Origin of the sequence: Sphingomonas sp., from assembly GCF_045810705.1 — a bacterium.
In the GTDB taxonomy this organism is placed as follows: domain Bacteria; phylum Pseudomonadota; class Alphaproteobacteria; order Sphingomonadales; family Sphingomonadaceae; genus Sphingomicrobium.
In genome coordinates this window covers 56,014-163,674 of sequence record NZ_JBJMVI010000008.1, presented here as the reverse complement: position 1 = coordinate 163,674, position 107,661 = coordinate 56,014, and the positions used below count along the sequence as shown (strand labels likewise).

121 protein-coding genes (2 of these 121 cut by a window edge) are annotated in these 107,661 nt (G+C 64.3%); 49 read left to right on the top strand and 72 right to left on the bottom strand.

Going from position 1 to position 107,661, the window contains the following annotated elements:
* The 15 genes from ACJ8FR_RS04210 to ACJ8FR_RS04140 form a co-directional block, all read right to left on the bottom strand.
* Positions 1-601: the 5' portion of a D-alanine--D-alanine ligase gene (locus tag ACJ8FR_RS04210; RefSeq protein ID WP_407827363.1), read on the bottom strand. It extends 326 nt beyond the left edge of the window; 601 of the gene's 927 nt are visible here — the first part of the coding sequence; it begins with the start codon at positions 599-601; its stop codon lies off the left edge, out of view.
* On the bottom strand, positions 598-1,494 hold the full coding sequence (gene murB, locus ACJ8FR_RS04205) for a UDP-N-acetylmuramate dehydrogenase (protein WP_407827362.1): 897 nt from the start codon (positions 1,492-1,494) through the stop codon (positions 598-600). The genes ACJ8FR_RS04210 and murB overlap by 4 nt, the downstream gene beginning before the upstream one ends.
* Complete coding sequence (gene murC / locus ACJ8FR_RS04200) at positions 1,491-2,900, bottom strand: UDP-N-acetylmuramate--L-alanine ligase (RefSeq protein WP_407827416.1); 1,410 nt, start codon at positions 2,898-2,900, stop codon at positions 1,491-1,493. Before murC ends, murB begins: the two co-directional genes overlap by 4 nt.
* A gap of 34 nt (positions 2,901-2,934) precedes the next feature.
* A complete protein-coding gene (gene murG / locus ACJ8FR_RS04195) occupies positions 2,935-4,095 on the bottom strand; it encodes an undecaprenyldiphospho-muramoylpentapeptide beta-N-acetylglucosaminyltransferase (protein ID WP_407827361.1) in 1,161 nt (386 codons plus the stop codon).
* Entirely contained in the window at positions 4,092-5,315 is a 1,224-nt protein-coding gene (locus ACJ8FR_RS04190; protein ID WP_407827360.1) for an FtsW/RodA/SpoVE family cell cycle protein, read from the bottom strand. Before ACJ8FR_RS04190 ends, murG begins: the two co-directional genes overlap by 4 nt.
* Positions 5,312-6,601 carry a UDP-N-acetylmuramoyl-L-alanine--D-glutamate ligase gene (murD, locus tag ACJ8FR_RS04185; RefSeq protein ID WP_407827359.1) on the bottom strand — a complete coding sequence of 430 codons (1,290 nt, stop codon included), beginning with the start codon at positions 6,599-6,601 and terminating at the stop codon, positions 5,312-5,314. The genes ACJ8FR_RS04190 and murD overlap by 4 nt, the downstream gene beginning before the upstream one ends.
* Positions 6,598-7,668 (bottom strand): phospho-N-acetylmuramoyl-pentapeptide-transferase, encoded by a 1,071-nt coding sequence (gene mraY / locus ACJ8FR_RS04180; protein WP_407827358.1) that lies wholly within the window; start codon positions 7,666-7,668, stop codon positions 6,598-6,600. Before mraY ends, murD begins: the two co-directional genes overlap by 4 nt.
* Positions 7,656-9,041 (bottom strand): UDP-N-acetylmuramoyl-tripeptide--D-alanyl-D-alanine ligase, encoded by a 1,386-nt coding sequence (murF, locus tag ACJ8FR_RS04175; RefSeq protein ID WP_407827357.1) that lies wholly within the window; start codon positions 9,039-9,041, stop codon positions 7,656-7,658. Before murF ends, mraY begins: the two co-directional genes overlap by 13 nt.
* Positions 9,038-10,453 (bottom strand): UDP-N-acetylmuramoyl-L-alanyl-D-glutamate--2,6-diaminopimelate ligase, encoded by a 1,416-nt coding sequence (locus tag ACJ8FR_RS04170; RefSeq protein WP_407827356.1) that lies wholly within the window; start codon positions 10,451-10,453, stop codon positions 9,038-9,040. Before ACJ8FR_RS04170 ends, murF begins: the two co-directional genes overlap by 4 nt.
* A gap of 6 nt (positions 10,454-10,459) precedes the next feature.
* The gene (locus tag ACJ8FR_RS04165) at positions 10,460-12,178 is read right to left on the bottom strand and encodes a peptidoglycan D,D-transpeptidase FtsI family protein (RefSeq protein ID WP_407827355.1); all 1,719 of its coding nucleotides are present in this window, start codon (positions 12,176-12,178) and stop codon (positions 10,460-10,462) included.
* Entirely contained in the window at positions 12,175-12,936 is a 762-nt protein-coding gene (locus tag ACJ8FR_RS04160) for a hypothetical protein (RefSeq protein WP_407827354.1), read from the bottom strand. The genes ACJ8FR_RS04165 and ACJ8FR_RS04160 overlap by 4 nt, the downstream gene beginning before the upstream one ends.
* Entirely contained in the window at positions 12,933-13,889 is a 957-nt protein-coding gene (rsmH, locus tag ACJ8FR_RS04155; RefSeq protein WP_407827353.1) for a 16S rRNA (cytosine(1402)-N(4))-methyltransferase RsmH, read from the bottom strand. Before rsmH ends, ACJ8FR_RS04160 begins: the two co-directional genes overlap by 4 nt.
* Entirely contained in the window at positions 13,886-14,374 is a 489-nt protein-coding gene (locus ACJ8FR_RS04150) for a division/cell wall cluster transcriptional repressor MraZ (RefSeq protein ID WP_407827352.1), read from the bottom strand. The genes rsmH and ACJ8FR_RS04150 overlap by 4 nt, the downstream gene beginning before the upstream one ends.
* 274 nt (positions 14,375-14,648) lie before the next feature.
* The gene (locus tag ACJ8FR_RS04145) at positions 14,649-15,374 is read right to left on the bottom strand and encodes a hypothetical protein (RefSeq protein WP_407827351.1); all 726 of its coding nucleotides are present in this window, start codon (positions 15,372-15,374) and stop codon (positions 14,649-14,651) included.
* Positions 15,371-15,532, bottom strand: a complete 162-nt coding sequence (locus tag ACJ8FR_RS04140) for a hypothetical protein (protein WP_407827350.1) — start codon at positions 15,530-15,532, stop codon at positions 15,371-15,373. The genes ACJ8FR_RS04145 and ACJ8FR_RS04140 overlap by 4 nt, the downstream gene beginning before the upstream one ends.
* A 156-nt stretch (positions 15,533-15,688) precedes the next feature.
* On the opposite strand from ACJ8FR_RS04140, the gene ACJ8FR_RS04135 reads away from it, so the two are divergent.
* The 4 genes from ACJ8FR_RS04135 to ACJ8FR_RS04120 all read left to right on the top strand — a co-directional run bounded on the left by ACJ8FR_RS04135 (position 15,689) and on the right by ACJ8FR_RS04120 (position 19,280).
* Positions 15,689-16,027 carry a hypothetical protein gene (locus ACJ8FR_RS04135; RefSeq protein WP_407827349.1) on the top strand — a complete coding sequence of 113 codons (339 nt, stop codon included), beginning with the start codon at positions 15,689-15,691 and terminating at the stop codon, positions 16,025-16,027.
* An 81-nt stretch (positions 16,028-16,108) separates the two neighbouring features.
* Positions 16,109-18,409: a phosphoribosylformylglycinamidine synthase subunit PurL gene (gene purL, locus ACJ8FR_RS04130; protein ID WP_407827348.1), complete on the top strand. Its 2,301-nt coding sequence runs from the start codon at positions 16,109-16,111 to the stop codon at positions 18,407-18,409.
* Between the two features lie 17 nt (positions 18,410-18,426).
* Positions 18,427-18,876 (top strand): hypothetical protein, encoded by a 450-nt coding sequence (locus ACJ8FR_RS04125; RefSeq protein WP_407827347.1) that lies wholly within the window; start codon positions 18,427-18,429, stop codon positions 18,874-18,876.
* On the top strand, positions 18,873-19,280 hold the full coding sequence (locus tag ACJ8FR_RS04120) for a hypothetical protein (RefSeq protein ID WP_407827346.1): 408 nt from the start codon (positions 18,873-18,875) through the stop codon (positions 19,278-19,280). Before ACJ8FR_RS04125 ends, ACJ8FR_RS04120 begins: the two co-directional genes overlap by 4 nt.
* A gap of 4 nt (positions 19,281-19,284) precedes the next feature.
* On the opposite strand, the gene ACJ8FR_RS04115 is transcribed toward ACJ8FR_RS04120, so the two are convergent.
* The 5 genes from ACJ8FR_RS04115 to panB all read right to left on the bottom strand — a co-directional run bounded on the left by ACJ8FR_RS04115 (position 19,285) and on the right by panB (position 24,228).
* Positions 19,285-19,719: an Hpt domain-containing protein gene (locus ACJ8FR_RS04115; protein WP_407827345.1), complete on the bottom strand. Its 435-nt coding sequence runs from the start codon at positions 19,717-19,719 to the stop codon at positions 19,285-19,287.
* Positions 19,720-19,806: 87 nt separating this feature from the next.
* Complete coding sequence (gene der, locus ACJ8FR_RS04110; RefSeq protein WP_407827344.1) at positions 19,807-21,162, bottom strand: ribosome biogenesis GTPase Der; 1,356 nt, start codon at positions 21,160-21,162, stop codon at positions 19,807-19,809.
* A gap of 39 nt (positions 21,163-21,201) precedes the next feature.
* Positions 21,202-22,503 (bottom strand): PQQ-binding-like beta-propeller repeat protein, encoded by a 1,302-nt coding sequence (locus tag ACJ8FR_RS04105; RefSeq protein ID WP_407827343.1) that lies wholly within the window; start codon positions 22,501-22,503, stop codon positions 21,202-21,204.
* Between the two features lie 40 nt (positions 22,504-22,543).
* Positions 22,544-23,200 carry a tetratricopeptide repeat protein gene (locus ACJ8FR_RS04100; RefSeq protein ID WP_407827342.1) on the bottom strand — a complete coding sequence of 219 codons (657 nt, stop codon included), beginning with the start codon at positions 23,198-23,200 and terminating at the stop codon, positions 22,544-22,546.
* A gap of 161 nt (positions 23,201-23,361) precedes the next feature.
* A complete protein-coding gene (panB, locus tag ACJ8FR_RS04095) occupies positions 23,362-24,228 on the bottom strand; it encodes a 3-methyl-2-oxobutanoate hydroxymethyltransferase (RefSeq protein WP_407827341.1) in 867 nt (288 codons plus the stop codon).
* A gap of 143 nt (positions 24,229-24,371) precedes the next feature.
* Between panB and ACJ8FR_RS04090 the strand changes: the two genes are divergently transcribed.
* A complete protein-coding gene (locus tag ACJ8FR_RS04090) occupies positions 24,372-24,545 on the top strand; it encodes a hypothetical protein (protein ID WP_407827340.1) in 174 nt (57 codons plus the stop codon).
* A gap of 32 nt (positions 24,546-24,577) precedes the next feature.
* On the opposite strand, the gene ACJ8FR_RS04085 is transcribed toward ACJ8FR_RS04090, so the two are convergent.
* On the bottom strand, positions 24,578-25,015 hold the full coding sequence (locus ACJ8FR_RS04085; RefSeq protein WP_407827339.1) for an RrF2 family transcriptional regulator: 438 nt from the start codon (positions 25,013-25,015) through the stop codon (positions 24,578-24,580).
* A 134-nt stretch (positions 25,016-25,149) separates the two neighbouring features.
* On the opposite strand from ACJ8FR_RS04085, the gene ACJ8FR_RS04080 reads away from it, so the two are divergent.
* The 4 genes from ACJ8FR_RS04080 to ACJ8FR_RS04065 all read left to right on the top strand — a co-directional run bounded on the left by ACJ8FR_RS04080 (position 25,150) and on the right by ACJ8FR_RS04065 (position 28,271).
* The gene (locus ACJ8FR_RS04080; RefSeq protein WP_407827338.1) at positions 25,150-25,443 is read left to right on the top strand and encodes a hypothetical protein; all 294 of its coding nucleotides are present in this window, start codon (positions 25,150-25,152) and stop codon (positions 25,441-25,443) included.
* Between the two features lie 91 nt (positions 25,444-25,534).
* Positions 25,535-26,218: a winged helix-turn-helix domain-containing protein gene (locus tag ACJ8FR_RS04075; protein ID WP_407827337.1), complete on the top strand. Its 684-nt coding sequence runs from the start codon at positions 25,535-25,537 to the stop codon at positions 26,216-26,218.
* Positions 26,219-26,236: 18 nt separating this feature from the next.
* Positions 26,237-27,646: a sensor histidine kinase gene (locus ACJ8FR_RS04070; protein ID WP_407827336.1), complete on the top strand. Its 1,410-nt coding sequence runs from the start codon at positions 26,237-26,239 to the stop codon at positions 27,644-27,646.
* Positions 27,647-27,725: 79 nt separating this feature from the next.
* On the top strand, positions 27,726-28,271 hold the full coding sequence (locus ACJ8FR_RS04065; RefSeq protein WP_407827335.1) for a hypothetical protein: 546 nt from the start codon (positions 27,726-27,728) through the stop codon (positions 28,269-28,271).
* Positions 28,272-28,285: 14 nt separating this feature from the next.
* Here the strand turns inward: ACJ8FR_RS04065 and ACJ8FR_RS04060 are convergent, their stop codons facing one another.
* The 3 genes from ACJ8FR_RS04060 to guaA form a co-directional block, all read right to left on the bottom strand.
* The gene (locus ACJ8FR_RS04060; protein ID WP_407827334.1) at positions 28,286-28,861 is read right to left on the bottom strand and encodes a L,D-transpeptidase family protein; all 576 of its coding nucleotides are present in this window, start codon (positions 28,859-28,861) and stop codon (positions 28,286-28,288) included.
* 123 nt (positions 28,862-28,984) lie between these two features.
* Positions 28,985-29,350: a VOC family protein gene (locus ACJ8FR_RS04055; RefSeq protein ID WP_407827415.1), complete on the bottom strand. Its 366-nt coding sequence runs from the start codon at positions 29,348-29,350 to the stop codon at positions 28,985-28,987.
* 37 nt (positions 29,351-29,387) lie between these two features.
* Positions 29,388-30,947 (bottom strand): glutamine-hydrolyzing GMP synthase, encoded by a 1,560-nt coding sequence (gene guaA, locus ACJ8FR_RS04050; RefSeq protein WP_407827333.1) that lies wholly within the window; start codon positions 30,945-30,947, stop codon positions 29,388-29,390.
* 91 nt (positions 30,948-31,038) lie between these two features.
* On the opposite strand from guaA, the gene ACJ8FR_RS04045 reads away from it, so the two are divergent.
* Positions 31,039-31,386: an ArsR/SmtB family transcription factor gene (locus tag ACJ8FR_RS04045; protein WP_407827332.1), complete on the top strand. Its 348-nt coding sequence runs from the start codon at positions 31,039-31,041 to the stop codon at positions 31,384-31,386.
* Positions 31,379-31,873, top strand: a complete 495-nt coding sequence (locus ACJ8FR_RS04040) for an SRPBCC family protein (RefSeq protein ID WP_407827331.1) — start codon at positions 31,379-31,381, stop codon at positions 31,871-31,873. Before ACJ8FR_RS04045 ends, ACJ8FR_RS04040 begins: the two co-directional genes overlap by 8 nt.
* A gap of 60 nt (positions 31,874-31,933) precedes the next feature.
* On the opposite strand, the gene ACJ8FR_RS04035 is transcribed toward ACJ8FR_RS04040, so the two are convergent.
* From ACJ8FR_RS04035 to ACJ8FR_RS04020, 4 genes are all read right to left on the bottom strand, one after another.
* The gene (locus tag ACJ8FR_RS04035) at positions 31,934-32,512 is read right to left on the bottom strand and encodes a hypothetical protein (protein WP_407827330.1); all 579 of its coding nucleotides are present in this window, start codon (positions 32,510-32,512) and stop codon (positions 31,934-31,936) included.
* Positions 32,513-32,677: 165 nt separating this feature from the next.
* Positions 32,678-34,831 carry a prolyl oligopeptidase family serine peptidase gene (locus ACJ8FR_RS04030; RefSeq protein WP_407827329.1) on the bottom strand — a complete coding sequence of 718 codons (2,154 nt, stop codon included), beginning with the start codon at positions 34,829-34,831 and terminating at the stop codon, positions 32,678-32,680.
* Between the two features lie 78 nt (positions 34,832-34,909).
* The gene (gene rplQ / locus ACJ8FR_RS04025) at positions 34,910-35,329 is read right to left on the bottom strand and encodes a 50S ribosomal protein L17 (protein WP_407827328.1); all 420 of its coding nucleotides are present in this window, start codon (positions 35,327-35,329) and stop codon (positions 34,910-34,912) included.
* Between the two features lie 124 nt (positions 35,330-35,453).
* Positions 35,454-36,557 (bottom strand): fatty acid desaturase family protein, encoded by a 1,104-nt coding sequence (locus ACJ8FR_RS04020; RefSeq protein ID WP_407827327.1) that lies wholly within the window; start codon positions 36,555-36,557, stop codon positions 35,454-35,456.
* A gap of 102 nt (positions 36,558-36,659) precedes the next feature.
* Here ACJ8FR_RS04020 and ACJ8FR_RS04015 point away from each other — a divergent pair, with 102 nt between their 5' ends.
* Positions 36,660-37,802: an N-acetyltransferase gene (locus ACJ8FR_RS04015; RefSeq protein WP_407827326.1), complete on the top strand. Its 1,143-nt coding sequence runs from the start codon at positions 36,660-36,662 to the stop codon at positions 37,800-37,802.
* A 9-nt stretch (positions 37,803-37,811) separates the two neighbouring features.
* Here the strand turns inward: ACJ8FR_RS04015 and ACJ8FR_RS04010 are convergent, their stop codons facing one another.
* The 3 genes from ACJ8FR_RS04010 to ACJ8FR_RS04000 are packed head-to-tail and all read right to left on the bottom strand — an operon-like array spanning position 37,812 to position 40,351.
* Positions 37,812-38,513 carry an NTP transferase domain-containing protein gene (locus ACJ8FR_RS04010; RefSeq protein ID WP_407827325.1) on the bottom strand — a complete coding sequence of 234 codons (702 nt, stop codon included), beginning with the start codon at positions 38,511-38,513 and terminating at the stop codon, positions 37,812-37,814.
* Between the two features lies 1 nt (position 38,514).
* The gene (locus tag ACJ8FR_RS04005) at positions 38,515-39,606 is read right to left on the bottom strand and encodes an inositol-3-phosphate synthase (RefSeq protein WP_407827324.1); all 1,092 of its coding nucleotides are present in this window, start codon (positions 39,604-39,606) and stop codon (positions 38,515-38,517) included.
* Between the two features lie 7 nt (positions 39,607-39,613).
* Positions 39,614-40,351 carry a CDP-alcohol phosphatidyltransferase family protein gene (locus tag ACJ8FR_RS04000; protein WP_407827323.1) on the bottom strand — a complete coding sequence of 246 codons (738 nt, stop codon included), beginning with the start codon at positions 40,349-40,351 and terminating at the stop codon, positions 39,614-39,616.
* 350 nt (positions 40,352-40,701) lie between these two features.
* On the opposite strand from ACJ8FR_RS04000, the gene ACJ8FR_RS03995 reads away from it, so the two are divergent.
* On the top strand, positions 40,702-41,169 hold the full coding sequence (locus ACJ8FR_RS03995; protein ID WP_407827322.1) for a nuclear transport factor 2 family protein: 468 nt from the start codon (positions 40,702-40,704) through the stop codon (positions 41,167-41,169).
* Here the strand turns inward: ACJ8FR_RS03995 and xth are convergent.
* The 3 genes from xth to ACJ8FR_RS03980 are packed head-to-tail and all read right to left on the bottom strand — an operon-like array spanning position 41,166 to position 43,396.
* On the bottom strand, positions 41,166-41,939 hold the full coding sequence (gene xth, locus ACJ8FR_RS03990; RefSeq protein ID WP_407827321.1) for an exodeoxyribonuclease III: 774 nt from the start codon (positions 41,937-41,939) through the stop codon (positions 41,166-41,168). The two genes, ACJ8FR_RS03995 and xth, sit on opposite strands and share 4 nt — an antisense overlap.
* A 24-nt stretch (positions 41,940-41,963) precedes the next feature.
* Complete coding sequence (locus ACJ8FR_RS03985; protein WP_407827320.1) at positions 41,964-42,296, bottom strand: HesB/IscA family protein; 333 nt, start codon at positions 42,294-42,296, stop codon at positions 41,964-41,966.
* A gap of 44 nt (positions 42,297-42,340) precedes the next feature.
* Positions 42,341-43,396 carry a M23 family metallopeptidase gene (locus tag ACJ8FR_RS03980; protein WP_407827319.1) on the bottom strand — a complete coding sequence of 352 codons (1,056 nt, stop codon included), beginning with the start codon at positions 43,394-43,396 and terminating at the stop codon, positions 42,341-42,343.
* Between the two features lie 388 nt (positions 43,397-43,784).
* Between ACJ8FR_RS03980 and ACJ8FR_RS03975 the strand changes: the two genes are divergently transcribed.
* The 3 genes from ACJ8FR_RS03975 to nrtS are packed head-to-tail and all read left to right on the top strand — an operon-like array spanning position 43,785 to position 46,763.
* A complete protein-coding gene (locus ACJ8FR_RS03975) occupies positions 43,785-44,951 on the top strand; it encodes a phosphoserine transaminase (RefSeq protein WP_407827318.1) in 1,167 nt (388 codons plus the stop codon).
* Complete coding sequence (gene serA / locus ACJ8FR_RS03970) at positions 44,948-46,537, top strand: phosphoglycerate dehydrogenase (protein WP_407827317.1); 1,590 nt, start codon at positions 44,948-44,950, stop codon at positions 46,535-46,537. Before ACJ8FR_RS03975 ends, serA begins: the two co-directional genes overlap by 4 nt.
* Position 46,538: 1 nt before the next feature.
* Complete coding sequence (gene nrtS / locus ACJ8FR_RS03965) at positions 46,539-46,763, top strand: nitrate/nitrite transporter NrtS (RefSeq protein WP_407827316.1); 225 nt, start codon at positions 46,539-46,541, stop codon at positions 46,761-46,763.
* 77 nt (positions 46,764-46,840) lie between these two features.
* Here the strand turns inward: nrtS and ACJ8FR_RS03960 are convergent, their stop codons facing one another.
* Positions 46,841-47,134 carry a hypothetical protein gene (locus ACJ8FR_RS03960; RefSeq protein ID WP_407827315.1) on the bottom strand — a complete coding sequence of 98 codons (294 nt, stop codon included), beginning with the start codon at positions 47,132-47,134 and terminating at the stop codon, positions 46,841-46,843.
* Positions 47,135-47,306: 172 nt separating this feature from the next.
* Between ACJ8FR_RS03960 and ACJ8FR_RS03955 the strand changes: the two genes are divergently transcribed.
* The gene (locus ACJ8FR_RS03955; RefSeq protein WP_407827314.1) at positions 47,307-48,596 is read left to right on the top strand and encodes an adenylosuccinate synthase; all 1,290 of its coding nucleotides are present in this window, start codon (positions 47,307-47,309) and stop codon (positions 48,594-48,596) included.
* Here the strand turns inward: ACJ8FR_RS03955 and ACJ8FR_RS03950 are convergent.
* Genes ACJ8FR_RS03950 through ACJ8FR_RS03935 form a run of 4 tightly spaced genes read right to left on the bottom strand, consistent with a single transcriptional unit; the run spans position 48,593 to position 51,671 of the window.
* The gene (locus ACJ8FR_RS03950; protein ID WP_407827313.1) at positions 48,593-48,868 is read right to left on the bottom strand and encodes an acylphosphatase; all 276 of its coding nucleotides are present in this window, start codon (positions 48,866-48,868) and stop codon (positions 48,593-48,595) included. The genes ACJ8FR_RS03955 and ACJ8FR_RS03950 overlap by 4 nt on opposite strands.
* Positions 48,868-49,671: an enoyl-ACP reductase FabI gene (fabI, locus tag ACJ8FR_RS03945; protein ID WP_407827312.1), complete on the bottom strand. Its 804-nt coding sequence runs from the start codon at positions 49,669-49,671 to the stop codon at positions 48,868-48,870. Before fabI ends, ACJ8FR_RS03950 begins: the two co-directional genes overlap by 1 nt.
* On the bottom strand, positions 49,668-50,702 hold the full coding sequence (locus ACJ8FR_RS03940; RefSeq protein WP_407827311.1) for a YihY/virulence factor BrkB family protein: 1,035 nt from the start codon (positions 50,700-50,702) through the stop codon (positions 49,668-49,670). Before ACJ8FR_RS03940 ends, fabI begins: the two co-directional genes overlap by 4 nt.
* Before the next feature lie 12 nt (positions 50,703-50,714).
* Positions 50,715-51,671, bottom strand: coding sequence for a DnaJ C-terminal domain-containing protein (locus ACJ8FR_RS03935; RefSeq protein WP_407827310.1), 957 nt, complete (start codon positions 51,669-51,671; stop codon positions 50,715-50,717).
* Between the two features lie 80 nt (positions 51,672-51,751).
* Here ACJ8FR_RS03935 and pdxH point away from each other — a divergent pair, with 80 nt between their 5' ends.
* Genes pdxH through ACJ8FR_RS03915 form a run of 4 tightly spaced genes read left to right on the top strand, consistent with a single transcriptional unit; the run spans position 51,752 to position 54,496 of the window.
* Positions 51,752-52,330 (top strand): pyridoxamine 5'-phosphate oxidase, encoded by a 579-nt coding sequence (pdxH, locus tag ACJ8FR_RS03930; RefSeq protein WP_407827309.1) that lies wholly within the window; start codon positions 51,752-51,754, stop codon positions 52,328-52,330.
* Positions 52,327-53,262 carry a cation diffusion facilitator family transporter gene (locus ACJ8FR_RS03925; RefSeq protein WP_407827308.1) on the top strand — a complete coding sequence of 312 codons (936 nt, stop codon included), beginning with the start codon at positions 52,327-52,329 and terminating at the stop codon, positions 53,260-53,262. The genes pdxH and ACJ8FR_RS03925 overlap by 4 nt, the downstream gene beginning before the upstream one ends.
* Positions 53,259-54,041 carry a PhzF family phenazine biosynthesis protein gene (locus ACJ8FR_RS03920; RefSeq protein WP_407827307.1) on the top strand — a complete coding sequence of 261 codons (783 nt, stop codon included), beginning with the start codon at positions 53,259-53,261 and terminating at the stop codon, positions 54,039-54,041. Before ACJ8FR_RS03925 ends, ACJ8FR_RS03920 begins: the two co-directional genes overlap by 4 nt.
* The gene (locus ACJ8FR_RS03915; RefSeq protein WP_407827306.1) at positions 54,038-54,496 is read left to right on the top strand and encodes a YybH family protein; all 459 of its coding nucleotides are present in this window, start codon (positions 54,038-54,040) and stop codon (positions 54,494-54,496) included. The genes ACJ8FR_RS03920 and ACJ8FR_RS03915 overlap by 4 nt, the downstream gene beginning before the upstream one ends.
* Here ACJ8FR_RS03915 and ACJ8FR_RS03910 read toward each other — a convergent pair.
* The 3 genes from ACJ8FR_RS03910 to mnmA are packed head-to-tail and all read right to left on the bottom strand — an operon-like array spanning position 54,438 to position 57,130.
* A complete protein-coding gene (locus ACJ8FR_RS03910; RefSeq protein WP_407827305.1) occupies positions 54,438-55,559 on the bottom strand; it encodes an alpha/beta fold hydrolase in 1,122 nt (373 codons plus the stop codon). The genes ACJ8FR_RS03915 and ACJ8FR_RS03910 overlap by 59 nt on opposite strands.
* 4 nt (positions 55,560-55,563) lie before the next feature.
* Positions 55,564-56,028, bottom strand: a complete 465-nt coding sequence (locus ACJ8FR_RS03905) for an NUDIX domain-containing protein (protein WP_407827304.1) — start codon at positions 56,026-56,028, stop codon at positions 55,564-55,566.
* Positions 56,012-57,130: a tRNA 2-thiouridine(34) synthase MnmA gene (gene mnmA / locus ACJ8FR_RS03900; protein WP_407827303.1), complete on the bottom strand. Its 1,119-nt coding sequence runs from the start codon at positions 57,128-57,130 to the stop codon at positions 56,012-56,014. Before mnmA ends, ACJ8FR_RS03905 begins: the two co-directional genes overlap by 17 nt.
* 86 nt (positions 57,131-57,216) lie before the next feature.
* On the opposite strand from mnmA, the gene ACJ8FR_RS03895 reads away from it, so the two are divergent.
* The 3 genes from ACJ8FR_RS03895 to ACJ8FR_RS03885 all read left to right on the top strand — a co-directional run bounded on the left by ACJ8FR_RS03895 (position 57,217) and on the right by ACJ8FR_RS03885 (position 58,273).
* Positions 57,217-57,441, top strand: a complete 225-nt coding sequence (locus ACJ8FR_RS03895) for a hypothetical protein (protein WP_407827302.1) — start codon at positions 57,217-57,219, stop codon at positions 57,439-57,441.
* Between the two features lie 92 nt (positions 57,442-57,533).
* Entirely contained in the window at positions 57,534-57,833 is a 300-nt protein-coding gene (locus ACJ8FR_RS03890; protein WP_407827301.1) for a DUF1153 domain-containing protein, read from the top strand.
* A gap of 182 nt (positions 57,834-58,015) precedes the next feature.
* Positions 58,016-58,273, top strand: coding sequence for a GlsB/YeaQ/YmgE family stress response membrane protein (locus ACJ8FR_RS03885; protein ID WP_407827300.1), 258 nt, complete (start codon positions 58,016-58,018; stop codon positions 58,271-58,273).
* A gap of 71 nt (positions 58,274-58,344) precedes the next feature.
* Here ACJ8FR_RS03885 and ACJ8FR_RS03880 read toward each other — a convergent pair whose 3' ends face one another.
* Together ACJ8FR_RS03880 and ACJ8FR_RS03875 are read right to left on the bottom strand one after the other, a co-directional pair.
* Complete coding sequence (locus ACJ8FR_RS03880; protein WP_407827299.1) at positions 58,345-59,067, bottom strand: SIMPL domain-containing protein; 723 nt, start codon at positions 59,065-59,067, stop codon at positions 58,345-58,347.
* 69 nt (positions 59,068-59,136) lie between these two features.
* A complete protein-coding gene (locus tag ACJ8FR_RS03875) occupies positions 59,137-59,400 on the bottom strand; it encodes a GlsB/YeaQ/YmgE family stress response membrane protein (protein WP_407827298.1) in 264 nt (87 codons plus the stop codon).
* 223 nt (positions 59,401-59,623) lie between these two features.
* On the opposite strand from ACJ8FR_RS03875, the gene ACJ8FR_RS03870 reads away from it, so the two are divergent.
* From ACJ8FR_RS03870 to ACJ8FR_RS03855, 4 genes are read left to right on the top strand one after another with little or no spacing between them, the layout of a single operon-like run.
* Entirely contained in the window at positions 59,624-60,802 is a 1,179-nt protein-coding gene (locus tag ACJ8FR_RS03870; RefSeq protein ID WP_407827414.1) for an efflux RND transporter periplasmic adaptor subunit, read from the top strand.
* Between the two features lie 31 nt (positions 60,803-60,833).
* A complete protein-coding gene (locus tag ACJ8FR_RS03865) occupies positions 60,834-64,220 on the top strand; it encodes an efflux RND transporter permease subunit (RefSeq protein WP_407827297.1) in 3,387 nt (1,128 codons plus the stop codon).
* Positions 64,221-64,260: 40 nt separating this feature from the next.
* Positions 64,261-65,517 carry a DUF445 domain-containing protein gene (locus tag ACJ8FR_RS03860; protein ID WP_407827413.1) on the top strand — a complete coding sequence of 419 codons (1,257 nt, stop codon included), beginning with the start codon at positions 64,261-64,263 and terminating at the stop codon, positions 65,515-65,517.
* Positions 65,518-65,573: 56 nt separating this feature from the next.
* Positions 65,574-66,284, top strand: a complete 711-nt coding sequence (locus ACJ8FR_RS03855) for an N-acetyltransferase family protein (protein ID WP_407827296.1) — start codon at positions 65,574-65,576, stop codon at positions 66,282-66,284.
* On the opposite strand, the gene murA is transcribed toward ACJ8FR_RS03855, so the two are convergent.
* The 3 genes from murA to ACJ8FR_RS03840 all read right to left on the bottom strand — a co-directional run bounded on the left by murA (position 66,281) and on the right by ACJ8FR_RS03840 (position 68,827).
* Positions 66,281-67,564: a UDP-N-acetylglucosamine 1-carboxyvinyltransferase gene (gene murA / locus ACJ8FR_RS03850; RefSeq protein WP_407827295.1), complete on the bottom strand. Its 1,284-nt coding sequence runs from the start codon at positions 67,562-67,564 to the stop codon at positions 66,281-66,283. The two genes, ACJ8FR_RS03855 and murA, sit on opposite strands and share 4 nt — an antisense overlap.
* Positions 67,565-67,609: 45 nt before the next feature.
* Positions 67,610-67,939, bottom strand: a complete 330-nt coding sequence (clpS, locus tag ACJ8FR_RS03845) for an ATP-dependent Clp protease adapter ClpS (protein WP_407827412.1) — start codon at positions 67,937-67,939, stop codon at positions 67,610-67,612.
* A 153-nt stretch (positions 67,940-68,092) separates the two neighbouring features.
* Positions 68,093-68,827, bottom strand: a complete 735-nt coding sequence (locus ACJ8FR_RS03840) for a phasin family protein (RefSeq protein ID WP_407827294.1) — start codon at positions 68,825-68,827, stop codon at positions 68,093-68,095.
* Positions 68,828-68,952: 125 nt separating this feature from the next.
* Between ACJ8FR_RS03840 and gmk the strand changes: the two genes are divergently transcribed.
* A complete protein-coding gene (gene gmk / locus ACJ8FR_RS03835) occupies positions 68,953-69,594 on the top strand; it encodes a guanylate kinase (RefSeq protein WP_407827293.1) in 642 nt (213 codons plus the stop codon).
* On the opposite strand, the gene ACJ8FR_RS03830 is transcribed toward gmk, so the two are convergent.
* Genes ACJ8FR_RS03830 through ACJ8FR_RS03800 form a run of 7 tightly spaced genes read right to left on the bottom strand, consistent with a single transcriptional unit; the run spans position 69,591 to position 73,932 of the window.
* Positions 69,591-70,283: an ATP12 family chaperone protein gene (locus tag ACJ8FR_RS03830; protein WP_407827292.1), complete on the bottom strand. Its 693-nt coding sequence runs from the start codon at positions 70,281-70,283 to the stop codon at positions 69,591-69,593. The genes gmk and ACJ8FR_RS03830 overlap by 4 nt on opposite strands.
* Positions 70,280-70,507, bottom strand: coding sequence for a hypothetical protein (locus ACJ8FR_RS03825; RefSeq protein ID WP_407827291.1), 228 nt, complete (start codon positions 70,505-70,507; stop codon positions 70,280-70,282). The genes ACJ8FR_RS03830 and ACJ8FR_RS03825 overlap by 4 nt, the downstream gene beginning before the upstream one ends.
* Positions 70,500-71,168, bottom strand: a complete 669-nt coding sequence (locus ACJ8FR_RS03820; protein ID WP_407827290.1) for an HAD-IA family hydrolase — start codon at positions 71,166-71,168, stop codon at positions 70,500-70,502. Before ACJ8FR_RS03820 ends, ACJ8FR_RS03825 begins: the two co-directional genes overlap by 8 nt.
* Entirely contained in the window at positions 71,158-71,766 is a 609-nt protein-coding gene (locus ACJ8FR_RS03815; RefSeq protein WP_407827289.1) for an FMN-binding negative transcriptional regulator, read from the bottom strand. The genes ACJ8FR_RS03820 and ACJ8FR_RS03815 overlap by 11 nt, the downstream gene beginning before the upstream one ends.
* Positions 71,766-72,863 carry an RluA family pseudouridine synthase gene (locus ACJ8FR_RS03810; RefSeq protein WP_407827288.1) on the bottom strand — a complete coding sequence of 366 codons (1,098 nt, stop codon included), beginning with the start codon at positions 72,861-72,863 and terminating at the stop codon, positions 71,766-71,768. Before ACJ8FR_RS03810 ends, ACJ8FR_RS03815 begins: the two co-directional genes overlap by 1 nt.
* 20 nt (positions 72,864-72,883) lie before the next feature.
* Positions 72,884-73,252 (bottom strand): ribose-phosphate pyrophosphokinase, encoded by a 369-nt coding sequence (locus ACJ8FR_RS03805; protein ID WP_407827287.1) that lies wholly within the window; start codon positions 73,250-73,252, stop codon positions 72,884-72,886.
* On the bottom strand, positions 73,249-73,932 hold the full coding sequence (locus tag ACJ8FR_RS03800; RefSeq protein ID WP_407827286.1) for a DUF4893 domain-containing protein: 684 nt from the start codon (positions 73,930-73,932) through the stop codon (positions 73,249-73,251). The genes ACJ8FR_RS03805 and ACJ8FR_RS03800 overlap by 4 nt, the downstream gene beginning before the upstream one ends.
* Positions 73,933-74,055: 123 nt before the next feature.
* On the opposite strand from ACJ8FR_RS03800, the gene rarD reads away from it, so the two are divergent.
* From rarD to ACJ8FR_RS03785, 3 genes are read left to right on the top strand one after another with little or no spacing between them, the layout of a single operon-like run.
* A complete protein-coding gene (gene rarD, locus ACJ8FR_RS03795; protein WP_407827285.1) occupies positions 74,056-74,961 on the top strand; it encodes an EamA family transporter RarD in 906 nt (301 codons plus the stop codon).
* A 15-nt stretch (positions 74,962-74,976) separates the two neighbouring features.
* On the top strand, positions 74,977-75,198 hold the full coding sequence (locus ACJ8FR_RS03790; RefSeq protein ID WP_407827284.1) for a hypothetical protein: 222 nt from the start codon (positions 74,977-74,979) through the stop codon (positions 75,196-75,198).
* Positions 75,192-75,791, top strand: coding sequence for a YdeI/OmpD-associated family protein (locus ACJ8FR_RS03785; RefSeq protein WP_407827411.1), 600 nt, complete (start codon positions 75,192-75,194; stop codon positions 75,789-75,791). The genes ACJ8FR_RS03790 and ACJ8FR_RS03785 overlap by 7 nt, the downstream gene beginning before the upstream one ends.
* Positions 75,792-75,794: 3 nt before the next feature.
* Here ACJ8FR_RS03785 and ACJ8FR_RS03780 read toward each other — a convergent pair whose 3' ends face one another.
* Positions 75,795-77,567 carry a PHA/PHB synthase family protein gene (locus tag ACJ8FR_RS03780; protein ID WP_407827283.1) on the bottom strand — a complete coding sequence of 591 codons (1,773 nt, stop codon included), beginning with the start codon at positions 77,565-77,567 and terminating at the stop codon, positions 75,795-75,797.
* Positions 77,568-77,626: 59 nt separating this feature from the next.
* Positions 77,627-78,040 (bottom strand): nuclear transport factor 2 family protein, encoded by a 414-nt coding sequence (locus ACJ8FR_RS03775; protein WP_407827282.1) that lies wholly within the window; start codon positions 78,038-78,040, stop codon positions 77,627-77,629.
* An 82-nt stretch (positions 78,041-78,122) separates the two neighbouring features.
* On the opposite strand from ACJ8FR_RS03775, the gene ACJ8FR_RS03770 reads away from it, so the two are divergent.
* Entirely contained in the window at positions 78,123-79,352 is a 1,230-nt protein-coding gene (locus ACJ8FR_RS03770) for a serine hydrolase domain-containing protein (RefSeq protein WP_407827281.1), read from the top strand.
* Here the strand turns inward: ACJ8FR_RS03770 and ACJ8FR_RS03765 are convergent.
* The gene (locus tag ACJ8FR_RS03765) at positions 79,330-79,776 is read right to left on the bottom strand and encodes an EF-hand domain-containing protein (RefSeq protein WP_407827280.1); all 447 of its coding nucleotides are present in this window, start codon (positions 79,774-79,776) and stop codon (positions 79,330-79,332) included. The two genes, ACJ8FR_RS03770 and ACJ8FR_RS03765, sit on opposite strands and share 23 nt — an antisense overlap.
* 115 nt (positions 79,777-79,891) lie before the next feature.
* Positions 79,892-80,269, bottom strand: coding sequence for a hypothetical protein (locus tag ACJ8FR_RS03760; RefSeq protein WP_407827279.1), 378 nt, complete (start codon positions 80,267-80,269; stop codon positions 79,892-79,894).
* Between the two features lie 135 nt (positions 80,270-80,404).
* Between ACJ8FR_RS03760 and ACJ8FR_RS03755 the strand changes: the two genes are divergently transcribed.
* The 3 genes from ACJ8FR_RS03755 to ACJ8FR_RS03745 are packed head-to-tail and all read left to right on the top strand — an operon-like array spanning position 80,405 to position 81,422.
* Positions 80,405-80,968 (top strand): hypothetical protein, encoded by a 564-nt coding sequence (locus tag ACJ8FR_RS03755; RefSeq protein ID WP_407827278.1) that lies wholly within the window; start codon positions 80,405-80,407, stop codon positions 80,966-80,968.
* 43 nt (positions 80,969-81,011) lie between these two features.
* Complete coding sequence (locus ACJ8FR_RS03750; RefSeq protein WP_407827277.1) at positions 81,012-81,233, top strand: KTSC domain-containing protein; 222 nt, start codon at positions 81,012-81,014, stop codon at positions 81,231-81,233.
* A gap of 33 nt (positions 81,234-81,266) precedes the next feature.
* Positions 81,267-81,422 (top strand): hypothetical protein, encoded by a 156-nt coding sequence (locus ACJ8FR_RS03745; protein ID WP_407827276.1) that lies wholly within the window; start codon positions 81,267-81,269, stop codon positions 81,420-81,422.
* Here the strand turns inward: ACJ8FR_RS03745 and ACJ8FR_RS03740 are convergent.
* Entirely contained in the window at positions 81,419-81,967 is a 549-nt protein-coding gene (locus ACJ8FR_RS03740; protein ID WP_407827275.1) for a hypothetical protein, read from the bottom strand. The genes ACJ8FR_RS03745 and ACJ8FR_RS03740 overlap by 4 nt on opposite strands.
* A gap of 80 nt (positions 81,968-82,047) precedes the next feature.
* Here ACJ8FR_RS03740 and ACJ8FR_RS03735 point away from each other — a divergent pair, with 80 nt between their 5' ends.
* The 3 genes from ACJ8FR_RS03735 (at position 82,048) to fahA (ending at position 84,933) form a co-directional block, all read left to right on the top strand.
* Positions 82,048-82,251 (top strand): hypothetical protein, encoded by a 204-nt coding sequence (locus ACJ8FR_RS03735; protein ID WP_407827274.1) that lies wholly within the window; start codon positions 82,048-82,050, stop codon positions 82,249-82,251.
* Between the two features lie 118 nt (positions 82,252-82,369).
* The gene (gene hmgA / locus ACJ8FR_RS03730; RefSeq protein ID WP_407827273.1) at positions 82,370-83,653 is read left to right on the top strand and encodes a homogentisate 1,2-dioxygenase; all 1,284 of its coding nucleotides are present in this window, start codon (positions 82,370-82,372) and stop codon (positions 83,651-83,653) included.
* Positions 83,650-84,933, top strand: a complete 1,284-nt coding sequence (gene fahA / locus ACJ8FR_RS03725; protein WP_407827272.1) for a fumarylacetoacetase — start codon at positions 83,650-83,652, stop codon at positions 84,931-84,933. Before hmgA ends, fahA begins: the two co-directional genes overlap by 4 nt.
* Here fahA and ACJ8FR_RS03720 read toward each other — a convergent pair.
* On the bottom strand, positions 84,925-85,881 hold the full coding sequence (locus tag ACJ8FR_RS03720) for a ketopantoate reductase family protein (protein WP_407827271.1): 957 nt from the start codon (positions 85,879-85,881) through the stop codon (positions 84,925-84,927). The two genes, fahA and ACJ8FR_RS03720, sit on opposite strands and share 9 nt — an antisense overlap.
* 47 nt (positions 85,882-85,928) lie before the next feature.
* Here ACJ8FR_RS03720 and ACJ8FR_RS03715 point away from each other — a divergent pair, with 47 nt between their 5' ends.
* Positions 85,929-86,636: an MBL fold metallo-hydrolase gene (locus ACJ8FR_RS03715; protein WP_407827270.1), complete on the top strand. Its 708-nt coding sequence runs from the start codon at positions 85,929-85,931 to the stop codon at positions 86,634-86,636.
* Here ACJ8FR_RS03715 and ACJ8FR_RS03710 read toward each other — a convergent pair.
* A complete protein-coding gene (locus ACJ8FR_RS03710) occupies positions 86,633-87,619 on the bottom strand; it encodes a sulfotransferase family protein (protein ID WP_407827269.1) in 987 nt (328 codons plus the stop codon). The genes ACJ8FR_RS03715 and ACJ8FR_RS03710 overlap by 4 nt on opposite strands.
* 280 nt (positions 87,620-87,899) lie before the next feature.
* Between ACJ8FR_RS03710 and ACJ8FR_RS03705 the strand changes: the two genes are divergently transcribed.
* The 3 genes from ACJ8FR_RS03705 to ACJ8FR_RS03695 all read left to right on the top strand — a co-directional run bounded on the left by ACJ8FR_RS03705 (position 87,900) and on the right by ACJ8FR_RS03695 (position 90,948).
* Positions 87,900-88,307, top strand: coding sequence for a PilZ domain-containing protein (locus tag ACJ8FR_RS03705; protein WP_407827268.1), 408 nt, complete (start codon positions 87,900-87,902; stop codon positions 88,305-88,307).
* A gap of 500 nt (positions 88,308-88,807) precedes the next feature.
* Positions 88,808-90,121, top strand: coding sequence for a site-specific DNA-methyltransferase (locus ACJ8FR_RS03700; protein ID WP_407827267.1), 1,314 nt, complete (start codon positions 88,808-88,810; stop codon positions 90,119-90,121).
* Positions 90,121-90,948, top strand: coding sequence for a DUF5681 domain-containing protein (locus tag ACJ8FR_RS03695; protein WP_407827266.1), 828 nt, complete (start codon positions 90,121-90,123; stop codon positions 90,946-90,948). Before ACJ8FR_RS03700 ends, ACJ8FR_RS03695 begins: the two co-directional genes overlap by 1 nt.
* A 1,080-nt stretch (positions 90,949-92,028) precedes the next feature.
* On the opposite strand, the gene ACJ8FR_RS03690 is transcribed toward ACJ8FR_RS03695, so the two are convergent.
* From ACJ8FR_RS03690 to ACJ8FR_RS03680, 3 genes are all read right to left on the bottom strand, one after another.
* A complete protein-coding gene (locus tag ACJ8FR_RS03690; RefSeq protein ID WP_407827265.1) occupies positions 92,029-92,553 on the bottom strand; it encodes a hypothetical protein in 525 nt (174 codons plus the stop codon).
* A 260-nt stretch (positions 92,554-92,813) separates the two neighbouring features.
* Positions 92,814-93,689 (bottom strand): trypsin-like serine peptidase, encoded by an 876-nt coding sequence (locus tag ACJ8FR_RS03685; RefSeq protein WP_407827264.1) that lies wholly within the window; start codon positions 93,687-93,689, stop codon positions 92,814-92,816.
* 135 nt (positions 93,690-93,824) lie between these two features.
* Entirely contained in the window at positions 93,825-94,028 is a 204-nt protein-coding gene (locus tag ACJ8FR_RS03680) for a hypothetical protein (protein ID WP_407827263.1), read from the bottom strand.
* 293 nt (positions 94,029-94,321) lie between these two features.
* Between ACJ8FR_RS03680 and ACJ8FR_RS03675 the strand changes: the two genes are divergently transcribed.
* The gene (locus ACJ8FR_RS03675; protein ID WP_407827262.1) at positions 94,322-94,843 is read left to right on the top strand and encodes a hypothetical protein; all 522 of its coding nucleotides are present in this window, start codon (positions 94,322-94,324) and stop codon (positions 94,841-94,843) included.
* A 41-nt stretch (positions 94,844-94,884) separates the two neighbouring features.
* On the opposite strand, the gene ACJ8FR_RS03670 is transcribed toward ACJ8FR_RS03675, so the two are convergent.
* The 3 genes from ACJ8FR_RS03670 to ACJ8FR_RS03660 form a co-directional block, all read right to left on the bottom strand.
* Positions 94,885-96,654 carry a recombinase family protein gene (locus ACJ8FR_RS03670; protein WP_407827261.1) on the bottom strand — a complete coding sequence of 590 codons (1,770 nt, stop codon included), beginning with the start codon at positions 96,652-96,654 and terminating at the stop codon, positions 94,885-94,887.
* A 262-nt stretch (positions 96,655-96,916) separates the two neighbouring features.
* Positions 96,917-97,804, bottom strand: coding sequence for a creatininase family protein (locus tag ACJ8FR_RS03665; RefSeq protein WP_407827260.1), 888 nt, complete (start codon positions 97,802-97,804; stop codon positions 96,917-96,919).
* A 42-nt stretch (positions 97,805-97,846) separates the two neighbouring features.
* A complete protein-coding gene (locus ACJ8FR_RS03660; RefSeq protein WP_407827259.1) occupies positions 97,847-98,491 on the bottom strand; it encodes a GNAT family N-acetyltransferase in 645 nt (214 codons plus the stop codon).
* A 200-nt stretch (positions 98,492-98,691) separates the two neighbouring features.
* Between ACJ8FR_RS03660 and ACJ8FR_RS03655 the strand changes: the two genes are divergently transcribed.
* From ACJ8FR_RS03655 to ACJ8FR_RS03640, 4 genes are all read left to right on the top strand, one after another.
* Positions 98,692-99,582 (top strand): LysR family transcriptional regulator, encoded by an 891-nt coding sequence (locus ACJ8FR_RS03655; protein WP_407827258.1) that lies wholly within the window; start codon positions 98,692-98,694, stop codon positions 99,580-99,582.
* Between the two features lie 345 nt (positions 99,583-99,927).
* Positions 99,928-100,377 carry a hypothetical protein gene (locus ACJ8FR_RS03650; RefSeq protein WP_407827257.1) on the top strand — a complete coding sequence of 150 codons (450 nt, stop codon included), beginning with the start codon at positions 99,928-99,930 and terminating at the stop codon, positions 100,375-100,377.
* A 198-nt stretch (positions 100,378-100,575) separates the two neighbouring features.
* The gene (locus tag ACJ8FR_RS03645) at positions 100,576-101,028 is read left to right on the top strand and encodes a hypothetical protein (RefSeq protein ID WP_407827256.1); all 453 of its coding nucleotides are present in this window, start codon (positions 100,576-100,578) and stop codon (positions 101,026-101,028) included.
* Positions 101,029-101,071: 43 nt separating this feature from the next.
* Positions 101,072-101,452 carry a RidA family protein gene (locus ACJ8FR_RS03640; RefSeq protein ID WP_407827255.1) on the top strand — a complete coding sequence of 127 codons (381 nt, stop codon included), beginning with the start codon at positions 101,072-101,074 and terminating at the stop codon, positions 101,450-101,452.
* 28 nt (positions 101,453-101,480) lie between these two features.
* Here the strand turns inward: ACJ8FR_RS03640 and ACJ8FR_RS03635 are convergent, their stop codons facing one another.
* Entirely contained in the window at positions 101,481-101,960 is a 480-nt protein-coding gene (locus tag ACJ8FR_RS03635) for a RidA family protein (protein ID WP_407827254.1), read from the bottom strand.
* Positions 101,957-103,117 (bottom strand): aminotransferase class V-fold PLP-dependent enzyme, encoded by a 1,161-nt coding sequence (locus ACJ8FR_RS03630; protein WP_407827253.1) that lies wholly within the window; start codon positions 103,115-103,117, stop codon positions 101,957-101,959. Before ACJ8FR_RS03630 ends, ACJ8FR_RS03635 begins: the two co-directional genes overlap by 4 nt.
* A 221-nt stretch (positions 103,118-103,338) precedes the next feature.
* On the opposite strand from ACJ8FR_RS03630, the gene ACJ8FR_RS03625 reads away from it, so the two are divergent.
* Positions 103,339-103,638 (top strand): hypothetical protein, encoded by a 300-nt coding sequence (locus ACJ8FR_RS03625; protein WP_407827252.1) that lies wholly within the window; start codon positions 103,339-103,341, stop codon positions 103,636-103,638.
* 186 nt (positions 103,639-103,824) lie between these two features.
* Here ACJ8FR_RS03625 and ACJ8FR_RS03620 read toward each other — a convergent pair whose 3' ends face one another.
* From ACJ8FR_RS03620 to ACJ8FR_RS03610, 3 genes are all read right to left on the bottom strand, one after another.
* On the bottom strand, positions 103,825-105,564 hold the full coding sequence (locus ACJ8FR_RS03620) for a TonB-dependent receptor domain-containing protein (protein ID WP_407827251.1): 1,740 nt from the start codon (positions 105,562-105,564) through the stop codon (positions 103,825-103,827).
* Positions 105,565-106,291: 727 nt separating this feature from the next.
* Entirely contained in the window at positions 106,292-107,383 is a 1,092-nt protein-coding gene (locus ACJ8FR_RS03615; protein ID WP_407827250.1) for a hypothetical protein, read from the bottom strand.
* An 18-nt stretch (positions 107,384-107,401) separates the two neighbouring features.
* A protein-coding gene (locus tag ACJ8FR_RS03610) for a DUF2235 domain-containing protein (RefSeq protein ID WP_407827249.1) crosses the window boundary here: on the bottom strand, positions 107,402-107,661 show its 3' portion. 856 nt of this gene lie beyond the right edge of the window; only the last 260 of its 1,116 coding nucleotides appear in the window; its start codon lies beyond the right edge, outside the window; it ends in the stop codon at positions 107,402-107,404.

Here is a 107,661-nt window from a genome sequence, read left to right as displayed (position 1 = left end):
ATTCCGTGACGCCCAGCGGCTCGCCGCCCATCACCGCGACAGTCAGCTCGCGTCCCTTGATGAACGGCTCGGCGAGAAGCTCGTCGAAATGGAGCCACGGTCCCTCGACGTCCCTGCCGATGGGATTTCCGTAATTGCCTTGCTCGGTGACGATGGCGACGCCGACCGACGAGCCTTCGTTGACGGGTTTGACCACGTAAGGACGTGCGATCGGGTCTTCCTGGAACAGGCTTTCGCTCGAGACAATCTTCCCCGCCGGCATCCGGATGCCATGGGGAACGAGCACCATCTTGGTCAGCTCCTTGTCGATCGCGATGACCGAGGTCTCGAGCCCGCTGTGGGTGTATTTGAGGCCCATCAGGTCCATCATGCCCTGCACGGTCCCGTCCTCGCCGGGCGTCCCGTGGAGCGCATTGAAGACGACGTCCGGATTCAGACCGGCGAGCCGGGCCGCGACGTCGCGGTCCATGTCGAGCTCGGACACATTGGACCAGCCGCGTTCGCGCAGCGCGGAAGCGACTCCGCGGCCGCTCGTCAGCGACACGTCGCGCTCGGACGACCAGCCGCCCATCAGGACGACCACGTGAAGATCCTTGTTCATGTCCGGCCGACCCGTTGAATTTCCCATTCGAGGCTGATGTGGGTTTTCGCCTCGACCCGGCGCCGCACTTCCTCGCCCAGCGCCTCGATCTCCGCGCTTGTCGCGCTACCGAGATTGAGCAGGAAATTGCAATGCTTTTCCGAGACTTGCGCGTCTCCCATTGTGAGGCCGCGGCAGCCCGCCGCGTCGATCAGCGCCCACGCCTTGTGGCCCGCGGGATTCTTGAAGGTCGACCCGCCCGTGCGGCTGCGCAGCGGCTGCGTTTCCTCGCGAGCCCGAGCGATGGCATCCATCTCCGCGCCAATCGCCGCCGGGTCGCCGGGCGTGCCCCGGAACACGGCCTCGATGACCAACGCGCCGGACGGCACCTCGCTGTGGCGGTAGGTGTAACCGAGCTTCTCGAGCGGCCACTCGACGGCCTCGCCCGAGCGAAGCACGATCCGCGCCGAGACGAGGATGTCCTTCACCTCCCGGCCGTACGCGCCGCCGTTCATCCGCACGAACCCACCGACGGTGCCGGGGATTCCGCGAAGGAATTCCAAACCCGCAATGCCCGCGTCGCGCGCGGTAGACGAGACGAGAATCCCGCTCGCCCCGCCGCCGCAACGAAGGGTCGTCTCGTCGACCCGGTCGATCTTCGAAAAGGCCTTGCCGAGGCGCACGACCACGCCCGGAACGCCGCCGTCGCGGACGATGAGGTTGGAGCCGAGACCGAGCGCCATCACCGGCACTTCGGGTTCGAGCTCGCGGAGAAACGCGACAAGGTCTTCCTCATCCACCGGCTCGAACAGCCACTGGGCAGTGCCGCCGCTCTTGAACCAGACCAGCGGCCCGAGCGGTGCGTTGGCGGTCAGCTTGCCGCGGACGACGGGCATGGTCGCGACGGTGCTCATTTGCTCGCCCTCGCCTCGCCAATGCCATCGGCGAGGACCGCGGCCCACTTGGTGATGTCGCCGGCACCCATGCAGATGATCATGTCGCCATCGGCGGCGAGGTCCCGGAGCTCGCGGCACAACTCGTCGAGGTCCTCGACGGTTCGCACCATGCGATGCCCGTGGGCGCGCAGTCCCTCAACCAGCGCGGCGGAATCCACGCCCTCGATCGGCTCCTCGCCGGCGGGATAGACTGGCGTCACGAGCACCACGTCGGCGTCGTTAAAGGCGTTCTGGAACTCGTCCATGAGCGATTGGAGGCGCGTAAAACGGTGCGGTTGCATGACCGCAATCACCCGCTCCTTGGCCCCCTCACGGGCGGCAGCGAGGACCGCGCGGATCTCGGTCGGATGATGCGCATAATCGTCGATGACGATTGCGCCTTCGACTTCGCCGACCTTGGTGAAGCGGCGTTTGACCCCTTCGAAATTTTCAAATCCGGTAACTATTGCCTGATCCGAAACGCCAAGCTCGATCGCGACCGCGATCGCGGCCAGCGCGTTCTGGACGTTGTGGCGGCCAGGGATCGGCACATAGAGCGAAAGGGCGCGGCGCTCACCGTCCCGACCGAGGATCACCGCATCGAACCGGCTGCCCCCCGGGACCGGCGTAACATTGTCCGCGCGAACGTCGGCGAGCGCGGAGAAACCGTAGGTGACGATCCGGCGGTCGCGGATACGGCCGATGATGTTCTGGACCTCGGGATGGTCAACGCACAGGACCGCAAGCCCGTAGAAGGGGACGTTCTCGACGAATTCGACGAAGGCGTCCTTGACCCGCTCGAAGCTCCCGTAATGCTCGAGGTGCTCGGGATCGATGTTGGTCACCACCGCGATCGTGCCGTCGAGGCGAAGGAAGCTGCCGTCGCTCTCGTCGGCCTCGATCACCCACCAGTCGCTCTTTCCCAGGCGCGCGTTGGAACCGTAGCGGTTGATGATGCCGCCGTTGATCACGGTCGGGTCGAGGCCGCCGCTGTCGAGCAATGCGGCGGTCATCGAGGTGGTGGTGGTCTTGCCGTGCGTCCCCGCCACCGCGACGGTCTTTTGCATCCGCATCAGCTCGGCGAGCATCTCGGCGCGCTTGACCCGCGGCAGCCGCCGCTCGGCCGCGGCCTGGAGCTCGGGATTGCCGTCCTTGATCGCGGTCGACCAGACCACCACCGCGGCATCGCCCAGGTTCTCGGGCGAGTGGCCGATGTTGACCGGAATGCCTTCCTTGCGCAGCTTCTCGACGACATAGCTGTCGGCGACGTCCGAGCCCTGCACCTTGTAGCCGAGCTGGTGCATCACCTCGGCGATGCCCGACATGCCGATGCCGCCGATGCCGACAAAATGGATCGTGCCGATGTCGGTGCCCAAAGCCTTCATCATTGAAGGCGTCCAACGCAAAGACTTGCCTTCATCATGCCGGCATCGCCCCGTTGGGAGCTCCGGCGGTCACGCGAGGGCTGAGTGCCGGGCCGACAGCGACCGGTGCGATACCGTTACCGATACGCTCGACCAGGTCCGCCAGGTCGCGCGCCGCGTGCGGGCGGCCGACCGACAATGCGCGCGCCGCGGCATTGTTGAGCGCAACAGGGTCGATCGCCAGTGCCTCGATCTGCCGCGCCAGCACCTCGGGCGTGAAGTTCGCCTGCGCGATCGCGCGCGCGCCGCCCGCCTTGACCAGCTCGCGCGCATTCGCGGTTTGATGATCGTCGGTTGCGGCGGCGAACGGAATCAGGATCGCGGGCCGGCCGGCGGCGCTCAATTCGGCGACGGTCGACGCGCCGGCGCGGCCGATGATCAAATGCGCGTCGGCGAGCTTTGCCGGCATATCCTCGATATAGGTCGTCAGCTCGGCGGGGATGCCGAGCTCGGCATAGAGATTGCGCACGCGTTCAATGTCGTCCGGACGGCATTGCTGCACGACCTGCAGGCGGCGGCGCAGCGACGGCTCGAGCATGCCAAGTCCTTGCGGAACGACCGCGCTCAGGACGCTCGCCCCCTGGCTGCCGCCGGTGACGAGGATCTTGAGCGGCGCAATCTCGTCGAACGCCGGGAACGGCATTTCGCCGAGCCGCGTGATCTCCTCGCGCACCGGATTGCCGATCAGGACCGACTTGCCTTTGTATTTCGGTTTGAGGCGGTCAACCTGGTCGTAAGCGGTGCCGATCGCCGTCGCCTCGCCCGCGAGCAGCCGATTGACCCGCCCCATGACCGCATTCTGCTCGTGAAGCACGGTCGGAATCCGCATCGCACTGGCCGCGAGCAAAGCGGGAAAGGCCGGATAGCCGCCGAAGCCGACGACGGCGTCGGGCATATGCTCGCGGTAGAGGCGCTTCGCTTCCCCCCTGCCCTTCAGCACCGAACCGGCCGCTTTCAGCCAGCCGATCGGCCCGCCGCCGAGCCGTCCCGCGGGCAGGATGTGCACCGGCATGCCTTCGAACAAGCCGGGAAAGCGCGCGCCGCGCTCGTCGGTGATCAACAGCACGCCGTGGCCGCGGCTTTTCAGCTCCGCGGCCAGCGCATGCGCCGGAATCATGTGTCCGCCGGTTCCTCCGGCGGCCAACACAAAGTTCATGTAGTCAGCGACTCCCCGCTCCACTTCACGACATAGGGCGAACGCGTGAGATACGGGTTCCGGCGCGTGAAGGCGAGCAGCAAGCCCATGCCGATCGACAGCGCCAGCATCGAGCTTCCGCCATAGCTGATGAACGGCAGGGTCATACCCTTGGACGGCGCGAGCTGGACATTGACCATCATGTTGATCAGCGCCTGCAGCCCGAACTCGACGGCGAGGCCGGCAGCGGCGAGGATCGAAAAGCTGTTATCCTCGTCGAGCAGCTTGACCAGCACGCGCGCGACGATGCCGAGATAGAGCAACGCGATGGCGAGGCAGGCGATGAGCCCGAACTCCTCGCCGATGACCGAGAAGATATAGTCGGTGTGCGGCTCGGGCAGACCGAACTTGCGCGTCCCGCCCCCCGGTCCCATGCCGAACAGCCCGCCGGCGGTCAGCGTGCGGAGCGCATTCTCGACTTGGAAATTGTCGCCGGTGCCGAACAGGAATTCGTCGATGCGCGTGGTCGCGACGGGGTAGAGGAAATAAGCGAGGATCACGCCGACCACGCCCGCGGCCGCGAGGATTCCGAGCATCCTCAGGCTGACGCCGGCAAGCGCGAGCATCGCCACCCACACCGCGCAGAAGATGATCGTGCTGCCGAAATCGGGCTGCTTCATCAGCAGGAACGCGACAGCGCCGGTCACCAGCGCCGACAGGGGAAACACCGGAAGCGATTTGTCGCTGTCCTTGAGGCTCAGCAGCCAGGCGAGCGAGACGACAAAGAAGGGCTTGAGGAACTCCGACGGCTGCACCTGCCCGAGACCGAAATTGATCCAGCGTTTGGCGCCGTTCACCTCGGGGCCAAGCACCGGCACGAAGATCAGCAGGACGAAGAAGAAGGCCGCGCCGAACAGGCTCAAGCGCCGCGCCCGATCCTTGGGCAGCATCGAAATGGCAATCATCACCGGCACCCCGAGCGCGATCCACGCCAGCTGACGCCAGAAATAATAAAGCTCCGAGAAGTGGACGTTGCCGCCCGAATAGCGCTGGCCCGCGGCGGGCGATGCGGCGGCGACGGCGATCAGGCCGATCGCGATCAGCACCGTGATCAGCAGCAGCAGGACCTTGTCGATCTCCCAGAACCAGCGGCCCATCGCGCTGGTGTCCGAGCGGCCGTAGCGCTCGGGATCGATCAGCGCGGCCTTGGCCTTGATGTGGCCGGAGATGGTCTTGATCATAATGCCCCCACCAAAGCCCTGAACCGGTCGCCGCGGTCCTCGAAGTCGCGGAACTGGTCGAACGACGCGCAGGCCGGCGACAGCAGCACGGTGTCGCCGCTCTCCGCCTCGGCCGCCGCCGCTCCCACCGCCCGTTCGAGCGTTTCGCACTTTGCCACAGCCATGTGCGGCGACAAGAGCGAAGCGAACAATTCGCCCGCTTCGCCAATGGTATAAGCCTTGGCGACATGATCGAAATGCGGTGCGCATTCGTCGAGATTGTCGCTCTTCGCCTGCCCGCCGCAGATCCAGCGGATGCGCTCGAACGCGGCGAGCGCCGGAGCGGTGGCGGTCGGGTTTGTCGCCTTGCTGTCGTTGACGAAGGCGACGCCATCCTTCTCGCGGATGCGCTCCATCCGGTGTGGCAGGCCGGCATACGTGCGGAGCGCTTCCAAAATCGTCTCGTAAGCAACGCCAAGCTCTAGGCAGGCCATCTCCGCTGCGGAGACATTTTGCGCGTTGTGTGGTCCCCTCAAATTCGGGAACTGCGCGACCCAATCAGCCGAGAAGTCTTCTGACCAACTCACGTCCTGCTCGCGTTCGGACACAACGATTGAATCACGGATGGCGACCGAGGCCTCGTCTGTTGGTGCAAAGATCGCCGCATGACCCAGCGACTGCATCTCGAACAGCCGCCCCTTCGACCCAGCATAGGCCTCGAAACTCTCATACCGGTCGAGATGGTCAGGGGTGATGTTGAGCAGCACCGCGACGTCGCAGTCGAGGCTTTGCGTCAGGTCGATTTGGTAGCTCGACAGCTCGAGCACATAGACGCCACCTTCCGGTAGCGGGTCCTGGGCGAGGATCGGCAGGCCGATGTTGCCGCCCATCGTCGTCGGTACGCCCGCAGTTTGGAGGATGTGGTGGACGAGGGCGGTCGTCGTGGACTTGCCGTTGGTGCCGGTGATTCCGACCACCTTGTGCGGAGGCAGCTCGGGCCGGGCGCGGGCGAACAGCTCGATGTCGCCGATGATCTCGACGCCCGCGTCGCGCGCCCGGCTTGCGATCGGATGGCGGTTGAGCGGAAGACCGGGCGTGACGACGAGGCTGTCGAATTGGCTGAGGTCAGCGTCGTCGAGATTGGCGATACGCGTGCCGGCCGGCCCCTTCGTTCGCGCCTCTTCCTTCGCGTCCCAGGCGGTGACTTCGGCGCCGCTCGCAATCAAAGCGGCCGCGGTCGCCAAGCCGGACCGCGCGAGGCCGTAAACCGCATAATGCTTGCCGGCGAAGGCGCGGGCGGTGATCACCTGAGCTTGAGCGTCGAAAGGCCCGCCAGCGCGAGCACGAAGCTGATGATCCAGAAGCGGATCACCACGGTCGGCTCGGACCAGCCAAGATGCTCGAAATGGTGGTGGATCGGGGCCATCAGGAACACGCGTTTTCCGGTGCGTTTGTAAACCGCGACCTGAATTACGACGCTCAATGCCTCGACGACGAAGATGCCGCCGACGATGACCAAAGCGAACTCGTGGTGCGTCGCGACGGCGACCGCACCGAGCGCTCCGCCGAGCGCAAGGCTCCCCGTGTCGCCCATGAAGACCGCGGCGGGCGGCGCGTTGAACCACAGGAAGGCCAGACCGGCGCCGATGATCGCCAGCAACAACACCGTCAGGTCGCCCGCGCCCGGCACGTGCGGGATTCCAAGGTAGGTCGCGAACTTGGCGTTGCCGACGAGATACGCGAACAGCACGAAGGCGAGGCTGGCGATGATCACCGGCATTGTCGCGAGGCCATCGAGCCCATCGGTCAGGTTCACCGCATTGCCGAAGGCGACGATCACGAACGCCCCGAACAATATGTAGAACCAGCCGAGATCGATCACCGTCTCCTTGACGAACGGCAGATGCAACTCGGTGCCGCTGGAGCGCACCATCAACCAGGTCGCGACGCCGGCGATCAGGAATTCGAGGGTCAGGCGCGTCTTGCCGGACAGGCCCGCATGATGGGCCTTCCGTACCTTGTCGTAATCGTCGAGCCAGCCGATCAGGCCGAAGCCGCCCGTCACCAGCAGGCACGCCCAGACGTACGGGTTGCGGAGGTCCATCCACAGCAGGACCGAGATGGCGACCGACGTGAGGATGAGCAGCCCGCCCATGGTCGGCGTGCCACGCTTGGCAAGGTGGCTTTGCGGCCCGTCGCTGCGGATCGGCTGGCCCTTGCCCTGCTTGGCGCGCAGCCAGCTGATGAACGTGGGCCCGAGCAGCAGGCCGATCAGCAGCGCGGTCGCGCTCGCAGCGCCGGCGCGGAAGCTGATGTAACGGATCAGGTTGAGGACGCCGGGGAAGCCGAGCTGCTGGGCAATCAGGTAGAGCATGCCGGCTCCTTTGCGATGCTCTCCACGAGTTTTGCGAGCCCGACGGAATTGCTTGCCTTGACGAGCACCGCGTCGCCGGGGTGCACCAGGTGCCGCAGCCGGTCGGTTGCTTCCTCGACGCTGGCCACCCGATCCACCGCGACGCGCCCGTCGAGCGCTTCGTCGAGCGGCCGCATCTCGTCGCCGATCAGGATGAGACGGTCGATGTGGGCGGAAAGCACCGCCGGCGCGAGGCCGGCGTGGAGCGCTTCGCTGTGCGGCCCGAGCTCGCGCATCGGTCCCAGGACCGCGATTCGGCGGGTGACCTCTTTCTCCGCCCCGAGACTGCCGAGCGTCGCGGCCATCGACGCCGGATTGGCGTTGTAGCTCTCGTCGATAAGCAGCAGCTCGCCGCCCTCGATGCGGATGCGGTGACGCTGGCCGCGGCCTTTGAGGCCGCCCATGTCGGCAAGCGCCAGGCCGGCGAGCGCGACGTCCCCGCCGACTGCCTCGACAGCGGCGAGAACTGCGAGCGCATTCGACACCCAATGCGCACCCGATTGCGAGATCGTGAACGTCAACTCGCGCTCGAGCAAAGCCGCGCTGATCAGGCTCCCGCCGCCTTCGGCGTTGACCGCGTGCACGGCGTGGACGTCGGCATCGCCACGCCCGAAGGTGATGATGCGGTCGGCACGACGCCGCGCCGCCTTGAGCAGGCGGTCGCGGTGAGGTGTGTCGTTGGGCAGGATCGCGATGCCCTTGGGCTCGAGCCCCTCAAAAATCTCCGCCTTCGCATCGGCGATCGCTTCTTCAGTGCCGAGGTTCTCGATGTGGGCCGGCGCAATGGCGGTGATCAGCACGACGTTCGGACGGACCTGCCGGGCCAATGCCGCGATCTCGCCTGGATTGTTCATGCCCATTTCGAGCACCGCATATTCGGCGTCGCGCGGCATGCGCGCGAGGCTCAGCGGTACGCCGGTGTGGTTGTTGTAGCTCTTGACCGAGCGATGGACCTTGCCTGGCCGGTTGCGGTCGAGCGCCGCGTAGAGCGCTTCCTTGGTGCTGGTCTTGCCGACCGAACCGGTGACTCCGAAGACCGTCGCTTGGACGCGCTCGCGCGACGCGCGGCCGAGCGCCTGCAGCGCCGCGAACGTGTCGGGGACGAGGACGTGTGGCCCGCTCACCGGCTGCGAGACGATCGCCCCTGCCGCGCCCGCCGCGAATGCGCCATCGACGAACGTGTGGCCGTCATGGACCGTGCCCGGCATGGCGACGAACAGGTCGCCCGGCTGGACCTCGCGGCTATCGAAGGTGACGCCGGTCACTTGGAACGGCTCGCTTGCGATCCCGCCGGTGGCAGCGGCGATCTCGTCGGACGTCCACAGCACCGTCATGCGGCGCACTCCCGCGCGACCAGCGCATCGTCGAACGGTAGCACTTTGTCGCCGATGATCTGGCCGGTCTCGTGGCCTTTCCCCGCGAGGAGGATGATGTCGCCGGCGCGGGCAACACGGAGCGCTTCGGCGATCGCCTCGCGTCGGCCGGCGACTTCGGTCGCCCCCTTCGCCCCGACCATGATGTCTGCGCGGATGCGTGCCGGGTCCTCGCTCCTCGGATTGTCGTCGGTCACGATCACGAGATCGGAGAGCCGTGTAGCGACCGAACCCATTTCCGGCCGTTTGCCCTGGTCGCGGTCGCCGCCGGCACCGAACACCGTGATCAGCTTTCCCTCAACGTGGGGCCGCAGAGCCGCGATGGCGGCTTCAAGCGCGTCGGGGGTGTGGGCATAATCGACATAGACCGGCACGCCGGAACGGCTGATCACCGCGCGCTCGAGCCGCCCGCGCACCGGCGAGACGCGCTGCATGGCCGAGAAGGTCGCCTCCCAATCGCCGCCGGTTGCGAGCACGAGCCCCGCCGCGGTCAGAACATTGGCTGCCTGATAGGCGCCGATCAAAGGCAGCGCGAGCCGATAGGGCTTGCCGGCATGCTCCAGCTCAACGGTCTGGCCGAGCGCTGTAGGCGACTGGCTCACCAGGCGGATCGTCGTGCCGTGCCGGCCAACGGTGAGAACCTCAAGGCCGCGCTTGCGGGCGCGCTTAATCACCTCGTCCGATTTTGGATCGTCCGTCCAGATAACGGCCTGCCTGCCCGGCGGCAGAAGTTCCTCGAACAGCCGCATCTTGGCTTCGAAATAAGCCTCCATCGTCTGGTGGTAGTCGAGATGGTCGCGGCTGAAGTTGGTGAAGGCGGCCGCAGCGAGCGGGACGCCTTCGGCCCGGTGCTGGTCGAGGCCGTGGCTCGACGCTTCATACGCCACATGGCTGACGCCCATGCGCTCGAGCCCGGCCATGTTGTTGAGGAAGGTGACGATGTCGGGCGTGGTCAGGCCGGTCTTCACCTGCTCGTCCGAGGTCGTGACGCCCAGCGTCCCGATCGAAGCCGAGCGGTGCCCGGACATGCGCCAGATCTGCCGAGTCATCTCGACCGTCGACGTCTTGCCGTTGGTTCCCGTCACCGCGACGACAGTGTCCGGGTAAGGCGCGTAGAATTTTGCCGCCAGCTTGGCGAACAGCCGGCGTGGCTCCGGATCGGCGAGCAGCGGCACCCGCTCGACGTTCACCTCCGGCCCCGCGACCACGGCGACCGCGCCGCGATCCACCGCCGGGGCGATGAAGTCCTCGCCGTTGAACACCGCGCCCTTGAATGCGCCGAACACGCTGCCGCGCGCCACCTTGCGATGGTCAAGGGCGAAACCGGTGACCTCCGAATCCGAGTCCACCTCCGCGAGATCGCGCAGTCTCACGCCGGCTTAATCCTTGGCTTTGTCGTCATGGACGAAGGGCAGCACCTGACTCATGTCCGGCTCGCGGCTCTTGTCGGGATGAACTCCGAGCAATGGCGCGATGCGGCTGACGGCCACGCCGAACGCCGGGCCGATGTTCCACGCGGCCGTATGGAATCCGTAGGTCTCGGCAGTCGCTTTGGGATCGTCGAGCATCATGACCATCACATAGCGGGGCTCGTCCATCGGGAACACACCCGCGAAGCTCGTGACCACCGCGGACGATGTATAGTGGCCGTTGAGCAGCTTTTCGGCCGTGCCGGTCTTGCCGCCGACGCGATAGCCGGGCGCATCGGCCTTTCTGCCGGTGCCCTGGGTGACGACGAGGCGGATCAAGGCCCGCATCTTGTAGCTCGTATCCTCGGTGAAGACGCGGACCCCGCGCGGCACGGGATGGTCGCGGCCGACCTTGAGCAGGGTCGCGGGATGATAAACGCCGCCGTTGAACAAGGTCGCATAGCCGGTCGCGAGATGCAGCGGCGTAACGGCAATGCCGTGGCCGAAGCCGACGGTCATGGTTTCGAACGGGCCCCAGCGCGAACCAGGTGTTAGCGTGCGCCCGCGTTCCTTGAGCTCAATCTGCACGGGAGCGAGGAAGCCCATTTTCCCAAGGAACGCCTTCTGCCGGTTCGCGCCGACCTGGTCGGCGATCTGGGCGGTGCCGATGTTCGAGCTTTCCTTCATGATCTCGGCGACGCTGCAGACGCGCCCAAAAGGATGGGTGTCGTGCACCACGTGGCCGTAGACGTGCAGCTCCTGCGGGCAATTGTAGACCTTGCCGAAGCTCTTGATGATGCCGCTGTCCATCGCCATTGCGACGGTGAACGGCTTGAAGGTCGAGCCGAGCTCGTAGACGCCGAGCGTGGCGCGGTTGAATCGCGCCTCGTCCGACCCCTGCCCCGCCGCATTGGGGTTGAGCTGCGGAAGAGAGGTCATCGCCAGCACCTCGCCGGTATGCACGTCCATCACCACGCCGGCCGCGCCGATCGCCGAGAAGTGGGTCATCGCCTCGAGCAGCTCGTGCTCGAGCGCTTGTTGGACCCGGCTGTCGATCGACAGGGTGAGCGGCTGGCCGCGCGTGGCGGGGCTCGCGAGATATTGGTCGAACGCGCGCTCCATCCCGGCGACGCCGTGTCCGTCGATGTCGGTGTAGCCGATGACATGCGCCGCAAGGCTGGTCTGCGGGTAGAGCCGGTCGGGTTCGCGCTGTATCGCGAGGCCCGGCTCGCCCATCGCATTTACCGCCTCCACAAGCGCGGGCGATGCCCGGCGACGGAGGTAGAAGAAGGGCTTGCCGGACTTCAGAAGCGCGAAATATTGCTCCTCGCTATATTCGGGCATGAGCTCGGCGAGGTGCCGGGCCAACGCCAGCTTGTCGCCGATCACTTTGTTCGGGTGAACCGCGATGGTCCAGGCGTCGATCGTCCGGGCGAGCGGGTCGCCGTTGCGGTCGACGATATCGCCGCGCTCGGGGACGTAGGCTGTGAGCTCTTCCTTCCGCCCGGCATGATCGCCGAACGCCGCGAGATAGAGGATCCGAAGCGCGATGATGGCGACGATTCCGGCGTAGACGAGCATGCCGAACATCAGCCGCTGGTGCATGACCGCGAGCAGTTGGCGGCGCTGGCCGACGAGTCGGAGCCGCTCGGGCCGTGGCGCGACGAGAGCGGGCGACGGTGCGTTCATCTCTCGGCAGTCAGTTCCTTGGAAATGCCGGAATGCCTGGCCGGAAGCGGCGCCAGCGGATCTAGCTTCGCAAGCCGAACGGCCTTTGTCACCGGCCTGACCAACGCGACGGCTGCCTTATCCACCGATTTCTTGGTCGCCACCGAAATGGCCCTGGGCACGGGCTTTTTGACGGTGGGCTGGGCGGCCGCGAGGCCCGGCTTCTCCACGGATTCCTTCTTCGCCGGCTTTGCCGCTGCCGCCGGCCTATCCATGGAGTTGGCGATCGTCTGGGGCAATGCGACGACCAACCGCGCCGGGACCTCGCGCGTCTCGGTTTTCAGGCTCGCCTCATGAAGCAAGGCGTTAGGTGTAATGGCCGCAGGCGCGGCCGAATCGTCCGTCTCCGGCTCGCCGAGGGGCCCTTGCTTCGCCGGCGCAGGAGCCGACGCCAGCACCACTGGCGCCTGGAAGTCGACCTTGTGCTCAGGCTGGGCGAGCCGCGCCAGCTCGAAGCCGCCCTTGAGGAACTGGTCTGCCGACGGCGCAGCCAAGGCGAAGGCGCCCGCATTCCACCGCTCCAGCTGCGATAGCCGCCCGCGCGTGCCGATCTCCGTCTGCAGCACGCGAAGGTCGCGCTGCGCGAGCACGATCTTGGTTTCGACGCCCTCGAGTTGCGCGCGCTCGGAGGCGACGCGGAGCGAAACCAGATAGCAGCCAAGCGCCGCGGCGGCGCAGCTGGCGACCATGAACACGGAGTGGAAGCTGCGGCTACTCATTGGAGGCGCTCCTTGCGAGGTGATGCGGAAGTGCGGACCGCGCTCCGCAGTCGGGCGGAACGCGCGCGCGGGTTTGTCGAAAGCTCGCGCTCGGACGGCGAAACCGGCTTGGCGACGCGCTCGAAGGTCGGCTCGGCGGGGTCGACCAGCGCGGGCCTGTGGCGCGAGCCGGCGGGCGTTGCGCCGCTGCGTTCGCGGAAGAAGCGCTTGACGATCCGGTCCTCGAGGCTGTGGAAGGTGACCACGGCGAGGCGGCCGCCCGGCTTCAGCGCGCGTTCGGCGGCCTCGAGGCCCTGCTCGAGCTCGTCGAGCTCGGCGTTGAGGTGGATCCGGATCGCCTGGAAGGTGCGGGTCGCCGGGTCGGCCTTCTGGCCGGGGCGGAAGCCGGCGGCGCGGCGGACGATCGCCGCCAGCTCGGTCGTGCGCTCAACAGGACGCGCGGCGACAATGGCGCGGGCGATGGCCCGGGCGCGCGGCTCCTCCCCATAGTCGCGCAGGACCCGGGCGATCTCGGCCTCCTCGGCCGTATTCAGAAATTCGGCGGCGGTCAGGCCGGAGCGGCTCATGCGCATGTCGAGCGGGCCGTCCGCCTGGAACGAGAAGCCGCGCGCCGCAGTGTCGATCTGCATCGAGCTGACGCCGATATCGAGCGCGATTGCGTCGACCAGGCCAATGCCGCGCTCATTGAGCACGCGGTCCATCTGGCTGAAATTTTCCTGGATCAGTTCCAGGCGCGAGTCCGGGACGAGCGACCTTCCCGCTTCGATCGCGTCGGGGTCGCGATCGAATCCAATCACTCGTCCCGCGCCCGCCGAGAGCAGGGCGCGCGTGTAGCCGCCCGCTCCGAATGTGCCGTCGACGGCCGTCTCATTGCCGCGAAGAGCGAGCGCGGCGATCACCTCGCTGACCAGCACCGGCACATGTGGGGCCGTTTTTGCGCCGGTGCTGGTCATGAAGCGCCTCGCTCTTCGAGGCGGAAGCGGGCGATGTCCTTGAGGTCCTCCGGAATCCGCGGATCCTTGAGGAGCAGGTCGAGGTTCCAAATCTGGAACGTCTCGCCGGTGCCGAGAAACAGCGCGAGATCGCCGATCTGGCCCTTCTTGCGCATCATCGGGGGCATGAGGATGCGGCCGGAGCTGTCGTAGGGCACTTCCTCGGTGGCGGCGAAGGCCATCAGGTTGCGCTGCTGATAGTCGAGCTGCGCGTCGGGGCTGGTTTCTTCCTTCTCGAGCAGCCGCTCGAGCTTGGCGTGTTTCAGCGCCGCATAAGCGGGGTCGTAGGCGCTGAGGCAGGGAAAGGCCTCATGCTTGGCGAGGACGATGGTGCGGGCGTCGCCGCGACGTTCGATCACGCCGCGCAGGAATGCGGGAATGGATACGCGGCCCTTTGCATCGACCGAGTTCAGCGCACTGCCCTGAAACAGATGCTCTAGCGCCACGCCAAACCACTCCCCGTTCGGAGCGCGCGAGCAATCGACCGCGGATGCGCGCCACCGCGCGCGCCGCGTTCAAATTCGAATCAAAGGGTTAAAGCCCCCGCGCTCCAGCGATGTTGGTAACCCAACGACGTGCGGGATACAATGGGTTTTCATGGGCGAACACGGGATTTCATGGCAAACGGCGGATTACCGCGACTTTTTAGTGGGCGCAGACAGGTCCGTTCTCCTCTTGTTCTGGGCGCCCAAACCTGTGGATAAGTCTGTGACTCGCGAATCACGACTCGAGTCCCGCCAGCTCCTCCATGACTCCGTCGAGATTGTGGCCGGCGGCGCCGCCGAGCGCCTGGACATTCAGCAGATCGGCATCCGCGACGACCGTCGCTCGTCCCTTGCCGACCCGGCATTGGGCGACCAGTCGATCGCCGCTGATCTTGCAGGTGCCGATGAGGCTGCCAGGCGACATGGTCAGCTGGTCATAACCGCCGAGCGTGCGTTTCGCCGGCCCGCGCTGCTCGGGCGCGTCGAGCTTGAGGCCCCAATGGGCGAGCAGACCCGTATCCATGAACATCGGCGGCGGGCGCAGAAGGTCGCCGAGCGGGCGCTTGCTCGGCCATTCGAGCATCGGGTCGGCGAGCACCAGAACCCTGCCTCCGCCGCGCACCCAATCGTCCAGCGCGACCAGATTCTCCGGCGTCTGCGCGAGCGGCTGGGCCATCATCAGCAGCCTGCCGTGAGCGAGCTCCGAAGCGCTGGAGACGCTGATTGGCCTGACGCGGTATCGCGCCTGCAGGCGCTGCAGCGCCGTCGATCCGCCGCCTTTCAGGGAGAAATCCTCGCCAAACATCAGCGGCAAGCTGGTCAGCAGCAGCAATGTCGGGCGCTGGGCCTCCGGTCGGGCCGGTGGCGCCTGGCGACTCTTCGCGCCGAGCGCCAGCGCCGCGCCGACGAAAAGGACAACCGACAGCGTGATGACGACCGCGCGAGCGCGCGCGGCGATCATTTCTTCGCGCTGTTGCTGTTGTTTTCGCTGCTGGCGCCGGGCGCAACGCCAAGTTCCGCGAGCGGCTCGCTCTGTTCGTTGGCGGCCGCCTGCTGCGCCGCATTGCTGACGTCATCGCGGCTCGAACGGCTGATGATGGAACCGAGCAGGACCAGCAAAAAGGCAAAAGCGAGCCCGGTCAGGCCGATGCGAATGCGCTGTGCGCTACTACCCACTTGATACGGCATCGCGGTCGATGAAGCTATGTCCCAGTTCGACAAGATGCAAGGACATGGCCTTGACGCTAGCCCGCGGGCCCGCGATGGGCGCCTGTCATGACTCGCACCATGCTTCTCATCTCGCTTGCTGCCGCCGCAGCGTTAGCCGGCTGCAACAGCAAAGATCACACCATCGTATCCGGACCGCCGGATGACACCACTGACGCGAACAGCGCCGCAAATGCGCCCGTCGCGATGCCGGCGTCGATCGCGTCGAGCAAGTCATACCGCTGCGCGGACAACAAGCTCATCTATATCGACTGGATGTCGGACGGCACGGCGCGGGTGAAAAAAACCCGCGATGAAGTCGGCGCGGCGGTCACGCCTGGAACCAACCTCAAGGGCGATCCGACAGGCGCGACAATCAGCTACAACGGGCAAAGCTGCAAAGCCTAACCCCGACGACCAAAGCCCCCGCAGCGCCGCAACCCGCTGCGGGGGTTTTCACGTACGCGCCCCCGCCTTAGGGACCGCGGCATGGAGGTTCTCGAAGCTTCGCGCATTACGCCGGACATCGTCGCGGAGCATGGGTTCAGCCCGGAGGAGTATGAGCGTGTGCTTCACGCGCTCGGCCGCGAGCCGAACCTGCTCGAGCTCGGTATCTTCTCGGTCATGTGGTCCGAGCATTGCAGCTACAAAAGCTCGCGCGTCCACCTCAAGAAGCTGCCTACCGAGGCGCCGTGGGTGATCTGCGGCCCGGGCGAGAATGCCGGCGTGATCGACATCGGCGACGGCGACGCGGCGATCTTCAAGATGGAGAGCCACAACCACCCCTCGTACATCGAGCCCTATCAGGGCGCGGCGACGGGCGTGGGCGGCATCCTGCGGGACGTGTTCACAATGGGCGCGCGGCCCATCGCGAACCTCAACGCGCTGCGCTTCGGCCGGCCCGACCATCCCAAGACCCGGCACCTGGTCGCGGGCGTGGTCGCCGGGATCGGCGGGTACGGCAATTGCGTCGGGGTGCCGACGGTGGGCGGGGAGGTGAACTTCGACGCCGCCTATGACGGCAACATCCTCGTCAATGCGATGACTGTCGGCGTGGCGAAGCAGGACAAGATTTTCTATTCGGCAGCTGCGGGCATCGGAAACCCGGTGGTCTATGTCGGCTCAAAGACCGGCCGCGACGGGATCCACGGCGCGACCATGGCGTCGGCCGATTTCTCGGAGGATAGCGAAGAGAAGCGCCCGACGGTCCAGGTGGGCGACCCGTTCACCGAGAAATTGCTCATCGAAGCCTGCCTCGAGCTGATGGCGTCGGACGCGATCGTCGCCATCCAGGACATGGGCGCGGCCGGCCTGACCTCGTCGAGCGTGGAGATGGCGAGCAAAGGCGGCGTCGGCATTCGGCTCGACATGAACAAGGTCCCGTGCCGCGAGACGGGCATGACGCCGTACGAGATGATGCTCTCGGAGAGCCAGGAACGCATGCTGATGGTCCTGAAGCCCGGCCGCGAGGCCGAGGCCGAGGCGATCTTCCGTAAGTGGGAGCTGGATTTCGCGGTGATCGGCACCGTCACCGACACCGGCCGCATGGAGCTGGTGTGGAACGGGAAAACGGTCGCCGACATCCCGCTCGATCCACTCGCCGACGAGGCGCCGCTGTACGAACGCCCCTACGCCATCCCGAAGGCGCCCGAGCCGCTGAGCGACATCCCGGAGAGCACGGATATTGCGGCGGACCTGTTGAAGCTGATGGCCTCGCCGGCCCTAGCCAGCCGCCGGTGGGTGTGGGAGCAATATGATCAGTCGGTCGGCGGCAACACCGTCCAGCGCCCCGGCGGCGACGCCGCGGTGGTGCGCGTGCACGGCTCAAAGAAGGCGCTGGCGATCACTACCGACTGCACGCCGCGTTATTGTTATGCCGACCCTTACGAGGGCGGGAAGCAGGCGGTCGCGGAAGCCTATCGCAACCTCTGCGCGGTCGGCGCCAGGCCACTGGCAATCACCAACTGCCTCAACTTGGGCAACCCGCAGCGGCCCGAGATCATGGGCCAGCTGGTCGGCTGCATCGAGGGCATGGCCGAGGCCTGCCGCGCGCTCGACTTCCCTGTCGTGAGTGGGAATGTGTCGCTCTACAACGAGACTAAAGCCGACGACGGCTCAAGCCTCGCGATCCTCCCCACCCCCGCCATCGGCGGCGTCGGCCTGCTCGATGATTGGGAGAAGAGCGCTACGATTAGCTTCAAAGCGGAGGGTGAGGCGCTGTGGCTGATCGGGAGTGAATGCGCGCACCTCGGACAATCCATGTGGCTCAGCGAGTGCAAAGGCCGACTCGAAGGCACGCCGCCATCGGTCGACCTACAAGCCGAACGGGCGGCCGGTGAACTTGTCCGGCGACTGATCGATCAGCAACTTGTAACCGCCGTCCATGATGTCTCGGATGGGGGAGTACTTGTCGCGATCGCAGAAATGGCGCTGGCTGGGGACTTGGGCATAGATATCGAACCGGAGTGGATGACTGAGGCGGTGGGGGCCCAAACAGTCCGAGGTCTTCCAGAATCCACTTTGACACAGCTGATCCCGCACATGTTCGGGGAGGATCAGGGCCGATACCTAGTCACTGCTTCTCACTTAGAGGACTACCGCGCTCTTGGAGCCGCTCAGGCGGCTGGTGTGCGCTGTCGATACATGGGCCGCGTGGGGGGCGACACGATCTGCATCGGCGATTGTGGGGGCGGAGTGACTTTTGGCGAAGTCTCACTCGCCGACCTCCGCGCCGCGCACGACGGGTTCTTCCCCAAGCTGATGGGAAGCGAGCTAACTCCGGAATTCTGAGCCACGACAGGGGGAATATGTTCCGACCAATTGCTACCGCGACGGCGATCAGCGGCACGCTCGACATCCTGTTCGCGATGATCCTGACGCTGCTGTTCGGGCGGCAGATCGGGAACATGCTCCGTTTCGTCGGCTCGGGCCCCTTCCCCGCCGCGACCGGCATGGGAACCGCTGGCGCGATCCTCGGCCTCGTCGTCCACTTCGCGTTGATGGCGATCATGGCGACCGTGCTCGTGCTCATCGTTCGTGCGCGCCCGCAACTCGCCGACACGCCGTTGCGCACTGGTCTTGCCTACGGCGTGCTGACCTATTTCGTGATGAACTGGCTGGTGGTGCCGCTGCGCTTCGGGACTCCACTGCCGCCCAAGGCGCTGTCGGTCGCCACGCAACTGTTTGCGCATATCGTCCTGGTCGGCTTGCCGATGTCCTATATCGCGGCGCGTTACGTGAAGCCGCGCGAGCGATGACCGCCGGCTATTCGGGAACGCCGCTCGCGCGGAAGCTGTCGCTGAAAGACGGCATGCGGGTGTGGTGGGATGGAATGCTGGACGGCGTGCGCGAGGAGATCGCGAGCGAAGGGCTGCAGCTTCAACTGATCGGCGCGGCGGCAGCTCCGATCGACGCGGCGCACATCTTCGTCGCAGGACGAACGGACCTCGAATCAAAGCTTCACCATCTCATGCCGCTGCTCGCACCCTCCGGTTTCATCTGGGTCAGTTGGCCGAAGAAAGCGTCGAAAGTCCCGACGGACATCACCGAAGACGTAATCCGCGACGTATGTCTGCCGATGGGACTGGTTGATGTGAAGGTCTGTGCGGTGGACGCGACCTGGTCGGGACTCAAGCTCATGAAGCGAAAGTCCGCGCGCTAGGACGTCAAATGCGCCCGAAGCCCTGGTTGCTGACCTTGCGCCCGAAGCCCGTCGGCGCGGCGCGCTTAAGCAACGGGTTGGTCGCTTTTTCGAATGATTCGACCGTCCGGTTGAACAGCGCCCGCAATTCGACCACCTCGGGCACGAGCTCGTCGGGAAAGCGCCGGCTCTCGACGCAGAAGCGCGCGGTGGTCTCAATCAGCTCGGCGATCTTGGCGATCGGCTCGGCGCCGAGCTGGCGGGCTTCGCCTTTCAGCGTGTGCGACGGTAGGACCAGCGCGGCGGTATTCTCCTCGCGCATCGCCTGTTCGATCTGGGCGATCGACTTGACGCCATCCTCTTTGAAATAGCTGAGGATGCGGATGAAGGCGGGACCGAGTTCGGTCCGGCTCTTCTCGAAGTGCGCCCAATCGACGTCGTCTGGAGCCGCTTCGCTCAAACCCATGCTCCTTTTGCGCCGGATGCTCCGGCAGGTGGTTCACCGCATGGGATAGGTCGAAAAGGGTAAAATTCTCCTTAGCGCCGCCTAGCGATGGCCCCGGTCGAACGGATTGGACCGGCCGCGGAAGTCGAGCCGAACGGGCACCGGACCAAACTTCAGGTCGCGCCGCATCGCGTTCAGCAAATAGCGTCGGTAGCTCTCCGGAATCTCGTCGGTCCGGTTGCCGAACACGACGAAGGTCGGCGGGCGATTCTTGACCTGGGTGATGTAGCGAAGCTTGATCCGCTGTCCCTTGGGCGCGGGCGGAGGGTTGGCCTCGAGCGCCGCTTCGAACCAGCGGTTGAGTTCGCCGGTCGGGACGCGCCGGCTCCACGCCTCCCGCAGGTCGAACGCGACCTTGAGAATCATGTCGATACCCTTGCCCGTCTTGGCCGAGACGGTGAGCAGCGGCACGTCCCTCAGCTGCGCCAGGCCCTCGGCCAGCGCGGCCTTGACGCCGTTGAACAGTGACGAAGCATGCTCCGCCACGTCCCATTTATTGAGGGCAATCACGAGCGCGCGGCCTTCCTCGATCACTTGCGCGGCGATCTTGAGATCTTGCGACTCCAGGCCCCGGGTCGCGTCGAGGAGCAGGACCACGACTTCGGCATAGTCGATCGCGCGCCTGGCATCGGCGGCGGACAGACGCTCGAGCCTATCGTCAACCTTCGCGCGCTTGCGCAAGCCGGCGGTGTCGACGAGGCGGACGGCTCGTCCCTCCCATTCCCATTCGAGGCTGATCGAGTCCCGCGTGATGCCGGCTTCGGGGCCGGTGATCATCCGCTCCTCCCCGAGCATCCGGTTGACGAGGGTCGACTTGCCGGCGTTGGGCCGGCCGACGATGGCGAGCTTGAGGATCGGGTCGCCATCCTCCCCTGCCACATCCTCGTCGGTGACCGCTTCGCGCTCGACCAAGGGCTGAAGCGCCTGGAACAGGTCGGCGATGCCTTCGCCATGCTCGGCGCTGATGGCGACCGGGTCGCCGAGACCGAGGCGATAGGCGTCGAGCGTGCCGCTTTCCCCCGCCTGCGCCTCGGCCTTGTTGGCGACGACGATCACCGGCGTCGATTCGGCGCGCAGCCAGCGGCCGATCTCCTCGTCGAGTGGGGTTAGTCCTTCGCGCGCGTCGATCATGAACAGGGCCGCGTCGGCATCGCGCACCGCCGCTTCGGTCTGCTGGCGCATTCGTCCGGGCAGGCTCGCGGGGTCCTCGTCCTCGAAGCCCGCGGTGTCGATCACGCGGAATTCGAGACCCAGAAGCTTCGCCTCGCCCTCGCGCCGGTCGCGGGTTACGCCCGGACGGTCATCGACCAGCGCCAGGCGCTTGCCGACCAACCGGTTGAACAGGGTCGATTTGCCGACGTTCGGTCGGCCGACGATGGCGACGGTCGGGATCGGCATGGTGGCGGCGATAGCAGTCCCTCTCCCGCAGGGGGAGGGCTAGCGAAGAGCGTGCAGTCGGCCTCTGTCGTCGTAAATGTAGAGCGTCGAGTTGGCGACGACCGGCGGCAGGCTCACCCCCGCACCGATGCTGGTCTGGCTCTGGAACGCCCCGGTCGTGGGATCGACGTAGATCAGGGCGCCGTTCGAACCGGTGACGATCAGCCGTCCGCCAGCGAGCACCGGGCCCGAATAATCGATTTCGCCCTTCTTCGCCTTGGCCTTGTGGAACTGCGGAAGCTGGGTGATCCAGCGGATGTGCCCGTTCTGCCGTGCGACGCAGACCAGCTTGGCTTCGTCGGTCACGACGAAGATCCAGTCGCCCGCGAGCCACGGGGTCGCGATCCCGGCGAGATTAAGCTCCCACTGGCGCTGGCCGGTGATGATGTCGAGCGCGACCATGCGCCCGCCTTGCCCGACCGCGATCACCTGTCCGCTGTCGACAACCGGGTCGGCGTCGATGTCGTTGAGGGTCGAGACGCTGGTGCGGATGCTGGTCCGCTGCAGCGCGTCCTGCCACACTTCGCGCCCGTTCTCGTAACGATAGGCGTTGAGCTCGCCCGACGAGAAGCCGGCGACGACCGTCCCCTGGCCGACGGCGGGCGAGGCCGAGCCGAACACGCCGGCGATCTCAAGCGAAGCCGCCTGCGACCAATTGGTCGAGCCGTCGCTCTCCTTGAGCGAGTAAATCTGGTTGTCCTGGCTCATCACATAGACGGCGTCGTTGCTGACCGTCGGGGCGCCGCGAAGCGGTCCGCCGGGCCGCACTTTCCAGACGATGCCGCCATTGCGCTGGTCGAGCGCGACAACGTAGCCAAGCCCGTTGGTAGCGTAGATGCGCCCCTGGTCATAGGCGATGCCGCCGCCGTACAGCGACTTCTCGCCGCCCCTTTCAGTCGGCGTCTGGCTCGCCCAGACCTGCGCGCCGCTGCGCCCGTCGAAGGCGCGGACGGTGCCGAGCGTGTCGGTCACGTAGACGCGGCCTCCCGCCACGATCGGAGCAGCCGCAAGCCGCGCGGTCAGCGAACTGCCGCGGCCGGCCTGGACCATGAATGCGTTGGCAAGCGCATTGCCGAGCGCAAGCTGACCCATCGACTTGCTCGCATTGCCGCCGGACTGCGTCCACTCGGTGTTTGCGACCGCTTGCGGCAGGCTCATCGGTAGCGTCGCCGTCGCCGGATCGACCGTCACGTCATTCTCGCCCGTCAGCACCGCAATGCGCTGGCCGAGGACAGGCGTGTTGCTCTTCTTGCCCTTCTTCAGCACGGCGCAGCCGCTCGCCGCGAATGTTGCGGCAATCATCAAGGCGACGCGAAAACTCTTCGATCTTGTCATTCTGGTCCTATCGGGCCTGGCTCTGAAGTGCGGCGCCGATATCGACGCCGAAGGATCCGGCGAGCTGAACGGCGCGTTCGCGAATGGTGCCGGGAACGCCCTTGTCCCTGGCGATCGCCGCGAACAGCTGGCCCGCCTCCGCGGACTTGCCCTGCTTGGCAAGCGCCAACGCAGTCATCTCGCCGGCGCTGCCGAACCACGGTTCGCCGGGCTTGGCGAGCGGTTGAAGCCGCGCAATCAGCTCCTGCGGCTGGAGCTGGTCGAATTCCAGCGCCGTTTCGCGGATGAGCGCGGCATCGCGGTAAGGTTGCGGAAGGCCGCTGTCGCCGGCGATGGTCTTGTACGTCGCGATCGCCGTCTTCGTGTCATTCTGCTGCAGCGCCAGCGCCGCCCGCGCGAACAAAGCGGAGCCGCGCACGGCCTTGCTGCCGTCGTTCGACAATTGGTCGAGCTTTTGCGGCGCCTGTGCTGAGTTGCCGGCGCCGATGTCGTTATAGATAGCGGCGAGTTCCTCGACCTGCGCTTCGTGGCGCTGAACCTGATGCTGCCTCCACCAGATGAGGCCGCCGCTCGCGGCAAGGAACAGCACAACCCCGGCAATCAGCCAACTGCCGTAGGCCTTGACGAAGTCGCGCAGCTGGTCGCGACGCAGATTCTCATCCACCTCGCGAACAAAGGTCTCACCAACATCAGGGGGTTGCGCCAAAGTGCCTCAGTCCGCTCGATCGGGGATCCATTCGCCGGCAGTTCCCTTCCCCACCCGGGATTAATGGAAGCTGGCGTCGCATCGTCTAGCGGCTGCCGCGCCAAACGCAAAGGGGGACGCTACTTGGGACGATAGGTTTGATCGGCCGTCGGAAAGCGGCGCGCGCGAACTTCTTCGGCATATGTCGCAGCGGCTTCGCCGATCCTGGAAGCGAGGTCGTCATAGCGCTTCACGAAGCGCGGCGTTCGCTCGAACATGCCGAGCATGTCGTCGGTCACGAGCACCTGGCCGTCGCAGTCCGCCGATGCGCCGATGCCGATCACAGGCGCGCTCACTGCCGCGGTGATGTCGTTGGCGACGCCCTCGAGCACGCCCTCGACGACGATGCAGAAGGCGCCGGCCGCGTCGACCGCCTTGGCATCGCCGAGGATCTTTTCCGCCTCGCGCTTTTCTCGCCCTCGCGCGCCGTAGCCGCCAAGCGTGTTGACCGCCTGCGGAGTCAGGCCGACGTGGCCGATCACGGGGATTCCGCGGTGCGTGAGAAACTCGATGGTCGGCGCCATCACTTCGCCGCCCTCGAGCTTGACCGCTGCGCAACCTGTCTCCTTCATGATCCGGGCCGCGGATTCGAACGCCTGTTGCGGCGATTGCTCGTAGCTGCCGAACGGCATGTCCACCGCGACCAGCGCGTGCCAGCTGCCGCGCACCACAGCGGCACCGTGGGCGCACATCATCTCCATCGTCACCGGGATGGTCGACGGCAGGCCGTAAATGACCTGGCCGAGGCTGTCACCGACCAGAAGCATGTCGCAATGCGGGTCGAGCAGCTGCGCCATCCGCATCGTGTAAGCGGTCAGCATGACGATCGGCTGCTCGGTCGTTCCCTCAGCTTTCCTCGCGCGAATCGCCGGCGCGGTCATCCGCTTTCCCGGAACCGGCGATGGAGTCGCGCGGCTGGTCGAGGTGTCGATGGTGAAGGTCGACATGGCGCGGCTTTCTAACGGTCGAGCGTTACCACCGCCAGTGGGGCCATTACACGTCCGTAACAGCCGGAACCTTCATTGTTGTTCGGACGTCAGGCGGGCAAGTGCGTCGGTCAGCCGGCGTGGACAGAAGATTGGAGACCCAAATGGTCGATCGCCACTACTTTGGCGACCTCGCTTTCGCAGTGCTGCTCGTGCTGCCGCTTGCCGGCCTCGCAAGGGCCCAGCCGGTCAGTCACCACCGGGTCGCTACCCCGCACGCCGTCGACATTCCCTCAGGTGGCGGATCGCCGGAGGGCCGCATCAGCATCCTCGGTTGACGATCAGCTCAGCCGGCCCAAGCCTTTCCGTCTCAATTGCCGCCGTTCAGCCGCTCTTCCCAGCCCGCGCCCTCGGCCAGTGAGATCGAGTCGAGCACGGCCGTGCTCTGGTCGCGAAGGATCGCGAACGCGCGGCGGATGGCGCAAGTCGCCTCGTCCTGGCAATCGCCGCAGGGAGCGTAAAAGTTGACGCTCGCGCAGGACACGAGCGCAATCGGTCCTTCCATCGTGCGGACGACTTCACCGAACGAAATGAGCTCGGCGCTGCGGGCAAGCCTGTAACCGCCCTTGGGACCGCGCGCGCTTTTGACCAGGCCCGCCTTCTTCAAATCGAGCATGATCAGCTCGAGATATTTCGGGGGAACCCGCTGCGTCTCCGCGATGCGGCCGAGCTGGACCGGCGCACCGCTTTGCTCCTCGGCGAGGAACAGCAGGGAGCGCAGCGCGTAGCGGGTCTTCTGGGCGATCATGGCCGCGCCAGCGTAGCGGCGCCACGAGCATGCGCAAAGCTCGATGAACTGCATTTAACCTCGACGCCACGGGCGTGTGAGCCAAGAGCGTCTAGCGCGGCGGCGCTGGCCATCTTTGGAGAGGAGAGAACGCCATGAAAGCACTGATCGGGTCGCTTGCCGGGGTCGCGTTGCTTGCGACGTCGGCATTTGCGCAGACATCGAACACGACCTCATCGACCGGCAGCAAGACGTCCACGAAGACGATGAAGACACGTCCTGCGGCCAAAGAAGGCACTCCCGCCGAGGAGGCGAAGGAGTCGCCGTCGATGGAGGCCAAAGAGAAGGCAGCGGCCGGTCATCACCGGCACCACGCCAAGCATCATGCGAAGAAGAAAATGATGCACAAGTCGATGACCAAGAAGGCAGCCACGACCACGAAGAGCTGAACCGGGCGTACCGTACGGCGCCGCCTAGCTGACTCCCGTGCGGCGCCGTACGGTTACTGCCGGGGGTTCAATCCGGAGTTATGACGAGAGCATGGGCCGAAAGATCCTACTGATCGAGGACGACCGCGAGACCGCGTCCTATCTCGCCAAGGGCCTCGGCCAGGAAGGGCATAGCGTCGAGCAGGCCCCGAACGGCCAGGACGGCCTGTTCCGCGCCACCGACGGCAGCTTCGACCTCATCATCCTCGATCGCATGTTGCCGGGGCTGGACGGGCTTTCGGTGCTCAAGGCGCTTCGTGCCGCACGCATCGAAACGCCGGTCCTGATCCTGTCCGCGCTGGCTTCGGTCGGCGACCGCATCGAAGGCCTCGAGCATGGGTCGGACGATTATCTGGTGAAGCCCTTTTCGTTCGCCGAGCTGCTCGCGCGGGTGAATGCGCTGCTGCGGCGGCGCGAAGCGCGGATGGACCCGGCGGACCACCGGCTAACGGTCGGAGATCTCGAGATCGACCCACTGTCGCGCAGCGTGAGGCGCGCCGGGAAGAAGCTCGATCTCAAGCCGCGCGAGTATCTGCTGCTTGAATATTTCGCCCGAAACGAAGGCCGCGTCGTCACTCGGACGATGCTGCTCGAGCAGGTCTGGGACTATCATTTCGATCCCGGGACCAACGTCATCGACGTCCATGTCAGCCGCTTGCGGCGCAAGCTCGACGAGGGGTTCGAGAAGCCCCTGCTGCACACCGTGAGAGGCGCGGGCTACATGCTCGCCGCCTGAACCGCTAAGGTCGCTCTCGTGTCGACCACGTTCCGCATCGCCCTGCTGGCGGGGCTGCTCGCCCTGATGTCCAACCTCGCGGTCATCGGGTTCATCTATTACCGCACGCATGACGAAGCGGCCGCGACCCTCCACCAACAGGTGATCGAGCAGGGCAAGGTGCTTGCCGACGTTTACCAGTCGGGCGGCAGACCGGCGCTTAACGACGCCCTCCAGGACACGATGACCTATGCCGATCAGCAGACCGCGGTCGCGGTGCTCGGCCGCGACGGCCGCGAAATCACGGGCAACCTCGAGACGCTTCCGGCGAGCGTCCTGCCGTTGCACGAGGGCTATCATAACGCGCTGATTCGACTGCGTGGCCAGACGACGCCGCGCGAGGCTGCGCTCGTCATCCACCGGCTGCCGACCGGTCAATGGCTGGTCAGCGGCCGGATCGCCGGCGAAGGCCTCGCGATCCGCGACACGCTGGAAGGTTCACTGCTCATCGCGCTCATGGTCGCGGGCTTGCTGGGGCTGCTCTGCGGCCTGATCCTCGCCCATTATGTCGGACAGCGGATCGGCGAGATTGCCCGCGTCGCCGACCGGATCAGCGGACGCGACCTCTCGCAGCGCGTTCCCGTCTCCCGCGCCGACGATGCGTTCGACCGCCTCGGCCGGCAGATCAACGCGATGCTGGATCGGATCAGTACGTTGATGGAAGAGCTTCGGCTCCTCACCGACAGCCTCGCCCACGATCTGCGCTCGCCGGTCAGCAGGCTTCGCTCGGCTGCCCATGCGGCCGCCGAGGCGAGCGATCCGGTGGAACAGGAGGAACTCTTCGGGAGTGTCATCCGCCAGGCGGACTCGTTGATGCGTATCCTGACAACCGTCCTCGAAATCAGCCGCTCCGAAGCGCTGACGGGGCGCAAGCAGTTCGCCTGGTTCGACGTCGGCGAACTGGCGGCGGAGCTGGTGGAAATGTACGAGCCCCTCGCCGACGAACGCGGTGCAACCCTCATCTACGACCGTCCCGCCTGGCCTGTGCCGCTGTACGGCCACCGGCAGCTGCTCGCGCAGGCGATCAGCAACCTCCTCGAGAATGCGATTCGTTACGGCACCTCCGGCGGAGAGATCCGGGTCAGGGTCGAGCCCAACGAGCGCAACATCCGCGTCGAAGTGGCCGACCGCGGCCCCGGCATTCCCGCCGACCGCCGCGACGAGGCGCGCCGCCGTTTCGGCCGCCTCGACACCAGCCGCTCGGACGAAGGCGCGGGCCTCGGCCTGGCCCTCGCCGAATCGATCGCTCACCTCCACAACGGTCAGCTGACGCTGGCCGATAACACACCGGGCCTTCTAACCACCCTGACGCTTCCGGTTCACTCTAGCCGCACGCACGAGGCGACTGAGCCGGCGGTGCGACCAATGCCCGCGACAAGCGACAATTAACGCATCTCCCATCCCGCTCGTTCGTTCTATTGCCGGGCGGACGTGCCCCGACGAAATTCAATGCCAGGGAGACATGGCAATGGCACAACACGGCTATCTTCGTGAATATGACGAGGGCTCGGACCTCGGCGACGACCGCGACAATCGGCGCGACAGTGACGGTGACCGGAACTTCATGCTCGGCGACCGCGATGCCTTCCGCTCGCGCGATCAAGCGCCGAGCCATTACGGCCGCGAACACGGATATGGCGGTTTCCAGGGCGATTATAGCCGCAGCGGACGCGAGCAAGGCGGATTTGGCGGGTCGACCGACCGGGGCCGTTCGCCGCCCACCTTCCGAAGCCGCCAGGACGATCATTACCGGAGCTGGCGCGACCGCCAGATCGAGGCACTCGACCGCGATTATGCCGATTATTGCCGCGAGCGCGAGCAGCAGTTCCATCAGGATTTCGACACATGGCGGAGCCTGCGCCGCGGGAACAATCCCGGACCGCTGATCACCGGAATGACGCAGACCGGTCAGTCGCACGATCCAAGCGGAACCCTCGAACTGATAAACGAGGCGACGGATAATGCAGAACCGAACGTCGACCCGATGGATTCCGCGACGCTCGGAACGAACTGAGTTCGCGAGCGCCGCTAGCCCTCGATGACGACCTTGGTGCCGATCCTGGTCACGCCGTAGAGCTTCTGGGCGAACTTCATCGGCAGGCGCATGCAGCCGTGGCTCGCCGGATAGCCGGGGTTCACGCCGCCGTGGAAGGCGATGCCGTAATCGTCGATCCGCTGCATGAATGGCATCGGGGCGTTGTCGTATTTCTTGGAGCGATAGAAGGGCCGCTTCTCGAGGATCGTCCAATAGCCGAAGGGCGTGATGTGCCCGGTCTTGGCGCTCGACATGCTCGATGCGCCGAGGAGTTTTTCGCCGCGATAGACGTAGGCCATCTGAGTCAGCAGATCGACGACGATGCGCGGGTCGCCGTCCTTCGGAACTGCTGCTGCCCACAGATATTCGCCCGGCTTGAGGCCGACCCTGCCAAATTCCGCGACCATGTCCTTATGCGCCTGCGGCGCGTTGCCGACGGTCCAGTGGTAGGGAATTCCGGTCGACGCCGGCGCGGCCACGCTGCTCGCCGCGCGCATGGAGGCCGGTCCGGTCTGGCACCCGGCCAACGCCGCAGCCACGATCGCAGGAAACCATTTGTACTTGTTCACTTCGCCCTCGCTCGCCAGTCGCGTCCGAACAGCAAGAATAGTGGCGCGGAGTCAAGCCAGCGTTAACGGCAAGTTGCTGTTAAGCGGCGAAAATCGGCCGCTCATCAGCGCTGAGCCCAATTCCTAAGAGGCTATCGGGTCCGGCCAGCTATTGGCGTTGCCGGCGAATCCCTCGCGTTGCACGCGTACGACGCAAAAGCGCTGCCCGCTCGGGGCGCGCATCACGACCCAACGCTCCATCCGAGTGTCGACCGTCGCGCCGAGCCTTTCCAGGCGCGCGACCTCGGCAGGGATATCATCGGTCTCGATGTCGAGGTGAATTCGACTTTCGTGGTCAACGCGCTGAACCTGGACGCTGATCTGGTCCGGCCGGTCCGCGAGCATCACGTAATCGCCGCGCGTGCCGGGATGATCCGGGTTGACTGGGCGGCCGAGCGCCTCGGCCCAGAACCGCGCGGCGGCGCCGATGTCGTCGACCTTGCAGTCGATCAGGATGCCGTTGATGCGCGAGCGATGCGTCAGGGTGTCACTCCCACTCGATCGTGCCGGGCGGCTTCGACGTATAATCGTAGACCACGCGGTTGATGCCGTTGACCTCGTTGACGATGCGGGTCGCGACGCGGCTGAGGAAGGCGGCGTCGAACGGATAAACGTCGGCCGTCATGCCATCCACGCTGGTGACCGCGCGCAGGCCGCAGACAAAATCGTAGGTTCGGTAGTCGCCCATCACGCCAACGGTGCGCACCGGCAGCAGCACCGCGAACGCCTGCCAGATCGCATCGTAGAGGCCGGCGTTGCGGATCTCCTCGAGGTAGACGGTGTCGGCCTTGCGCAGGATGTCGCACTTCTCGCGGGTGACCTCGCCGGGGATGCGGATCGCGAGACCGGGACCCGGAAACGGGTGCCGCTGGACGAACGCCTCGGGCAAGCCCAGCTCGCGGCCGAGCTCGCGCACCTCGTCCTTGAACAGCTCCCGCAGCGGCTCGACCAGCTTCATGTTCATGCGCTCGGGCAATCCGCCGACGTTGTGGTGGCTCTTGATCGTCACCGATGGCCCGCCGGTGAAACTGACGCTCTCGATCACGTCTGGGTAGAGCGTCCCCTGGGCGAGGAAGTCGGCGCCGCCGATCTTCTTCGCCTCGGCTTCGAACACGTTGATGAACTCGGCGCCGATGAATTTGCGCTTGGCTTCGGGGTCGGTGACGCCTTCGAGACCGGCTAGGAAGTCGGCGCTCGCATCAACGTGGACCAGCGGGATGTTGTAGCTGTTGCGGAACAGCGAGACGACCTGCTCGGCTTCGCCCTGGCGCATCAGCCCATGGTCGACGAACACGCAGGTCAGCTGCTCGCCGATCGCCTCGTGGATCAGCACCGCCGCGACCGCGCTGTCGACCCCGCCCGACAGGCCGCAGATCACCTTCCCCTTGCCGACCTGCCCGCGGATCTCGGCAATCTTCCCGTCCTTGAAGCTCGCCATGGTCCAGTCGCCGGCGCAGCCGCACACGTGCCGCACGAAATTGGCGAGCAATTTGCCGCCATCGGGCGTGTGGACGACTTCCGGGTGGAACATCAGGCTGTAGCGCTTCGCCTGTTCGTTGGTGGCGATCGCGAAGGGCGCGCCTTCCGACCGCGCGACCACCTCGAACTCCGGCGCGAGGCTTTCCACGCGGTCGCCGTGGCTCATCCAAACCTGGTGCTTCTCGCCGACGTTCCACAGGCCGTCGAACAACGCCGACGGCGACACGATCTCGATGAACGCGCGGCCGAATTCGCGCTGGTCGGAAGCGACCACCTTGCCGCCGAGCTGCTGGTGAAGCGCCTGCTGGCCGTAGCAGATGCCGAGCAGCGGCACGCCGCTGTCGAACATGACCTGCGGTGCGCGCGGGCTTTCCGCTTCGGTCACCGAGGCCGGCCCGCCGGACAAGATCACGCCCTTGGGCTGGAGCCGGTCGAACGCCTCTTCCGCGGCATTGAACGGCGCGATCTCCGAATAGACGCCAGCCTCGCGGATGCGGCGCGCGATCAGCTGCGTCACCTGGCTCCCGAAGTCGATAATCAGGATGGATTCGGTGGGCTGGACCGTCATGTCGGGCCGATAGGGAGCATCGCGCCGCGAGTAAAGTTAAGCCTATGCTTAAGTGTCTTGACGTCGCCCTGACGAGCTAATACTTAAGCTTATGGTTAACGAATCATCGCAACTCGATCGGGCTTTCCAGGCGCTGTCTGACCCCGTCCGCCGCGGAATGCTCGCGCAGCTTTCGCGCGGCCCGGCCTCGGTGTCGCAACTGGCGAAGCCGTTCAGCATCAGCCTTCCCGCGATCCTCCAGCACCTCAAAGCCCTCGAGGAAAGTGGGTTGGCGAGGTCGGAAAAGAAGGGCCGCGTGCGGACCGTGCGCCTGGAGCCGCAAGCGCTTTCCGACGCCGAATCCTGGATCGTCAAGCGCCGCACCGAATGGGAAGCGCAGCTCGACCGCTTCGAGAATTACCTGCAAGCACTGAAACCGAACGGAGATGATAATGGCTGACGGAAATGACCTGCTGCTCGAACGCACTCTCGATGCGCCACGAGACCTGGTGTGGAAGGCATGGACCAGTCCCGAGCATATCAAGCGTTGGTGGGCGCCGCGGCCTTACGAAACGCCGGAATGCGAGATCGAGCTTCGGCCCGGCGGCAAATTTCATACCCGCATGACGGGGCCGGACGGCTTCGATTACAGCGGCACCGCTTGCGTGCTCGAAGTCGTGCCGGGTGAGCGGATCGTCTGGTCGAGCACCATGAAGGGCGGCTACCGGCCCAACGAGTTCACCGACGACGGCTGCAACGGCTTCCCGTTCACCGCGATCCACACCTTCGCCGACGCGGGCGGAGGCAAGACGCGCTACACAGCGACGGTTCTCCACGCGAACGCGAAGGACCGCGACGCGCATGCCGCCATGGGCTTCGACGAAGGCTGGGCGACCTGCGCCGAGCAAATGTCCGAAGTCGCGCGCGAGCTTGCCGCCAACGCCTAAACGAAATGCGCCGGAGTCTTTCGACCCCGGCGCATCCGTTCGATAGCTGATGACCAGCGCTTAGTAGCGGCGGTAGCCGTACTGCGAATAATCATAATTGTTATTGGGCGCGTAGCCGTAATTGGAGCCGTAGTTCATCTGCGCGCGGTCGATGTTCACATCGCTGACGAAGCCGCGGTAATCGACCTTGCACCGCCACGTGAGGTCGACTTGCCCCTGTCCGCCATAAGCCGATCCGTAACGGCCGCTGCTGGCGACGCCGCGAACGGTCAATCCGCCGTTGCCGCGCGGCTCGACCCGGCTGATGCCGAGCACCCGCGCGCCGCCGCCGTTTTGATACCCATTGTAGCCGTAGCCGTTATAGCCATAGCCGCCGCTCAGGCGCTGCTGCACGGCAGCCGCGCACTGGTTGACCGCAACCTGGCTGTTCGCGCCATAATTGCCGTAGCCATTGCCGTAGCCGCCGCCGAGCACCTGGTTCAGCACCTGCCCGATGGCATTGCCGCCGTACGGGTCGCCATAACCGTAACCGTAGCCGGGATTGCCGTACCCCGGATAATATTGCGCCGTTGCGGGCGCCGCAGTGGCGAGGGCCGCAATCGCGATGCCGCCCGCCAGAATTTTCGTGATTGCCCTCATGACCCTAACTCCCTGCACTTCCTCGTTCCCAAGCCGCCGGTGAAACGCACGGCGGCCCAGTTCGGATTTATGGTCACGGCGTTGCACCAGCCCTGAACCGCTTGTTTGCTGCGGTTCAGCCGTCAGTCGGCGAGCGGTTCGGGTCCGACGAATCGCCGGCGTCGTTCAGCGCGCCTGCTCGAGCCCGGTGAAATGGCCGAGGAACGCGTAGACGTCCGAATATTCATCGATGATCTTGGTGATCGGCTTGCCGCTGCCGTGACCGGCGCGGGTTTCGATCCGCACCAGGTGCGGCGCCGCGCCGGCGTCCGGCAAGCTCTGCAGCTTCGCCATATATTTGAACGTGTGGCCAGGCACGACGCGGTCGTCGGTATCGGCGGTCACCGCGATTAGCGGGGGATAGGCCCGGCCGCCCTTGATGTTGTGATAGGGCGAATAGGTCAGCAGTGTCTTGAAATCGGCCTGCCGGTCGGGATGGCCATAGTCGTCGACCCAGTAGCGCCCGGCGGTGAACTTATCGAAGCGCAACATGTCCATCACCCCAACGCCAGGGCTGACGGCGTCGAACAAATCTGGGCGCTGGTTGGTCACCGCGCCGACCAGCAGGCCGCCATTCGAACGTCCGATCGCCGAAAGCCCATGCGGCGCGGCGATGCCGCTGGCCTTCAGATATTCGCCCGCTGCAATGAAGTCGTCGAACACGTTCTGCTTGTGCGCGAGGCGCCCAGCATCGTGCCAGGCGTTGCCATACTCCGCACCACCGCGAAGGTTCGCTGCCGCATAGACGCCGCCGTGCTCGACCCAGGCGATATTCGCGGCGCTGAAGCTTGGCGTCAGCGAGATGTTGAACCCGCCATAGCCGTACAGCATCGTCGGTGCGGGGCCGCTCGTGCCCTTCTTGCGCACCACGAACATCGGGACGCGGGTGCCGTCCTTCGAAGTATAGAACCTTTGCTCGACCGTGATCGTGTCGGGATCGAAGGTCAGCTTGGGCGCGGCCCACTCCGTCGCGCGGCCGCTCGCCGCGTCATAGCGGTAAATGGTCGTCGGCCGATTGAAGCTGGTGAAGGCGAAGAAGGTCTCGGGATCGGAGTCCTTGCCGTTGAAACCGGAAACCGAGCCGATGCCCGGAAGCGCGATGGTCGAGAGCCGGTGGCCGTCGACGCCGTACACGCGCACTTCGTTCTTTGCATCGACGAGGTAGGCGGCAATCAGCTTGCCGCCGATCAGGTTGACGCCATCGAGCGCCTCCTTCGCTTCGGGAATGACGGGGGACGGCGTAGCGCCCGCCCGGCCAACGTCGAGCGCGACGACCTGCTTCAGCGGCGCGCCCTTGTCGGTCGAGAAGAAGAACCGGCTGCCTTCGTTGCCGGCGTAATTCCACTGGTTCTTAAGACCGGTGAACAGCGCCACCGGACGCGAGCCGGGCTTGCGAAGATCGATGACGTGGACGTCATTTTCGTCGCCGGCGAGACTCGTCGAGATCACCAGCCAATGACCGTCGTCGCTGACTTGCGCGTAGTGGCTGAGCTTGGGATTGGCCGGCGTCGCATAGACCAGCCGGTCGGCCGCCTGCTTGGTACCCAGACGATGGAAATAGACCTTGTGGTTGAGCGTCGCGTTCTGGAACGTCGCCTTGGCCGCTGGCGCCGGGTAGCGCGAATAATAGAAGCCGCGGCCGTCCTTCGCCCAGCTGACGTTGCCGCCATATTTGAGCCACTTGAGCTCGTCGGGAAGGATCTTGCCCGTCGCGACGTCCATCAGCTTGACGGTGCGCCAGTCGGTGCCGCCGTCCTGGATCGCATAAGCCAGCAGCTTGCCGTCTTCGCTCGGGGTCCATTCGGCGAGCGCCGTCGCGCCGTCCTTCGACCAACCGTTGGGGTCGATCAGCTCGCGCGGCTGACCGTTCAGGCCTTCGCGCACATACAGCACGGACTGGTTCTGAAGGCCCGTGTTGCGCGTGTAGAAGTAGCGGGCGCCCTTTTTGTCCGGGACGCCGAAGCGCTCGTAATTGTAGAGCGCGGTCATGCGCTGCTTGAACCAATCGCGCAGCGGGAGCGTCTTCAGGAAGCCCTCGGTCACCTGGTTCTCGGCATCGACCCAAGTCCTCACTTCCGGATCGTTGCGGACATCGTTCTCGAGCCAGCGATAAGGGTCAGCGACGGGCACGCCGAATTGTGCCTCGACGAGGTCGACGCGGCGGGCTTGGGGATAGCTAATCGCAGCGGCGGCTTGAGCCGCCTGAGCGCGCGCGCTCATTGGCAGGTTCATCAGCGACACACTCGACAGCAAGACGACGGCCAGAACATTGCGGCGCATGGACTCCCTCCCCAAAAACAAAAAGACGCGGCCACCTGCTAGCGGCCGCGCCCTGAATTTCACCTGACAGCCAATGGCTTAGGCTGCCTCGAACTGTTCCTCATTCATCACCGGGCCCGAGTCCTGCCCCTTGGCGGAAACGTCGCGGTCGACGAACTCGATCACGGCGATGGGCGAGGCGTCGGAGATTCGGATGCCGGCCTTGATGACGCGGATGTAGCCGCCATCGCGGTTCGCGTAGCGCGGCGCTATCACATCAAACAATTTGTTGAGCTGCGCGTCATCCATCAGCCGCGACTGCGCGAGCCTGCGGTTCGAGAGCCCGCCGTGCTTGGCGAGCGTCACCAGCTTCTCGACGTAAGGGCGAAGCTCCTTCGCCTTGGCGGTGGTGGTGGTGATCTGCTCGTGCTTGATCAGCGCGGCCGCCATGTTGCGGAACAGGGCCGCGCGGTGGCTGGAGGTGCGCTGAAGCTTACGGCCGCCGACGCGATGGCGCATGGGTCTTGTCCTTCCGTTCGTCAGGGGTCCGTATCAGGTAACCCCGGCCACGCAGCTCTTTAGGGCGGCTGCGCTTAGCCCAAATGACAACGGCGAGCTGCTCAGCCCGCCGGACGCCGAGCGCTCAAGCGGATTTGCGGCGGTTCGTCAAGGTTTGCGCAGCCAGGCGTGCGACCAATGCAGAAAGATGGCGGTGCGTCGAAACGTGGTAAACCGAACCGGTATCGAGGCCGCGGCAGAGGCGCCGATGCGCCTCGCCGAGGTTATGATACGGCACGCCCGGCAGCAAGTGGTGCAGCGCGTGGTAGCGCAAACCCACCGGCGCCCATAGCGCGGGCAGCGTGGCCGGCGGCGGTACGTTGACGCTGTCGAGGAACTGGGCGGTGACGCTCATCGGTTCGCCGCCATTCTCCCACAAATGCGCGACCAGCGTGCGGACCTGATTGAGGAACATCACTCCGGAAGCGACACCGAGGAAGATGAGGAAGTCGCGCAACGGGATGACTCCGGTCGCGACCATAACGATCAGCGCAATTGCCCAGACGCTGCACGCCGTCTCCTGCCACGCCCAGTCGCGCGCGAACTGGTCCTCGGGCTTCGGCCGGACGAACTTCGGATTGATTTGGAGTCCCGAGTACCGGCCGACGACGACGCGCCGAAGCTTCGGCGACAGCATCGACAGCGGCGCAAGAATGCCGAAGCGGATCAGCATGCCGATCGGCGCCAGCGCCGCGGCGATCAGGAACAGGGGAAGCGTCCACGGCTTCATCAACGCGAGCGGCAGATATTCGGGATCGTCGACCGTCCCGTAATAGCGTTTCGCATGATGCTGGTTGTGGACGCCTTCGTACATGAAGCTCGGCACCATCAGCGGCACGCCGATGATCAGGTTCCAGGTAAAGCGAAAACCCCTGACCGCGCCTTTCTTGATGTGGGTCAGCTCATGGATGAACGAGCCCGCGCGGTAGAGCGCGAGGACGGCGACTAGACCACACCCCGCTGCAAGCCAGGTTGGCTGGACCGCCACCGCCCCGAACAACGCGGCATAGCCGAGCAATGCCGACCCGAGCATGTCGGCCCAGTAAATCGCCGAGCTCGGGGCGTTGAGGTCGCGCGTCAGGTTTGCCGCGGCCTTGAGCATCGCCGCATCGTCCTTGCCGCGCGCCGTCGCCGGCTGAAGTTCAGCCGTGGGGATGCGCTTGCGCTCAAGGGTCGCTGTCTTCGTCATAGGTCGTTGGTGAGAGCCTCGTTTGGCAGGAGATAGTGGCGGGACTTGGGCGTCTCAAGCTTAACTGGCGCTTGGCGCGTCCAGCCGCTAGCTCGTCGCCGCATGAGCAGTACGCCCCTGACCGTCCGCCCCGTCCAGACGAAAAAGGACAGGAAGTCCTTCGTCGATCTCGCCTGGGAAGTCTACAAGGACGACCCCGCATGGGTGCCGCCGCTGAAGGACGAGGTCCACGGCCTGATCACGCCGGGCAAGAACCCGTGGTTCGAGCATGCCCGCGCCCAGCTCTGGCTGGCCGAGCGGGGCGGCAAGGTAGTCGGGCGCATCAGCGCGCAGGTCGACGAGCTGGTCCAGCAGCACATGGGCCAGGGCACCGGCCAATGGGGAATGTTCGAGGTACTCGATGGCGAAGCTGCCGCAGTGCTGATCGCGACTGCGGAGCAGTGGCTCCGCGCCCAGGGCATGACCCGCGCGCTCGGCCCCATCAGCCTGTCCATCTGGGATGAGCCGGGGTTGGAGATCGAGGGATTCGACGAACCGCCAACCGCCATGATGGGGCACCACAGGCCCGAATATCAGGCGTGGATCGAAGCGGCCGGCCATCACAAGGCCAAAGACCTCCTCACCTACGAGCTCGACATCACCCATTGGGAAGATCCCAAGATCGACCGCCTGATCGCGATGGGCGAGCGCAACCCCCACCTCCGGATCCGCATGGTCGACAAATCGCGGTTCGACGAAGAGGCGCGCGTGATCCTCAACCTGCTCAACGACGCCTGGTCAAGCAACTGGGGCTATGTCCCGCTGACCGAGGCGGAGATCAAATATGCGGGCAAGAAGCTCAAGCCGATCATCTTCAACGAGCTCGTCCGCGTCGCCGAAGTCGACGGCGAGCCGGTCGCCTTCATGCTGACCATCCCCGACATCAACGAACTGATCAGGGACCTCAACGGGGAACTGTTCCCGTTCAATTTCATCAAGCTGCTGTGGCGCCTGCGCAAGCCGCGCACGCGGCGGTTGCGCGTGCCGCTGATGGGCGTCGCCAAGAAGCTCCATCACAGCCGGCTGGCGAGCCAGCTCGCCTTCATGATGATCGAATATACGCGCCGAGACGCGACAAAGAAGTACGGCGCGACGCACGGCGAGTTCGGCTGGATCCTCGAGGACAATAAGGGAATGCTGTCGATCGCCCAGCTGCCCGGCGCGGCGGTCAACCACCGCTATCGGATTTACGAGAAGGCGCTGTAGCTCGACGCGCTAACTACCGGTGACCCAGCGCTCGGCTTTTTCCAGTGCCGCCTGGTCATCCACGTCGATCCACATGAGGTCGCCGCAGTCGACCGTCAGCGCAATTCCCTCGCCCGCGAGAACGCGCATCCCTTCCGTCAGCGACGGGGATTCCAGGCTGCCAAGCGCCGCGAACAGGGCAGGCCCGATGGCAAATATCCCAGTATCGAAACAGTCGTAGGGAACCAGGCCTTTGCCGATCGCGACAATTCGATCGCTTACGGTCTGCACCCGCGTAACGTCGTCGATGTCGACGCAGCCATTGTCAATGCGGCGGTCGACGCCGAGCCGCGAGCCGGTGGATGCTCCCGCCTCCGCGACGAGGCGATAGAGGGCCGGGTCCACCAGATGGTCGCACATCGCGAGCAGCGCTTCTTCCGCCCCAACCAGCGGCTCGGCGGCGAGGACCGATGTGCCGTTCGGGCTGCGATAATCCTTGGTTTGTACTGTTTCGACGGCGAGCGGCCAGGGTCGCGCCGCGATGTGCGCGGCGACTTGATCGGCGCCATAACCGACGACGACCACGGCCCGCTTCATGCCCGCCGCCGCCAAGCCCTGGAGCGCATGCGCAAGCAGCGAGCGTCCCGCCACCTCGCACAGCGGTTTGAGCGGGGCGGCAGATCGCAAGCGGCTGCCCTCCCCTGCGGCGAGCAGGATTGCGGTGGAAATCATCTCACTTGCTGAGGATGAATTCTTCGACTGCGTGTTGCGCGAGATCGTCGGTCATCTGCTCGGGCGGGTGCTTGCAGAAATAAGCGGCAGGGGCATTGATCGGCCCGCTCTGGCCGCGATCGAGCGCAAGCTTCGCGCAGCGGATCATGTCAATCGCAACGCCGGCGCTATTCGGCGAATCCTCGACCGACAGCCGCATTTCCAGGTTCATCGGGACTCCGCCGAACATCGAGCCTTCCATACGCAGGAAGCATATCTTGTTATCGTTCTGCCACGCGACATAGTCGGACGGGCCGACGTGGATGTTCTCGTCTTCCAGACGTCGCTCGGCGACGGCCTGCACGGCTTCGGTCTTGCTCTCCTTCTTGGCGGCAAGGCGAGAGCGGTTGAGCATGTTGAGGAAGTCGGTGTTGCCTCCCGTATTGAGCTGATAAGTCCGCTCCAGCCGGACGCCGCGCTTGGCGAAGAGGTCAGTCAGCACGCGATGGACGATGGTGGCACCGAGCTGCGCCTTGATGTCATCGCCGATGATCGGAACCCCGCGCTCGCGGAACCGCTGCGCCCAGGCGGGATCGCTCGCGATGAACACCGGGATGCAGTTGACAAAAGCGACGCCGGCCTCAAGCGCGCACTCGGCGTAGAATTCGGTCGCCTTCTGGCTACCCACCGGAAGGTAGTTGATCAGCACGTCAGCGCGCGATTCCTTGAGCAGGCGCACGACATCGGGCTGATCGGGCTCGGCTTCGTCGGCGAGCTTGAAGGTGCGGTCTTCAGGATAGTCTTCCATGTGATCGGCGATGCCGTCCAGCGTCCGACCCATGCGAACGATTGCGCCGGTCGCGCGAACGTCGTCGCAAAACACTTCGGTGCAGTTCGGCTTAGCGAAGATCGCCTCGGCCACATCCTTGCCGACCTTGCGCCGGTCCACGTCCCAGGCGGCGACGACGTGGATGTCGCTGGGGCGGTAGCCGCCGACATCCCAGTGCATGAGTCCGACCGTGTCGTTCGCCCCGTGGCGATAATATGTAAGGCCCTGAACAAGGGAGCTGGCGCAGTTTCCGACGCCAACGATCGCGATATTGATGCTCGTCATTAAGTCGTCACGTCCTTCGTATATCAGTGCGGTGTCGCGGAATGTAGCCGTTCCCGAAAGCCGCATTGCGGATGAGGCGGCGTTCCACGACGCGGTGGTAGGAAAGCCCGAGGACCAGAACCGCAGTTAACGGCAGGACCTCGAACCACCAAAAAAGGATCGGATTCCGCGCCAGGCAGGCGACGAAGATCGCATAGACCCGGACATTGGCGCTGAGCAAGCTCATCAGGCGCAACGGCTTTGCTGCCTGATCGGCATAGGCCGCGCCGAGCTGCACCGGATCGGAGTCCCGAGCGAGCGCCTTGTCAAATGGGACCGCGATTCGTTCCACCACTTCTGAAACGCGGTCATACATCGCGACGAGTGCATTAGCGCTGGGCTGGGGCCTTGCGTTGGCAACGCCCGCCCGACGACGGTGGAAGCGGGTGCGCTCGCTTTCATAAAGATTGGACTGCAGCGCATGGAGCACCCCGGCGCAAACGGCGAGAATCCATGCTTCCACTGTTCCGATCGATGCCGCCAGGGCGATGTAGATCAGGATGAAGACGCCGTGGTCGCAAACCCCGTCGAGAAACCGTCCGACGGGGCTGGCGCTGCCGGTTGCGCGGGCGATCATGCCGTCCAACCCGTCGGCTATCAGCCAGGCGATGGATAGGAGCAAACCAATGAATGCGAACGGCCACAGACGCCAGTTCGCGTACGCAAGCGCCGCAAGAGCTCCGAGGCATAGCCCGCCTACCGACACTGCGTTCGCGGAGATGCCGCGCGAGACGAACCACGGCAGCAGGAGCCGCCCGGCGGGGTGTATGATCCAGCGGTTGCTCGGATCCTCGATCCGGCGATCCCGCGACCCGTCCGGACCATGAGCTGACATCAAAGCCGCCTACAGCGTTGAGAACGCATGTATCAAGTGATTCGCGGCGCGTCGGTCCCAAAAAAGCCTGCGTCACCAAGGAACCCGCCGCCACCGAATTTACGAAAAGACGCTCTAGCAGCCGGTCTGGTCGAACAACCGGGTTTCCTGGTCGAAACGCGCTGGCCGCGCGGGAAGTGCGCGGCAAGTTGTCTGCCTCGCAGCAGCAAAGGGGATCGACGATGCGCTTCACGTCAGCGACGACCGTCATGCTTTTCTTGGCGAGTTCCACCGCGTGGGCCAAGCCACCGTCGATCGAAGCGCAGCTGATCGACCGCGAGAAACAAAGTTGGGCAGCCTGGCAGGGCCAGGACGTGGCATTCTGGAAGCGGCATCTATCGACCGATCACGTCGAGATCGATGGACCGAACGGCCCACAGGATCGCGACTATGTGATCAATGGAGTGGCCAACCGCAAATGCTCCGTTGCGAGTTACAACCTCGGCAGTTTCACCTTCCGCCAGCTCGGTCCCGACGCCGGGATGCTGGTCTATCGCGCAACGCAGGAGTTCGCATGCGGCGACAAGCACATTCCGAACAGCGGGTGGGTGACCTCGCTCTATCAGCGACGCGGCGGTCGCTGGCTGAACGTCTTGTTCGAGCATTTGCTGATCCCACCGCCGAAACCCGCGGAACCAGCGAAAGGCTAAGCCAGGTCGATCCAGGTCGGGGCGTGGTCCGAGGCCTTCTCCTCACCCCGTGCCCATTTGTCGACACCGGCGCCGCGTAGCCGATCGGCCGCCTCGGGCGAGCACAGCAGGTGGTCGAGGCGGAAGCCGAGGTCGCGCTGCCAGCAGCCGGCGGTATAGTCCCAGAACGTGTAGAGCTTCTCCTCGTTCGGGTGCAGTGCGCGCAGGGCGTCGGTCCAGCCCTGGTGGAGGATCCGCCGCCACAGCTGGCGGGCCTCGGGCTGCATCACCGCGTCGTGCTGGGTCGCGCGGACCGAGAAGACGTCGCGGTCCTCCGGCACGACGTTCCAGTCGCCGCACAACACGGCAGGACGCTCCTGCGCCAGTAACTCGGCCGCCTGCTCGCGCAGCCGCTCCATCCATTTCAGTTTGTAGTCGAACTTCTCGGTGCCGACGGGGTTGCCGTTGGGCAAATAGAGCGAGCCGACGATCATCCCGCCGACCTCCGCTTCGATGTAGCGGCTATGGGTGTCGTCGGGGTCGCCCGGGAGGCCGACGCGGCGCAGCTCGGGTGCGTCGCCCTTCGCCAGCACCGCGACGCCGTTGAAGCCCTTCTGGCCGTGCCACACGGCGCCGTAGCCGGTCGCCTCGATGTCGGCGATCGGGAGTGATTCATCGGCGCATTTGAGCTCCTGCAGGCAGACGATGTCCGGCTGCTCGCGCTCGAGCCATTCTATGAGGCGCGGCAGGCGCGCCCGGATACCGTTGAGATTGTAGGTGGCGACCTTCATCCGGCTCGCCCTAGCGGCTCGGCGTCAGACCGAGAAGCTCGATCCGCAGCCGCAGCCGGATTGGGCGTTGGGGTTGGTCACGCGGAAGGCTGCGCCGCCGAGGTCCTCGACGAAATCGACCGCCGAGCCCTTGACCAGTTCGAGGCTCGCCGGGTCGACGACCAGCGTCACGCCGTCGGTTTGGCTGACCGAATCCTCGTCCTCAGCCGCGTCGGCGAGATCGAACTTGTAGGTGAAGCCGGCGCATCCGCCGCCGTCTACGGCAAGGCGCAGAATCGCAGGCTTGGACTGGCGAGCGGCAATCGACGCCACCCGCTTGGCCGCACTGGCCGTAAGAATGATGTCAGGCTCGCTCACGAGATCCGAGATAGGAAGCGTCGCGCTCAGCGGCAAGCAACGCCTTAGCGCTGGCCGGCGACCGGTCCGCCGATCGCGACTGCATCCATCGACGCTGCGCCCGAGCGGCGCTGCATGGCGAGCACGTAATCGGTCGACCTCATGAACGGGATCGGGTTCACCGCGCGGCCGTCGATGCGGACTTCGTAGTGGAGATGGTTGCCGGTCGAGCGCCCGGTCGACCCCATCCGGCCGACTTGCTGGCCGCGGATGATATGGTCGCCTTCGTGCACGACAATTGCGGACATATGGCCATAGCGCGTCGAGATTCCGCGGCCATGGTCGATTTCGACGAGGTTGCCGTAGCCGCCCGAATTCCAACCCGCGTGAATCACGGTGCCATCGGCAGTCGCATAGATCGGGGTGCCATAAGAGCCCGCAAGGTCGATGCCGGGATGGAACGCAGCACCGGCATGGAACGGGTCGGAGCGAACGCCAAAGCCGCTGGTGAACTCGACGTTGGTCTTGACCGGCTTGTCGGAAGGAACCGCGATGATCCCGTCCTGCAGCTGGTCGAGCTTCTTCCAGCTGTCGAACAGACTTTTGAAGGTTGAATTCGCGGCGCTTTCGAACGGTCCACCGACGCCGGCGGTGCTGCCGACGCGGGCCGGGGTAATGCCGAGCCGCTTCAGCTCCGCAGCGGTGACCTGGTAGCGAACGTCGAGGGCTCTTGCGACCAGCGCGGCCTGCTCGAACTGCTGCTGCTCAACCCGGGCCAGCGGACCATCGGCGGCGAGACGGCCGGCGGCCCCTGCAGCGGCGATCAACCGCGGGTCGATCTTCTGGCCGGCAAGCGCGGCCTCAATCAGGGCCTGCCGCTGCTCAATCATCCGTGCGCGGGCTTCGGTCAGGGCAGAAAGGCTGATTGCAGGAGCTGCGTGGGGGCGGGCGATCAAACGCGCAGTCGCATAGCTCGCCCAGGCTACCACGCCGAGCAGGACCAGAAAAAACACCGCCTGAAGCGATGCCGAAATACGGAAGCGGCGGAGCTTGGAACCGTCATGGACGAACAGGTCGCGATCGCGAAACAGGCCCGTCGTTGCGGCCAATACTTGCGTCATTTGATTTCCGCTCCACCAAACGGCCCGCGCGCCGAAGCGCGTCGCCGAGTCCCAAATTGTAAAGGAGCTCCCCAGCCCCTTGCCGCGCCCGCGTATTGCCCACCGCGCACCGGCGTCAGGAACACTGCTTTCGGAACGTTAATGAATTCAACCTTTCGTTCCACCCGGCGGGACGAATCGTCCGGTGGGCGCGGTGAACGGTTGATTCCAATCGGCGAACGGGACGGATTCGAGGGAATTCAAGCTGTTGTGCAGCGCAGCATCCGCCGATTCCGAGCGATTGGGCGCGATTCTTTCGCACTGCCTTGCGGGCGCCACATTGGGCCCTAGAAACGGCTCCGGGCCACGCCGTCCCAACGCGGCGCGCGCTCTCTGAGAGGAGAGTTAGATGAGTGAAGCTGCCGATGCCGGCGCCGCCGTGCGCCGCGCACGACCGACAACCAAACCCCGGCGCCCCTTTTTCTCGTCGGGCCCGTGCGCCAAGCCGCCGGGCTGGTCGCCGGAGTCGCTCGGCACGTCGGCGCTCGGGCGCTCGCACCGCGGAAGCGTCGGCAAGGCCAAGCTGAGCGAAGCGATCGAACGCACCCACGCGCTCCTGCGCCTGCCGACCGACTACAAGCTCGGACTCGTGCCCGCCTCGGACACCGGCGCGATGGAGATGGCCATCTGGTCGCTGCTCGGCGCTCGCCCGGTGACCATGCTCGCCTGGGAAAGCTTTGGGGCCGGCTGGGTGACGGACGTTGCCAAGCAGCTGAAGCTGGACGCCCAAATCCGCACTGCTGACTATGGCGAGATCTGCGACCTCACCGACGTGGATCCGGCGAGCGACATCGTCTTCACCTGGAACGGGACGACCAGCGGCGTCCGCGTGCCCGATGCCGACTGGATCGCGGACGAGCGCACCGGCCTTTCGATCTGCGACGCTACCTCAGCCGCCTTTGCTCAGGATATCGACTGGGCGAAAGTCGATGTCGGCACCTTCAGCTGGCAAAAGGCGCTCGGCGGCGAAGCGGCGCATGGGATGCTCGTGCTGTCCCCGCGCGCGGTCGAGCGGCTCGAGCGCGAGCCCGCGCCGCGTCCGCTGCCCAAGGTCTTCCGGCTGACCAAAGGCGGCAAGCTGATCGACGGCGTGTTCAGGGGCGAGACGATCAACACACCCTCGATGCTGTGCGTCGAGGACTGGCTGTTTGCGCTCGGCTGGGCCGAACGCATCGGCGGCCTCGACGCGCTGATCGCGCGTGCCGACGCCAACGCCGCAGCGCTCGATGGCTCGGTACAGCAGACCGACTGGATCGAACATTTGGCGGAGAAGCCGGCGATCCGCTCCAACACCTCGGTGTGCCTGCAGTTCGCCGACCGCTCGGATCCCGAAGGCAACAAGGCCCGGCAGAAGGCAGTGGTGAAGCTGCTCGAGCAGGAAGATGCCGCGTACGATGTGGGTGCTTACCGCGACGCTCCGCCTGGCCTTCGCGTCTGGTGCGGGGCGACCGTCGACACGGCGGACATCGAGGCGCTCGGGCCATGGCTCGATTGGGCGTGGGAGGCAACGGCGTGAGCGACCAGGTCAAAGTGCTCATCGCCGACAAGATGGACCCGCGCGCCGCCGCGATTTTTCGCGAGCGCGGCATCACGGTCGACGACAAGCCCGGCCTGTCCTCCGACGAGCTCGCCGCGATCATCGGCGGCTACGACGGCCTTGCCGTGCGCAGCTCGACCAAGGTCAATGCGGCCGCGATGGACGCCGCTTTGCCGCGTCTGAAGGTGATCGGCCGCGCCGGCATTGGCGTCGACACGATTGACGTGCCCGCCGCTTCGGCCCGCGGCATCGTCGTCATGAACACGCCGTTCGGCAATTCGATCACCACCGCCGAGCATGCGATCGCGATGCTGTTCGCGCTTGCCCGCGAAATCCCTCAGGCCGACCAATCGACCCAAAGCGGCAAGTGGGAAAAGAATCGCTTCATGGGCGTCGAGCTTGCAGGCAAGACGCTCGGGCTGATCGGCTGCGGCAATATCGGCTCGATCGTCGCCGACCGCGCGCACGGCCTCAAGATGAAGGTCGTCGCCTACGACCCGTTCCTGTCGCCCGAACGCGCGGTCGAACTTGGCGTCGACAAGGCCGAATTGGACGAGCTGCTTCATCGCGCCGACTTCATCACCTTGCACACGCCGCTAACCGACCAGACGCGCGGCATCCTCAGCCGCGAAGCGCTGGCCAAGACCAAGCCCGGCGTGCGCATCGTCAATTGCGCGCGCGGTGGGCTGATCGACGAGGCGGCCCTGAAAGACGCGCTTGAAAGCGGTCATGTCGCCGGTGCTGCGCTCGACGTCTTCGCCAAGGAGCCGGCCAACGAAAACGCGCTGTTCGGGACGCCCGGGCTGATCTGCACGCCGCACCTCGGCGCCTCGACCACCGAGGCGCAGGTCAATGTCGCGATCCAGATCGCCGAGCAGATGAGCGACTATCTGCTGCTCGGCGGGATCACGAACGCCGTCAACGTCCCCTCGCTATCGGCCGAGGAAGCACCGCGGCTCCGCCCATATATGGGTCTCGCCGAAAAGCTCGGCCGGCTGGTCGGCCAGATCGCGGGGCATGAAATCCGCTCGATCGACGTCGAGGTCGAAGGCGCCGCGGCCGAGCTCAACATCAAGCCGATCACCGGCGCGGTGCTTGCCGGCGTCATGCGCAGCTGGTCCGACACGGTGAACATGGTCAACGCGCCCTATCTCGCGAAAGAGCGCGGCATCGCGGTTCGTGAAATCCGCAACGAGGGCGAAAGCGATTATCACACGCTGGTCGCGGTGACCGTCGGGACGGAACATGGGCCAAAGCGCGTCGAGGGCACATTGTTCGGCAACCGCGCGCCGCGGCTCGTCAACATCTTCGGCGTGCCCATCGAGGCCGAACTTGCCGGCCAGATGATCTACATCGTCAACACCGACGCGCCGGGCTTCATCGGCGCGCTCGGCACAAGGCTCGGGGAGAACCGGATCAACATCGCGACCTTTGGCCTGGGGCGCCGCAAGCAGGCGGGCGAGGCCGTCGCTTTGGTATCGGTTGACGATCCAATCACGGCCGATGTCGCCAAGCAGTTGCACGAACTGCCCGGCGTCCGCGAAGTCGTACCATTAAGTTTCTGACATGATCGCGCGGCGCGAAGCCCTGATCCGCACCTTCGCAGCGTCGTCGGTCCGGCGTTCACTCGTCGTCGCACTGCTCATCGGCACCGCGCTCAACGCCATCAACCAGGGCCCGGAGATCATCTCGGGCCACTGGCCGGTCTGGTGGAAGCTCATCCTCACTTATTTCGTGCCCTTCGCAGTGGCGAGCTATGGCAGCTACGCGGCCTTTCGGGGCTCGGATTAGCCTACGAAAAAGGGCGCCCCGAACGGAGCGCCCTCGAACCGGGCCCATCTTCTGCGCGTAGCCCGAGCCAAACTGAGTTACTGCGTGTTGTTGGTCGTGCCCGCGCTGTTGCGGACCGCGTTGGCTTTCTCCTTGCCTTCGTTCTTGATCGCGGCGGCCGTGTTTTCGCCAGCTGCCTTGACCTCGGAGGAGGCGTTCCCAGCGTTGGACTCGATGGCCTCCGCTGCATTCGAAGTGGCTGCCTCCACATTCTCGGCGACATTGCTGTAGTTGGATTCGACGTTTTCGGCGGCTTGCTCGGTCGGGCTCTTATTGCACGCGGCCAGCGCGCCGACGCCCAGAGCGACTGCCAAGAGGGTCGTGGTTCTCATTTCAATTCCCCTGTGGTTGCTTTCCTCCAGTCGGCGCTTGGGGCGCGTTCCAGGATCGCAATACGCGCACGCGGCGGCTCTGTTCCGTTTGCTCAACGGGGCTTGTTCGGCCTAGACGGCCCGCCGCTTCGTGCCCTAGGAGCGGCGAGCCGCGCAAAACTAAGGAATTCCGGTGGGAAACGTCACCGTCATCGGCGCCCAGTGGGGCGACGAAGGCAAGGGCAAGATCGTCGACTGGCTGGCGAGCCGCGCCGACATGGTCGTCCGCTTCCAGGGCGGACACAACGCCGGCCACACGCTCGTTGTAGGCAATCAGACCTACAAGCTCTCGCTGCTCCCCAGCGGAATCGTGCGCGGCACACCGTCGGTGATCGGCAATGGCGTGGTGCTCGACCCGTGGGCGCTTAAGGCCGAGGTGAAACGGCTCGGAGAGCAAGGCGTCGAGGTCACGCCCGACGTGCTACGGATCGCCGAGACCTGCACGCTGATCCTGCCCATCCACCGCGATCTCGATGCCCTGCGCGAGGACGCCAGCGGCGCCGGCAAGATCGGCACCACGAGGCGCGGCATCGGCCCCGCCTACGAGGACAAGGTTGGGCGCCGCGCCATCCGGGTTTGCGATCTCGCGCATCTCGGCGAGCTCGGGCCGCAGCTCGACCGGCTATGCGCGCACCATGACGCGCTCCGCGCCGGCTTCGGCGAGCCGCCGGTCGACCGTGAGCGGCTGAAGAACGACCTGGCCGAGATCGCCGATTTCGTCCTGCAGTTTGCGAAGCCTGTCTGGCGCGATCTCGATGAGGCCCGGGAGCGCGGCCGGCGCATCCTTTTCGAAGGCGCGCAGGGCGTGCTGCTCGATGTCGACCACGGCACCTACCCGTTCGTCACCTCATCCAATACCGTTGCCGGCACGACCGGGCCGGGCAGCGGCATGGGCCCTGGCGCCGCTGGCTTCGTGCTCGGCATCGCCAAGGCGTACACGACGCGCGTCGGCTCGGGCCCTTTCCCGACCGAGCAGGACAATGACGTCGGTCAGAAGCTGGGTGAGCGCGGCCACGAGTTCGGCACCGTCACCGGGCGCAAGCGCCGCTGCGGCTGGTTCGACGCCGTGCTGGTACGCCAGGCGGTCGCGGTAAGCGGCGTGACGGGAATCGCGCTCACGAAGCTCGATGTCCTCGACGGCTTCGAAACGGTGAAGATCTGCACCGGCTATCGCATCGGCGGCGAGCGGTTCGACTATCTGCCGCCGCACGCCGCAGACCAGATGCGGGTTGAGCCTGTCTACGATGAGATCGAGGGCTGGCCCGGATCGACCCGCGGCGCGCGCAGCTGGGCCGACCTGCCGGCGCGCGCGATCAAATATGTCCGCCGGATCGAGGAGCTTATCCGCTGTCCCGTGGCGCTGGTCAGCACCTCGCCCGAGCGCGACGACACGATTCTGGTGCGCGATCCGTTCGCGGGCTAGCGGCGCAGCTGGAAGCGGCCGAGGCCTTCGGGCGCCGCGTCTTCGACGCTGACGTCTTCGACCTGAGCATTCGAGGGGCCGCGGCGCATCCGCTCGATCATTCGGTCGACGTCATCCGCTTCGCCTTCGAGATGGGCTTCGACCGCGTTTTCGGGGCAGTTGCGGATCCAGCCGCTGACGCCCAGCTCACGAGCCTCGCCCTGGGCCCAGGCGCGAAAGAACACCCCCTGCACGCGGCCAGTTACGCGAACGTGGCGCGCGACCTGGGCCATCAGACGGTGGAGATGTCCGGCGCGTCCTCGGCCTTCATGCCGACGACGTTGTAGCCGGCATCGACATGGTGGATCTCGCCGGTGACGCCTGATGCGAGGTCGCTGAGCAGGTACAATCCCGCTCCCCCAACATCCTCGATGGTGACGTTGCGGCGGAGCGGCGAATTATATTCGTTCCACTTCATGATGTAGCGGAAGTCGCCGATCCCGCTCGCCGCCAGCGTCTTGATCGGCCCGGCGGAAATGGCGTTGACGCGGATGCCCTCGGGCCCGAGGTCCGCGGCAAGATATTTGACGCTCGTCTCCAGCGCCGACTTGGCGACGCCCATCACATTGTAGTGCGGGATGACCTTCTCGGCCCCGTAATAAGTCAGGGTCAGCATCGACCCGCCGGCGCTCATTAGCGCCCGCGCGCGCTGCGCCACTGCGACGAAGCTGTAGACCGAGATGTTCATGGTCATGAGGAAATTGTCCATCGACGTATCGACGAACTTGCCCCGGAGCTCATTCTTGTCGGAATAGCCGATCGCGTGGACGACGAAGTCGAGCTTGCCCCACTGTTCCTTCAGCCCAGCAAACGTCTTGTCGAGCGCCTTCATGTCGGAGACGTCGCAGTCGACCAGCATCTCCGAGCCAAGCTCGGCGGCGAGCGGGCGGACGCGCTTCTCAAGCGCCTCGCCCTGGTAGGAGAAGGCCAGCTCCGCGCCCTGCTGGCCAAGCGCGCGGGCGATCCCCCACGCCAGCGAACGGTCGTTGGCGAGGCCCATGATCAGGCCGCGCTTGTCCTGCATCAGTCCTGTCAAAGTTGCGGCCCCTCTCTTTGCAGCACAGGTTCGACGTCCTCACCAGGTTCCGGTTCCTCGACCTCGAGCTGGTCGCTGTAAGGCCCGGTATAGACCTCGCCCTTTAGCGCGGTGGCGCCGCTTTCCGCCAGCGCCGCGTTGAGCTCGGCGCCGACGACGACGCCGAGGCCGACGACGAAGAAGAAAATCAGCGTAACCATCACGCCGCCAAGGCTGCCGTAGGTGCGGCTGTAGCCGCCGAACAGCGACAGGACGTTCGGCAGGATCTCGACCGTCACCAACCACCACGCAGTGATGAGCAACGCTCCCGGCCATTTCCTGCAGCCCAGCTTGCGGTAGCGCGAGGGCGTCAGGAGGAAGAAGATCACGTAGAAGGTGAAGAACAGGGTCACCGCCGGGACCAGCCGATAGAGGCCGAGTGTCGTCGCAATCCCCTGCGCGAGCGGGAACCATTCGATGATCAGATGATGCGCGAGGGTCAGCGCAGCGCTCGCCGTGAACGCAAGCATCAGCAGCACGACCGCGCCGAGGATCATCAGCAACGAGCCGAGGCGATACTCCCAGAACGGGGCGCAGAATTTCACGCCATAAGCGCGACGGAGGATGTCGCGGATGGTTTCGATGAAACTGGTCGCGGTCCACAGCCCGACGATCGCGCCGAGCCACAGCAAATTGCCGGTGCGTACCGTCAGGACTTCCTGGACCGGCTCGCGCAGCGTCGCGGCGACGTCGGGCGGCAGCCGGCGCAACACATTGGTGACGGTCAGCATCGCGTCCTGGCTCTGGCCGAACAAATGGGCGACAGCCGCGGCGACGATGAAGAAAGGGAACAAAGCGACAATCGACAAATAAGCGAGATTGCCGGCGTGGATGAAGCCGTCGTTATAGACGCCGATCGCGACCCGCTTGACCACTTCCCAAGCGGTGAGCCGGGGCTTGAGCTTCTCCTCGACGTCGGTTCCGAACGCCGCGCGCATGGTCGCAAGCCGCTTGCGCCGTTCCTCCGGTGAAAGCGGTGAATGGTCCCTCATTCGGCGCTACCGTTAGACGCCAAGGCTTGCTCGCGGGTTGCCCGGCGCGGTCCAGTCCTCGACGAACTTCTGAAGCTCGGGATTATCCGCCGGAACGTCGATCTCGACCGCAACCAGCTGGTCGCCGCGCTTGCCGTCCTTGGCGGCGAAGCCGCGGCCCTTGAGGCGCAGCACCTTGCCCGATGTCGTGCCTTTGGGGATGGTCAGCATCACGGGTCCGTCGGGCGTCGGCACCCTCACCTTGGCACCGAGCACGGCTTCCTTGAGAGTCACCGGAAGCTCGAGGCGGATATTGTTACCGTCGCGCGTGTAGAAACGGTGCGGCGCGATCTCGATCGTGACGATGGCGTCGCCGCGGCCGCCCGGCCCCTCCTCGCCCTTGCCGGCAAGACGGATCCGCGTGCCGTCCTCGAGGCCCGGCGGGAGCTTGAGGTCGATCGTCTTGCCGTCGCCGAGCGTGATCCGCTGGGGCTTCAGCGCGACGGCATCCTCGAACGGGATCTTGAGCCGGTAGGCGATGTCGGCGCCCTTCTGCGGCGCGCGGGCGCGCTGGCGGAAACCGCTGAACGGCCCGCCGCCGGCGGAGCGGCCGCCGGTCGCGCCGCCGAACAGCCCCTCGAACAGGTCGCTGAGGTCGGCCGAGTCCCCGCGCCCGAAATTGACATTCTCGAACCCGGCGCCCGGCTGCGGTCCGCCCGGACCCGCCGAATAGCCGCCGAAGCCGCCGCCGAACGGCATTTTGGGATTGCCCTCTTCGTCGATCTCGCCGCGGTCGTAGCGCGCGCGCTTGTCCTTGTCGGACAGCAAATCATAGGCCGCGGTGATCTGCGAGAAGCGCTCGGCTGCCTTGGGATTGTCCTTGTTGCGGTCGGGGTGGAGCTGCTTGGCGAGACTTCGGTACGCCTTCTTGATCTCCGCCTCGCTGGCGCCGCGCTTCAGGCCCAGGCGTTGGTAGAGGTCGAGTGCCATTTCGCTCCCATGCCGCAGTCGTTCAGCGCTGACCAGATGGGTTGCGGTGCGCGTCAGGCCAAGCCTAAGGCGCAGGCGAGATGGCGACCGACCCCTTTGAGCTGTTCGACCAATGGTTCGCCGAAGCCCGTGAAAGCGAGCCCAACGATCCCGAAGCGATGGCGCTTGCGACCGCGGATGCGGAGGGCCGACCGTCGCTTCGGATGGTACTTCTGAAAGGTCATGGGCCAGACGGCTTTGTCTTCTACACCAACCGACGCAGCCGCAAGGGCGAGGAACTCGCCGCCAACCCTTACGCAGCGCTGCTTTTCCACTGGAAATCGCGTCGCCGACAGGTGCGGATCGAGGGGCCGGCAACGCTCGTCTCGGTTGAGGAAGCCGACGCATATTTCGCCAGCCGCAGCCGAGATTCGCAGCTTGGGGCCTGGGCGTCGAACCAGTCATCGATGCTGTCGAGCCGAGCCGAGCTTGAGAAGAGATACGAGGAGACGAAGGCAAAGTACGAGGGTGGAGAAGTGCCGCGCCCGCCGCACTGGGTCGGCTATCGAGTGGCGCCCCTGAGCATCGAATTCTGGAGCGACCGACCTCATCGATTGCATGAAAGGAGGCTGTTCTCCGCCGGTCCCGACGGCTGGACCGCAAGCCTGCTCAACCCATGACGACGGCCAAGATCGCCGCCGAGCATTCGGTTCACTCGACCCGCGCGGCGCTCGCCAGCGTGACCGTGGCCGTGGTGCTGCTCGTCGCTAAAACCTGGGCTGCCTACCGGACCGGATCGACGGCAATGCTCGGCTCGCTCGCCGATACAGCACTGGATGTGATCGCCAGCCTGACCACGCTCGTCGGGGTGCGCATCGCCGCCATGCCGGCAGACCTCGATCACCGCTTCGGTCACGGCAAGGCCGAGGCGCTGGTCGCGCTGGCGCAAGTGGTCCTGATCACCGTGTCGGCGATCGGCATCGGGATCCGCGCCGCCGAGCGCCTGATCAACGGCGCCCAGACCCACGCGATGGGCGACGGAATCGCGGTTTCGGTGCTGGCAATCGCCCTCACTTTCGTCCTGCTCTGGTATCAGCGCCGGGTGATCGCGCGCACCGGATCGGTCGCGATCAAAACCGACAACGTCCACTACAAGTCGGATCTCATGCTCAATGGCTCGGTGATCGTCGCCCTGGTCCTCGAGCAGGCGTTGCATACCGCCGGCGCCGACGCATTATTTGGCATCGCGATCGCTCTGTGGCTGTTGTGGGGCGCGTTTCGCGCGTCAAGCGAAGCCGTGGCGCAGCTGATGGACCGCGAATGGCCCGAGGATGAGCGGCAGGCCTTCCTCGACGCGGCGAGCTCCTATCCCGAACTCGAGGGCTTGCACGACCTCAGGACCCGAAAGAGCGGCACGCTCCGCTTCGTCCAGTTCCACGTCTGGGTGCCAGCGGACTGGACGGTGCAGGAAGCCCATGACCGACTCGATGCGGTCGAGGAGAACTTGCAGGATCGCTTCCCTGGAACCGAGATCCTGATCCACGTCGATCCCGAGGGGCAGACCGACCGGGAGACCCTGCTGCCTCAGGAAATCACGGAGCAGTCGGGGTGACGAGCATCCCGTTCTTCCAGGTCGACGCCTTCGCCGGCCAGCCGCTGACCGGCAATCCGGCCGCGGTGATGCCGCTCGAGAAGTGGCTGGACGATGCCGTGATGCAGGCGATCGCCGCCGAGAATAACCTCAGCGAGACCGCGTTCACCGTGCCGGGCGAGAGCGACGACGCCGATTTCGAGCTCCGATGGTTCACGCCGACAGACGAAGTCGAGATGTGCGGCCACGCGACGATCGCTGCCGGCCACATCCTGATGACCGGCGTGTCGGTTCGGTTCTCGACCAAGTCGGGCCTCATGACGGTGAGCCGCCGCGACGAGCTGCTTGAGCTCAACATGCGGGCGGCGAACCTCAGCGAGGTCCACGAGCCGGAATTGTGCGCCGCGCTGAGGCTGCCTGACAGCCCCGTGTGGCTCGCCGACGGCTACAACGACGCGGCGATCATCCACCTTGCCGACGAGGAGGCGGTGCGGGCCGTTGCCCCCGACTTCCCGGCGCTCAAGCGCATCCATCGCATGGCGGTGGTCACCGCGCCCGGCGAGCGGCACGACGTCGTCAGCCGCGTGTTCGTGCCCTATCTCGGGATCGACGAGGACCCGGTGACGGGATCGGCGCACGCGGCGCTGGTGCCTTATTGGACCAAGCGTCTCGGCCGCAGCGAGTTCACCGCCCTCCAGGCAAGCGCCCGGACGGGTGTGCTCAATTGCCGGCTCGAAGGCGATCGCGCGGTGCTCGGCGGGCACTGCCACACGGTGATCGTCGGCCAGTTCCAACTGTGAAGCTGCTTGCCCTGGCGCTGGGTTTCGTCGCCGCGGCAGTGCAGGCGTCCCCGAAGTCCGACCGCGCGGCGATCCTGACCACCATTTCGCGCATGGAAGCGGCGTGGAACCGCGGCGACTTCCGCGGCTATATGGCCGGCTTCAAGGACCCCGACGTCGTGTTCGTATCGGGCGGCAAGTTCCAGGAGGGGTGGCAAGGCACGCTCGACCATTACGTTCGAGACTACGGCGGCTCACGCGAACGGCGCGGCCGTTTGCACTTCTACAATATGAAGGTCGACCTGCTGGCGCGCGACGCGGCAATGCTGGTTGGCCAATACCGGCTGGAGCGCGGAGCGCGGGTGACGGAAGGCGTCAACACGCGGCTGTTCCGCAAGGTCGGCGGCCGCTGGCTGATCACGGTGAACCATGTCTCGGCGTACGACGTGGCTCCGACCGCGCCAGAAGCGCGATAAGGTCCGCTTTCCAGAACTTCGCCCAGGTGTGTGTGCCGTGCCCGTGCGTGTCGGCGCTCTCGGGGATCAGCCGGAAGCGCGCGCTTGGCATGCGCTTCAGCGCCGCCGGCGGCACCGGCAGGTTGCGCGCGTTGATGAAATCGTCGGCCGAGTTGATCCAGGTGAGCGGCGCGGTGATCCGCTCGAGCTTCGGCCACGGATTATAGTTCCGCGACGAATCCAGTTGGTAGATGAGGTCGTTCGCGTCGAAGTGCTTGATGCCGTCGGAAACGCGCTGCTCCGCATAAGCGCTCGCCGCCTCGCGCGTTGGGTAGTGCGCCTGGTAGTAGAGCGGCGCAGCGCCCGCGACGAACAGCAGGTTCTCCGCGGCCCGCATCCCCGTCAGGGGTTCGGTCGTATAATTCCCGCCCTGCCAGGCCGGGTCGGCTTCGATCCCGTTGATCGCGAGCTGCCGCCACATTCGGTTGAGGCCTGCAATCTCGATCGGCTCGCAGGCGAGCGGCATCAGCGCGCTCGCAAAATCCGGATAGGTCTCGCCCCAAACGAAGCTGTGCATGCAGCCCATCGACGTGCCCATGATCAGCCGCAGGTGCGTGACCCCGAGCCGTTCCGTCAGCATCCGGTGCTGCGCAGCGACCATGTCGTCATAGTCATATTTCGGGAAATGCATCCGCATCCCGTCCGAGGGTTTGGACGAACCGCCGTGACCAATGTTGTCGGGGAGGATGATCCAGTAGCGGCGGATGTCGAGCGGCTGCCCGACGCCATACAGCTCGTCGGCGAACTGCGGCTGGAGGAACTGCTCGCCCGTGCCGCCGGTGCCGTGAAGGACCATCACCGCATTGTCGATCTGACCGGACGCATTGCGATGCGGTGCGCCCAGGGTCGTTACGTGCATCTTCAGTGCAGGAAGCGCCTCGCCGTCGTGGAAGCGGAAATCCCTGAGAACGACATCCTGCTCATGCGTCGGCCAAGAGCGTTTGGGCGCCGGAAGAGGCCCGCCGCTCCAACCCATCGGCGGCGCTGCAGCCTGAGCGGCAAGGAGTGCGAGCAATCCGAGCATTCTTCTATCCTTTCAGCTTCTCTTCGAGCGCGTCGAGTAGCGGCAGCTGGCTGGGAAGCATCATGACGCGCGCTTCGCTCAGCGTCATCCAGCGCGCCGCCTCGGCCTCGGGAAAGCGCTCGATCCGCCCGCTTTTCGGCGGCCATTCAAGGGCAAAGTCGATCGACTTGAGCGTCCCCACGTCGAAATCTCCTTCGACCGCGAACGCCTCAACGATCTTGCCGCCCGCTTGACGCACCTTAGCCAAAGGAAACGGCACCGAGGCCAGCTGGGTGCCGGTCTCTTCCGCGAACTCGCGAAGCGCGGCTTCAGCCGGCGCCTCGCCCGGCTCAACAAGTCCCTTGGGGATCATCCAGGCTCCCGCATCCTTATTCCGCCAGAACGGCCCGCCAGGCTTGATCAGCAGGACCTCGGTTGGACCGTCCCGCTGCCGAAATAGGAGGATGCCGGCGCTATGCGGCGGCGGCATCCGCGAGACTCTCGGCTTTGGCCTCCGTCTCGGCGATCCACCCGCCGCCGAGCAGCCGCGCGCCATCGTACAGCACCGCCGCCTGCCCCGGCGCCACGCCGTACTCTGGCCGGGCGAAACGGACCCAATCGTCTTCACGGATCGCGGGCACGGCGGGCGCGAGCGAGCGCACTTTAACGCTGACGTCGCGCTGGTCCTCGCCGAGCCAATTCCACTGGGCGACGCGCATCGCGTCGACCGCGAGCGCGCGCCTGGGACCGACGACGATCCGCGCCTCGTCGGGTTCAATGCGGATGACGTAGAGCGGCTCCTTCTGCCCGCCGACCTCGATGCCGCGGCGCTGCCCCACGGTGAAATGGACCACTCCGCGGTGGCGGCCCAGAACCCGTCCGTGAAGGTCGACGATATCGCCAGGCAGCTCGGTCTCGGGCCGCAAACGCTTCACCAGCGCGGCGTAATCGCCGTCGGGGACGAAGCAGATGTCCTGGCTGTCCGGCTTTGCGGCGACTTCGAGGTCCAGTTCCGCCGCGATCCGCCTGACCTCGTCCTTGGGCAGGCCGCCCAGCGGGAAGCGGAGGAAGTCGAGCTGGTCGCGCGTCGTTCCGTAGAGGAAATAGCTCTGGTCCCGGCGCGGGTCGGCACCCTTGTGAAGCTCGATGCGGTCACCGTTGACGATGCGGCGGACATAATGGCCGGTGGCGAGGCAGTCGGCGCCGAGCTCGCGCGCGAACGCGACGAGATCGACGAACTTCACCCCCTGGTTGCAGGTCGCGCAAGGCACGGGCGTTCGCCCACGCGCATATTCGTCGACGAAGCGATCGATTACGCCGCCCCTGAAGCGGCCTTCGTAATCGAGCACGTAGTGAGCAACGCCGAGGCGGTCGGCGACGGCCCGGGCGTCGTAAATGTCCTGACCCGCGCAGCAGGCGCCCGAGCGGCGCGCCGCCTCGCCATGATCGTAGAGTTGGAGCGTAACTCCGATGACCTCGGCGCCGGTCCGCGCGGCGAGCGCGGCCGTGACCGAGCTGTCGACCCCGCCCGACATGGCAACGACGATCCGGGCATCGCCCAAGGGACGGCCAAGTTGGAAATCTACCTGCATTTGAAACGTGCTTTCCAGTCTCTTTACCCGAATTTCACTCCTCATCGCTAGACGAAGGAGAGAACAGGCGGACGAGGAGGGCAGGCTTGGCGCGTCACGAGGGCGACTTTCGCGCAAAGGCGCAGGAGCCGCTCGGCCTCGACGAGCTCATTGCCTTGCTCGCCGATGCCGCGCAGCGCGAGGGTCAGTCAAGAGAGGATGCGATTGCTTGCTACCTCTCCGGCGACGAAGGGTGGCGCGAAGCGGTCAAACTGCTCGGGGGGACCTTCGCGGAAAGGGAGGCAGGGTTAAAGGAGCGTAAGGCCGACTGACCGGCAAATTAACCAGCGCGCTTCAGAATATTTTCAACGGCCGCAGATTAAAGACGGGCCAGTATCAATGATTAAGCAGGTGTGACTGAACAATGCTCGAGAACCAGAAGATTCGTCCGGCGCAGGTCATCGGCCCCCTGGGAGAGCCGCTGACGCTCGAGTCGTTGCCGCCTGCGGCCACGACGCGCTGGGTCGTGCGCCGCAAGGCCGAGGTCGTTGCCGCGGTCGCCGGAGGACTGCTCGGCGTCGACGATGCGTGTAAGCGTTACTCGCTGAGCCTCGAGGAATTCACCAGCTGGCAACGCGCGGTCGACCGCAGCGGAATGCCGGGCCTGCGAGTTACGCGACTCAAGCAGTATCGCGACCAGTACGAGCGCCAACAGCGCTATTGAGCAGGCCCAACAGTGCCTTGCAGGTCGTTACGGCCGCTTAAAGATCAAGTATTTAGGCGAACCCGCACCTCAAATTCTGGACAGATCCTTCCGAATCCGGAACAACCGGCCGGCACCACGCGTCTGTGGTGCCGGAACGCCCGCCCATGCCTGAGGGCGGCCGAGAACAGGAGGGAAGGCTGATGGGTATTATCATCTGGCTGGTCGTCGGCGGTATTTGCGGCTGGCTTGCGAGCCTCATCATGAGGACCGACGCCCAGCAGGGCATCATTCTCAACGTCGTGGTCGGAATCGTTGGCGCCGTGATCGCCGGTCTGTTGTTCGGCGGCGGGGCAAACATGAACAATGGCATCACAATCGAAACGTTTCTCTATTCGCTCATTGGTGCGGTGATCTTGCTTGCGATCGTCAATCTCGTCCGTCGAGGGACAGTTCGCTAAGGCGTATCGAACCGCATTGTTTCAATGAAGGCCGCGCAGCTCCTGCGCGGCCTTCTTCGTGCCTGGCGACGCTATTGCAGCTCGAACGTCATCGACACGCTGATCTGGAGCTTCTGCTCGCCCGGATCGATCTTGCTGCTGGCGGCCTGCGACCGTTCCGCCATCATCACCATTGGCGGCATAGGGGGCGGCGGGGCATAGCCTCCGCTCTCGCTTATCGACACGATCCGCGCGACACGCATGCCGACCGCCCGCGCAAAGAGATCAGCGCGCGCGCGGCCGACAGCGACGGCCTTGGCTCGCGCCTCATCGAGCGCCGCTTCGGGGTGCTCGATCGAGAGGTTCGGGCCGCTAATCTGGTTAGCGCCCTGTTCCACCAGCGCATCGAGGATCTTGCCGGTGCTGGCGATGTCGTGGAACCGCACCGTCAGCTGGTTGGATGCAGAATATCCGCTGAGCTTGGGCGGCTGGTTGCTGGCGTAAACATAATCGGGATTGAGGCTGATGTTGCTGGTCTGGATATCGCGGTCGGCGATTCCGGCCCGCCGCAGCGCTTCGCGGACCCGCCCCATGCGGGCCGCGGTCTGCTGGATTGCCGAAGTCGCGGTCGCGGCCCGCGACACCACTCCGGCGGATATCGTCGCAAGGTCCGGCACCCGCGCGACATCGCCGGTAGCGCTGATGTCGAGGCGCGTTCCGGTGATCGTCTGGTTGATCGTCGATTGCTGCGCGCCGGCTGCCGACGGCATCGCCGCGGCGCCGAGCATCAACGCAGCAAAAAGGGCATTCTTCATGGCTGTTCCCCAAGTGTTGGTCCACGGCGCCAACGCTTGCCCTGGGGCCATGGCTGTTTGCTGAATGGCCTAGAGGCGGCGGCGCCCGGCGATGAGCCGGTAGATTAGCAAAAGCAGGAACGCGCCGACGATCGCGGCGACGAAGCCCGCGCCCTCGTTTTCCTTGTACCAGCCGACCTGATGACCGATCCAGCCGGCGAGAAGCGCGCCGGCGATTCCGAGCAGCACGGTGATGATGCATCCCCCCGGGTCGCGGCCCGGCATCAGCAACTTGGCGATCGCCCCGGCCAACCCACCGATGACGATCCAGCCGATGATCCCGTAATGCTCCATTGGCTTGCCCTTTTCCGTTTGCGACGCCAGCGCGTCCTTCGTTACGCTGGTTCAACCAGCCTTCATTTCAGCCGTGCAACGCGCACTTTGCGAATTGGCTGCGACCGTTGGTCGAAACCGGGTGGCGGCAACAATGCGAACAGCCTCTGTTGCGCCAGGTGCCTTATTCTTATAATACAGCTGCCGACTGGGGCATCCGAGATTCGAAACGGGCATGGACATCATGAATAGGGAAACGTCGATCCACTCTTCCGACACGCTCGTGATCGTCGACCCGTCGCGGCGGCGGCGCCAGCTGATCATCGCCGGTGCGATCGCGGCGGCGCTGCTGATTCTCGTGCTGGTCGCCGTGCTTGGGCGCAGCGCTAGCGACAACCAGGCGAAGGAGGCGGCCGCGAGCGGCGCCGGGCAAGTGCCCACGGTCAGCGTCGTCGTCCCCGGACGAAGCGACGTCGGGCGCGTGGTCACGGCCAGCGGGCCGCTCGCCGCGCGGCGCGACCAGCCGATCGGCATCGCCGGAGCGGGCGGCAGGGTCGTCCGAGTCGTGGTGGATGCCGGAAGCTGGGTTGGGGCGGGCCAGGTGCTCGCCGTCGTCGACCGTTCGGTCCAGGCTCAGCAGGCGGCGCAGCTCGCCGCGCAGGTCGAGGCCGCCCGCGCAAATGCCGCGCTGGCGCAGTCGAATTACGATCGCGCCGTGGCGCTTCAGGGCCGCGGCTTCGTCTCCAAGGCGGAAATCGACTCGAAACGCGCTGAGCGCGATGCGGCAAACGCGCAGGTTCGGGTCGCGCAGGCGCAGCTCGGCGCAACCCGCGCCCAAATCGGCCAACTCAACGTCATCGCCCCGACCAGCGGGCTCGTCCTGTCGCGCAACGTCGAGCTCGGACAGATCGTCGGCCCCGGGTCCGGCGCCTTGTTCCATCTCGCGGAAGGCGGGCAGATGGAAATGCGCGCGCAGCTGTCGCAGCAGGACCTCGCCTTCGTCCACACCGGCATGCCGGCCGACGTGACACCGATCGGATCTGGCACGAACGTGCGCGGATCCGTGTGGCAGGTCGCACCGATGATCGATCCGCAAACCCGGCTTGGGCAGGTGCGAATCGCGATTCCGTACAGCACTGCGATGCGCCCGGGCGGTTTCGCCGAGGCGCGGATCACGGCGGGCGCGACCACTGCGCCGCTGCTCCCGCAGAGCGCGGTGCTGAGCGACGACCGCGGCAATTACGTCTACATCGTCAACGCCAAGAATGAGATCGAGCGGCGTGACGTCAAGATCGGCAGCGTCAACGACAACGGCGTGACCATTACGGGCGGCCTGTCGGGCAATGAGGCCGTCGTGCTGGCCGCCGGACCGTTCCTCAGCCCCGGCCAGAAGGTCAACGCGCGTCGCGAGACCACACACTGACCGGTGGACGAGCATTGAAAGCAGCTAGACCATGAACTTCCGCAACATCTCGTCGTGGTGCATCCGCAATCCGGTGTTCCCGATCGTCCTGTTCGTCGGGCTCACGCTCGCCGGGCTGATCGCGTTCGCGCGGATGCAGGTGAACAACGCTCCCGACATCGATTTCCCGGCGGCGATCGTGTCAGTGTCGCAGCCCGGCGCCGCGCCCAACGAGCTCGAGACACAGGTTACCCAAAGGGTCGAATCCGCGATCCGCGGAGTCAACGGCGTCGACGAGATGAGCAGTTCGGTGAGCGAGGGCAACAGCACGACCTTTGTGCAGTTCCAGCTCGGCACGCCGACCGACCGCGCGGTCAACGACGTCCGCAACGCGGTCGCGCAGATTCGCAGCAACCTTCCCGATGGCATCCTCGAGCCGCAGGTCACGCGCGTCGATGCGGAGGGCGAGCCGATCGCGGTGGTCGGCGCGCAGACCACCGACATGACACTCGAGCAGCTGAGCTGGTACGTCGACAATAACGTCGCCAAGCGGTTGCTCGGGCTGCCAGGGGTCGCGGCCGTTTCGCGCAATGGCGGAGTCGATCGCACGATCCGCGTGATCCTCGATCCCGCGGCGCTCCAGGCTCAGGGAATCACTGCCGCCCAGGTCAACCAGCAGCTTCGGCAAAGCAACCTCAATGCGCCAGGCGGCCGGGCCGAGATCGCGGGGTCGGAGCAGTCGGTGCGCGTGCTCGGCAACGCGCAGGACGCCTATGAGCTGTCGCAAACGCAGATCGCGCTGCCCGGAGGGCGCTTCGTCCGGCTGGCCGACCTTGGCCAGGTCAAGGATTCCTCGTCCGAGCAGCGCTCGATCGCCAAGATGAACGGCCAGCAGGTCGTCACCTTCCAGATCCAGCGCGCCAAGGGCTCTTCGGAAGTCACTGCCTATGACGGCGTGTGGAAGGAGATGAAGAAGCTCGAGAAGGAAAATCCGAAGGTCCACTTCTCCGAGATTTTCAACACCGTCGATTATACGAAGGGGCAATATCGCTCGGCGATGGAGGGCCTGATCGAAGGCGCCGTCCTTGCCGTCTTCGTCGTCCTGCTATTCCTTCGCGATATCCGTGCAACCGCCATCTCCGCGCTGGCGATCCCGATGTCGGCGATCCCTGCCTTCTGGTTCATGAGCATGCTCGGAATTACGCTCAATTTCATGTCGACGATGGCGATGGGCCTGGTCGCGGGCGTGCTCGTCGATGACGCGATCGTCGAGATCGAAAACATCGTCCGGCACATGCGAATGGGCAAGTCGGCCTATCAAGCCGCGCTCGACGCAGCCGACGAAATCGGGCTTGCGGTTCTTGCAACCACCATGGCGATCGTCGCCGTGTTTCTGCCCGTCGCGCTGATGCCAGGCATCGCCGGCCAATATTTCAAGGCGTTCGGCTTCACCGTCGTGGTGTCGGTTCTGATGAGCTTGCTCGTCGCCCGGATGATCACCCCGCTGATCGCCGCTTACTTCCTCCGCTCGCGCGGCGTGCAGCCGCACGCCGCCTGGCGGTGGATGGACATCTACCTCAAGATTCTCAACTGGAGCCTCGATACGACCAAGGCCCATGCGCTGCTTGGACGCTTGCCACGGCCCGCCCGCGACCTTCGTTATTACGCGATTGGGACGCTCCTGTTGCTGGCCGTCGTGGCGGCCTTTGGGGCCGGGACCGGCGCGTCGATGATGATGCTCGGAAAGCTCGGCTGGAACGGTGCGATCACCTTCATCCTTGCACTCGCCGGGGGCGGGGCTGTGGCATATGCCGCCGCGAAGCTGATCGGCATGATCGTCAGCATGCTCGGCGGAGGCTTCGCCGAGTGGCACGAGATCGTCGCCGCCCGCTGGAATGCGCGCTTGCAGGACCATCGGCTAGCGATGGTCTGGGCTGGCGTCGCTACCCTGCTGCTGAGCATCGTGCTGTTCGGCACCTTGTCGATGTCCTTCTTCCCGCCGCCGAACAGCGATTATTCCCGCGCCAACATCCTCTTGGCGCCGGGCAGCACGCTCAAGGAAACCGAGGCTGCCACCGATCGCGTCGCCGCGCTCCTCATCCGCGACCCCAACGTCGAGCGAGTGTTCGAGAATATCCACGTCGGCAACGGCCACGTGAACATCGTTCTGAAGAAGTCCCGCAAGATGAAGAGCTCTGAGTGGGAGCGCGCGCTCGCGCCGACCCTGTCGGCGTTCCCCGACGCGCGGGTCAGCTTCCAGACGCGCAACGGCGGCGGACCGGATGCGGATTCGCGCGACGTCATGCTCTATCTCGGGGGCGACGATCCGGTGAAGCTGACCGCGGTCGCCAACCAGATCGCCAAGGAGATGGCGACCGTACCCGGCCTGCGCGCGCCGCGCGTCGGGAGCCAGCTCGCGCAGCCCGAGATCACGATCAAGCCCCGCTTCGACCTCGCCGCCGACCTCGGCGTCACGACCGCCGCGCTCAGTCAGACGATCCGCATCGCGACCTTGGGCGACATCGAGCAGAACAGCGCCAAATTCTCTCTGTCCGACCGCCAAGTGCCGATCCAGGTTTCGCTGTCGGAGAATGCGCGACGGGATATCTCGACGCTCGAGAACCTGCCGGTGCCGACGTCGGGCGGCGGCTCGGTGCCGCTGAAATCCGTGGCCGAAATCGGCTTCGGCTCGGGACCGACCACGATCCAACGCTCCAATCAGCTCCGGCGGCTATCGATTGGCGCCGACCTAGCGCCGGGCGTTGCCCAGGGCGACGTCTTGGCCAAAGTCAACAATCTGCCGTCCGTGAAGAACCTGCCGCAGGGGGTTCAGAAGATGAACCTCGGCGACCAGAAGTGGCAGTCGGAGCTGCTGTTCAACTTCGCGATCGCGCTGCTTTCGGGCGTGCTGCTGGTGTTTGCGGTGCTCGTGCTGCTCTACCGGCGTTTCCTCGCACCGTTCGTCAACATGGGTTCGCTGTTACTCGCTCCGCTCGGTGCGGCCATCGCGCTGCATATCGCCAATCAGCCGATCTCGCTGTTCGTGCTGATCGGCATCCTGATGCTGTTCGGGATCGTCGCGAAGAATTCGATCCTTTTGGTCGATTTCGCGGTCGAGATGATGAATCACGGGATGGCGAAGAACGAGGCGATCTGGGAAGCGGGCCACAAGCGCGCGCAGCCGATCGTGATGACCACGGTGGCGATGGTCGCCGGCATGTTGCCGACCGCGCTGTCGCTGAGCGGCGACGGCAGCTGGCGTGCGCCGATGGGTATCACGGTGATCGGCGGCCTGATCTTCTCGACCGTCCTGACGCTCCTCCTTGTCCCGTCCTATTTCTCGATGGCCATTTCGCTCGAAACGCGCATCGGCAAGCTGTTCCACAAGCTCATCGGCAGCGAAGCGCACGCGACCGGCCACGCCATCCCGGCGGAGTGAACCGAGCGCCGATGTCGGCTATTGAGCCGGCATGAGGGCGATGACCAACGGCGCTCTGTCCCGCTTCAACCCAGCGCAGCCCGGTGCGCAAGGGATGAAGGTCGTCGCCACCGGCCTGTTGGTGGTGATGGCGGCGGTGTTCGCGGCGGCGCGCGCGTTCGAGCCCTCGTATCCCTGGCTCGGCTACGTCAAGGCCTTCGCCGAAGCGGCGATGGTCGGCGGACTTGCCGACTGGTTCGCCGTCACCGCTCTGTTCCGCCACCCGCTCGGCCTGCCGATCCCGCACACCGCGATCATTCCGCGCAACAAGGACCGGATCGGCGAGGCGCTGGCGAGCTTCATCAGGGAGAATTTCCTGATCCCCTCGGTCGTCGCCCGCCGGATGCAGCGGCTCGACATCGCGGGAGCCGCCGGCCGCTTCCTCCAGACCCCGGCGGGCGAAGGAACGCGGATCCGCGCCGGCGCTTCTCGCCTGATCGCCGACATTTTCGAAAGCCTCGACGACGAGCGGCTGGGCGGCATCGTCAAGGGTGCGATCTCGACGCGGCTGCGCTCGATGGAAGTTTCGCCGCTGCTTGGCCACGCACTCGCCTCGGCGATCAACGAGGACCGGCACGTACCGATGCTCGAGGCGGCGATCCGCTGGACCGCGCGCGCGCTCGACGCGAACGAGCAGCTTATCCGCGACATGGTCCGCAAGAAGGCCAATTGGGTGCTGAAGCTCGCCGGCCTCGACGCCAAGCTTGCCGACGCGATCATCGACGGTCTGCGGAAGCTCACGGCCGAAATGTCGACCGACTCGGCACACCCAGTGCGGCTCAAGATCGAGGAGGCGCTCGCGCAGCTCGCCAACGACCTTCAGACCAGGCCCGAAACGCGCGAGCGGGTCGAGGCGATCAAGGAGCAACTGCTCGACAACAAGTCGGTCGGCCTTTGGCTCGACACCTTGTGGCAAAAGGGCCGCGAGGCGATCATTCGAGCCGCGCGCAACCCCGACGCGGTCATGGCCGGCAAACTCGGCGAAGTCTTGAAGTCGATGGGCGGGACGCTGGAGAAAGACGCGCGGATTCGCGCGGCGATCAACCAGTTTGCCCGCCGCGCGGTGGTCGGCATGGCCGCGAGCTACGGCGGATCGATCGTCAAATTGGTGTCCGAAACGGTCCGCGGATGGGACGCGCAGACCGTGACCAACCGGCTCGAGGCCGCGGTCGGGCGCGACCTCCAATATATCCGGATCAACGGAACGCTCGTCGGCGGCATGGTCGGCCTCGTCCTTCACCTGCTCGACACGCTATGAGCGACCCGTGGCTGGACGAGTTGGCAGAAAGTGCCCGCAATCGTGGGCTCAAGCTTGTGCGATCGCGAATTCGCACGCCCGGCAAGCGCCGCTTCGGCAAGGTCGGGCTGACCGATGTCTCGGGCAAGCCGGTGTTCGGCATGGACGCCAAGGGGCCAATCGGAGAGCCTGCGCAAGTCGAGGACTATCTCCGCAACCTTGGCGCCAAGGATTGGGGCGCATCGCTAGGCGTCGCGGTGCTGCCGAGGAAGAAGAAACCGAAGCGGGCAGCCGCCAATGACGCCGAGCCGGCGGCCAAACCGCCGCGCGCCGCGGCCGTGCCACCAAAACCGAAGGAAAAGCCCAAACCCAAGCTCCGCGAAGCCAAGCCGTCCGACGCGCGCCGTCTTGCTGCGTTGATCCATCAGCTGGGTCACGAGATCAGCGAAAAGCAGGTTCGGAAGAACCTCGGAACGCTCAAGAGGCTCGGCGAAACCCCGCTCCTCGCCACCCTCGACAAAGCGGTGATCGGCCTGTGCGGCGTCCATCGCACCATCACCCTGCACCGGGATGCGCCGCTCGGCCGGATCACGATTCTCGTCGTTGCCGAGGAAGCCAAGGGCCACGGTGTCGGCCGCTTGCTAGTCGAAGCCGCCGAGCAATGGTGCCGCAAGAAGGGCTGCCGGCTGATCGAGGTCACCAGCAACGACCGCCGCGCAGAGGCCCACGCCTTCTACCGCCACATGGGCTACGAGCGGACCAGCATCCGCTTCTTCAAGAAGCTCTAACCCGAACTGCGCCGCTCGATCGTCGCGCCTACGGCGGAGAGTTTCTCTTCCAGCCGCTCGTAGCCGCGATCGAGGTGATAGACGCGCAGGATCTCGGTCTCGCCCTCGGCGACGAGGCCAGCAAGCACCAGGCTCATCGACGCGCGGAGATCGGTCGCCATCACGGCGGCCCCGGTCAGTGTCTCGACGCCGTGAACGATCGCCGAGCGGCCGTGGATGTCGATCTCCGCGCCCATCCGGCGAAGCTCGGGCACATGCATGTAGCGGTTCTCGAAGATCGTCTCCTCGAGGAAGCTGTCGCCTCGCGCGAGCGCGAGCATCGCCATGAACTGCGCCTGCATGTCGGTGGCGAACCCGGGAAACGGCGAGGTCGAGAGCGCAAGCGGCTTCAGCCCTCCGTCCGCGCTGACCTTGATGCCGCGATTGTGGAACTCGATCATCAGGCCCGCTTGGGCGAGCGCGCCTAGAGTCGCCTGCATGTCGTCGGGCCGCGCGCCGATGAGGTCGAGCGAACCGCCGGTCATTGCCGCCGCGCAGGCATAGCTGCCGGCCTCGATGCGGTCGGGCATAACCTCATATTCGCAGCCGTGCAGCCCCTCGACGCCGTCGATGATCAGGTGCGACGATCCAATGCCGCGAATCTTGGCGCCCATCGCAACCAGCAAACTGCAGAGATCGACGATCTCGGGCTCGCGCGCCGCGTTGAACAATTGCGTTCGGCCCTTCGCCAGCACCGCGGCCATCACCGCATTCTCGGTCGCGCCGACCGACACCACGGGAAAGCTGTAATCGCCGCCGGCGAGCCGCCCCTTGGGCGCGCTGGCCCTCACATAGCCGGCCGCCAGTTCGATCTCGGCCCCCATGCATTCGAGCGCCTTGAGGTGCAGATCGATCGGGCGGTCGCCGATTGCGCAGCCGCCCGGAAGCGACACCGTCGCTTCGCCCGCACGGGCAAGCATCGGGCCGAGCACCAGGACCGAGGCGCGCATCTTTCGCACCATGTCATAGGGCGCGACCGTCGAGACGATGTCGTCGGCCTGGAGGGTCATACGGCGACCCACCTGCCCCTTCTTCACCCCGGCAACAGACGTCGAGACCCCGAGCTGGTTGAGCAGATGGCTGAATGTGTCGACGTCGGCGAGGCGCGGCAGGTTCGCGAGCGTCAGCTTCTCATCCGTGAGAAGCGCGCAAGGCATCAGGGTCAGCGCGGCGTTCTTGGCGCCGCTGATCGGGATCTCACCCTGGAGCTTGGCCCCGCCCTTGATCCAGATGCTGTCCACGGCCGCGCTTTAGCCGCTTCTCCCCTCCCTGCAAGGCAGGGGAAATCACGCCTTCTCGAGCGTGCACTGGAGCGGGTGCTGGTTCTCTCGCGCGAAGTCGATCACCTGCGTGACCTTCGTTTCCGCGACCTCGTAGGTGAAGACGCCACACACGGCGACGCCCTGCTGGTGGACCTGGAGCATCACCCGAGTCGCATCCTCGATGCCCATCGAGAAGAAGCGCTGCAGCACCAGGACGACGAACTCCATCGGCGTGTAGTCGTCGTTCAGCATCAACACCTTGTAGTTGGACGGCTTCTTCGTCTTCGGCCGAGTGCGTGTCGCGACACCGGTCTCGATCTCGTCGAGGCCGTCATCGCCCGGCTCATTGGCCATCGTGATCACGCGTGGAATCATCACACCCAAAATATGGCAGCCCGCGGAAACGCGGCAAGGCGTCAATAAGCAGCAGAGTGGTAAAAAAAAGGCGGCCGCCCCGTTACTGGAGCGGCCGCCAACAGTCGTTGCCTAACTTAGGAGGGGAGAGGGTCAGGCAACGAGGGTATTGAAACGCTCGGCATTGGCCGACGCGCGGTTCGAAAGCGGCTGGAACGCCTCACCGGCGAGCTTCACCAGCGACTCGGTCAGGCGCGAGCTCTCGGCGACCGCACGGTCGAACGAAGCGCGGGCGAAATCGCCCTGCAGCTGCAGATATTCGGTCGGCGACTTGGCTTCGGCGAGCGAACGGATCGCGTCCGCGGCCTGCTCGAAGCCGTCACGCTGCTTGGCGACAACGTCCTGGCCGATCGAGCGCGCACCCTCGGTGGCGACGCGGCCGGCCTCGACGACCGCCTCGACGTTGGCGCGGGCGAGGTCGGCGAGCTCCCCGGCGACCTTCTGGCTGCGCTTCACCAGGTCCTGGCTACGCTCATTGGCCTCGGTCAGGATCGTCTGGAACGGCGCGAACGCCGGAATGGCATCGATGCCGTTGAAGATATTCTTGGTCATGGTCTGGGTCCTTTGCTTGGGTGCAGCGGCGCTCTTGCGCGCGGCCGTACGGGTTTTGCGAACAGTGCGACGGGTCGCAGCCTTGGCGACCGTCTTGCGAGCCACACGCTCACGCTTCACGCGGCGAGTGGCGGCGACATGAGTGCGGTTGGCAGTCTTCGCGCTCTCCTTGACCACCGTCTCGACGGTAGCGGCGACCGCTTCTGCGACCTTGGCGGGAGCTTCGGCGGCCGCTTTCCGGGCGACCTCAGCTTCTACCTTGGTTTCTTCTGCCATTACTCATTCCTTCAAATATGCTGCACTGCACAATATAGGGTGCGTTGCGGCATTTCAAGAGCTTTTTTGTGCACTGCACCATTGGGTCGCTTGACGTGCACGGCTCGACCGAAGCAAGGTCGGCCATGGACCAACCGACCCGTCAGCGCCGCGGCCTTCTCATCGTGCTTTCGTCCCCCTCGGGCGCCGGCAAGTCCACTATCGCCCGGATGTTGCTGGAATCGGACAAGGACGTGACGATGTCCGTGTCGGCGACGACGCGGCCCAAACGCCCGGGAGAGGTCGACGACCTCGACTATCATTTCGTCGACGATGCCGGCTTCGACGCGATGATCGACGAGGGCGATTTCGTCGAATGGGCCCCGGTGTTCGGCTATCGCTACGGAACGCCCAAGGCTCCGGTGAAGGACGCGCTGCGCGAGGGCCGCGACATCCTGTTCGACATCGATTGGCAAGGGACGCAGCAGCTCGAAGCCGCAATGGGCGAGGATCTCGTCTCGATCTTCATCCTGCCGCCTTCGATGAACGAGCTCGAGCACCGATTGCGTAGCCGCGGCACCGACAGCGACGAAGTGATCGCCGACCGAATGTCGCGGGCGGCCTCGGAGATCAGCCACTGGCCCGAATATGAGTATGTCCTGGTCAACCGCGACATGGACCAGTGCGTTGCGCAGGTGCGCGCGATCGTCGCCGCCGAACGGCTGAAGCGCACGCGGCGGATCGGCCTGGTGACCTTCGTTCGCGACCTCATCGGCCCCGCGCACTAGTCGAGAAGGTCGAGGAACCTCGCAGCGGCGAGGAAGTCGCCTCGACGGTTCTCCATGGCCGCCTCGGCCTCCTGGTCGGAGCCCCATTGTTCAAGTTGCCACCGTTCGTCGACGCTCACAGCCTCCCACGCCTCTTCCGCGGTAATGGCCTTCTCCAACACCGCCAAAGCGGCAACGAGCGAGCCTCCGATCGTCACCAGCGGGGACAGGCCGGCGAGGCGAAATGGATCGAGCGCGGCAAGCGCGTGCGACAGGCGCTCGACCGTCGCCGGCGGCTGAGCGACGTGAATAAGTCCCGAGGTGATGACGAAGTCCACGTCGTAGCGTCGTCGCGCCCACGCCAGCAGCTTGTCCCACCGCTCTTCCTGCCGACCGACCAGCGCGCTTGGACCCTCGACGCGGTAGCACGCGAGATCAGCCTCGGCGTAGCGCCCGAGTCCTTCCGCGAATCTTCGGGGATCCGGCGCCACATGGTCGATTGCCGCATTGGCAAGGCCGGTGATCGGCATGGCGCGCGGATCGACGGTTACACTAACCACCCGCCACTCCTCCGCCATCGCGTGCGCCAGGCGCTCGACCGGCACCACCATCGGAGCCCGGCCAGGAGTCTTCATCGCTTTGCCGTCTAGCTTGATCGCCCAGCCGTCGCCGTCCGGTTCGACTGCGACGTCCTTCCAGAAGCGCTTCACCGGTCGAGCCGGTCCCGCTCGTCCCACGCTTTCTTCAATAGCCTCGGGACGAACATGGCGTCGATCACCCCGATGATCGCGACGATTGCCCCGACCTGCGGCCAGCCGCCGGGACGAACCAGGTCGGTGTAGAAGATCGCGATCCCGAGGATGAAGATCGCGAGCCCGCCAAAGCGCGCGAGCGAGTAGAGCAACAAGCGTCGCCGCGCGGCCTCGTCATCCATCGGCATGCTCCCGGATCAAGCTCAGGACGTCCACCGGCTGATTGGCGACCGCGACAGCCCCCGCCTCGAGCAATTCGTCGGCTTCATGATAGCCCCAGCCGGCGCCGATGCCCGTCGCGCCGGCATTGACCGCCATCGCCATGTCGAAGCTGGTATCGCCGACGACGATCGTCGTTGCCGGCGACGCTCCGGCCTCGGCAATGGCCTGGTCGACCATCGATGGATGCGGCTTGGATGGGTGCCGGTCGGCGGTCTGGAGCGAGACGAAGCGCGCATGGATCGCATGCTGCTCCAGGCAATGCCTGAGCCCGCGGTCCGATTTGCCCGTGGCGACTGCGAGCAGCCAGCCGTCCTTCTCCAGCGCATCGAGCAGTTCGAGCACCCCGTCGAACAGCGGCTCGTCGACTAGACCGGCGGTGCGCAACTCCATGAAGGCGCGCTTGTAATCCTCGGCCAGCTTGAAGTGCTGCTCGGGCGTGGCGTCGGGAAGCAGGGCGGCCATCGCTTCGATGAGGCTGAGGCCGATGACGCGGCGGCTGACGCTCGGCGGCGGCACATCGAGCCCGTTCTGCTCCATGCTCGCCTTCAGCGCCGCGTAGATCGTCGCGCCGCTGTCAACCAGCGTGCCGTCGCAATCGAAGATCGCCAGCCTATTTGTCACGCGGCGCCAATTCCTCGATTGCCGCGACGATATCGTCGCGGCCGGCGCCGCGCTGACCGGCAATCGTCGCTGCACGATCCTCTTCGTTCTTGTGCTGGTTGAACTTGCGAGTCCCGCGAACTTCAACCGGTTCGAGTTCAAAGCCGACGATGGCTTTGGTCATGGCTTCGAACTTGCCGGGCGCCATCTTCGCTCGCGTCCATGGCTTGTCGGGCGAATGACGGCCTTCCATCACGTCTGACAATTGATCGACGAGCGAGATTAGTTCTTCGCCCGACAGCTGCCGAACCGTACCCTCGATCTCGACCGCCTCATAATGCCAGGTCGGAACCTGATCCTCCGAAGCATACCAATTCGCGCTTTGATAGCCTTCGCGTCCAGAAACGCTGACCAACGCGCGGCGACCGTCGAGCTGGTTGGCGATACGATTGCGCCTCGCGACATGGAACCAGATCCGGCCATTGCGCACGATCACCGGCGCATGGACCGCGAACAGTGCCACGGCTGACGCCGTAAAGATGTGCGCGAACGAACGAACGCTCACAAAATCGAGCATCTCGGTTCGATCCGTCCAGTGAAACGCGGCATTCGGATGCATCAGCGCTTGCCTCGGGACTTGCTCTCGGAACCACGCGCTCGCCGCTCGCCGCGCCGCTCGCGCCGCCGTGTTTTGGCCGCCGCGGCGATCTTTCGCTGCTTCGCCGCCGGCGATGCCTTGGGCTGATCGAGCGCCAGCGAATCGCCGGCCAGCGGGCTGAAGCCGAGCATTGCCAGGCTTTCGGCAAAATGCGCCGGAAGCTCGGCCGTCACGTCGATCTTGCCGCCATCGGGCGCGTCGATCTGGATGCGCCGCGCATGGAGATGAAGCTTGCGGCTGATGCCGCCGGTCAGGAAGGCATCGCTCCCGCCATATTTGGCATCGCCTACGATCGAATGGCCGATCGCCGCCATGTGCGCACGCAGCTGGTGCGTCCGGCCGGTCAGCGGCTGGAGCTCGACCCAGGCGGCGCGGTTGCCGGCGCGGTCGATGACCCGCCACCGCGTCTTCGCCGGCAGCCCATGCTCTTCGCTGATATGCATCTTCTCACCGCCGGTCCCGGGCTGCTTGGCAAGCGGCGCATCGATCATACCCTCGTCGGCATCGGGCACGCCGACGACGAGCGCCCAATAGACCTTGCGCGCGGTGCGGCCCGAGAATGCCTTGGCGAAATGACCCGCCGAGCGGGCGCTGCGCGCGACCAGCAGGGCGCCGGACGTGTCCTTGTCCAGCCGGTGGACGAGCTTGGGCCGTCCGCCTTCATCGCTGAGGCCGTCAAGCAGCCGGTCGAGATGCTCGTGGGTCTTCGTGCCGCCTTGCGTCGCCAGCCCGGGCGGCTTGTTGAACACGAATGCGTTCGGATCTTCGTAGATCACCAGGTCGCGGACGAATTGCGCCTCGTCCTCGGTCAGCGGATTGCGCTTGGTCTGCGGACGCGCCCGGGCCGGCGCGCTTTCCAGCGGCGGCACGCGGATTTCCTGCCCGGCCTCCACGCGATCGCCCGGCACCGCGCGCTTGCCGCCGAGCCGCAGCTGCCCCGTCCTCGCCCAGCGCGAGACGAGGTTGAAACTGACGTCGGGCAAGTGCCGCTTGAACCAGCGGTCCAGCCGGATACCGTCGTCGTCGTCGTCGACAATAAAGGTGCGCACATCAATCACGGTCGGGCGATTAGCGAATGCTAGGCGTCGCGTCCCGCCCAATAATCGAACGCTTGTCCCTGGATCTTGCGGATCAGCTTCGCCGCCTTCGGTCCGTTCCACAGGCCGGTAAAGCCGTGCTTCTTCGCCCCGCCGACCCACCAGCCCTGGCCCGGCAGCCCGTCAGACTGACGCACCACGAGCACCGCAAGCTCGGGCTCTCCGCGCGCCTCTGCCTCATCGTCGACGAAGCTCAGGACCTTGCACAGAGCGCGCATCTTGGGGCGGGTGAAGTGATGGCCGAGCAACTCCAGCACCTCGGAATAGCTGATCGCCTGGCCGGCCTGCGCCGAGGCGACCAGGATCGCGCGCACCTCGCCGGGATCGGCGAGCAGCCCCGCTTCGCTCATTGCGGCTGCTGGGTGAAGTCCACCGGCGTCAGCTCGAACACGTCGAGCTTCGAAGTGCCTTGTGGCCAGGGGATCACCAGCCGCCACCGGAACGGTCCGATGCGCTCCAGAACGCCGGCCATGTTGCGCTTGGGATCGTCGCCATAGGCCAGCGGTTGATCCTCACTGGCCAATGCGAGGCTGCCGAGGAACACCAGCCGCGTCGGATCGTCATCCTCCCACAAGCGGCCGGCGGGCCGCTGGCTGCCGGTCTGCTTGACGATGGTCAGCAGGTCGCCCTCGACCTCGACATAGCAGAAGAACGGCTTGAAGGTTTCGTAGGGCTTGCCGCTGGTTGTCGCCTTGCCGAGCTTGATCAGCCGGCAATTGTAGCTGCCCGGCGTCGGCTGCGGTCGCGGCAAGGCCGACCGGGGCAGCAGAAGCTTGCCGTCGCGACGGATGTCCGCGGCATTGGATTTGGCCGCATCCGCGAGCGCCTCCTGCCAGGCGAGGCCGAGCCGCGCGATACGGTCCTTGTCCTCCGCAGTGGCGAGCGCTTTCCATGCCTCCGACTTGAGCGGCGGGCCGACCTCGACACTCGGGCGCACCGCGGGCGGCAGTCGAGACCTGGCCGTCTCGCAGCCGGTCAGTACCGCGGCAATTGCCGCGGTCGCGAGAATCAAGGTGCCAAGTCGCGCCACGGGGAAAGCAGCCCTCCTCTGCAGCCGCCGCTCCTAACTGACATCCGCACGGACCGGTTTCAACCAACGCGCCGCTTACCAGCTTCTTTCGTGCAGGCTTCACCGCCGCTAGGCCCACCCACGATGAACGCGAACCGGACTTCGACCCAACATACGCGGACCGGCTTTGCGCTGGGACTTCTCGCTTATGCGCTGTGGGGCGTTCTGCCGCTCTACTTCAAGGCAGTCCGCGCTGTCGCGCCGGTCGACATCGTCGCGCATCGCGTGCTCTGGTCGCTGCCGTTCCTCGCCTTGCTGATTGCCCTCTCGCGGGGCTGGCCGAAGGTCCGCGAGGCGATCAGCGACCGGACGACGCTCGGGACCCTCGCCGTCACCGCCTTGCTGATCGGCGGCAATTGGCTCCTCTACGTTTACGCGGTGAACAGCGGGCACCTGCTCGCCGCAAGCTTCGGCTATTATCTCAATCCGATCGCCAACGTGCTCCTCGGCCGCTTCGTGCTCCACGAGAAGTTGAACCGACTTCAGTGGACCGCCGTCGCGATCGCGGCTGCCGGGATTTCCGTCCTCGCCGCGGGAGCGCTCGGGCAATTGTGGATCAGCCTGACGCTGTGCGGGACGTTCGCGCTGTACGGCCTGTTGCGCAAAGTCGTTGCGGCCAATGCGATCACGGGCCTGGGCATCGAGACACTGATCCTGTGCCCGCTTGCGCTGGTGTGGCTCGCCTGGCGTCATTCGACCGGCGCTTCGATCATGGGCTCGACCAACGCGCTGACCGGCTTGCTACTTCTCGCGGGGATCGTCTCGACCACGCCCCTGCTCCTGTTCACCGCCGCATCCAAGCGCCTTCCTTATTCGACCCTCGGGATGCTCCAGTTCATCGCGCCGACGCTCCAGTTCCTGATTGCCGTTTTGTACGGCGAGCCGCTCAAGGCGGTCCACGTAATCGCTTTCCCGGCGATCTGGATCGCACTCGGGCTTTACGTCACCGCCATGCTCCGCGCGCCGCGGCTGCCGCAGGCCCCCGAATGATGATAGGCTGAAACCATGTTCAATGTCGCCTCGCTGACCATCGGCTTCGTCGCGCTGATCTGCGCGCTCGTCGCCTTTCTGCCGCTGCTCGGCTGGCTCAACTGGCTGATCATCCCGCTGGCAATCATCGGCGCGGCGGTCGGACTGATTTCGCGCGGCACCGCCGGCCGAAACCTCAACCTGCTGGTGATTGCCGTCGGCGTCATCCGCCTGGTGATTGGAGGCGGCATATTCTGAGCCGCGAACCGCGCATCGACGCCTATATCGCCAAGGCACAGCCCTTCGCCCGGCCCATACTCGAGAAGGTCCGGAACCGCGTTCATGCCGTCCTTCCGGATGCCGAAGAGACCATCAAATGGAGCATGCCCGCTTACACCATGAGCGGGAAAATCGTGCTGATCACCGCGGCCTTCAAAGCGCATGCGGCGGTGAATTTCTGGCGGGGCCAGGAACTCGAATCCAGCCATTCGTCCGTTGGCGCGATGGGTCAATTCGGTAGAATCCAGTCGGTCGACGAGCTACCGAACGACGATGAGCTCGACCGGCTGATCCGTGAAGCGGCGGAACTGGCGGCGAAGACCCCTGCGCAGCGAAAGGCCAAGCATGCGCCCAAACCGCCGCCGGAACTCCATCCGGACTTCGCTGCCGCCCTCGACAAGGCACCGCCGGCGAAGGCGAACCTCGAGGCGTTCCCGCCAAGCGCGCGGCGCGAATATTTGGAGTGGATTGCCGAAGCCAGGCAGGACGCGACGCGCCACAAGCGCATCGCAAGCGCGATCGAGTGGCTAAGCGAAGGCAAGCGGCGCAACTGGAAATATGAAAACTGCTAGGCGTCAGCGCGATTTCACATAGGCTCCCGGCGCGTCCTCGATCGGCTTGAGCTTGCCCTTGCCGGGCATACGCGCGCCCGCGGCCTCCACCGTCTCACCGTCCTGTTTCTTGAGCCACTCGAGCCAGTCCGGCCACCAGCTGCCTTTGTGCTCGGTCGCGCCGTCGATGAACGACTGGAGCGTGCCGCACGGCTGTTCGTTGACCCAGTATTGATATTTCTGCGCGGCCGGCGGGTTCACCACGCCCGCAATATGCCCCGAGCCGGCGAGCACGAACCGTTTCGGCCCGGCGAAATGGTCCATGATCTTCCACACGCTCTGCGGCGGCGCGATATGGTCCTCGCGGCCGGCCTGGATGTAGGACGGCGTCTTCACCCGCTCGATATCGATCGGCGTCCCGGCGACTTTGATCGCGCCGGATTCGGCGAGCCTGTTCCCCTTGTAGAGCGTCTCGAGATAGTCGCGGTGCCAGCCCGCGGGAAGGTTGGTTGTATCGCTGTTCCAGTGAAGCAGGTCGAACGGCGGCGGCTCCTCGCCGAGCAGGTAATTGTTGACGACGTAATTCCAGATGAGGTCGCGACCGCGCAGCAGGTTGAACGTCGCGGCCATGTAGCGGCCGTCAAGATAGCCTTTCTCCGCGGTCAGTTTGTCGAGCAGCCCCATCGTCTCGGGCCCGGTGAACAGCTTGAGGTCGCCGGCCTCGGCGAAATCGACCTGCGCGGTGAGGAAGGTCGCTGAGCGGACCTTCTCCGCCTCGCCCTTGGCGTCGAGATAGGCGAGCGTGGCCGCCAGCGTCGTGCCGGCGACGCAATAGCCGACGGCATGGACGCCCGGCACGCCAAGGAGCTCGCGTACCGCGTCGATCGCGTCGACCTGGCCTTTCAACACATAATCGTCGAGCGTCGCGTCGGCGATGCTCTCGTCGGCCGACTTCCAGCTCACCATGAACAAGCTGATTCCCGCGTCGACGCACCATTTGACGAGACTTTTCTCCGGGCTGAGGTCGAGGATGTAGAAGCGGTTGATCCATGGCGGGAAGATGACGACCGGCGTTGTCAGCACTTCATCCGTAGTCGGCGTGTACTGGATCAGCTGGTAGAGCGGCGTCTGCTTGATCACCTTCCCCGGCGTCGTCGCTAAATTGCGCCCAACCTCGAACACGCCGGGCTTGGTTTGGGTGAGCTGTCCCGCCGCGATGTCGTTCAGCATGTTGGCGAGGCCCTTGAGAAGGTTCTCGCCGCGGGTCTCGAGCGTGCGCTTCAGCACCTGCGGGTTGGTCAGCGCGAAGTTGGACGGGCTCATCGCGTCGACGAAGCTGCGGGTCGCGAAGCGCAGCTTCTCGCGCGCGTCGGGATCGAGGCCGTCGACTTCGTCGACCGTCCCGAGCAGCTGGTCCGACACGCGCAAATAGGTCTGCCGGATCGTTTCGAAGATCGGGTTCTCGCGCCACTCGGGCGCGGCGAAGCGGCGATCCTTGCGCTCTTTCTCCTCAGGCGCCGGCGTCGCAGTAACCCCGCCGAGCATCTTGCCCCAGGTCTCGAGGCCCTTGGCCCAGGCCTGTGCGCCGGCGCTCATCAGCGCCATCGGGTCGCTCGCGCCCTGCGCCTCGCCGAATCCGAAGGCTGGCGGCGACCATGCGGGAAAAGGCTGGTCCTTGTTCAGGCTCTCCGCCCAGAACTCCATCAGCATCTGCTGTGCGCGGCCCATCACCAGCGTCCAGTGCTGCCAATCCTCGAGCGTCGGGATCGCGCTCCCCGATTTCGTATCGTCCGCCATGCCGACGCCTTACGCTTCCTTGTGGAGGAAACGAAGCGCGGGCGCCGGCGCTCCCGGCCCTACTTGGCTTTGATCTCGGTGTGGTAGACCCCGAGCCACTTGTTGCCGGTGCGATGCCACAGCGTTGCGGCCTGGTACTTGCCCGACATGTCGTCCTTGCCCGCCATGCCCTTCACGTCGACGGAATAGGTCATCAACATGTCGTCGGGATCGATCATCCGGCTAGCGAAATTGGTAATCTTGAAGCTTTCAAGCTTGTCATTCTTGAGGTGGTCCAGTTCCTTGGCTTTGGTCGCGGCGCCGTCCTCATAGAGACCGACATAAGTGGGCGCGAACATCGCGCCGAATGCATCCGCCTTCTTGTCCTTGAACGCCTGCCAGACAGCGGTTTCTTTCTGGAGCGGGGTTGCGGCGTTGGCGGCGACGCCGGTGAACGCAAATGCTGCAACTGCTGCGAAAGTGACGATCCTCATGGCTAACCCCCTTGGTTGAGGAAGCGGGCCTAATACTCCTCTTGTTGTGGCCGAGGAAGCGAACTGCGCTTAGTCTTGACCTGTGCGCCTGCTGAGCTTGCTCTCGATACTTTCTCTCGCGGGCTGCGCGACGGTTTCGACCGCTGTGCCGGCGGCGCATGCCGAGGTCGGGGTCGCTTTCGATCGTAACGGCGACATTGTGAGCTTCGCCGATGGAATTGCCGATCCACAGAGCGGACGGAGAGTGACGATCGACGACCCGGTCCGCGTCGCCTCGGTAAGCAAGATGGTCACGGCAATCGGCGTCATGAAGCTGGTCGACGACGGCAGGCTCGACCTCTCAAGCGACGTCTCGCGCTGGCTCGGCTGGAGCTTGCGCAACCCCAACTTCCCCGGCCGCCCGATTACGCTGTCGATGCTCCTGGCGCACACCAGCTCCGTGCGCGAGCATGACGACGATTATGTGATCCCTCTCGGCGAGACGCTGCGGCAGGCGCTCAGCGACCCCAGAAACTGGGACAGCCAGCACGGCCCGGGCGACAATGTATTCGCTTACGTCAATTTCAACTACCCGATCATCGGCTCGATCATCGAGAAGGTCACCGGCGAGCGCTTCGACATCTGGATGCGACGCGCCATTCTCGATCCGATGAAGCTCGACGCGTGCTTCAACTGGCCGACCTGCAGCGACGCGGCGGTGGCTCGCGCCGTCGAGCTCGACGAGCCAGGCGGCAAGCCGGTCAAGGACGATCTCCATGGCCGCCGCCCCGACTGCCCGGTGTTCGTCAAGGAGGGCGCGTCCTGCGACCTCAAGCTTTGGCGCCTGGGCGAGAACGGTGCATTGTTCGCACCGCAGGGCGGCCTGCGCATCTCCGCCCGTGGCCTCGCGCGCATTGGCCGGATGCTGCTGAACGGCGGCGCGCTCGGCGGGGTCCGCCTTCTTTCACCGCGGGCCGTCGAGCTGCTCCTGGCCCAGACGTGGCGCTTCGATGGAACCAATGGCGCAACCGAAGGCGGCTTTTACTGCAGCGCCGGCAACGGCACCCACCGGATCCCGAACAAGGTTCCCGGCTGCGGCGACGACATGGGCACGCGCGGCGCGGTCCTCGTCGGCCATGCCGGTGATGCCTACGGCATGAAGGGCGGTCTTTGGCTCGACCGCTCACGCGGCCGTGGAGTCGCTTACTTCGTCACCGGTGTCGCCGACCCGGCCCCAAAGGCCGCCGACAGCGCCTATAGCGCCGCCGAGGAGCAAGCCTTTCGCCGCACTTACGCGCTGCTTCCGGCGCCTACGACCACGGCCAAGCGGTAATCACGCCCGTATTATTCGGGTCGAGCCGCGCCCAGGCGGCACCGCTGAAGAATTCATTCTGCGTGATCACACCATCGCCGTTGAGGTCGAGCGCGGCGAACGCCGGCTCCCAATTGGCGCGGTTGTAGCCCGAATAGAAGCCGCCGCCATACCAGCAGCTCGAGAACTCACCCTTGCCGATGCGGCCATTGTGGTTGAGGTCCCAGCTGGCGAACTCGGCCGGTCCGTAGGCCAGCCATTCGGCGCGGCTGATCCGGCCGTCGCCGTTGCGGTCGAGCACGCCGTAGCTGCCGCACACTGCGTAATGGACGTTCGGGTCAAAAGCATTGGCTACGGATTCGATATCGGCGCCCACGCCCCGGACCGTGTTGCAGCCGCCCAGCACCGCGATCGACGCCAGCAGCGTCATCATTGTCCTGCGCATATGATCCTCCATCAAGGTTGGAAAACGCCTTGCAGGAGGCAAACGTTCGCGAACCGACACGGTTGCGATTTGTAATTTGTGTTCTTCCGGCGAACCTGTGAGGCGCCGCGCCCGCTCAGCAAGTCAGGACGTCGCCACTGTACCAGCGCCGGGCGCAATCATTGTTGTGGCTCATCCAGCGGGGAAAGGCGCGCTCGGGCCGATCGTGCCACCAATCGTTCCATTTGTCGGGATCGAAGCCGCGGTTGCCGTCGAAGTCGCCATAGTCGTTGTAACCGCCGTAGCCGTAGCCGTAGGCCAACGCCGCCGGCGGCACGCCCCTGTGGACGTGCCCCTCGAAGCGGCCATCGCGGTGATGCCCACGTTCCGGCATCGTCGTAACCCGAGGCGCGGCGGATGAGGAACCAAAGCTCGATATGCTGAAGTGTTGAGCATAAGCGGATGAAGCTAATGCGGCGGCGCCAAGCGCCGCGAGACCAAGCAACGCACGCATGTGGCTGCTCCTCCTATTTGAGTCCGTTACGGACCGCAGTGCCAACGCGCTCTTTTGAGCCGCGTTGCAATAGGTAAGTTTACCCACGGTCGCGCCGTTCATTGCCGCGCAAGCCTAGGCGGGAGAATAGAGCCAATGCCAATCGGCCTGCCCGTCGCGCTCGTGCTTCTCGCCCAGGCCGCGGCCACTCCCCAGGTTGATGGCCCCTCGGCCTCGCCGCCGAAGGTCGAAGCGGCCGCTGCGGCAAAGAAGGAATGCACGACCCCGGCTGCCCCCGACCCCAATTCCCGCGAAATTATTGTCTGCGCGTTACGCCCGCAGGGCTATCGGCTCGACCCCGATGTGCTCGCCGCGCGGCGCCTGAAGAAGCAGGGCGAGGCGGGCCGGCCGCACAATCCGCACGAGACCTATGTCGACCATAGCTGCGCGACCGTCGGGCCGATGGGCTGCCGGGGTCAGCCGACAATCGACATATTCACCGCCGCGACGGCGCTTGCGACCATGGCCGACCGGCTGTCCAAGGGCCAGGAGGTCGGGAGCATGTTCGTCACTCAGCCCACATCGAGCGAGTATCAGCTCTACCTCCAGGCCAAGAAGCAGCGCGAGGAAGCGGAAGCCGACAAGGCGGCAAAGGCCAAAGCGGCGGCAGCGCAGGCGGCCGCGGCTCAGGCTGCGGCGGCCGCCACGAGCCAACGCTGAACCCGGCCGAGGAGCGACACTGCCGTCGGCGCGTTGAACCGTCATGCCCTCGTCGGTCATTCGCCGCTTCGTCTACGATGAGATGAAGGGCGACCTGTGGGTCGAGTTCACCACCGGCCGCCGCTACGTCTATTCGGGGGTTCCGCAGGAAGTTGCCGACGCCTTCCGCGGCGCGTTCGCAAAAGGCGTCTATTTCAACACCCGCATCCGCGACCGCTTCCCCCACCGCGAGGTCACGCACGCGGACGAGGAAACTCAATCTTAGCATCCTCGTGCCATGTTCGGGCCCGTGATCCCGATGCGCACCAGTACGATCTTCAAGAACCGGTGGTGGGCCCTGCTGTGGGCCGCCGGAATCATCTGGTTCGCCTATGATTTCGCCGGTGCGGCGCCGGAGGACGATAATTCGGCGGCCGACGCCAACCAGGCCGCCGACGCGCTGAACGCCTTTTAGGTCGCGTCTTTCCAGTCGATCCGCTCGATGTGCCAGCGGCGCTGCGCTTCGGTCGAACCCGACACGTCGTTGACCCGGCGCAGAAGGACGTCCGCGGACCGGCGGAAAGAATGGTTTTCGAAATCCGTTTCGTAAAAGGTCACGGGCACAGTGACATAGATCGAACCAGCTGCGCCTTCCGGTTCAGCGGATTTGCCGGATTCCAGATACAGGTTCCGAAATCGCTTGAGCCTTGAGGTCAGATCGGCGGCAGCATCGGCGTTGCCCCAGAGCTTTTGCGCTTCACTCCAATCGCCGTCTTCGATCAGCGTGCCAAAGCGCCGGACCAATTCTCGCGCGGCTTCAGGACTCCTCGGGTCAACCGTTGGTTTGGCTGGCGTAAATGGTGTCCTCGCATCGGGGCCCGTGCCCGGCGCGACCACGGTCGGGCGCGCCCCGTTGGCGTCGGCGGCCTCCTGCACCTGGTGGGACGACCCCGCGCGTTGGTCAGCGCGGCTACAGCCGGCGAGTGCCAAAATCGCAAGTGCGATGATCAGGCGCTTCATCTGCTCTCCGCCGTTCGGAACCGCCAAGACCGCAGTTCGTTCGTTTCGCCGGTTTAACAGGTAAAACAGGAGAGTTTCCAATGGCCGATGATCGCGACGATGTGGAACGCGAACACACGACCGTTGTCGAAACCGGAGGCGGTGGCGGCGGCGGCCTACTTGCGGTCGTTCTGCTGATCATCGTCGTCCTGGTTCTGCTCTACGTTTTCCGCGCGGATCTCGGCCTCGGCGGCAGCAAGTCGGTGATTCCGAGCACGGTCAACGTCAACGTCAACCACAGCTGAGTAGCTGCGGATGAGGTGAGCGCGGACGGGTTGCGAGTCCCCGTCCGCCGCGCGGGCGCGGCTCTCCGTGAGCCGCGCCCGTTTGATTGTCCGCGTCCGAGTGGGTAACCGGCGCGGCATGACCGACGCGCTCGATTATCTGACCGGTTTCGGCGGCCATTTCGAAAGCGAGGCCGTGGCTGGCGCGCTGCCCGAGGGCCGCAACTCGCCCCAGCGTCCCGCTTTCGGCCTCTATGCCGAGCAGCTGTCGGGAAGCAGCTTCACGTCGCCGCGGCACGAGAACCGCCGCTCGTGGCTGTACCGGATGCGGCCCACGGCGGATCACCGGCCGTTCGTCCGCTACGAAAATGCGCCCTTGTTCGGGTGCGCGGCACCGCTTGCGCCGCTCGCGCCCAACCGCCTTCGCTGGGATCCGCCGAAAGACATGCCCGAGGGCAAGGACTTCGTCGACGGCATGGTCACCGTCCTTCTAAATCGCCCGCCGGAAGAGCTGGAAGGCGTCGCCGTCCATTTCTATCGCGCCGGCCGAAGCATGGACCGGCGCGTGTTCGTCGACGCTGACGGAGAGCTGCTGGTCATCCCCCAATCGGGGACGGTGCGCATCGCGACCGAGCTCGGTCGCCTCGACGTCGCGCCCGGCTCGATCGGCGTAGTGCCGCGCGGCGTGAAGTTCCGCGTCGAGGTGGATGGCGACAGCCGCGGCTACGTCGCCGAGAATTACGGCCTGCCGCTGCGGCTGCCCGAGCTCGGGCCGATTGGCGCCAACGGCCTCGCCAACCCCCGCGATTTCGAGACGGCGGTCGCCTGGTTCGAGGACAAAGATGACACCAGCGAGGTGGTCCAGAAGTCCCTCGGCCATCTGTGGACGACCACGCTCGACCACTCGCCGCTCGACGTCGTCGCGTGGCACGGCAATTATGCGCCCTATCGCTACGATCTTTCCCGCTTCAACACGATCGGAACGGTGAGCTTCGACCACCCGGATCCGTCTATTTTCACCGTCCTGACATCGCCGAGCAATGTCGCCGGCCGCGCCAATGCCGATTTCGTGATCTTCCCGCCGCGCTGGATGGTCGGCGAGGATACGTTCCGGCCGCCCTGGTTCCACCGCAACGTGATGAGCGAGGCGATGGGCCTGATCCACGGCTCCTATGACGCCAAGTCCGACGGGTTCGCGCCCGGCGGCCTGTCGCTGCACAACGCCATGAGTGGTCACGGACCGGACGTGGACAGCTGGCGCAACGCGAGCGAGGCCGAGCTCAAACCCGTCAAGATCGAGGGAACGATGGCCTTCATGGTCGAAACCTGCTGGCCGTACCGCCCGACCCAATGGGCGCTCGATCGCGCGCAGACGGACTACGACCAGGCGTGGACCGGCTTTCCCAAGGCCAAGCTGCCGTGATTGGCGGGAGCAACGATGCAGCGCTCACCAGTTGGTGCGAAAGCGCGCAAGGCAGCGATTTCCCGATCCAGAACCTCCCGCTCGGAATCTTCTCGGTGGGCGAGCGGCGCCGCCGGGCGGGCATCGCGATCGGCAATTATGTCCTCGACCTCACCGGTATCGCCGACTTGCTCGACGAGGACTGGCGCGAAGACCTGTCGCAGCCGGTGCTCAACGGCTGGCTGTCGCGCGGGCCCCACGCTCAGAGCGCGCTTCGTCGGCGCCTGCAGGAGCTGCTCTCGGACGGGAACTATCGTGACGAGGTCGAGGCCCAGCTTGTCGGGCAGAGCGAGGTCCGCCTCCACGTGCCATGCCTGATCGGCGACTACACCGATTTCTACGTCGGGATTCACCACGCGACCAATGTCGGCAAGCAGTTCCGGCCCGACAACCCGCTGCTGCCGAACTACAAATATGTGCCAATCGGCTACCACGGGCGAGCAAGCTCGGTGCGCGCTAGCGGAGAGCCGGTGATCCGCCCGAGGGGCCAGCGCAAGGCGCCCGACGCGGATGCGCCCGAATATGGGCCCACCCGCCGGCTCGATTACGAGCTCGAGCTGGGCATGTGGATCGGGCAGGGCAATGAGCTGGGATCACCGATCCCGATCGCCGAAGCCGCGGACCACATCGGCGGCTACTGCCTGCTCAATGACTGGTCGGCGCGCGACATCCAGGCGTGGGAATATCAGCCGCTCGGGCCGTTCCTCGCCAAGAATTTCCTGACCAGTGTCAGCTCGTGGATAGTGAGTGCAGAAGCGCTCGCGCCGTTTCGCAAGCCGATGCCGCCGCGGCCTCATGGGGATCCTGAGCCATTAATGTACCTAAACGACGCGAAGGATCGCGAATCCGGCGCATTGGGCATCCAGCTCGAGGTCACGCTGACGACCGAGAAGATGCGTTCCGACGGACGAGCCCCACACGTGCTTACGCGCGGATCGGCCGATGCCGCGATGTATTGGAGCGCGGCGCAGATCGTCGCCCATCACAGCTCGAACGGCTGCAACCTGCAGCCCGGCGACCTGATCGGTACCGGAACCTTGTCGACCGAAAGCGCGACCGGGCTTGGATCGCTCCTCGAGATCAGCCTGGGTGGCAAGCAACCGGTCGGGCTTCCGGGCGGCGAGACGCGAAGCTTCCTCGAGGACGGCGACGAGGTCACGCTGAAAGCCTGGTGCGAAACCGAAGGCGCCGCCCGCATCGGGTTCGGCGAATGCGTCGGGCGAGTCGTCGCCTCAGCCTAGACCCAAGGTCTCCGCCATCAGCTTGGTCACGCCGTAAAGTCGGTCGAGCGCCGGCGTTGCAATGCCGCGGGCGCGAGCGATCTCGCGCGGCGCGCCGACCAGCGCCTCGAGTTCGATCGGCCGACCCGCTTCGACGTCCTGGAGCATCGACGTCTTGAATGCGCCCAGCCGCGCTGTCACCGCCATCCGGTCCTCGCCGCTTTCGCTGATGGGGCAGCCGACCAATGCGCCGATCGCCGCTAGCTCCGCCATGCCCTCGAGCATCCACGCGCGGCATTCGGCGTCGGCGAGGATGTGGTCGCACGTCGCGCGCGTCAGCGCCGACAGCGGGTTGATCGTCGCATTGCCCCATAATTTGTACCAGATCGCGCGCCGGACGTTGCCAGTGACGTCCGGCTTCAGCCCAGCTTCGTCGAGCAGCGCGAACAGACGCCCCAGGCGCTTGCTGGTCTCGGCCCCGCCCGGCTCGCCGATGATCAGCTTTTCGGCATGCTTCACGTGAATACGGTTCGGCGCGGAGCGGTGACAGGATGCATGGACCACGCAGCCGATGACCTGCTCAAACGGCAGCGCCGCTGCGATGCTTCCTTGCGGATCGACCGATTTTAGCTGCATTCCCTCGACGAACCACCAGGGCACCCCGTTGAGCATTGGCACGATAGTCGTCTGAGAACCGATCAGCGGCCGAATCTCGGATGCGAGCGGCGGCAGCGCAGGGGCTTTGACCGCAACGAACAGGACGTCCTGTGGGCCGAGTGCGGCGCAGTCGTTGGAACTCTCGACGCTGGCGACGAACTCTTCGCCATTTTCCTCGAGACGTAGGCCTTCGGCATGTACCAGGCGAAGCGTGTCGCCGCGCGCGAGCACGCTGACCTCCTTGCCGGCAAGCGCGAGCTTGGCCGCCACCCAGCCGCCGATCGCGCCGGCACCGACAACGCAAATGTTCATTGACCCACCGATGGGCTAGGATGTCGCTGGCGGGCAAGAGGCACTCAATGATCTTCCGACAATTGTTCGAGCCGGTGTCGTCGACCTACACCTATTTGGTCGCTTGTGAGGAGACGCGCGAGGCAGCGCTGATCGACCCCGTCCTCGAAACCGTGAACCGTGATCTGGCATTGCTCAATGAACTCGGCCTCACGCTCAAATATACGATCGAAACGCATATCCACGCAGACCACGTCACCGGCGCCGACCGGTTGCGCGACCTCACCCGATCGCAAACGGCGGTGCCCGAAAAGAGCGCGGCGAGGCAGGTCGATGTAGCAATCCGCGAAGGCGAGCCGATCTGCGTCGGCACTCTGCGCCTCGAGCCGTTGCACACGCCCGGCCACACCGATGACCATCACGCTTATTTGCTGCGCAGCACGGGCGCCTGGCGCGTCTTCACCGGCGACGCGCTGATGATCGACGGTTGCGGCCGGACCGACTTCCAGAACGGCGATGCGGCGACGCTCTACCGGTCTGTGCACGACAAGCTCTTTTCGCTGCCGGACGAGACGCTGGTCTATCCGGCCCACGATTACCAGCAGCGCCAGGTGAGCAGCATCGGGCAGGAGCGCGCGCGCAACCCGCGGCTCGGCGGCGGCAAGAACGTCGAAGAATTCGTCGCCATCATGACGGCGCTCAACCTGCCGCGGCCGAAGATGATGGATGTCGCCGTGCCCGCCAACCTCGAGTGCGGCGAAGTCCGGAACGCCTAGGCGTCGACCCAGTGGCTAAGGTCGCGGCCGAGCAATCGTGAAAGCAGCGCATTGTCCTCGCGGTACATCGACCGCATTTCGCCGCGCACGCGCTCGCTAACCTGCGGCCTGGATGCCGGGATGCGGTTCCAGTGGATGATCCTGGTGCGGATCTCCATCACCTTTTCGAGCAGCGGGCCGGGCTCGCCGGTTCCCGCTTCGATCACTTCGAGGTCCTCTCGGTCGAACAGCCATAAAGCGGCGCGGGGCGGCCGCTTCATCAGCCGGTGGATCCATGCGACGCGCGAATCCTTGCTTTCCGCGTGACGTTCGAAATCGGTCCTCCCGTCGTCGGGAAGGTCGAGGAAATCGAGCACACGCCGGTACTCGCGGCCAGGGTCCGCCTTGAAGTCGTCGAACACCGTGACCAGGCACCGCTCGCGGTCGACCCGGCTGAAGAAATGCTCAAGATGCTTGCCGAGCTGGCCGGCCTCCCAATAGTCGAGGAAGCGCGGTTCGAGGCAGCTGCGCGGGATCGACCGTCCTGCCCGACGCTCCGGTACGAGATTCCAGGCGCGGTCGAACTGCCGATGTGTCTCGTCGCCATTGTAGAACAAGCGCTGGTGCAGCGATGGCACCATCTCCAGCGGATTCCGGACAGCGATGAGGAACTTGGCCCGCGGCCATAGCTTGAGGATCGGCTCGAGCTGCTCGGGCGCGTAGAGATAGCTGACGGAGCCTTCGGCAAATAGCTGCGAGCCGTGCCGCTCGGGAAAGAAGCGCTCGAGATATTTGTTGCGCACGATCTCGCGCAATTGGCCTGCCTCTTGCCCGCGCAGGTCATTGGCGAGGAAATAATGCGGTTCCTTGGGCGTCGAGAAGCACACATCCGGGTGTTCCCGTAGATATTCCGACATCGCCGTCGTCCCGCAGCGCGGCGCGCCAACGATGAACGCCCAGCGCGATGTTTCGGCAAGCCCCGGTGTCAATGCCCACTGTTCCAAGTCCGTCCACCTCAATGCTGCCGTCGCCCGCCCTCCCGGAACGTCGGCATTTGTCATTTTGTCAGGCGATGATTCGCCTGCACGCTTCCCTGATGCGGCTAGCACCGTGCCGCGCGATTGGCACCCCTGCTAGTATCTTTAGTTAGGACATACGGCATCGCACGGGCAGGCTGCTCGCGAACAAATCACCGGAAAATGAAAACGCATGAGATTGGCTTCACAATGCAGACCCAAAAACTCGTTCAACGAAGTGTTCACCAAACCCGTTGTATGGCGAGGCATGGACGAAAGCTCAGTCACACAGAATCGCCATTCGCAGCGTTCGCCTGTGCTGCTGAGCGCTCAGATCGAGGTTGACGGCATTGCGACGCCCGTCACACTCCGCAATCTATCGTCGCAGGGCGCGCTTGTTCAGAGCACAGTGATGCCAGTTGAGGGATCGCCGATCATCTTCCAACGCAACGACCTGCGGCTTGAGGGTCGTGTCGTCTGGGTCGAGGGACAACTCGCCGGCATTGCCTTCGAGCGCAAGCTTGGACGCGATGAGCTGCTGCGCCAGGTTCCAAAGCCGAGGCAGAGGTTCGAGCCTCAATTTCGTCGTCCGGGATTGAGTTGCGGTCCTTTGAGTGCTGCGGAAAGAAAAGCGCTTCAGTTATGGGCAACTCCGATCGCCCTACGCAGAGACTGAGGCGATTGGTCTGGGCTTACCAGCCCCCCGGGCATTAACGGCTCGCCACATTGGTGCGGATCGACTGAGCAAGGGCCGTCATCCGTGATAGGATGGCGATGACCCTCCCAAGGGAAGGGAATGGTGCGCTAAGCAGGCGCGCGATAACCGCTATCTAGCCTGATAATCCCTGTTTCGTCGCAATCTACAGCGAATTTCGTACTTTTTGATCACCCAGCGCAGCGGCGCGCTCTCGGAACGCGAGTTCTGCGCCATTCTCTGGACACATTCCCTGAGCGCACGAACAGGGAAATCCCGCCGCGGAATCAGGGAACCCTTTCGATTGAAACAGTCCCTTGTCCGCAGGAACAGCGATTTGTGCTCCTGCTTGTCCGACGCGATGAATCGCCCGATTCCGACGCTCAGATGTTCATGGCTCGTTCTTGAAAATGTCTCACCGAATTCTCACGTGTCTGAGGCGCGCTAGGGGGTTTCGCGCGCGTTAAATGGGAGGGCTCATGATGATGAAGCTCAACGAGCGTCGTCCGGACGAACTCAGGCCGTACGGCCTGAATGCGCGATCTCATTCCAAAAAGCAGATTAAGCAGATCGCAGCATCGATCCAAAGGTTCGGCTTTACCAACCCAATCCTGATCACGGACAGCGGCGAGATCGTTGCCGGCCACGGTCGCGTCGAGGCAGCGAAGTTGCTCGGCCTTCAGTCAGTTCCCACCATTGCTCTCTCACACCTGACAGACGCCGAACGAAGGGCATACGTTCTCGCCGACAACAAGTTGGCGCTGAATGCCGGCTGGGACCGTGAGATCCTGGCCATCGAACTCCAGGGGCTCATCGACCTGGAATTCGATATCGAACTGACGGGTTTCAGCCTCGCTGAAACGGATTTCATCCTTGATGATATGTGCGAGGGCGATCCGGAGGGCCCGGACTCTGCCGAGGATCAGATTCCGCAACTTGCCGACGCGGCGGTGACCGCTTGCGGCGATGTTTGGCTGCTCGGTCGCCACAAGGTCATCTGTGGGGACGCTCGAAGAGCGGAGGACTATGCTGCCCTTCTTGGCCCCGAACGGGCCGATATCGTGTTCACCGACCCTCCCTACAATGTTCCGATTGGCGGCCATGTTTCGGGCCTGGGCAGCGTGAAGCATCGTGAGTTCGCATTCGCGAGCGGCGAAATGAACAAGGCACAATTCACCGCCTTCCTGACTGAGACCCTGTCGGCAACCTCCGCCTCCATGCGCGATGGAGCGATCGCATTCGTTTGCATGGACTGGCGCCACATGGGCGAGCTGCTCGCAGCGGGCGAGGCGGCGTTCACGGAACTGAAGAACCTGGTCGTGTGGAACAAGACCAATGGCGGCATGGGTGCATTCTACCGCTCCAAGCATGAGCTAGTCTTTGTATTCAAAGCGGGGAAAGGCGAGCACACCAACAGCTTCGGCCTTGGCGAAACCGGCCGCTACCGAACCAACGTTTGGGACTACGCGGGCATCAGTTCAATGACGACAAATCGCGCCGAGGAACTCGCGATGCACCCCACCGTCAAGCCGGTGGCTATGATAGCCGATGCTCTGCGCGACTGTTCCAGACGAGGAGAGATTGTCCTCGATGCCTTTGGTGGTTCAGGCAGCACCCTCATAGCTGCGGAGAGGACGGGCCGCATTGCGCGCCTAATCGAATACGATCCGACCTATTGCGACACGATCGTCAGGCGTTGGGAACTGTTCACCGGTAAGCGGGCAACCTTGGCGACGTCGGGCGAGACGTTTGAAGAGGTCGCTGAGCGCGTCCTCATGTCGGCGCAGGCCGCTTGATGAGCGGCGGCGACAACAGCAATCGGAGCAACCTGCCGGCCCTGCAAAAGGTGGGTTACGCAAGCCCTCCGGTCGAGCATCGCTTCAAGAAAGGGCAGTCCGGAAACCCAGGCGGGAGACCTCGAGGGAGTAAAGGTAAGGCGCAGCCTCAATTCGACCCAGCCCAGCGACCAACCAACGAACTGATACTCCAGGAAGCCTATCGACCGGTAACGATCCGCGAAGGAGACGAAATATTCGAGATCCCCGCGATCCAGGCGGTCATGCGCGCGATGGGCGTATCTGCCATGAAGGGAAACAGATTCGCTCAGAAAACGCTCGCGGAAATGGTGCAGCGGGTCGAGGACGCGGAGCTCCAGTCACGTCTGGAGTCCCTTGAGAGCTTCCTCACCTACAAGACGAAATGGACCGAGGAGATCGAGCGTTGTGAGCGCGACGGCCGGCCGATGCCCACACCACTTCCGCATCCGGATGATGTGATTCTGGACTTTCGAAAGGGGACGGTGAACATCCGCGGCCCACTCACCAAAGAAGAGAAGGTTGAGTGGGACACGCGTTTTGAGCGTCGGGCCGAAGCGCAGGCAGAAGTGACCTATTTCGCGGCAAAGCATCGAAGAGCGCGTGACCCCAAAACAAGAGAGCGCTGGCTAATCGAGTGGCATTTTGAGCAACGCATTTTCGATCTCATTAATGATGCAGCGCCCGATCGATACAAGGAAAAATTGGTGGACCGCTCGTATCACCAGGATGCGTCGCGCGAAGGAAAGACGCTCGCAGAGTTCGCTGCCGATCGGAAGAAGCCCAGATCCAAGCGCCAATGGAGTTGATGGCATGAGACTCGCGGCTGAGCTGTGGCGGCTCACCTAATGCATGCTTTGACCCATTCACGACATTAGCGAAGCGTCCGCCATCGACTCGGTCGCAGTGGCAGCTTGGCCCGACAATGCGCGGCAACGCGGTTGGCGGGTTCATGAAGAGGCTCCCTTGCTAGGAGCGAACCTCAACCGATGGCGCAAAGCCTAGTGGCAACTCTGGGTGGAAGGCGGAAGCTTTCGCCGCTGGAGCCGCTGTCGACATTGTCGCAAATGTAACGTGCGTTTCGGCATCCCGAGCGTAGGCTACGCTCCCCACCTGAGGGAGAATGACATGCGAAAGATCATAATCGCCTTGTCTGCGTTGGGTCTGGTTGCCGGTTCAGCTCCTGCGTTTGGTGCGCCATGCCGTGACGCCAAAGGCAAGTTCGTGAAATGCACTAAGGCTCCGGTGAAGCTGACACGATGCCGTGACGCGAAGGGTCATTATGCCAAGTGCGGCAGCAAGGGAGCAAAGCCCGCGTAGGCAAGCAGACGCTTGCAATGTAGGATTTGCGAGGGCAGCAACTTGGTGTTCAGCGTGCTGGATCAAAAAAGGGGCTGGTGCGAACGGACGCGCCAGCTCCCTTTTTGTGTCCTTTGGGCGTTCATCAGCCGTCGACCACAGATGGGCCACAGGGGGCTGAACAGGAAGTCCGATGGCAATGATTATTCGCCGGTCTGTCTGTTTGTTTGACAGCCCTTCGCATTGAGGCCGCCTAGGTGCGCCTCGGCGGGCTCAGGCGGCACTGGGCCTAGCGATGTCGCAAACAACGCAACTGTGGTCGGCAGCCGCGTGGCAGCGCTTATGTGGCGTTCTGCTCTGAATCGGGCTCGCCGATCGATGTTCGCAGTTGCTGTTGCGCCAAGGCCAAGTAGGCCGCGGCTTTAGGATCGCTCCCGTGTGCGTCCAAGAGGTCCATCGCCTCTGTTGAAAGTTTCAGCGCTCGCTTGAGCACTTGCTCACGCGAAACGGAATTACGCGCACCGGCCATCCGAGCCCCCGGCTTACATCCGTGTAAGCCTCGCCTTTTTAGGCCTCAATTGCAACTATAGTCAGCCACGCACATCAATCAAACCGCCCTGGCAATAGAAGAGCCTGACCAGGTATCGATCCATCAGCAGGCGTCCAAGTTGAGAAAGGCCGACCAGCTGTATCCGCGCATCGCGAACATGAGGCCCACGCTTGATGAGCCCTTCATCTATTAGTTTGTCCTGCCACCTGAGACCGGTCGTTCCGGGAACTTCGGCAGCAAGGCTTAGGGAGGAGACGCCGAGCACTTCACCTCGCGGAGGAAGGCTATAGAGCGCCAATAACATATCCCAAGCTGGCTCGCCGAAGAGTTGCGGATCGAAAAGTCGGCTGCGCGATCGCCGCGCACGGTAGAGATTGTAAGCCAAACGATGCAACTGGGATTGGGTAGGCCGCCTGCGGGGAGCACGGCGCAATCTCTCTTCTTCTGCTGCAGCCACCTCGTCGAGCCCGAGTCGTAGGCCTAACTGCAGCTGATCGTCGTCTAACGGGAGCTCCCGCGGTACGTTGCCGATCTCAGGAATGTAGAGGTTGTCTTGGCAGGACACTATGCGCGTTCCTTCTCGGTCCCCGCAGGCGACCTGTTTGAACCGAGCGCCGGTTAAGTATTCGCGAAAAACAAAGATGGCAAGACACATCCGATTCAGAATGAAACGATTCCGAATTGGGTCTAAACACGAAGCAACTGCTCGCGCGCTCTTAACTCGACCGTGAGTATCATTACCTGTTCAGAACAATTGCCAGCGAAAGCGCGAAGGCTCTGAGCACAACCGTCAACGCGGTCACGAAAGCCGCGCTCTGAACTCGTTTAGCGGTTGGTTTCGCCCAGACTCGTATCCAGCAGAGGCCTGTTAGAAGGAGCGCCAACGCCTGGGCCGATATGAGGTACCGCATCGGCGCGCTGTGACCCGAGCTTGTTTGATTCTCCAGCCCGGCGCTGCCCATTTGCGGACAAGTAGGGTTCGATCTGCGGTGCGATCAGGGACATCGGTATTGCCTGGTTTTCGAGGCCGGCCGTTAGCGGGACGGGCACCCCCGGGGTGAAACCGTAAGCCTGCATCGCATAAACTTCTATTTGGGACTTGGTGCCGGAACCTGAAATTCGAAAGATGGGATCGCCGGCATCGCCCTTGAGAGTCGCGCAATCGTCATTCCAGATGGTGCCCATGCCACTAATAATGCGACACGAGGGATCGATCGTAATGCCGTTTTTTCTGCTCCGGCGAGCCGGATAGCCGGCGCTTTTCAAGTCACGGAACTCATACGGACTGAATGGGCCAGTTTTCAGCGCGACATGTCCCAACCTCGCTCCGAGGCACTGGTCCAGGCGAAGCAGGACCCAACGTCCTCCGCCCCGTTCGTATCGCTCCTTCATCGTCCGATCTCGTCCATACGGACCGGCAGCGACGACCGTACCCTTTGTAGATGCAAATTGCGGCGTTCCGAATCCCGCTTGAAACTTCGCCCGCTTGCCAAGCAGAGCCTGCCCGTAACCGAAGGCCGCCGGTGAAGTGAGCACATGGCAATCGTCAACCAGGAAGCCGGTCGTGAAAGTATATAAAAGAACTCCGTGCGTGACCACACCAACTGGAGAATATGGCGAACCCTCCACCAGGCTCACATATTCGCGATCATCCTGATCGAAGATCGACGAATGGGCGGGCGTGGCGCTGGCGGCGAACATGGCTGCGCTGGCAATTAGCCGGAAGGAATGAGTGCGTGTCATGACGCACAACAAAACCGACCCAACGATCTTCGGATACAGCTTCCTGATCCGATGTGGAGACGCTGAAAGCAGGGTTCCAACGCACAACGCAGTTCATTCAGGGACGCGGACGAACCTCGCGCCGGTGCTGGCGAGTATGAAAGTGTCATTGTCGAGCAATTGGACACGCTCGCCTGAGTTCAATTCGTAGGCGACATGTTTTCGTTCGACCGGAGAGCCGGGTACCGATTGCCGAAACTCGCGCACGAATACCTTGGCCCGATCCCCGTGGGGATCGACGACCGGGATCTCGGACATCTTTAGCGGTCTGGGACCTGGCTGCCCGCCACGCAGCCTCTTCCGTTTTGACTGCGGCACTCAAACACTCCGCCTCGGGGGCGATTCGGCACCCCCCAAGTCGTCCCCAAATCGGACGAAAGCAAGTGCGATTTGGATTTACCTAACAAATCAGACGAATCCGGGGACCCGAATTTCGGAAAGTCCTTCCAGGCGTTTTAGCTACCCATTCAACGCGCCCAGTTCGGAGCAGATAGGGCAAGAAATCGGGCGGCAAAGATGCATGCTCGTCCCACCAAATTGTGGGGGATTCAATGTCTTATCGTTCAGTCGTCAGAATTATCGCCGTTGCTTTGTCGATTGCGGTTCCCACTGAAGCTCCCGCGCAATCTGCGCTCGATCGGGCTATGCGGCTAGCGCAGGAACAGAACACGAAATTGGGTGGTTACAAACTGCAACCTGCCTCGCTTGATCTTCAGCCAAATGCCACCACCGTGCGGTCCGTGTCTGGCCAAGCCGTGCTGCTCAATCCGGACCAAGCCACAAAATCGGCAGCCTATAAATGGGAGGCTGCCTTTTTAGCGCTCAGCGCCATTGACGCCGCGGAGACAATTAGCTGTCTCAACCGCAATCGTTGCACGGAAGGAAACTTTATCTGGGGACATCATCCCTCGACCGGAACGATCGTCGCGGCAAAGCTCGGCCTGGGATTGGTTCACTTCGCCGTATTCAAAGTCATTGTGGATCGCGATCCACACACTGCACTTCGAGCCGCACAAATCAGCGCGGTCGTCCAAGGGGGCGTCGTTTTGCTCAATATGCACAAGGCGTTCTAGGCGCTATCGGCCCCTGGCCAGGGGGCGAGGTCCCTCAAGGTTTACCAGCCTGGCGCCGCGCGTAAAAAATCGGGCTGATCCGCAAAGCCAAGAAGTCGTCTTTGCAAACTCCAATCCATCGGCAGATCCACAGACATGAGCGTCTTGCAATTCAGGTCGGGTGGCTGCGTGCCATCACGAATGGCTGCTACGATGTCGGGGGCCAAATAGTTGAGGCGGGCAACTCGAGTGAAGCGCTTCGGATGGCAGTGCACCTTCGCGGCAAGTTCGGTCACATTCCGAACCGTTCGTTCATCTAGCGCCGCTTGAGCTTGCCGCGCTTTCGACAGCAAACCAATCAGCCTGCGATTGGGCGTGCTTTGCTGCTCTTGCCCGCGCTTCTTTAGTAACAGAGTCAACTCACGCTTCATGCAGATAGTAGTTGCGGGTACTTCGATCACTTCCGTGTCTTCTGATCGAGTACGGGTCTGCAAATCCGCGCGAAATAACCCCACTCTATCCCACTGCAGGATTCTGGGGATCTCAGCCACGCGCACCATTATCTTAATTAGGGTTCCGCTTAGCTCAATTCGTGCGATTAGAGTTTGCAGGACACAAATCTTTTGCCGGTTGGACGCTGTCGCGAACCATCGCGATGCCCCCTGTCCGACGGTCGATAACTTGTTCAGGCGTTCGTCTCGGATGCCGGCCCTGATGAGCATCGACCGAATGCGCTCACGATCTGCAAAGTGCGATGCGATGGCGGCGACCACGAGTTGCTCCAACTCATCTGCTTTCGTGCGATAGCGCCTAACCCCGTTTCGGCGGCCCCATTCTGACTGATTTGAGATGTAATAGCGGCGAACCTGGGCATAGCGATGATCTCGGTAGACCCCCATCTTTCTGCCGTAGCAATCATACATTAGGTCTCGCAGGAGGTCGGTTTTGTAAATTTCCACCACCTTTGCGCGCGTGCGCTTCGCGCGGAGGGCTTGCACCTCGTCCCAAACCGCCCCGTCTACGATCGGTTCGTGCAGGCCTGGATACACCTTTCCGTTGTTGAAAACCTCACCAACGTAGATCGGGTTGGCGAGCATATAGAAGATGGCCGAAGTGGAGATGGGCCGACCTTGCACAAGCCTGCCTCTTTTGGAGATCCGGCTTCTCCGCACGACGCCCTTTGCGCGCAGCTCCTTCGCGATCCGAGCCATGCCTTTTGTCTCTAGATACCGATTGAACATCCATCGGACGACCGCGGCTTCAGCTGGATTTATGACCAGCTTTTTATCCAGGAGATTGAACCCGAAGGGCACGTTTCCACCGACAAACATTCCGCGCTGTCGCATGGCGGTAAACTTGTCCTTGAGACGGTCGGAAGCGATCTCGCGCTCAAACTGCGCGAAGGTGAGCAAGACGTTGAGGATCAGTCTTCCGGTCGAATCTCCTGTGTCGAAGTTCTGCGTAACGGCGACAAACCCGACATCATAGGATTGCAACAGGTCCATCAGCCGAATGAAATCGATCAGGCTGCGGCTGATGCGATCCAATTTGTAAATCACGATATTATCGACGACACCAGCTTCTACATCGGCAAGCAGCTCCTGGAGCGCGGGTCGCATTAAAGTCCCGCCGGAATACCCACCATCATCGTAGTGCTTCGGCAGCTCACTCCAGCCGTTTGGACTCTGACTGGCGATGTATGCGGAACAGATCTCCCGTTGTGCCTCCAGGGAGCTGAAATTGTGCTCCAATCCCTGCTCCGAACTCTTGCGCGTGTAGATTGCGCAACGTTTGGCGTTTGGAGGTGACTGGCTAGCTAATGCGTACCGCATCTGGGTGCCTTTCGAGACCCCCCCGGTGGCGCACGCCCACACTCGCTCTTCGGTCCATTAGTACATTGCAGCTAGGTCGAGCTGCGAATGGGATGCATCTTGCTGTTGCGCGCAGAAAAGGTCGACATGCCGAAGTGCCGCGCTAAACGCAGTGGAACACTTCCTTCGCCGTGCCTGCGTGTCCGCATTGGGTCGAAAGCGGTCATTAGGCTGGCTGGGCGGCACAAAAAGGCCATTTCTCGGACTCGCGCCGTCAATGAGGTCATGAGGACGGCAGAACGCTGTGAATTTGCCTCACCGCGAAATCGACCTTCATGTCGATTGCGACCTTGCCAAGCTCTTCCGTCGAACGGCGCGCATCGCCGAGGATCCCGTTTTGCGGACTGTGCGGACCGAACTGCGCCTTGCCATCCGCTGAGGTCTGACCGACGACGGGATCACCGATGGCGGAGGGAACCAGATCCCTGCGCACCCAAGTATTACCCTTGTCGAGATACATCAGTTCTGAAGTGTCGAAGAGGTAGCCGTGAAGCCCGATCGGCAAGCCGTGCTGCGTCAGGTAATGATCGAACGCATCATTCGCGGGCCTGTAGACCTGGTCACAGTAAAACACGCGAGCGCCCCCGCTCAGTTGCCCATCGAGTTTCTTGGCGACATTCTGGTAGACCTGCGGCTGGCCGCCACCGTGATCGCCCATGATGATAATGTTGCGGAAGCCGTTGAGCGCGGCTTGTTGCGCGATGCGTTCGAGCATTGCGCCGAGGAGCTCATCCGTGATCCCGATGGTGCCCGGGATCGATTCCGCATCATTGGGCGTGTAGGGCAGGACGGGCAGGAAGATCGCATTGCCCAGTTTCCTCGCAATCGCTTCGACCGTCTCATGGGCAATGAAGTTATGGCCTCCGTTCGCGCTCTGCGGTCCCCGTTGCTCGACGCCGCCGGTATAGATGAGCGCCGTCGTCTTTCCCGCTGCAATCGCGCATTTCAGTTCCACCCAAGTCATCTTCTCGAACTCGACCTGGTCGTTCTTTGGGCACCGCTCGGCACGAGCGGATTGAGCGGCGTGCGCCGATCCAGCGGGCAATATCAGGGCCGCCGTTCCGCACGCGATAGACGTCAGCAAGAACCGCGGAGCCGAGGCAATGCGCATGTCAGTTTCCCATTGGCCAAGTGAGCCGAGCCCCAGGGGCACTTATCTTTTCGATATCCGATCGAGCCGCTTTTCGAACCAGTGATGGGCGTATCGCTCGTCGTTGAATGGCGCGACTTCCCTATAGCCCGAGGAGCGATAAAGCTGTTGCGCTTCGATGAGCGACTTGTTCGTCTCCAGTCGCACGATGGAATAGCCCATCACTCGCGCGTCATCTTCAAGCGCCGAAAGCAGCCGGCGAGCAAGACCGCGGCCGCGTGCGCCTGAAGCGATCCACATCCGCTTGAGGTAAGCCGCTTCCTTCGAAATCGGCTTCAGCCCGCCGCAGCCCACAGGCTGGCCGTTCAACCTGACGAGGAGGAACATACCGCGCGGCGGTGCGAATTCGTCGAGCGAGGGAAGGAGGCTGAGACCCGGGTCGAAGCCGCCGTCGAACCGCTCCTGCAGCTCGCGATAATATTCGCTGAGACAATATTGAGCATCGGCGCCGATGGCGGCCTCCGATGCAATCGTGATCGATTCAGGCATCGGCTGATGTTTAGCAAAGCCTCGCTTGCCGCGACCGCCATCTTTGGCAGCGTCGCGGGGCCGCAGCCGGCGGGCGAGCCGGGCGAGCCCGGCCACCAAGTCCGCGCCGAACTTCTCGTGGGCGTCGGCCCAGGCCGGTGTGTAGAAATCGTCGATCATCGCCTCAAAATCAGGCGCGCCGTCGAGCCGAGTACGCCGCGGCGACCTCCGCGCTCGCAGGTTGAGACTTCAAGTAAACCGATCATTCCTCCCTTTCCGACGAGAAGAAACTTTCCACAACTTCATTATTATCACTATTATCATACCATGTGCGCACGTTGATCTGTCGGCCGCGTTCAAAAGATGCTTGAGGAGGTTTCATGTTCGATGATCTGCCCGCCCTCGTGGAGTTTGCGCGAGCGGGATCCATCGCCGCCGCCGCCGACCGGCTGTGCCGGACGCCGTCGGCGGTCACCCGCCAGCTGCAGAGGCTGGAAGATGCGCTGGGCGCCGAACTGCTTGACCGCTCGGTCAAGCCGCCGCGCCTGAACGCGCTCGGCGCTCGGGTCCTCGAACAAGCGCTAGGTCTGCTCCAAGGGGCCGAGGCGTTGAAATCCCTGACCTCGAGCGAGACCGAACCTCACGGCGTCCTGCGCGTCGGGCTCGCGCACCCGCTGGCGGTGGGACCGCTTACCGGACCCACTCGGGCGCTGACGGAAACATTCCCGCGGCTCAGACTGCGGCTGTTGAGCGAGGGCGCAAGTGCATTGTTCAGCCGATTGCTCGCCGGCGAACTGGACGTGGCGGTCGTTGCGCTGCCCGTCGGACGGACCGCGCCTGCGCCGCTCCTGACGAATATCGTTGCGACGGATCGCGTGGAGATCGTCAAAAGCGCGGCAGAGAAGGTCGACGGCAATTGGAAGAGCCTGGGCGGTGCACCTTGGGTTCTCAACCCTCTTGGCTGTTTTCTCCGGGCAAGCCTCGTCGATCATCTTGAGCGGGCGGGCTACACCCCGACGATCGCCGCCGAGATCCACAACATCCATCTACAACTCGAGTTCGTGCAATCAGGATATGGACTGGGATTGCTGCCGGCGAGCGTCATTGCGAGAAACAACGCTCGTGGTGCGTTCGAAGTGTTGCGGGTACCATCGTTTGACCTGCGGATGGCGGTCGCGGTCGTGCGGGCTGGGCAACTCGGAGCACTGGAGAAAGCGGTCAAACTGCTTGAAGACGGCATTGGCGATCTGTTTGACGCCCCAGGAAACTAGCCAGTTTGCAGGATCGAAGGGCGACTTACACCTTCAGTACTAGGGTTCTCCCACCCCGGAAAACCTTGCCAGACGAGCCGTACATCAGGCGCCATCGCCACGAATAAGATCGTGCTTCAGACGCATCTTTATCGTGCCAATAATGAAGTAGCGGGTTTTTCCGAGCGGCAGCAAAGGGGGCTATCCGAAGGTCCTCGGTCTCAGGGAATATCCATGCCTCGCAATCTCTTCACCTTCCTCGCTGCCGCGAGCGTCTTCGCTTCAACCGCCTCGGCTCATGACGAGCAACGCCCTCCGGCGGCCAAGGCTTTGGCGAGGAGAGATAGGGACTCGCAGTCGAGTGTGATGGCGGCCGCGCCGGTTGCCGACTGCGCGCTGCCGTCGGAGCCTTGGGGTATTCCTGCCGCGCTCGATGCCGCGATCTCCGGGCCCGCGGACAAGGACAGGGCCTGCATGAAGGCTCTTTTCATTCCCGAAGCGCGCTTGATGTTCGCTCCGGCCGGCGCGGATGAGAGGTCAAACTACAGGCTTCAGAGCCTCGACGATTGGATCGCACGCACCAGATCCCGCGGTCACATCAGCTTGGAAGAAAAGCAGCTGAATTTTCGCATTGATCGCTACGGCGCGGTGTCGAATTTGTGGAGCCTCTACATGCTTCGCGTCGAAGGGAAAGCCGTGGGGCGCGGCATCAACAGCATCCAGGCGATCAAGGAGGCCGGCGGTTGGCGAATCGCGGGCATTACCGTGCAGGCTGAATCGCCCTCGGCGCCCCTGCCCGAGGAATATTTGCCCTAGGATTGGCGAGCCCGATCTGAGCGAACGGGGGGCCAGGTCCGGCTTCCGACCATCTGCGAGATCATGCTAATCCGGAAGTATATCCGTGATGATAATGAACTGTGTAAGGTTCTTGGCAGCGCGTATTCGGGCAGCGTTGGAGAACAATCGGGCGGCCGAGTGCTGCGCGCAATGATTAGGTTCGGGGAGTAACCAAATATGAAAATCGCTGTAGCCCTGTCTGCCTTTCTGGCAGCATCGCCGATCCCCGGCAGTGCCATCGCTCAGGACGCCCGCCAATTTAGCTACGGCCCGGTCACTGAGGTGGACTACATCCAGGTCCAGTACGGGCACTTTGATAACTACATGAAATGGGTGACCTCGACCTGGGTGCCGACCATGGAAGCCGCCAAGAAAGCCGGGCTCATCATCGGTTACAAGGTCTTTCGGTCCTCTCCGAAATCCGTGGATGATCCCAACGTGTATCTCGAAATCACCTTCAAGGACTACGCGTCCTATGCGGGGGACATCGGCGATAAGGCCGACGCGTTTGAAGCCGTGACGGAAAAAGTCATTTGCAGCGCCGAGTGTCAAAACCAGGCTCGGGTCCGTCGTAATGAGGACAGGAAAGTCCTTGGCACAGAGCTCGTGCGCGAGATTGTTTTCAAGTGACGTTGTGGTTCGCGCACAGGCCCCAGCCCGAAGAGGTTTTTCGATGAGCAAGACTGCAGTGACATCGCCGGAACTCGCCGCGCCGGTCGGTCCCTATTCCCAGGCGATCGAGGTTGACGGCTTCCTATATATGAGCGGTCAGGTCGGCCAGGATTCAGCAACTGGCAAGCTGACGGCGGGCGGCGTCATTGCGGAAACCGAGCAGCTGTTCCTCAACGTCGCCGCGTTGCTCCGGACGGCCTCCATGAGCTTCGACAGTGTGATCTCGGTGCGCATCTTCGTCACTCGAATGGAGGACTATCCGGCTATTAACGCCATCTACGCCCGCCAATTCTCCGCGCCCTTTCCGGCCCGCACGACCGTGTGCGTCGTCGCTCTGCCGCTCGGCGCAAGCGTCGAGATGGATCTGATCGCCAGGGCCTGAGGCAGTTCGTTTCCAGACGGCTCTCCCGCTAGCCGGCGCTCGCGACTTCAACGACAAGGTCGATTTCGATCGCGGCGCCAAATGGCAGATCCGAGGCAACCAGGGCGCTACGCGCGTGAAGGCCGCGCTCGCCGAAGACCTCGACCAACAGCTCCGAGGCACCATCAGCGACCCGGTGCGGCTCATTGAAGCCTGGGGCGCCGTTGACCATGACGAGCATGCGGGCCACCTGGCAAACGTGATCGAGGTCGCCGACCGCGGTCTTGAGGACGCCAAGCAGTTCGATGGCGACGTCCCGGGCGGCCGATTTCGCGATGCCTAGGGTAATATCCCCACCGACCTTCCCCACCAGCAGCTGATCGCCAGTCTTGGCCAGGCGTCCCGAGAGGGAAATGTGATCGCCGCTGCGAGCCCACGGCGCGAACTTTGGGACGTACCCGTCGGCGATCGGCGGTGGGATGTTGGGAAGATCGATTCCGAGCTCTCGAAGGCGCGCCTCGGTGCTCATATTGAGGTTTCCTGCCTCGCTCCGGCCAAGTCGTTCGCCACGGCCAGCAAGCGGTCGATGTCGGCAGCGTCGTTCAAGAGGTGAGGCGCCACGCGGATGGCGCTGCCTCGGCGGCTGACGATGATCCGCTCGCGCTGAAGCGCCGCATAGAGGTCGTCGGTCCCGGCGTCGTCTGCGGCCGCGAAGCACCCGAAAGGACCGCGCTCACCGGCACGACGTGGACTGGTTGGTCGGCAAACGGCGGGCAACCCTGAGAACAGGCGCTCGATCAGCTGATGGACGTGCGCAAAAACCTGTTCCGGCCCCCACGCCACGACCTGATCCAGTGACGCAGCGAAGGCCGCGAGATTGATGTTGTAGGGCCCCGTCATCTGCGCGGCGTCCCACCGCTTGGCCTCAACTGAGGCCGCCGGGTTGGCGAAGTTCAATTCTGAGAACACGCGGACTTCTTGGGACAGCCAGTTCCACGGCGCCGGCCGCATCGCGGCCCAACGCTCCGCCGAGGTCCAAAGGAAGCCGAGACCCCAAGGACCCAAGAGATACTTGTAACCAACGCCGACAACGAAATCGGCGCCCAGAGCCTGGACTCTCAGCGGGACGGCCCCACACGACTGGCTCGCATCCAGCAGCACAAGAACGCCCCGGCGCCGGCACTCCGCGCAGAGGCGCCCGGCGTCAAGAAGCGCTCCATCGTCGAACCCGACATGGCTGATCGAAACGAGCCGGGTCTTGGGTCCAAGCGCCTGGAGAACGTCATCCACAACGTCGCCTTCTCGTCGGACAGCTTTGACCTTCAGCCCCTCCCGCGCCTCCATTGGGGCCCAGGTGGCCCAATGGACCGGGAAGTCACCCTCCAAGACCAGAACCTCGTCGCCGGGTCCCCAGGACAGGCCGAGGGCGACGATGGCCGCGCTAGGCCCGGCGCCCGTCGTCAATGCGATTTCGCCGGCCCTGGCGTCCAGCAGCTGCGCCAGCGACGAGCGCACACGCTCGGATGTATCGAAAAAGCTTGCCGTATCCCCGCCGACCGGTCGACCCTTCAAGGCCGCTGACGCGCAGGCCGCCGCGACCGCCGCGCGCGGCATGGCGGCGTGCCCTGCGAAATTCAGGAAGGTCGCGCCTCCAAGATCGGCCCAGACCGCGGCAGCGCGATCCATAGCAAAGGGGTGGTCCATGCGATCCATCTCAGGAGATTAGGCCACTTCCACAAGTTCATTATTCGCAACAGGATCATGCCGCGCGCGCACGACCAGGGTTTCGGCACAAGACTGCTCATCTCCCCTGCGGCACAGGTGAGATCGTGCTCTGTTGGCACTATATTCGTGAAAATAATGAAGTAGCAGCCGGGGCCGGCCATCGATCGAAAGGGCACACGTTCGTGAATAGAACATTTGCGGCAACCGCAATCGTCTTGGGATTTGTCGCGGCGGTCTCCCCCCACATTGCCTACGCGCAGCAGGTATCGGAGGCTCGCGCGATCGCCACGAGTTCGCAATCGCCGGAGGCGGCTGCGAGCTGCGCCCTCCCATCCGAGCCCAACGCCATTGCGGCAGCGCTCGACGCGGCGATCACCGGCCCCGCGGACAAGGACCGGACCTGCATGACCTGGCGCGTCACGAGCATCATAGTGCAGGCCGAATCGGACGTTGCACCATTGCCCGAGAAATACATCCCGTAAGTTGCGGCAGGCTCGCGGCTGCGCACGCTGCCGGAGCCTTGCCGTCGAGCAGCGGCGGATTGATGAGCTTCGACATGCGCCTGGCCTTATTGGCCCGCAGCCGCTCTTGGAACCAGTTGGCGCTGACGAACGCTCTAAGTGCCTGTTCTGCCTTTACTTCCGTTGATCCCCTCTAGGGGGTGATCACTAAAGGTCGGTCGTGAGATAGGCGAAAATCCTGCGTGGACCGGGCCATTGGAAGACTCCCGGGGTGCTCAGTTGCTGCCAGACATTGGTAGCCAGGACGTTCTGGATCTGGACACGAAGGGTGTTGTTCCTGCCGAAGGCGGTGAATTTGTACCGTCCTCCGATATTCAGGATGCTCGCGGGCGACGTGGACACGCGATTGTCCAACGTTTCCGGGGCGGTCCCAATGTACAAGAACCGCACGTCGATCGACGCCGTATGCCAGCGCGGCAGGGCGTAGTTGGCCGCGGCCACGAAGGTCAGATGCGGTTGTCCGATGGCGATCGAGCCCACACCCTGTGCGGCGAGATTCGGGCCGGTGATGCCCACGGTGGCGGCGAGAGCCCCGATGTTGACGTTGAGGTTCTGGGTCACCTCACCTGCAACCGAGAGCTCGACGCCCTTCGCCTGCTGCACGCCCAGCTGCCGGTCGAAGTTGCTCGTATCCAGGTTGAAATAGGGCTTTTCAACTTCGAACACGCCGCCAATCAGCTTCAATTTGGGTGTCACGGCATAGCGCGCGCCCAGATCGAACTGCCATGTCAGGGAGGCGGGCAGCACCGCTCCGCTATTCTGCGCAAAATTTGGCGCAACACCGGAATTCTCGAGGCCTTGGGTATAACCACCGTAAAGCGTCAATTTTGGTGTGACTGCGAAGGCCGCATTAGCGTACGCCCGGAAAGGATGCGCCGAGATCTCCGATTGGGGGATCCCTGGACTATTAGCGGTCTCGCGATAAACTTCCTTCTGGATCCCCAACTCGAGCACGCCCTTACTGCTCCAGTCGACACGGTAGGCAGCCCCCAGGCTCCCCAGTCTGGCCCGGTCGGCGGAGCGCGCCGAAAAGGTAAAGTTGGGCTCCGGCGCTTGGACGATCTTGCTGATGTCGGCTGGACCAAGATCCACAACATCCTTGCCGCCGAAATGTGCTGTGGTGTCGCGTCCGCGAGCCGCGAGGATCACCTGCTGGCGCCAATGGCTCGTTAAGAAGGTGCCAATGAGGCGCACTTCCCCGGACGTGGAAGAAGCGTTCTGATCCCGAAAGCCGACAACCAAATGATCGGATTGGCCGTCCGGTTGGATGCCCGTATAGAGATCCGCGAACCCTGCCGGGTTGTTATTCGTCGACCGGAAAACCCCGGCTCGCAACAGCCAGTTTTTGGCCAGCTGTGCGGTGACCAGACCTCCCAAGTTCAATGTCTTGTTGCGCCCCTTGGCCCAATTCTGAGCGATGTAGCCCTTTGTGATCAGTGGGGGCAGGACATCGCCGGCGGCGAAGAACTCCGGAAGGGTTTTCGCCCCGCTGGTTTTCTGCCAATCGATCAGCGCGCGCACTGTCACGTGCGAATTCGGCGTCCACTGGGGCGTTGCGCCGATCCTCGTGACCCGAGACGTCATTCCCGGATAGTAGGCTCCATCCTTGGAAGATTGCGTGCTGACTTGCGTGCTTATCCCGATCGGCAACACGAGTTCCTTGCCGATCAGGGGAATGCTGCCATCGATGCTGATGCCCCGTGCGTCGTAGGGCCCGGCGCTTGCGATGACCGTTGCGGAGGGTTTATCGCCGCCCACATTGCGCAGGTTGTAATCCGCGATGCCGGTGGGCGCTGGAAAGGGATAGCCGATCTCGCTGACACCGACGTGAATCGTCGAGCCCTCGACGACGCGATCGGAGGGCGGCCCCTGCAGGTCGAAATACATGCCATCGATCCGCACGTTGCCAGCCGATATCGGGCTGAATCCGCGGACTGACCCTGGACTGTAGAGTCCGACCGACTCCAACCCGAGTCTAAGTCCGAAAGCGTCGTCAGCCGATTTTACGGGATTGTCGGATGTGTGCTGAGCCTGCGCTGCGCTCGTCTGGAACGCCGCGAATACGGCCGCAACGGCCAGAGGCAATCTGCGGTGCCAAGCAGACGACATGTGCGCTCCCACCCAATCCGCTGGAGACCGAAGCCATGTCGGCGCTCATGGCTGCAACTCACCTTCAGCGAGGGTGACACAAGCAAAACATTCATCAAGTTCATTATAATCACGATGATATTGCGGAATTGGTATCATTGGGGCGAGGGGATGTCGCGAGGCGCTGTCGGCGTCGCGGGCGTCGCAGGCGAAGGGTAAGGCAGCGCAACATCCGGGAGCGGTGCGTCCTTGCCTCGAAGACGGGCGTCTGGAGCTGGTACCCGACAGCCCTGAGTTCTCCTATTCAGCCTACATGGTTCCAGTCGACGCGAGCAGACGAGACGATCATCGATCAGGTCCGCTCCGGCGCGCAGTCGCCGCCGCTTTGCGGCAAACACCAGTGACCACCTCGGATCCAGAGTGCACCTGTACTCCTCGCGGGGATGACAACGAAATTTTATGTCTAAGCCCCCGCGAGCGTGGCGCGTTCTATTCTCGAAAGGTGCCATTATGATAGAAATCAAGATTAAGGCGCGTCTGCAGTATTCGGCGATGTCGATGCTGCAGTATTTCTTCCGCCAGGATGCGCGGCGGCACTGAAAAACTGATCCGCACGCTCCGACAGCCATCCAGCAACTCGGTCCGAAAACATTCCGGCGAGGATCCCGATCCCGCAGAACGCCATGTAGTTGCTGCCGGCGCCACTTCCGGAGGTGCCAGATCCGACAACAGCGATACCGCTCAACAGCACGATGTAGACGCAAACCGCAATCAGGCCGCCTAGAAATGTCCTAGTCACCGGCTTTGCTTGAGACGCTTTGGCAATCCTCGTCCTCGGATAAACGATCAGAATGAGCGTCACCAGCAGCGCTCCAAAGAGACCTGACACGAAGGTGAGCAGGATCTGCAGCAGCGCAGGCGGGAACTGAATGAGGTTCTGACCGAAGAGCACCCAGGGCTTCAGAAGCACATTCATATCTCCGAAGCTTCGGTGCGCCTTTTGCTGGTCGTCCGTAAACGTCTGGTCAGCGACTAACTGAGCATGTGTATTGGCGAGCTGCTGCGTGAGTGACGACATACGGATATAAGCCGCAACGTATTTCTGCGAGATTGGCGTAAATTGGGTCGCTTGGCCTTTGGCGGTTTGCACGATCCGGACATTCGACGCGCCCGTGCTCGGGTCTGAGTCGCACTGCTGTAGTTCTGATGCGACTGCTCGACGCAGGTTTGCACTGTCGGGCTCCGTAGGCGACAGATTGCATAGACCTAATCGAGAGATTCGGTCGGCAGTTGCTTTCAGTTCGACCCACGCCGTTTCGAAATCTCGCTGCGCTTCATCGAGCGCCAGTTGGGCATCCGTCAGTTTGGCGTTTACCGACGCTTCCTGGTTCTTTTGTTTGATCTCGTCGTCTCGCTGAGCCTTGACCTGGTTTTCGAGCGCGAGTGCCGAGCTGTAACCGAGTGTCATGCCCTCAGCCTTCATTCGGGCCACCACATCTTGCTGTGCAGTGGCGATCATAACGAAGACCAGAAAGAAGAACCCGATTGTCGATGCACCAGCGCCGTGCAGCGTTCGCACAAGCAAGAGCATAGGCTCTTCAACAACTGCCCTAGTCATGTCCCCCTCCGCTGGCTTCTAATGGTAGATTGAACTCCTTCTCACTGCGTCTTTTGGGAGGCGCTTCGCATAATCATTTGCGCGCTCCCACGCGCTATCATCTATCACTGGCGCGCTTGAGAAGTGCCGTCGTCGGAACAGGTTGGCTCGAAATTGGGTCCTGCCGGTCACATGGTCCCAGTGCTTCTTCGGGGTGAACTCGGCGAGCCACCAGATGGGCCACATTGCATCATGCATCGGTGCATTTGGATCAGGCTTTGCGTAGTCGCCCGACGTTT

Excerpts from the sequence above, each read along its gene's own strand:
- murB (WP_407827362.1), bottom strand. The coding sequence starts at position 1,494 with ATGAGCACCGTCGCGACCATGCCCGTCGTCCGCGGCAAGCTGACCGCC.
- murC (WP_407827416.1), bottom strand. The coding sequence starts at position 2,900 with ATGAAGGCTTTGGGCACCGACATCGGCACGATCCATTTTGTCGGCATC.
- murG (WP_407827361.1), bottom strand. The coding sequence starts at position 4,095 with ATGAACTTTGTGTTGGCCGCCGGAGGAACCGGCGGACACATGATTCCG.
- ACJ8FR_RS04190 (WP_407827360.1), bottom strand. The coding sequence starts at position 5,315 with ATGATCAAGACCATCTCCGGCCACATCAAGGCCAAGGCCGCGCTGATC.
- mraY (WP_407827358.1), bottom strand. The coding sequence starts at position 7,668 with ATGCTCTACCTGATTGCCCAGCAGCTCGGCTTCCCCGGCGTCCTCAAC.
- murF (WP_407827357.1), bottom strand. The coding sequence starts at position 9,041 with ATGACGGTGCTGTGGACGTCCGACGAGATCGCCGCTGCCACCGGCGGG.
- ACJ8FR_RS04165 (WP_407827355.1), bottom strand. The coding sequence starts at position 12,178 with ATGAACGCACCGTCGCCCGCTCTCGTCGCGCCACGGCCCGAGCGGCTC.
- ACJ8FR_RS04160 (WP_407827354.1), bottom strand. The coding sequence starts at position 12,936 with ATGAGTAGCCGCAGCTTCCACTCCGTGTTCATGGTCGCCAGCTGCGCC.
- rsmH (WP_407827353.1), bottom strand. The coding sequence starts at position 13,889 with ATGACCAGCACCGGCGCAAAAACGGCCCCACATGTGCCGGTGCTGGTC.
- ACJ8FR_RS04145 (WP_407827351.1), bottom strand. The coding sequence starts at position 15,374 with ATGATCGCCGCGCGCGCTCGCGCGGTCGTCATCACGCTGTCGGTTGTC.
- ACJ8FR_RS04135 (WP_407827349.1), top strand. The coding sequence starts at position 15,689 with ATGACTCGCACCATGCTTCTCATCTCGCTTGCTGCCGCCGCAGCGTTA.
- purL (WP_407827348.1), top strand. The coding sequence starts at position 16,109 with ATGGAGGTTCTCGAAGCTTCGCGCATTACGCCGGACATCGTCGCGGAG.
- ACJ8FR_RS04125 (WP_407827347.1), top strand. The coding sequence starts at position 18,427 with ATGTTCCGACCAATTGCTACCGCGACGGCGATCAGCGGCACGCTCGAC.
- ACJ8FR_RS04120 (WP_407827346.1), top strand. The coding sequence starts at position 18,873 with ATGACCGCCGGCTATTCGGGAACGCCGCTCGCGCGGAAGCTGTCGCTG.
- der (WP_407827344.1), bottom strand. The coding sequence starts at position 21,162 with ATGCCGATCCCGACCGTCGCCATCGTCGGCCGACCGAACGTCGGCAAA.
- ACJ8FR_RS04105 (WP_407827343.1), bottom strand. The coding sequence starts at position 22,503 with ATGATTGCCGCAACATTCGCGGCGAGCGGCTGCGCCGTGCTGAAGAAG.
- panB (WP_407827341.1), bottom strand. The coding sequence starts at position 24,228 with ATGTCGACCTTCACCATCGACACCTCGACCAGCCGCGCGACTCCATCG.
- ACJ8FR_RS04090 (WP_407827340.1), top strand. The coding sequence starts at position 24,372 with ATGGTCGATCGCCACTACTTTGGCGACCTCGCTTTCGCAGTGCTGCTC.
- ACJ8FR_RS04085 (WP_407827339.1), bottom strand. The coding sequence starts at position 25,015 with ATGATCGCCCAGAAGACCCGCTACGCGCTGCGCTCCCTGCTGTTCCTC.
- ACJ8FR_RS04080 (WP_407827338.1), top strand. The coding sequence starts at position 25,150 with ATGAAAGCACTGATCGGGTCGCTTGCCGGGGTCGCGTTGCTTGCGACG.
- ACJ8FR_RS04075 (WP_407827337.1), top strand. The coding sequence starts at position 25,535 with ATGGGCCGAAAGATCCTACTGATCGAGGACGACCGCGAGACCGCGTCC.
- ACJ8FR_RS04065 (WP_407827335.1), top strand. The coding sequence starts at position 27,726 with ATGGCACAACACGGCTATCTTCGTGAATATGACGAGGGCTCGGACCTC.
- guaA (WP_407827333.1), bottom strand. The coding sequence starts at position 30,947 with ATGACGGTCCAGCCCACCGAATCCATCCTGATTATCGACTTCGGGAGC.
- ACJ8FR_RS04045 (WP_407827332.1), top strand. The coding sequence starts at position 31,039 with ATGGTTAACGAATCATCGCAACTCGATCGGGCTTTCCAGGCGCTGTCT.
- ACJ8FR_RS04040 (WP_407827331.1), top strand. The coding sequence starts at position 31,379 with ATGGCTGACGGAAATGACCTGCTGCTCGAACGCACTCTCGATGCGCCA.
- ACJ8FR_RS04035 (WP_407827330.1), bottom strand. The coding sequence starts at position 32,512 with ATGAGGGCAATCACGAAAATTCTGGCGGGCGGCATCGCGATTGCGGCC.
- ACJ8FR_RS04030 (WP_407827329.1), bottom strand. The coding sequence starts at position 34,831 with ATGCGCCGCAATGTTCTGGCCGTCGTCTTGCTGTCGAGTGTGTCGCTG.
- rplQ (WP_407827328.1), bottom strand. The coding sequence starts at position 35,329 with ATGCGCCATCGCGTCGGCGGCCGTAAGCTTCAGCGCACCTCCAGCCAC.
- ACJ8FR_RS04020 (WP_407827327.1), bottom strand. The coding sequence starts at position 36,557 with ATGACGAAGACAGCGACCCTTGAGCGCAAGCGCATCCCCACGGCTGAA.
- ACJ8FR_RS04015 (WP_407827326.1), top strand. The coding sequence starts at position 36,660 with ATGAGCAGTACGCCCCTGACCGTCCGCCCCGTCCAGACGAAAAAGGAC.
- ACJ8FR_RS04010 (WP_407827325.1), bottom strand. The coding sequence starts at position 38,513 with ATGATTTCCACCGCAATCCTGCTCGCCGCAGGGGAGGGCAGCCGCTTG.
- ACJ8FR_RS04005 (WP_407827324.1), bottom strand. The coding sequence starts at position 39,606 with ATGACGAGCATCAATATCGCGATCGTTGGCGTCGGAAACTGCGCCAGC.
- ACJ8FR_RS03995 (WP_407827322.1), top strand. The coding sequence starts at position 40,702 with ATGCGCTTCACGTCAGCGACGACCGTCATGCTTTTCTTGGCGAGTTCC.
- xth (WP_407827321.1), bottom strand. The coding sequence starts at position 41,939 with ATGAAGGTCGCCACCTACAATCTCAACGGTATCCGGGCGCGCCTGCCG.
- ACJ8FR_RS03980 (WP_407827319.1), bottom strand. The coding sequence starts at position 43,396 with ATGACGCAAGTATTGGCCGCAACGACGGGCCTGTTTCGCGATCGCGAC.
- ACJ8FR_RS03975 (WP_407827318.1), top strand. The coding sequence starts at position 43,785 with ATGAGTGAAGCTGCCGATGCCGGCGCCGCCGTGCGCCGCGCACGACCG.
- nrtS (WP_407827316.1), top strand. The coding sequence starts at position 46,539 with ATGATCGCGCGGCGCGAAGCCCTGATCCGCACCTTCGCAGCGTCGTCG.
- ACJ8FR_RS03960 (WP_407827315.1), bottom strand. The coding sequence starts at position 47,134 with ATGAGAACCACGACCCTCTTGGCAGTCGCTCTGGGCGTCGGCGCGCTG.
- ACJ8FR_RS03950 (WP_407827313.1), bottom strand. The coding sequence starts at position 48,868 with ATGGCCCAGGTCGCGCGCCACGTTCGCGTAACTGGCCGCGTGCAGGGG.
- ACJ8FR_RS03940 (WP_407827311.1), bottom strand. The coding sequence starts at position 50,702 with ATGAGGGACCATTCACCGCTTTCACCGGAGGAACGGCGCAAGCGGCTT.
- ACJ8FR_RS03935 (WP_407827310.1), bottom strand. The coding sequence starts at position 51,671 with ATGGCACTCGACCTCTACCAACGCCTGGGCCTGAAGCGCGGCGCCAGC.
- pdxH (WP_407827309.1), top strand. The coding sequence starts at position 51,752 with ATGGCGACCGACCCCTTTGAGCTGTTCGACCAATGGTTCGCCGAAGCC.
- ACJ8FR_RS03925 (WP_407827308.1), top strand. The coding sequence starts at position 52,327 with ATGACGACGGCCAAGATCGCCGCCGAGCATTCGGTTCACTCGACCCGC.
- ACJ8FR_RS03910 (WP_407827305.1), bottom strand. The coding sequence starts at position 55,559 with ATGCTCGGATTGCTCGCACTCCTTGCCGCTCAGGCTGCAGCGCCGCCG.
- ACJ8FR_RS03905 (WP_407827304.1), bottom strand. The coding sequence starts at position 56,028 with ATGCCGCCGCCGCATAGCGCCGGCATCCTCCTATTTCGGCAGCGGGAC.
- mnmA (WP_407827303.1), bottom strand. The coding sequence starts at position 57,130 with ATGCAGGTAGATTTCCAACTTGGCCGTCCCTTGGGCGATGCCCGGATC.
- ACJ8FR_RS03890 (WP_407827301.1), top strand. The coding sequence starts at position 57,534 with ATGCTCGAGAACCAGAAGATTCGTCCGGCGCAGGTCATCGGCCCCCTG.
- ACJ8FR_RS03885 (WP_407827300.1), top strand. The coding sequence starts at position 58,016 with ATGGGTATTATCATCTGGCTGGTCGTCGGCGGTATTTGCGGCTGGCTT.
- ACJ8FR_RS03880 (WP_407827299.1), bottom strand. The coding sequence starts at position 59,067 with ATGAAGAATGCCCTTTTTGCTGCGTTGATGCTCGGCGCCGCGGCGATG.
- ACJ8FR_RS03875 (WP_407827298.1), bottom strand. The coding sequence starts at position 59,400 with ATGGAGCATTACGGGATCATCGGCTGGATCGTCATCGGTGGGTTGGCC.
- ACJ8FR_RS03870 (WP_407827414.1), top strand. The coding sequence starts at position 59,624 with ATGAATAGGGAAACGTCGATCCACTCTTCCGACACGCTCGTGATCGTC.
- ACJ8FR_RS03865 (WP_407827297.1), top strand. The coding sequence starts at position 60,834 with ATGAACTTCCGCAACATCTCGTCGTGGTGCATCCGCAATCCGGTGTTC.
- ACJ8FR_RS03860 (WP_407827413.1), top strand. The coding sequence starts at position 64,261 with ATGACCAACGGCGCTCTGTCCCGCTTCAACCCAGCGCAGCCCGGTGCG.
- clpS (WP_407827412.1), bottom strand. The coding sequence starts at position 67,939 with ATGGCCAATGAGCCGGGCGATGACGGCCTCGACGAGATCGAGACCGGT.
- ACJ8FR_RS03840 (WP_407827294.1), bottom strand. The coding sequence starts at position 68,827 with ATGGCAGAAGAAACCAAGGTAGAAGCTGAGGTCGCCCGGAAAGCGGCC.
- gmk (WP_407827293.1), top strand. The coding sequence starts at position 68,953 with ATGGACCAACCGACCCGTCAGCGCCGCGGCCTTCTCATCGTGCTTTCG.
- ACJ8FR_RS03825 (WP_407827291.1), bottom strand. The coding sequence starts at position 70,507 with ATGGATGACGAGGCCGCGCGGCGACGCTTGTTGCTCTACTCGCTCGCG.
- ACJ8FR_RS03815 (WP_407827289.1), bottom strand. The coding sequence starts at position 71,766 with ATGCATCCGAATGCCGCGTTTCACTGGACGGATCGAACCGAGATGCTC.
- ACJ8FR_RS03805 (WP_407827287.1), bottom strand. The coding sequence starts at position 73,252 with ATGAGCGAAGCGGGGCTGCTCGCCGATCCCGGCGAGGTGCGCGCGATC.
- rarD (WP_407827285.1), top strand. The coding sequence starts at position 74,056 with ATGAACGCGAACCGGACTTCGACCCAACATACGCGGACCGGCTTTGCG.
- ACJ8FR_RS03790 (WP_407827284.1), top strand. The coding sequence starts at position 74,977 with ATGTTCAATGTCGCCTCGCTGACCATCGGCTTCGTCGCGCTGATCTGC.
- ACJ8FR_RS03780 (WP_407827283.1), bottom strand. The coding sequence starts at position 77,567 with ATGGCGGACGATACGAAATCGGGGAGCGCGATCCCGACGCTCGAGGAT.
- ACJ8FR_RS03775 (WP_407827282.1), bottom strand. The coding sequence starts at position 78,040 with ATGAGGATCGTCACTTTCGCAGCAGTTGCAGCATTTGCGTTCACCGGC.
- ACJ8FR_RS03765 (WP_407827280.1), bottom strand. The coding sequence starts at position 79,776 with ATGCGCAGGACAATGATGACGCTGCTGGCGTCGATCGCGGTGCTGGGC.
- ACJ8FR_RS03760 (WP_407827279.1), bottom strand. The coding sequence starts at position 80,269 with ATGCGTGCGTTGCTTGGTCTCGCGGCGCTTGGCGCCGCCGCATTAGCT.
- ACJ8FR_RS03755 (WP_407827278.1), top strand. The coding sequence starts at position 80,405 with ATGCCAATCGGCCTGCCCGTCGCGCTCGTGCTTCTCGCCCAGGCCGCG.
- ACJ8FR_RS03750 (WP_407827277.1), top strand. The coding sequence starts at position 81,012 with ATGCCCTCGTCGGTCATTCGCCGCTTCGTCTACGATGAGATGAAGGGC.
- ACJ8FR_RS03745 (WP_407827276.1), top strand. The coding sequence starts at position 81,267 with ATGCGCACCAGTACGATCTTCAAGAACCGGTGGTGGGCCCTGCTGTGG.
- ACJ8FR_RS03740 (WP_407827275.1), bottom strand. The coding sequence starts at position 81,967 with ATGAAGCGCCTGATCATCGCACTTGCGATTTTGGCACTCGCCGGCTGT.
- ACJ8FR_RS03735 (WP_407827274.1), top strand. The coding sequence starts at position 82,048 with ATGGCCGATGATCGCGACGATGTGGAACGCGAACACACGACCGTTGTC.
- hmgA (WP_407827273.1), top strand. The coding sequence starts at position 82,370 with ATGACCGACGCGCTCGATTATCTGACCGGTTTCGGCGGCCATTTCGAA.
- ACJ8FR_RS03720 (WP_407827271.1), bottom strand. The coding sequence starts at position 85,881 with ATGAACATTTGCGTTGTCGGTGCCGGCGCGATCGGCGGCTGGGTGGCG.
- ACJ8FR_RS03715 (WP_407827270.1), top strand. The coding sequence starts at position 85,929 with ATGATCTTCCGACAATTGTTCGAGCCGGTGTCGTCGACCTACACCTAT.
- ACJ8FR_RS03705 (WP_407827268.1), top strand. The coding sequence starts at position 87,900 with ATGGACGAAAGCTCAGTCACACAGAATCGCCATTCGCAGCGTTCGCCT.
- ACJ8FR_RS03700 (WP_407827267.1), top strand. The coding sequence starts at position 88,808 with ATGATGAAGCTCAACGAGCGTCGTCCGGACGAACTCAGGCCGTACGGC.
- ACJ8FR_RS03695 (WP_407827266.1), top strand. The coding sequence starts at position 90,121 with ATGAGCGGCGGCGACAACAGCAATCGGAGCAACCTGCCGGCCCTGCAA.
- ACJ8FR_RS03685 (WP_407827264.1), bottom strand. The coding sequence starts at position 93,689 with ATGTTCGCCGCCAGCGCCACGCCCGCCCATTCGTCGATCTTCGATCAG.
- ACJ8FR_RS03680 (WP_407827263.1), bottom strand. The coding sequence starts at position 94,028 with ATGTCCGAGATCCCGGTCGTCGATCCCCACGGGGATCGGGCCAAGGTA.
- ACJ8FR_RS03675 (WP_407827262.1), top strand. The coding sequence starts at position 94,322 with ATGTCTTATCGTTCAGTCGTCAGAATTATCGCCGTTGCTTTGTCGATT.
- ACJ8FR_RS03670 (WP_407827261.1), bottom strand. The coding sequence starts at position 96,654 with ATGCGGTACGCATTAGCTAGCCAGTCACCTCCAAACGCCAAACGTTGC.
- ACJ8FR_RS03665 (WP_407827260.1), bottom strand. The coding sequence starts at position 97,804 with ATGCGCATTGCCTCGGCTCCGCGGTTCTTGCTGACGTCTATCGCGTGC.
- ACJ8FR_RS03660 (WP_407827259.1), bottom strand. The coding sequence starts at position 98,491 with ATGATCGACGATTTCTACACACCGGCCTGGGCCGACGCCCACGAGAAG.
- ACJ8FR_RS03655 (WP_407827258.1), top strand. The coding sequence starts at position 98,692 with ATGTTCGATGATCTGCCCGCCCTCGTGGAGTTTGCGCGAGCGGGATCC.
- ACJ8FR_RS03650 (WP_407827257.1), top strand. The coding sequence starts at position 99,928 with ATGGCGGCCGCGCCGGTTGCCGACTGCGCGCTGCCGTCGGAGCCTTGG.
- ACJ8FR_RS03645 (WP_407827256.1), top strand. The coding sequence starts at position 100,576 with ATGAAAATCGCTGTAGCCCTGTCTGCCTTTCTGGCAGCATCGCCGATC.
- ACJ8FR_RS03640 (WP_407827255.1), top strand. The coding sequence starts at position 101,072 with ATGAGCAAGACTGCAGTGACATCGCCGGAACTCGCCGCGCCGGTCGGT.
- ACJ8FR_RS03635 (WP_407827254.1), bottom strand. The coding sequence starts at position 101,960 with ATGAGCACCGAGGCGCGCCTTCGAGAGCTCGGAATCGATCTTCCCAAC.
- ACJ8FR_RS03630 (WP_407827253.1), bottom strand. The coding sequence starts at position 103,117 with ATGGATCGCGCTGCCGCGGTCTGGGCCGATCTTGGAGGCGCGACCTTC.
- ACJ8FR_RS03620 (WP_407827251.1), bottom strand. The coding sequence starts at position 105,564 with ATGTATTTCGACCTGCAGGGGCCGCCCTCCGATCGCGTCGTCGAGGGC.
- ACJ8FR_RS03615 (WP_407827250.1), bottom strand. The coding sequence starts at position 107,383 with ATGACTAGGGCAGTTGTTGAAGAGCCTATGCTCTTGCTTGTGCGAACG.